This is a genomic window from Microbacterium sp. (genome assembly GCF_044508325.1).
GTDB lineage: Bacteria > Actinomycetota > Actinomycetes > Actinomycetales > Microbacteriaceae > Microbacterium.
The window spans coordinates 1-90436 of the sequence record NZ_JBIQHX010000012.1 but is presented as its reverse complement, the minus strand read 5'-3'; the positions used below and the strand labels follow the sequence as shown (position 1 = coordinate 90436).

Genomic DNA, 90436 nt, shown 5'->3' with positions numbered 1-90436 from the left:
CCAAGAAGGTCACGCCCGACGAGCACGACGCGAAGGTCGATGACATCCGGGACAATCTCGACAAGGCCATCGGCAACGAGTGAGCCGGTGCGCGAGGGGCGGATGCCTGAGGCATCCGCCCCTCTTCGCCGCCCCACCCCGGTCGTTGAGCGAGCCGCCGGTCCCACCCCGGTCGTCGAGCGAGCCGCCGGTCCCACCCCGGTCGTTGAGCGAGCCCACGGTCGCGCCCCCGGTCGTTGAGCGAGCCGCAGGCGAGACGAAACGCCCCGACCTTCAGCGACTCATATGCTCCGCGATGACTTCCCGGACTCGCGCGGCGAATTGTTCGCCCGAGAAGCGCGCGGCGTTGCGGCGGATGGCATCGCGGTCCCATCCGCCCGGGAACGACCGCACCCCGCGGATGATCGTGTCGCGGGCATCGTCGTCGAGGAACAGCCCCGATTCGCCCTCGGCCGTCGAGTCGAGGAATCCTCCGGCACGGACCACGAGCGCGGGGCACCCGAACGCGTTCGCCTCGACCGGAGTGAGGCCGAAGTCCTCGCGCGAGACCGACACCAGGGCGCGCGCGTGGGCGTAGAGCCATCGCAGCTGCTCCTCCGGCACCCGGCCCACCGTCGAGACGTTGGACGGAAGCCGGTCGCCGGGCGCTGAGCCGACGACGACGAGACGATGCTCGGGCATCCCCGCGAACGCGTCGATGAGGGCGTCCGCGCCCTTGTATCCGCGCGGGCGGCTCACCGTGAGGAAGTAGCCGGGTTCGACGCCGGGCACCGGGTCCTGCGGGCCGTCGGTGTCGACCGCGACCGGCGGCGGCAGCACCTCGGCCTCGATCCCGTACGCGCGGCGGATGCGCTCGGCGACGCTGCGCGAGTTCGCCAGGTACGCGTCGGCGCTCGCGGCCGCGCGCCGATCCCATCGGCGCAGGCCGGGGGAGAGCGCCGCCAGAGCCGCCCGCACCAGGGGCGAATGACCCTGCACGTAATCCCCCGGCTGATACAGCCAGCGCGCGGGGTTGTGGCAGTAGACGATCTTCGCGGTGCCCGCGGCCACGGGCATCGCGTGCGCCCAGCCCGACGAGCTGCACACGACCGCGTCGGCGGTCACCGGCTCCATGCGCGACCAGGCGCGACGCAGCACCGGCAGCGCGCGACGCATGTCGTCCGCGAACAGGTGCACGAGACGCGAGGGGCTCTGCCGGATCACGAGGTCGCGGAAGCCGTCGAAGGTGAGCTCGGGCGAATAGACCGAGGTCACGACCTCGCGGGCCTGGAGGCGGGTGGCCAGCTCCAGCGCGACGCGCTCGGCCCCGCCGCGCTGGGTCAGGTAGTCATGGGCGACGACGACGTCAGGGCGAGAACCGGATGCTTCGGGCCCGCTGGCTGCGCCGGTCACCTCCTGTCGCCGTTCACATCATCACTGTACCGACGGCCTCAGGGACGCCCCGGTGTGCGAGCCAACCACCCAGGCTGGGCGCCGGCTTGCGGGGGTCAGCCGCCGTCCTGGCCCGTGCCGTCGCCAGAGCCCCCGGTCGACCCATCCGAGCCGCCGGTGGAACCGCTGGAGCCGCCGGTCCCGTCGGACGCGTCACCCGAGCCGCCCGAGATATCACTTGAGCCGCCGGTTGAGCCGGCTGAGCCGCCGGAGGAATCCGACGAATCGCCGGCACCGTCCGAGCCGCCTGTCGAGTCGCTCGAGCCTGCGGTCGACCTTGACGACTGGGTCGTCGACCTGGAGCTGGCGGCGTTCGACTCTGTCGAGCCTTCGGTCGTGCTCTCAGTGGAGGCGTTGTTCGTGCTCTGGAGGTTTTCCGTGCAGGCGGTGTTGTTGGTGGGGACGCGGATGATGCTCGTGTTGGCGCCGTTGTCGGTCGTGAACGAGATCCATAGCTGGCCGCCGCTGTTGCCGGCAACATCCATGTCGATGCTGGTGCCGCCGCCGACGACCTGGTTGCCCGTCCAGACCGTGTCGCCGTCGTTCGGGAAGTTCGTGTCGTTGTTGCGCTGAATCCTCGTGACCCTGAAGTCGGAGTTCGAAATGCCGGGGCAGGTGGTCAGCACGGAGACGTGGACTCGATAGCGATCGTTGCCTGTCGTGTCGAACCGGCAGACGCTGTCCACCGTGATCATCGGGATGCAGGGGTTGATGTTGCCGATCCCGCCCAACTGGGTGTAGACGCCGTTCTTCTTGCAGTCGACCCGGTAGAAAGCGTAGGGACCGGACGCCCCGCACGGGATGCCGCCGCCCGGCGTATAGAGGGCGTGGACCGAGTCGTCTGCCGTGCCCGGAGCGGTGATGGTCAGGTTGAAAGTGCCCGGAAAGTCGTAGCCGTCCCATGGGGAGGCCCCGGCCACGCGGTAGACCTGGTCATTGGTCGCAGGGAAGGTGGCGGTGCCACCGGGTGGGAGCTCCTTCTGGATGTACATCCGCGGGTCGGGTTGGGTGCGGGTTCCCCAGTCGTCGAAGACGGCACCGCCCTGGATGCCCAATCGCGACCGCGGGGGGTTGTCGTACAGGGTGACGCGGAACGCGTCGCAGTCACAGTCGGTGCCGTTCTGCTCGGCAACCGTGATCTTGAAGTTGAAGTCCCAGTGGTTCGGGTTGGCCACGCTGTTGGTGCAGCCGCTCAGGTTGACCGTGACCGGATAGGTGCCGCCGACGGGAGCGAGGTCGGCGACGCACGGCAACAGTGATGCGGCCGCTGTCGGCGCAGTGCCCGCGACCGCGATCACCGGCACCGACCATGCCATCGCCTTGGTGACGGTGCGCCGGCTGACGCCTTGCCGTTCGGGTGCGGCGGGCTGCTCGATCTCACTCATGTCGGCCTCCAGACGAGCCAGCCGCGGACATCGTCGCAGAGTGGTCGGGTTTGTCCACTCCCCTGGGACACTCTTCTGCGATCTACCCCAGCATTCCGCAGCGGGGTGAGTCTAGCCGACCGATGCCAGCCACGTCGATAGGTCACGAGGAAAAATTGCCGATCGTCGTCTACGCAACGGGTCGCTCGCCATGCAGGCTCTCATAGATGTCGCCGACGAACGCCTCCACCGCGTCAGGCCCGCTCTCCGGGCCGCCGGCGAGAAGTCCATCGGCGCCGAGCAGCACAGCGGTGGGCACACCCCAGTCCGCAATCGACGCACGGACGTATCCGCCCGGGTCGTGAAGCGACTGCGGCTCGGCGATCTCGGTGATACCGCTCTCCTCGGGCTTCGCGGTGATGAGCAGCCGCACATCCACCTCGGGCAGCAGGCGACGATATTCGGGCACCCGCTCGCGGGTGGTCGCGCACGCTCCGCACGTCTCGGAGACCGCAAGCAGCAGCATCGGCTTCTGGAGGGCCAGATCGCGCAGATTTGCGGGAGTTCCGTCGCCCAACGTCACGGACACGGCGGGAATACGCGTGCGCAGGTACTCGAACATGCCGTCGTCATCGGCGACCTCGCCCAGACGGGGCGCCGGCATGAGGGATGCCACCGGCTCGGCCGCCGGCGCCTGCTCGGCGCGGGTGATCAGCAGTGCTGTGACGGCGGCCACAAGCGCAGCCACGACCCACAGCCATGCGTCCTGCACGATGACCGCCGCAGCCGCACCGCCCCAAAGCGGATTCGCCCAGATGGTCGCAACACCGGCGAGCGCAAGGGTGGTCAGCCAGAGGTTGCGCGCAAGCGTTCGCCCGGTGATGGGTGCCGCTGCACCGAAGCACGAGCACGACGCATCTCCGTCGCGACGAAATGCACGCCACACGAGCACCGTGTAGGCCACCATGAGGGCCAGGCACACCACGGCTGCGGCGAATCCGAGCCCTCCGCCGAGCACGGCGAGCGCGACACCCAGCGCGATCTCGCCCCACGGGTGCAGTCGCAGCAGCCACTGCCGTCGCAGGGCCGCCGGCACGCCCAGGCTCTCCCAGCCGGCGAGGTCGTCCGCGGTGCGCAGTTTCGCGACCCCGCTGGCGATCAGCACGACGGCCATGACAAGGGCGAATGCGATCGACAGCGCAACGGGCATGACCATGATCGTACTGTTTGCGAAGGCTCCTCAGCGTTGCGCCCCGGATCGTATGCGCTTGTAGAAATCCGCGTGCCGCGCAGCCACGTCCGCATCGTCGAGCAGGCCCGGTGTCGCCGCGGCTTGCGCCCCGAGGCGCGCACGCAGATCGGCATCTGCACCCAGTCGGCGCAGAGCCGCACCGAGCGCCGGCACGTTGCGCGGTGCGATGCGCAGACCGTTCTCCCCGTCCGCAACCCACTCGGCGGGCCCGGCCTCGTCCGCGACGATCGTCGCCGCACCGGACGCGAGGTACTGGAGCACGTTCTGGCCGAGCGGCTCGGGGCGGGTGGAGTATTGAACCGCGACATCCCACGTCTCGAGCACCGCATCGATGTCGTCGACGTGACCGAGGAAGTCCACACGGCCGCCGACGCCGGCCTCGGTCGCCACCGTGCGCAGCACCGCCTCGTAGTCATCGTGTCCGAACAGGGGCGCCCCGGCGAACTGAAGGCGCACGTCGCCCTCGGGAAACGCCGCGATGAAGGCATCCAGAAGCTCCCGCTGTCCCTTCCACGGGTCGATCCGCGCGAGCATGCCGATGTGGAGCGGACGTCCGGGCTCGCGAGCCCGGCGCGGGTGGGGACGCGGCCGCAGCCCTGACGCACTCGGAATCACCGCCGTCGCCGCCCCGGCGCGCAGATACGGCTGCGCGGAGTCGAGGGTCGTCTGCGAGTTGGCGATCACCCCCTGCGCACGCGGCAGGGCGATGCCGGTCATGACGCGATGGCCGAGCGAACCGAGCGACTCCGCGTCGATGATGTCCCGCAGATGGATCACGAGCGGCACCCGGGAAGTCTGCGCGGCCAGAGACGCATAGGCGGCAGCGCGGGTCGTGTTCGCGTCGACGATGTCGGCGGTGCGGAAGCCGGGATGTAGGCGCAACGCCGCGGCCTGAGCGACGAGGCGGATGCCGGCAGCCAGCGTGCGGCGCGGTCCACCGGCGCCGACCCCGGCCGGCTGCGCGAAACCCGCGGTTCGCACCGGCACGCGGCCGGTCAGCGGCTCATAGACCGGTCCCGCCGCACCGCGGGGGAGCAGCACAGCGGGCTGCCAAGCGGGGTCTGCGCACAGCATGCGGACCAGCGCGTACTCGGCGCCTCCGGCACTGGCCGTGTGATCGAGGTGCAGCACGCGGGGCGCGTTCACTGCGCAGCCTCGTGCTGGGCGGCGGCGATGAGGGCGCGCAGCATGTCTGAGTCGGCTGTCGCCGTGATATAGGCGTCCGCGGCGTGCCCGGGCATGCCCAGAAGGGCCTGGGCGACCACCGCGAGCGCCGGCACCAGGTCGGCTGTCATCTGCAGCGCTGCCTCTTCGGGTTCGCCGTGCGGGTCGATCACGTCGTCGTCGCCTGCCGAGCGGAAGAGGGCCAGCTGCTGCGCACGCGCGGTGATCTCGTCGCGCGTCTGCGGCACGGCGAGTGCCTCTCCGGCAAGCAGCTGTGCGGCGGCGCGGCCGGCCTCGCGCACAGTGAAGGTGCGCCGCAGCGCTCGCGGCGCACGCGCCACGATGGCGTCGCGGTGGCTCACCTCCGCGGTCAGGATCAGGTCGGCGTTCTCGATGGCCTCGTCGGACAGCGCGCGGGCACGGTGCAGCGAGCCGTCGGCCTTGAGCGCCCGTGCGATCGTCTGCGTTCCGACGGGCATCGGGGCACCGACCACGGCGAACAGGCCGGCGCTGGCGATCTCGACGTCGGCGGCCAGGTCGCCGAGGTACCAGTCGGCCCAGGTGCGCAAGAGGGCCGCGGCGAGCGGGCTGCGATGGATGTTGCCGGTGCACACGACGAGGATGCGCACCGGTCGGTCCTTCGACATCGCACCCCTCCTGTCACGGCCGCGACTCGTTTGGGTTGGCCGCGCTCGCCGCACCGGCGAGAATGGGATACATCGATCGTACCGGGAGGGGCCGTGCGGGTACTTCGGGTGTCCCATAGCGCGACCGTGAGCGCCTGGCGCGGTCGAGAGCGGGGTCTGCGCGCACTCGGGGTCGAACTCACGCTGCTCGCCGCGCGCAGTTGGCACGCGGGCGGCGCTGAGGTCTCGCTCGGCGCAGAGGAAGAACCGGCTACCGTTCCCGTCGGCACCGTCGGCCGGCATCCCGCCCTGTTCCTCTTCGATCCGCGACCGGTGTGGCGTGCGCTCGGTGAGCAGTGGGACGTCATCGACATCCATGAAGAGCCGTTCTCGCTCGCCGCCGCCGAGATACTGCTGCTGCGGAAATTGCGGCGCAATCGCGCTCCGGTGGTGCTGTACACGGCGCAGAACATCGCGAAGCGGTATCCGGTTCCGTTCCGGTGGTTCGAGCGCGCGGCACTGCGCGCGGCGAGCGGCATCTCTGCCTGCAACTCCGAGGCCGCGACGATCACGGTCGCGAAGGGCTTCGCGGGACGCCCGCGGGTGGTTCCGCTGGGAGTCGATCTCGCGGCGTTCTCGCCCGGGGCGTCGTCGCGGGCGACGACAGAGGATGCCGTCATCACGGTCGGCTTCGTCGGCCGTCTCGTGCCCGAGAAGGGTGTTCCCCTTCTGCTGGAGGCTGTGGCGGGCGATGCGAGGCTGCGGCTGCGCTTGGCCGGCGCCGGCCCGCTGGCCCACGAGATCGGCCGCCGCGCAGCGAGCTTCGGCATCGCCGAGCGTGTGGAGCTGCTCGGCTCGGTGCCGCCCGAGCAGATCGCCGACTTCTACCGGTCTGTCGACGTTCTGGCCGTGCCCTCGGTGGCGACGCCGCGTTGGACCGAGCAGTTCGGGCGCGTCGCTGTCGAGGCCATGGCGTGCGGGGTGCCGGTCGTCTCCAGCGACGCCGGTGCGCTGCCGGAGGTCGTGGGCGGGGCGGGGATCGTCGTTCCGGCGGGTGATGCCGCTGCGCTCAGTGATGCGCTGGTCGAGGCGGCCGGGCCGCGGCGCGCGGAGCTGGTCGCCGCCGGCTTCGTGCGCGCCGGCGAGTGCAGCTGGGACGCTGTGGCCCGCGACTATCTCGCGCTCTACCGCTCCGTGCTCCGTGCGCCGGCTCCCGGCGACGAGCTGCCGCCGCTCGAGGTGATCGTGGTTGCATACGGTACCCCTGATCTGCTGCGGAGCGCACTGGAGCCGATCGCGCACCTGCCGGTCACCGTCGTGGACAACTCGTCCTTGCCCGAGATCGCCGGGTTGTGCGACGAACTCGGCGTGCGATACATCGACCCCGGCCGCAACGGTGGGTTCGGCGCGGGCGTGAACGTCGCGCTGACTGACCGGCTGGTGCCTGACGGCGACGTGCTGCTGCTCAATCCCGATGCCCGTATCAGCGCGGATCAGCTGGACGTGCTGCGCGCCGCGTTACGGGGAGAACCCGACCTCGCCTCTGTCGCACCGGCGCAGGTCGACGCGTCAGGTCGGCGCGCACGTGTGCGGTGGCCGTTCCCCTCGCCACTCAACGCCGTGCTCGAAGCGGTCGGTCTCGCTGGTCTGCGGGCCGGACCGCGGTACGTCATCGGCTCGGTGCTGGTGCTGCGCCGCGAGGCGCTCGATCAGGTCGGCGGATTCGACGAGAGCTTCTTCCTCTACGCCGAAGAGACCGACTGGGAGTACCGCGCACATCGTCTTGGCTGGCGGCACGCCCTCGTCGAAGACGCTGAAGCCCGGCATGAGGGCGCGGCGACGAGCACCGACTCGCGCCGCCGCGACCTGCACTTCCACGGCTCGCAGGAGCGCTACTACCGCAAGCACTTCGGTGCTTTCGGGTGGCAGGTGACGCGCGCGGCGATCGTCGCCGGCGCAGTGGCCCGCGGCATCCTCTCCCGTTCTGCAGACAAGCGCGACCTGGCGTGGCGTCGCGCGGCCCTCTACCTGCGGGGGCCGTTGCGTGCCGAAGCCGTGCTCGTCGGGCGACCGGCGTCTGCCAGGGTGGACTGATGCGCATCGTGCAGATCGCCCCGGTGATCGGCCCGGGCTCGGGAGTCGGCGGCGTTGCATACAACCTCGAGCGTGAGTTCACCGCCATGGGGCATCAGGTCGAGCAGTTCACCCTGCTGACCGCGGGGCGCAGGCGGCGTCCGTGGCCGAAGACCCTCTTCTTTCGCGCGCTGGCGCTGTTCCGTCAGATGGTCTGGTTCTCCACCGTGGGCACGGCGCGCGCGCGGAGTTTTCTGCGCGAGCGGCCGGATGCCGTGGCGATCTGCCACAACAACATCATGACCGGCGACGTATATGTCAACCATGGGGTGGTGACCGCGGCGATGCAGGCTCGCGGGGGTGCGGCGCGGCACATGCTGCGCAATCCCACGCATGTCTTCACGTATCTGCGTGACGTCGTCCGCTACCGCAGTCGGGCGCACCGTGCGGTCGTCGCGCTGTCGGCATCCGACGCCGAGGCGCTCCGCCGCACCTACGGACGCGTGCGTCCCGAGGTCATCGTCATCCCCAACGGCGTCGATCTGGAGCGCTTCCGTCCGCCCACTCCCGAACGCAGAGCGCACGCGCGCGCACAGTTTCGCCTCGGCGACGACGACCGCGTCGCGCTGTTCGTCGGGCACGAGTTCCCGCGCAAGGGACTCGACATCGCGATCGCCGCTCTGGTCGACGCACCGACCGTGCTGCTGCTCGTAGCCGGCGGCAAGACGCAGACGGTCGCCGAGGCGCGCCGTCAGGCCGAGCAGCTCGGTGTCGCTGAGCGCGTCCTGTTCATGGGACCGCGACGCGGAGACCTGCCGCTCTTCTTCGATGCAGCCGACATGTTCGTGCTGCCGAGTGCGTACGAGGCCAACGCGCTTGTGGTGCTGGAGGCGCTGGCCGCGGGACTGCCGGTCATCGCGACGCGGGTCGGCTATGCGCCCGAGGTCGTCGTCGACGGCGTCAACGGCTTCCTCGTCGATCGCGATCCGGCGGAAGTGGCCGATCGGATGGAGCGCCTCGCCGAGGATGGGCGGGATGTCTATCGTGCCCCGGCCCGTGCGTCGGTCGAGGGACACGGGTGGCGCGCGACGGCGGAAGCCTACGTCGCGTTGCTGCAGCGCATCGCGCCCGAGCGCGCAGGGGTGGATGCCTGATGCGGCCCCTGCGCATCCTGCACGCCGTGCGCTCCGACAGCTTCGCCGGGGTGGAGCAGTTCGTGCGCCGTCTCGCGCTCGCCCAGCGCGCGTCGGGTCACGAGGTGTCGGTGATCGGCGGTGCTCCGGTGCAGCTGGCGGATGAACTGCGTGCCGCCGGGGTGGGATATCAGCCGGGAGTGCGGACAGTCGAGGTCACGCGAAGGGTGCGCCGGCTCGCGGGCCAGGTCGACGTGGTGAACACGCATATGACCGCCGCCGACGGGGCGGCCGCGATCGGTCTGCTCGGCGTGCGGGATCGTCCGGCTCTCGTGTCCACTCGCCACTTCGCACAGCACCGTGGCTCGCACTGGCCGGCGTTCGTCTATCGGGCGATCGAAGCTCGGATCGACGCCGAGATCTCGGTCAGCCGCACCGTCGCGGCAGCGATTGGACGACCGAGCGCCGTCGTGTACCCCGGAATCGAGAGCCGCACCGGCGCGATCGCAGCACGGTCTCGGGTGGTGCTCGCGGCGCAGCGCCTGCAACCCGAGAAGCGCACCGACATCGCGGTGCGCGCCTTCGCGGCATCCGGCCTTGCGGACGAGGGGTGGCTGCTGCAGATCGCCGGCGACGGCGCCGAACGCTCGGCGCTCGAGGATGTCGCCGCCCGGCTCGGCATGGCCGGCAGTGTGAGGTTCCTGGGGTTCCGCAGGGACATCCCCGAACTGATGGCGCGCGCCGCCCTCCTCATCGCCCCCTGCCCCCGCGAACATCTCGGTCTGACGATCCTCGAGGCGATGGATGCCGGTCTCCCGGTCGTCGCCGCGGACGCGGCGGGGCATCGCGAGCTGCTCGAGGGCGTGGATCCGCGAGCGCGGTTCCCGGCTGACGACATGGATGCCGCGGCATCTGCTCTGCGCCTGTTCGCCCACGATCAGGGCGCTCGCGAGGCGTTGGCGGAGCAGCAGCGCCAGCGGCAGCGTGCAACGTTCACCGTCGACGCGCAGGTGGCGGGAACGGATGCGGCATACCTCGCGGCCCTGACTCGGCGAGGGCGCGCATGACCGATCTCGTCGTGATCTCGCTTGAGCCCTGGGACGGCGTGTGGCGCCGCAACCAGCATCTCGTCTCGCGGCTTCTTACCTTGGATCCGGGGTTGCGGGTGCTGTTCGTCGAGCCTCGTGCCGATCCGCTGCATGACGTGCGTTCGGGCCGCCGGCCGCAGTTCGGGCGTCGAGTGCGCAAGCGTGCAAACGTGCAGCCGGGCCTGTGGACCCTGAGACCGGTGAAACTCCTCCCGCGTCGGATCGACCGCGGGGCCGACCGGCGGTTCGCCCGTGGGGTGGTCCGGAGTGCGCGCCGTCTGGGTATGACTGACCCGGTCCTGTGGATCAACGACCCGGCGGCGGCCGAGCTGTCAGGCATGACCGGCTGGGCGACCCTCTACGACATCACCGACGACTGGGCGGCCGCCGACCGAGCGGCGCCCGAGCGGGCGCGCATCGTGGACGGCGAGCAGCAGCTGCTGCGCAGCGCAGACCAGGTGGTGGCGTGCTCCGCTGAGCTCGTGCGCCGCAAGTCACCCGCGCGCGGTGCCGATAGAGCTCCCATCGTGTTGATCCCCAATGGGGTCGACACGGCGGCATATCAGCATCGGCACCCGCGACCGCCCGATCTGCCGGCGCGGAAGGTCGCTCTGTACGCCGGGACGCTGCACGCCGACCGGTTCGATGTCCCTCTATGCATCGCGACGGCGCGTGAACTGAGCACGTCGGCGACCGTCGTGCTCCTCGGCCCGAATTCTCTCGGCGACGCAGATACGACAGCACTCGCCGAGTCGGGCGTCGTCCTGCTCGGACCGAAGCCGTACACCGAGGTTCCGGCCTTCCTGCAGCACGCAGACGTGCTGCTTGTGCCGCACGTGGTCGACGAATTCACCGACAGCCTCGACCCGATCAAACTCTACGAGTATCAGGCGGCGGGCAGGCCGGTGGTGTCGACGCCGGTGGCCGGGTTCCGCGATGCCGATGGCGTCACGGTCGCCGAGCCGCAGACGTTCGCGCACGCTGTGGTGGCGGCGATGAGCTCATACGGTCGCGATGAGCGACACCCGGCGCATGCGGCCGATTGGAACGATCGAGCGCGTGCGTTCGCAGATGTGGTGTGGGGGCTCGGTGGCCAGCCATCCCCGCCGGCCCGCGGCCGCGCCGAGTGAACTGCGATCACGCCCGCGGCGGCCGCGACTGCGTCCCGTCGCCGCCGAGGAGCAGATCCTCGAAGGCGCGCAGCGCGTCGTCAGCATCCCGCGCATCGGCCGCACTGGGTGTGGCCGCGGCTTCTGCGCCGCGCTTCGCGGCGGATGCTCGCTTCGCGGCCCGTCGCGGCTGGTGATGGGATGCCTGTGGAGCCTCGGCGACGACCGGGGGAGTCTCGACGACCGGATCGGGGACGACCGGTATGGGATTCTCGGTGCGGCGCGGCGGCGAGGTCATTCCACGCTCACCGGCCGCCTTCCCGGACGGGCCTTTGCTGGCGTATTCGTACCGATAGGCGTGTGCATAAGGCGACGCATCGACGCCTCGCATGGGCACGCGGTTGAGAACAACCCCCAGAGCGCGACCGTGCACCTGCTCGAGTGAGCTGAGGGCCTTCTCGGCGAGGTCGTAGGTGGTCTTGCCGACCCGGACAACGAGCAGCGCCCCGTCGGCCTGATGTGTGAGCACCGCGCCGTCGGTGACCGGAAGCAGCGGGGGCGCGTCGACGATGACCATGGCTGCGGAAGACAGATCTTCCAGCAGGGCACGCATGCGCGTGGATCCGAGCACCTCGCTCGGATTGGGGGGGATGCTGCCCGCCGTGAGCACGAGCAGGCTCGCCGTCCCGGGCGCCTTCTGGAGGACGTCATGGAGGCTCGCGCGTCCGGCCAGGACGTCCGTGAGACCGGCGCCGCCGGGCAGGCCCATGTTCTTGGCGACTTTCGACCGGCGCAGGTCGCCGTCGACGAGGATCACCGGTGCGCCCGAGGCCGCGAGAGTGCGTGCAAGCTCGCACGCGGTGAGCGACTTTCCGTCGCTGGGCATCGGGCTCGTGATCACGATGACCCGCGGCGGGTTGTCGACGTCCATGAACTGCAGGTTGGTGCGCAGTGCGCGCAACGCCTCTTCGTAGGCGAATCGCTCATTGCGGCCGGTCTTGCCACCGCTCTTGCCACCGCCCTTGCCATCGGCGTCGACGCCGTCGGTGAGCGGCAGCATGCCGACAACCGGAATCCCGAGCTTCTCGTGGACCGCATCGCCGGGACGGATGCGACGGTCGAAGGCCGTGCGAACGAGAGCGAACGCGAGCCCGAAGCCGAGCCCAAGGACTCCGCCGATGAGCAGCGCCGTGCGCACGTCCGGATACACCGCGCTGGTCGGTGCCGCAGCGGGGTCGCCGAGGAAGACGTTCATGGGCGCGGAACCGGGAGTGCCGTTGCCCTCGACCTGATCGATCGTCGTCTGCATGCCGCGGACCCAGGCGCCCGCCAGTGCGACAGACGCCTCGGGCGACTCGGCGCGCGCCTGGACTTTGAGGATCGCAGTGTCTTCCGGATTGCTGATCGTGATGTCGTTGATGAGCTGCTCCGGTGTGGTGCTCAGCCCCAGCTCTTCGATCGCGTAGTCGGCGACTGAGCGCCATGTCGCAAGGTCAAGGAACGAGGCGACGTAGGAACGCGCATAAGCGTTCCCTGCTCCGGGCGCGACCGACTGGGTGTTCTCCGCTGCGGAGATATATGCCGAGGCGGAGGCCTCGTATACGGGCTTCTGCGTGAGAGTCCACCCCCAGGCGACGGCGACCCCGATCGCTGTGATGAGCAGGACCGCGAGCCAATGCCGACGCAGACCGTGCAAGTAGTCGCGGAGCTCCATGATCCCCCAGTGTGACGCCCGCTGCCCTGTGCGCGAACGACCACACAATGGTACGGCATACCTCCGCGACGCCGCCTGGGGCAGCTGGGAGGGCAGGTTTTGGGAGTGGGCCCGTTCCGGCAAGGATGGTCTCGTGTCCACCTCATTCTCTGTCCGTGTACTCGGGAGCGTGTTCGCCGTGGAAGTGGACGCTTCCGTGCCGGCCGAGGTCCAATCGGCGATCCCGGCACAGTGGGCGGGGTTGGTGACCGTTGATGCCCCAGACGAGGCAACGCGCTATCGACTCACGCTCGACGCGGCAAGTGAGGCGGAGCCTGGCGCGCAGACGATTCTCGCGTCATCCGCCGATGAGGCGCCCGATCGGCTTGCTGGAGCGTTGACGGTTGCGGGTTTGCACCGACTGGCGGGCGAAGCACTCATGTTCCATGCGGCCGGTCTTGCCTACGACGACGGCGGCGTGATCGCGCTCGTCGGCCCGTCGGGCCGCGGCAAGACGACTGCATGTCAGCGCCTCGGTCACGTGCTGGGGTACGTTACGGACGAGACGGTCGCTGTGCGGCCCGACTTGAGCGTCATCCCCTATCCGAAGCCGCTGTCGGTAGGGTCGCGGCCCGGTACGAAAGAACTCCACGCCCCGGCGGACATCGGGATGAGGCCCGCCCCGGAAAACCTGCGTCTTGCCGCGATCGTGCTGCTGGATCGTGACCAGGCCGTCATCTCTCCGGGGATCGAACCGGTGTCAGCGATCGACGCGATCGGCGACCTCGTGGCCCAGACCAGCTCGCTCAGCCGGCTGCCGCGTCCTCTGCAGACGCTGCTCGAGATCATCGACGTGACCGGTGGCGTCCGACGGATGCGCTACGCCGACGGTCACGAACTCGAGACCCTGGTCGGGCGCGTACTGCACGTGCGTGGGGAGGTCGCGCAATGGAGTGCCGTGGATGTCGAGCGTCCGCAGGGCGAGTTGACAGCCGGCTTCGTCGCACGCACCGAGTTCGATGACGCCGTGTTCCTCGACGGCCGGCTCGTCGTGCTCGCCGGACGGCGCCTGCATGTGCTGGACGGCATCGGGCCCGAGGTATGGCTCGGCGCGGATGGCGTCGAGTCCGGTGCGCTCCGCGAGCGGGTCATCGCCGTGCACGGCGACGCCCCGTCCGATGTCGACATCGATCAGTTCCTCGCGCAGACTCTTGATCAGCTGATCGACGTCGGCCTCTTGCGGCGCGGCTGACCTTCGCCGGCGCGCGATTCCGCAGGTGCGGGATCGGCCTCGGCGAGCGCTTTCGCGCCGAGGCAGATGCCGGCGATGACGAACGGAATCGAAACCTGGGCGGTCACCCAGAACAGATCGAACTGCGCCTGCACCAGGCGGCTCAGCACGACGACGGCCGCGAGCGTGCCGTACGCCGGGTCCATGCGCCACAGCACGACCAGTACTCCGATCCACATGATGGCGAACGCCGCGAGCCCGACGAGTCCCGCGGAGGCGGCGACTTCGAGTTCCGCCTGCGGCGGCTGGTAGGGAACGGTGTCATCGACATACCAGAAGCGCAGGCCGTGGCCGAAGATCGGCGCATGCTTCCAGTAGGCGTAGACCTCGCGGAACCAGTCCAGTCGCTGGAAGAGCGAGTTGAACCTGTTCTGTGACTCGATCTGATCATGGATGGTCAGATAGATGAGCCACGCGGCCGGTATCAAGAGCAGAAGTGCCAGGCGCGAGTGGCCGAACAGCTTGCGCCGTGACACGACGAAGACGACCGCGACCAACAGACCGATGAGCGCCTGCCGCGACTGAGTGACCAGGATCCCGGACCCGAGGATGACGAGGAGCAGACGGGCGGTGTTCTTGTTCAGTGCGGCCCACGCCGGGTTCACGTAGACGATCAAGGCGACGAACGCCATGACGTCGCCCGCGAAATTCTTGTTCATCGGGTAGGGCCACTCCGGCGCGGCCGGGCCGAAGTCCTCCTGCGTGTAGTTGAGGAGGGCCGTGAACAGTGAGCTCAGGGCGATGATGGTCGCTGCGGCGATCATCAGGCGGAACGCCAGCCGGGCATATCCTGCTCGCCCCACGCCCCAGCCGACGACGAGCGCGCCCGAGATGAGAAGCCATGCGTGGAACCACTCGATCACGTTCTGCGAGTAGGGGTTGATGATGACCGTGATGAGTGTCGCGAACTGGTAGATCGCGTTGAGCCACAGCAGCCAGCGCAGTTCCGGGCTGAATGGACGCTGGGCGAGCAGGACAGCGGTGCCGAACGCGGCGGCGAGTGCCGCATCAGAGATCGTGAGGTCCGTCCCGCCGAGCCCGATGCGCTCGACGATGAACAAGGCGGGCATCGCCATGAGGGCGATGGCCATCGGCTTGGATGCGGTGAGGGCCGCGCCCACGACGAGTACCGCGATCACGAGTGCGATGGTCAGGCTCGCTGAGCCCGATCGCAGCAGGAACCACGTCGCCACCATTGCGCCCAGCGCGGCCAGGACCCACCGCCACGAGTGCGCCCACATGGGAGCGAGTCGCTCGCGGAGGCGCTCTCCGCGGAAGCGTGGCGTCGTCATCGGGTCTCCTCCGCGGTCAAGTATCACAGCAACGCCTGGGAGCCGCGACGCGGAGGCGGCGGCGCAGTCACGACGCGGACGAGTCGGTGCGGGCGAGCCAGCCCGCGGCGAGAAGCTCGGCGGTGAACGCGTCGATCTGCTCGCTGAGGTCGACGGGCGCGTCGTGGAGGCGTGCCCGTACGCGCTCCGTCAGGCCGGTGACATCATCGGTCGCGACGAGTTCCTCCCAGATCAGGCCGGCGGCACCCTCAAGCACGATGACAGGGCCCTGCGGAAGGCGCGCAAGGTATGCAGCATCGTCGTGCATCACCCATGCGACACCGGGGGACGGCTTCATGGCCGCTGCCGTTCGCGGAACTGCCGCACCGCGGTCAGCGGCCGGGCGAAGAACTCCCGCACGATCTCGCTCCGCGTCGGTGGGCGCCCCAGCCGATGCGAAAGGACGTCGATGTTCACGAGCGGCGCGCGCAGCACGACGAGGATGGCGTCGCGAAACGTGGGGGCGGCCCACACCCGTGCACGCCATTCCTGCGCACGCGTGCCCCCGTTGACGATCACGTTCCAGAGCGCATAGGTGCGGCGGCCACGTGCCCGATCGAGGTGGCCCGTCGCAGCGGCGAGGGCGACCTCGGCGCGCAGAGCGATCGCGAGGCGGTTCACCTCGGCGCGGTGCTGAGGCGAGGCATCCGTCCACTGGCTGACGAGATCCTCGTGAACCGGCGTGCGTGCGCAGTTGAGCAGCATGATCAGCGACTGGGCGGTGAGCGAGGGCACCGCGCAGCCCACCTGGCCGAAGGAGCGCTCCGATCTCGTCGCCCACAGCATGTCGAACGCGGCCGCGGGGTGAAGCTCGATCCCCGGGAAGTGCCGGTGCACATCGAGGTAGCCCCACACGTCATGCTGGTAGGTCTGCGCGTGCCCGAATGGCGAGCCGAACACGAAGGTGCTGTAGACGGTCCAGCCGAGGAGGCGCAGGCGTGCGTCGAACCGTTCGATGTCCTGTGGTCGGATGAGGACGTCGATGTCGGTACCTGGGCGCTCGGTGGACCGAAGCGCGGGATCGACGGCGTTTCCTTTGATGTGGAGCAGGTCTGCGCCGGCATCGTCGGCGATGGTCTGAACGGCCGCACGGGCGAGTGTGAGGTGCACCGCGCGAGGTGTGATCACCGCCATGGCGTTCAGCCTATCCGGAGCGGAAATGCGGTTGAGACGCACCCGACTCGATGGAGGAGGCGAAATTCGCGGGTCTGCGGTAGTATCCAGTACCGCATCTACGTGGATGACGGGGCGTTGCGCTGGGGGGCGACCGCCGATCGAATGGATCACGTGAGGCTGGGCGCACGTGATCGACCTCGGCACAGCTCACAACGGAGGGGACCCACCATGAGCAACAAGGACAACCCGCAGCAGTCGGGGATCAGTCGGCGCACCGTCGCCAAGGCGATGGCATGGTCGGTTCCTGTCATCGCGGTAGCCGGCACGGCGCCTGCGGTGGCCGCGTCGCCGCCGCCCGTCGTGCCTGAATTCAATGCGGGGACTTTCTGCAAGCACCCGGGCAATCCGAAGTACTACCACGTGCTGATCGACTTCACGAACAACACGGGCGCCCCCATCGAGATCACCCTCGGCGACTTCACCGTCGGGGCAACGGCGCGTCAGGCGTATTTCTCCATGGGGGGTGCGTTCAGTACAACCGCCACGATCCCTGTAGGCACCAGTTGCCTCTACGTGGACGCAGGGTTGTTCGACAACTCGGCCAACGGAAGTGCTTCGATCGGATTCACGTATCCGGGATCGGGCGGAACCGTGCCGATCACGCTTGGAACGGCAGCGGACAATGACCTGCCTCCGTGCGGAACGGGCGCCGACCCGTCGGACCCCAAGCAGCCGAGCGCCGACCCCGCACACGCCGCTGCCGGAGCGTGCCAGATCTGACGCGGAGGCGATACACCGCCCCCGCGGAGTGAGCGATCGGGCCATCGAGGAGCTCCATCGCGATCCGACAAGGCCTCGCTCGCCATTTCGCAAGCAATTCTTCAGGAACCCTGGCCGTCGGTCGCGGACTCCGCTACCGTAGAGCAACGTCGATACTGGGTCGGTGTGGGGTGTGCTCACTGGGGAGTTGAGCTGTGCGGCCGCTGCTGCAGTGATCACCATCATGGGGAGATGAGTGATGACCACATTGGGGAAGAACGCCTTCTTCGGCGGCGCGCTGGCGATCGCGCTCGTGCTGACGTCCGTCGGCAGCGCCTTCGCGGATGCTGCCGACCCCGCCGACTCGGCGGTCGGCGAGCCGGCGACATCGAGCGAGGTGCAGCAGTCGTCGGTGCCGGCGACCGCGAAGGACCGCGATGACGGGAAACGCGACGACGACAAGAAGCACGACGACGACGGGTACGACGACGACGACAAGTACGACGACGACGACGAGAAGAAGCACGACAAGAAGAAGCACGACAAGAAGAAGCACGACAAGAAGAAGCACGACAGGGCGAAGCTGAAGCTCGTCAAGGTCGTCGAGAACGAGCATGGCGGCACGGCGGAGCCTGAGCAGTTCACGCTGCAGGCGCGCAACGGCACGGGCCCATGGAAGACGTACGCGCAGAACACGTGGCTGGTGGTGAAGCCGGGGTCGTACGAACTGCGGGAGTCGGGGCCGGACGGGTACCGGCTGGTCAGCCTGACGTGCACGGACAGCCCCAAGACCAGCGCCGACAAGCCGACGGTGAAGCTGTCGAAGGGAGACAGGGTCACGTGCACCTTCACGAACCGCGACACCAAGAACCCGCCGCGGGACGGCGAGGTCAAGCTCATGAAGGTCGTCGACAGCCCGTATGGCGGCACCGCGGCGCCCGGTGACTGGGAGCTCGTGCTGCGCGAGTCCGGCGGCAGCGGCTCGGTGCTGCCGCAGAACACGTGGGTGACGGTGTCGCCCGGCGACTACGACGTCTACGAGCAGGGCGGTCCGGCCGGGTACACGCAGACCGGCCTGTCGTGCGAGAACCTGGCCGACCCGACCGCCGACGCGCAGAGCACGGCATCCTTCACCGTCGCCGCCGGCGACCGCTGGGCCTGCACGTTCACGAACACCCAGGATGCGCCGCCGCCTCCGACGGTGGATGTCGGCATCGAGAAGACGCATTCCACACTCGACGGCGGTGCGGTCGAACCGGGGCAGACCTACTCGTACTTCCTCACCGTGACCAACCACGGCACGGGCACCGCCTACGACACGGTCGTGACGGATCTGATCCCCGCCCCGCTCGTCGTCGACGACGTCATCGCGCCGGTGGGCTGGACGGTCGACGACGTGGACGGCCTCCTGATCGTGACCGTCCCGGAACTGGCCGCGGGCGGTTCCGGCGCGATCGAGGTCGTCGTCACGGTGGTCGATCCCGGCTCCGAGCTCATCGGCTCGATCGCGAACGAGGCCTGCGTGGAGGCGGAGGGCGACACGCATCCGCTGAACGACTGCTCCACCGTGACCATCCCCGTCGACCAGCTCATCGCCGACGTGTGGGTGACGTGCGTGAACGACGCGCCGTACCTGCACTACTCGGTGCTCACGAGCGAGAGCCTGCAGGGCCGGCCGATCACGCTGACCTGGACGCCGGACACCGACGTGCCCACGCCCGTGCCGGCGAGCGTCCAGCGCACGCTGCAGTCCGGCGACACCGGCCGGATCGCCTGGCCGGGGGTGGCGTTCGCCTCGAACGGCGTCAGCATCGACTGGCCGGGGTACCGGCCGCTCGCGGAGCCGGACTACGACCCGGTGACCGGCGCGCTGCTGGTGGACTCCTCGCTGGTCTACAACGGCATGGTGCTGGACACCTCCGACGCCACCTTCCCGTGGCGTCTGGGCACCACGGTGACGATCTCGGTCAACCCGACGGCGGTCTTCCAGGTGGAGTACCCGCCGCCCAGTGAGAACTGCGAGGTGCCGCGCAACGCGGGGCTCGAGATCACCAAGACGGCGAGCGTGACGACCACGGCGCCCGGCGAGTCGTTCACCTACGGCATCGCGGTGCGCAACGTGTCGGTCGACTCGGCCGCCGACCCGGTGACGCTGACCGATCCGATCCCGGCGAGCCTGCGCGTCGACTCGATCACGACGAGCACGGGCGCGTTCCCGCGGTGGCGTGACTGCGAAGTGACGGGAACGGATGCCGCGGGCTACGGCGGCACGCTCACGTGCACGCTCCTGGGCCCGCTGATGATGGGCCAGTCCGCGCCGGCGGTGACGCTCGGCGTGACGGTCGACGAGAAGACGACGGCGTCGCAGATCGTCAACGTCGCCGAGGTCTGCTGGGGCGACGCACCGGGCGGCGAGCTGATCGGCTGCAACGACGACGACGTCACCGTCTCGGTGGCGGGCTTGCTGGCGGTGACCGGCAGCGACGACAACGGCATCGCGGGCGTCCTGCTGGGTGTGCTCACGATCCTCGGCGGTGCCCTGCTGATGGCCTACGGGCCGCTGCGCAGGCGCCGCGGAGGCATCCCCGACCGGGTCGTCTGAATCCGGGGAGAGGGCGGGGAGGCCTCGGGGTCTCCCCGCCCTCAAGCGTCCGCGCGCCGGGGGCATGCCGGCATCCTGAGAAGTCCCCGCCCCGGTTTGCGACACGCCCGGGATGCACGTAGACTGTTCAGGTTCCACATTCCTGTGCGCGCCCGAGCGCGCCGGGATCACTGCCAGGGCAGTGCATAGGCGATGCGAGAGCAGTCGGCCTAGGCCGCGGGCAGCAGAACGACGACATCCCCACACCATGCGCGTGAAGGCGTGCCTTCCGCGTGGGCGGGCGGATGCCCCGGTGCCAGCGCCGGGGATTGACACCAGAACAGCGGTGCCCTTCGACAAGCGAGGGACCGGCCCTGCGGGGCAGGACCCGTGCCCGAAGAAGAAGTGCCAGGCGCGCGAGCGCCATCGTGCGTCCGCTGCCACTGTGCCCGAAACGGCCCAGGGGTAAGACGCGAGAAAGAGAGTGAGCAGACAGATGGCGGGACAGAAGATCCGCATTCGCCTGAAGTCGTACGATCACGCCGGGCTGGACAGCTCCGCGCGCAAGATCGTCGACACCGTGGTCCGGGCCGGCGCCACCGTGGTGGGCCCCGTTCCCCTTCCCACTGAGAAGAACGTGGTGTGCGTCATCCGTTCGCCCCACAAGTACAAGGACAGCCGCGAGCACTTCGAGATGCGCACCCACAAGCGTCTGATCGACATCATCGACCCGACGCCCAAGGCCGTCGACTCGCTGATGCGCCTTGACCTCCCGGCCGACGTCAACATCGAGATCAAGCTCTGAGGACGACGGCCATGACACACATCACCGAAAAGGTCTCCAAGGGACTGCTGGGCACCAAGCTCGGCATGACCCAGGTCTGGGACGACAGCGGCAAGCTCGTCCCCGTCACCGTGATCGAGATCGCTCCGAACGTCGTGACCCAGGTCCGCACACCGGAGAAGGACGGCTACAGCGCCGTGCAGATCGCGTACGGGCAGATCGACCCCCGCAAGGTCAACAAGCCCGCCACAGCCCACTTCGAGGCCGCAGGCGTGACTCCGCGTCGTCACCTCACCGAGATCCGCACCGCGGACGCTGCTGACTACTCACTCGGTCAGGAGCTCACCGTGGACGGCGTCTTCGAGGCCGGCCAGCTGGTCGACGTGGTCGGCACCAGCAAGGGCAAGGGCACCGCGGGCGTCATGAAGCGCCACAACTTCAAGGGCGTCAGCGCCAGCCACGGTGCGCACCGCAACCACCGCAAGCCCGGCTCGATCGGCGCCTCGGCGACGCCGAGCCGCGTCTTCAAGGGCATGCGCATGGCCGGCCGCATGGGCGGCGAGCGTGTGACCGTCCTCAACCTCACGGTGCACGCCGTCGACGCCGAGAAGGGTCTGCTGCTCGTCAAGGGCGCCGTCCCCGGTGCCCGCGGCCGCATCGTCTACGTCCGCAACGCCGTGAAGGGGGCCTGAGTCAAATGGCTGACTCCACTCTCGCGCTCGACGTCGTCGGTGCAGACGGCAAGAAGGCCGGCTCGGTCGAGCTGCCCGCTGCGCTGTTCGATGTCAAGACGAACATCCCGCTGATCCACCAGGTCGTCGTCGCCCAGCGCGCCGCCGCCCGCCAGGGCACCCACGCCACCAAGACGCGCGGCGACGTGTCCGGCTCGGGCCGCAAGCCCTTCAAGCAGAAGGGCACGGGCAACGCCCGTCAGGGCTCGATCCGGATGCCGCAGCACCGCGGCGGCGGGACGGTCCACGGGCCGCAGCCCCGCGACTACGCGCAGCGCACCCCGAAGAAGATGATCGCCGCCGCCCTCCTGGGCGCGCTGAGCGACCGTGCCCGGGGCGAGCGTCTGCACGTCGTCGACGGCTTCGGCATCGACGGCGCGCCGTCGACGAAGGCCGCGGCCGCCGTGCTGACCGCGCTGACCCCCGCCAAGAACGTGCTGGTCGTCCTCGAGCGGGATGACGAGCTCACGGCCAAGAGCGTGCGCAACCTCGCATACGTCCACACCCTGAGCTTCGACCAGCTCAACGCCTACGACGTGCTCGTCTCGGACGACATCGTCTTCACCAAGGCTGCCTACGACGCGTTCGTCGCGTCGAAGACGGGCGCCGTGCAGGAGGTCTCGGCATGAGCGCCGACAAGATCGCAGTGAACAAGGACCCGCGCGACATCATCCTGAAGCCGGTCGTGTCCGAGAAGAGCTACGGGCTCATCGACGAGGGCAAGTACACGTTCCTCGTCGACCCGCGCGCCTCGAAGACCGAGATCAAGCTCGCGATCGAGAAGATCTTCGGCGTCAAGGTGGCAGGGGTCAACACGCTCAACCGCGTCGGCAAGGCCCGCCGCACCCGCTTCGGCACCGGCAAGCGCAAGGACACCAAGCGCGCCATCGTGACGCTGAAGTCGGGCACCATCGACATCTTCACGGCCGTCGGCTGACGGATAGAGGACCAGAGAACATGGCTATTCGCAAGTACAAGCCCACGACCCCGGGTCGCCGCGGCGCGTCGGTGGCCGACTTCGCCGAGATCACCCGATCGACGCCGGAGAAGTCGCTGCTGCGCCCCATCGCCAAGACCGGCGGTCGCAACAACCAGGGCCGGATCACCTCGCGCCACATCGGCGGCGGGCACAAGCGCCAGTACCGCGTCATCGACTTCAAGCGCAACGACAAGGACGGCGTCAACGCCCGGGTCGCGCACATCGAGTACGACCCGAACCGCACCGCGCGCATCGCGCTGCTGCACTACTTCGACGGCGAGAAGCGCTACATCCTCGCGCCCGAGAAGCTGAAGCAGGGCGACATCGTCGAGTCCGGTGCGTCGGCCGACATCAAGCCGGGCAACAACCTGCCGCTGCGCAACATCCCCACCGGCACCGTGGTGCACGCGATCGAGCTGCGCCCCGGCGGCGGCGCCAAGCTGGCCCGCTCGGCCGGCGCAGGCGTGCGCCTCGTGGCGAAGGACGGCCCGTACGCGCAGCTGCGCCTGCCCTCCGGCGAGATCCGCAACGTCGACGCGCGCTGCCGCGCCACCATCGGCGAGGTCGGCAACGCCGAGCAGGCGAACATCAACTGGGGCAAGGCCGGCCGCAGCCGCTGGAAGGGCGTGCGCCCGACCGTCCGCGGCGTCGCGATGAACCCGGTGGACCACCCGCACGGCGGTGGCGAGGGCAAGACGTCCGGCGGACGTCACCCCGTCACTCCCTGGGGTCAGGCGGAGGGTCGCACCCGTCACGCCAACAAGGAGAGCGACAAGTACATCGTCCGCCGTCGCAACGCCGGCAAGAAGCGCAAGTAGGAGTAGAGGAAGATGCCTCGCAGCCTTAAGAAGGGCCCCTTCGTCGACGAGCACCTGCTTCGCAAGGTCGTCTCGCAGAACGAAGCCGGCACCAAGAACGTCATCAAGACCTGGTCCCGTCGCTCGATGATCGTCCCCGCCATGCTCGGGCACACGATCGCCGTGCACGACGGTCGCAAGCACATCCCCGTGTTCGTGACCGAGACCATGGTCGGCCACAAGCTGGGCGAGTTCGCGCCCACCCGCACCTTCCGCGGCCACGAGAAGGACGACAAGAAGGGCCGCCGCCGCTGAGGCGGGGCGCTCGTGAAGAGATAGGAGGAGGAGAGACATGGTGGAATCCATCGCACGCGTCAAGCACATCCGCGTGACCCCTCAGAAGGCTCGTCGTGTCGTCGCTCTCATCAAGGGCAAGCAGGCCCAGGAGGCGCTGGCGATCCTGAAGTTCGCCCCGCAGGGTGCGAGCGAGCCGATCTACAAGCTCGTCGCGTCCGCGATCGCGAACGCGCGGGTCAAGGCCGACAAGGACGGCGAGTACCTGGACGAGCAGGACCTGTACGTCAGCAACGCCTACGTGGACGAGGGGACGACGCTCAAGCGCTTCCAGCCCCGTGCCCAGGGCCGCGCGTACCAGATCAAGAAGCGCACCAGCCACATCACCGTCGAGCTGGCGACCCCGCAGGTCGCCGACGCCGGTGCAGGCTCCGCAAGCAACAAGAAGGCGAGCAAGTAATGGGACAGAAGGTCAACCCGTACGGCTTCCGCCTCGGCATCACCACGGACCACGTGTCGCGGTGGTTCACCGACTCGACGAAGCCGGGCCAGCGCTACGCCGACTACGTGGCCGAGGACATCAGGATCCGCAAGCTCCTGCAGAAGCAGCTGGACCGCGCGGGCGTCAGCAACATCGAGATCGAGCGCACGCGCGACCGCGTCCGCGTCGACATCCACACCGCCCGCCCGGGCATCGTGATCGGCCGCCGCGGCGCCGAGGCCGAGCGCATCCGCGCCGACCTCGAGAAGCTGACCGGCAAGCAGATCCAGCTCAACATCCTCGAGGTGCGCAACCCCGAGGCAGACGCCCAGCTCGTCGCGCAGGGCATCGCCGAGCAGCTGAGCGCCCGCGTGGCCTTCCGCCGCGCGATGCGCAAGGGGCTGCAGGGCGCGCTGCGTGCCGGCGCCAAGGGCGTTCGCGTCCAGGTCTCGGGCCGCCTCGGCGGCGCCGAGATGAGCCGCTCGGAGTTCTACCGCGAGGGTCGTGTGCCGCTGCACACGCTGCGCGCGAACATCGACTACGGCTTCTACGAGGCGCGCACCACCTTCGGCCGCATCGGCGTGAAGGTCTGGATCTACAAGGGCGATCTCACCAACAAGGAACTCGCGCGCGAGCAGGCGAACATGAAGCCGGCCCGCGAGCGCGGCGACCGCCGGCGCGGTCCGCGCTCCGCTGACAACGCAGCGGCCCCCGTCGCAGAAGGAGCGTCGGCGTAATGCTCATCCCACGCAAGGTCAAGCACCGCAAGCAGCACCACCCCAAGCGCACCGGCCAGGCCTCCGGCGGCACCAAGGTCGCCTTCGGCGAGTTCGGGATCCAGGCGCTCACGCCCGCGTACCTGACCAACCGTCAGATCGAGTCCGCTCGTATCGCGATGACCCGTCACATCAAGCGTGGCGGCAAGGTGTGGATCAACGTGTTCCCCGACCGTCCGCTCACGAAGAAGCCCGCCGAGACCCGCATGGGCTCGGGCAAGGGCTCGCCGGAGTGGTGGGTCGCCAATGTCAAGCCGGGTCGCGTCCTCTTCGAGGTCGCCGGCGTCAACGAGCAGCTCGCTCGCGAGGCGCTGACCCGTGCCATCCACAAGCTGCCCCTGAAGGCACGCATCATCAAGCGCGAGGAGGGCGACGCGTAATGGCTGTCGGCACCAAGACGCTCGCTCCCAGCGAGCTCGACACGTTCGAAGACCAGCGCCTCGTCGAGGAGCTGCGCAAGGCCAAGGAAGAGCTGTTCAACCTGCGCTTCCAGTCGGCCACCGGCCAGCTCGAGAGCCACGGCCGCATCCGTGCGGTCAAGCGCGACATCGCGCGGCTGTACACCGTGATCCGCGAGCGCGAGCTCGGCATCCGTGCCACGCCCGCGCCCGTCGAGACGACGAAGGCGAAGAAGAGGGCCAAGAAGGCGGACGCCGCCGACACCAAGGCGGACGCCGCCGATGAGGCCGGGCGTCGCACCGAGCCGGCCGAAGCGAAGGAAGAGGCCGAGTGATGGCTGAGACCACCGAGAACACCGGACACGAGTCCGCCGAGCACGACGTGCGCGACGCGTCGGCCCGTGGATACCGCAAGACGCAGCGCGGCTACGTCGTCAGCGACAAGATGGACAAGACCATCGTCGTCGAGGTCGAGGACCGCGTGAAGCACCCCCTGTACGGCAAGGTCATGCGCCGCACCGAGAAGCGCAAGGTGCACGACGAGGGCAACACCGCCGGCGTCGGCGACCTCGTCGTCATCAGTGAGACCCGTCCCCTGTCCGCCACCAAGCGGTGGCGCCTGGTCGAGATCCTCGAGAAGGCGAAGTAAGAGATGATTCAGAACGAATCCCGCCTGAAGGTCGCCGACAACACCGGCGCGAAGGAGCTGCTCACCATCCGCGTGCTCGGTGGCTCCGCCCGCCGTTACGCGGGTCTGGGTGACGTGGTGGTCGCGACCGTGAAGGACGCGATCCCCGGCGGCAACGTGAAGAAGGGCGATGTGGTCAAGGCCGTCATCGTCCGCAGCAAGAAGCAGACGCGCCGTGCCGACGGCTCGTACATCAAGTTCGACGAGAACGCCGCCGTGATCCTGAAGAACGACGGGGAGCCCCGCGGCACCCGCATCTTCGGGCCGGTCGGCCGTGAGCTTCGCGACAAGAAGTTCATGAAGATCGTCTCGCTGGCCCCGGAGGTCATCTGAAAATGGCGAAGATCAAGAAGGGCGACCTGGTCCAGGTCATCTCGGGCAGTCGCGCCGAGCGCGGCAAGCAGGGCAAGGTCCTCGACGTGCTCGTGGACCAGGACCGCGTGCTCGTGCAGGGCGTGAACTACGTCACCAAGCACACCCGCGTGGGGCAGTCGCAGCGCGGCACCAAGACGGGTGGCATCGAGACCATGGAAGCCCCCATCCACATCTCCAACGTCGCACTCGTCGACCCCTCGACCAAGAAGCCCACCCGCGTGGGCCACCGCGTCGAGGAGCAGACGAAGGACGGCGTCAAGCGCACGGTCCGCGTGCGCTACGCGAAGAAGTCAGGCAAGGACCTCTGAGAATGAGCACCACCACTGCCGCGGAGACTGGCCGAATCCAGCCCCGCCTGAAGCAGAAGTACCAGACCGAGATCAAGAAGGCACTGCAGGAGCAGTTCGGCTACGCGAACGTCATGCAGATCCCCGGGATCGTCAAGGTCGTCGTCAACACGGGCGTCGGCGAGGCCGCTCGCGACAGCAAGGTCATCGAGGGCGCGGTCAACGACCTCACCCTCATCACCGGCCAGAAGCCGGTCATCACGAAGGCCCGCAAGTCGATCGCGCAGTTCAAGCTGCGCGAGGGGCAGCCCATCGGCGCGCACGTCACGCTGCGCGGCGACCGGGCGTGGGAGTTCATCGACCGGCTCGTCAACCTCGCGCTGCCGCGCATCCGCGACTTCCGCGGACTGTCGCCCAAGCAGTTCGACGGCCACGGCAACTACACCTTCGGCCTCCAGGAGCAGTCCGTGTTCCACGAGATCGATCAGGACCGCATCGACCGCGTCCGCGGATTCGACATCACCGTCGTCACCAGCGCCAAGACGGACGACGAGGGACGCGCCCTGCTGCGCGCCCTCGGCTTCCCCCTCAAGGCCGAGGACTGACGCACGCGCCCCGAGCCCGTCGAGGGGCACCGATCAGGAAGGTCGTCAGTCGTGTAACGGCTGCCGAAACCCCATGAGCAAAGGAACCAAGAAATGACGATGACAGACCCGGTCGCTGACATGCTGACCCGTCTGCGCAACGCGAACTCGGCGCATCACGAGACCGTGACGCTGCCGAGCTCGAAGCTGAAGACCCACATCGCCGAGATCCTCAAGCAGGAGGGCTACATCGCGGACTGGTCCGTGTCGGACGCCCGCATCGGCCAGAACCTGACGCTGACCCTGAAGTACGGCCCGAACCGCGAGCGGTCGATCGCCGGCATCAAGCGCGTCTCGAAGCCGGGGCTTCGCGTCTACGCGAAGTCGACCGAGCTGCCCACCGTCCTCGGCGGGCTGGGCGTGGCCATCCTGTCCACCTCCTCTGGCCTCCTGACGGACCGCCAGGCCGAGAAGAAGGGCGTGGGTGGGGAAGTCCTCGCCTACGTGTGGTGACCTGACATGTCTCGTATCGGACGTCTTCCCATCGACATCCCCGCCGGCGTGACCGTCTCGGTCGACGGCCGGCAGGTCGCCGTCAAGGGTCCCAAGGGCGAGCTCACCCTCGCCGTCGCCGCCCCCATCGAGGTCAGCGTCGACGACGGCCAGGTCGTCGTCACCCGACCTGACGACGAGCGCGAGTCGCGTTCGCTGCACGGCCTGACCCGGACGCTGATCAACAACAACATCATCGGTGTCACCCAGGGCTACTCCAAGGGCCTCGAGGTGGTCGGCACGGGCTACCGCGTGCAGCAGAAGGGCGGCTCGGTCGAGTTCGCGCTCGGCTTCTCGCACCCCGTGCTCGTCGACCCGCCCGCGGGCATCACGTTCACGGTCGAGGGCAACAACAAGCTCACGGTGAGCGGCATCGACAAGCAGGCCGTCGGCGAGGCGGCCGCCAACCTCCGCAAGATCCGCAAGCCCGAGCCGTACAAGGGCAAGGGCATCCGCTACGCCGGCGAAGTCGTGCGTCGCAAGGCCGGAAAGGCTGGTAAGTAACAATGGCTGTGAAGTCGAAGTCCGACGCGCGTTCGCGTCGTCACGCGCGTCTTCGCAAGAAGATCGTCGGCACCGCCGAGCGCCCGCGCCTGGTCGTGACCCGGTCGTCGCGCCACGTGTTCGTGCAGCTCGTCGACGACAGCAAGGGCCGCACCGTGGCCTCCGCGTCGACGCTCGAAGCCGATCTGCGCGCCCTCGAGGGCGACAAGACCGCCAAGGCCCGGAAGGTCGGCGAGCTGGTCGCCGAGCGCGCCAAGGCCGCCGGCATCGAGGACGTCGTGTTCGATCGCGGCGGCAACCGCTACGCCGGGCGCGTCGCGGCCATCGCCGACGGCGCCCGCGAGGGAGGCCTGAACCTGTGAGCGATGCAGTGAACACCAATGGAGAGAACAAAGTGACCGACGCCACCGCGCCCGACACTGCCGCCGCCGAGGCGACCCAGCCGGAGCGGGAGCGCGAGCCCCGCCGCGGCGGCCGCGAGCGCAACCCCAACCGCGACCGGAACTCCCGCGACCGCGGTGACAGTCAGTTCCTCGAGCGCGTCGTGACCATCAACCGCGTCTCCAAGGTCGTCAAGGGCGGCCGCCGGTTCAGCTTCACGGCCCTCGTGGTCGTGGGCGACGGCAACGGCGTCGTGGGCGTGGGCTACGGCAAGGCGCGCGAGGTGCCGCTGGCGATCTCGAAGGGCGTCGAAGAGGCCAAGCGCAACTTCTTCCGCGTGCCGCGTGTGGGCAACACCATCCCGCACCCGGTGCAGGGGGAGGCCGCCGCAGGCGTGGTCCTGCTCCGCCCGGCTGCCGCCGGTACCGGCGTCATCGCCGGTGGCCCGGTCCGCGCCGTGCTCGAGTGCGCCGGCATCCACGATGTGCTGTCGAAGTCGCTCGGCTCGTCGAACACGATCAACATCGTGCACGCGACGGTCGAGGCGCTCAAGCAGCTCGAGGAGCCCCGCGCGGTCGCCGCACGTCGTGGTCTCGACTACGACGAGGTCGTGCCCGCGATCATCATCCGCAACGAGGCGAAGGCCGCAGCCGCCGCCCGCGAGCAGAAGGTCGGTGCATGATGGCCGCCCGTCTCAAAGTGACCCAGGTCAAGTCCAAGGTGAGTGAGAAGCAGAACCAGCGCGACACGCTGCGTTCGCTCGGTCTGAAGCGGATCGGCGACTCGGTCGTCCGCCCCGACGACGCGCAGACGCGCGGCTACGTCAAGGCCGTCGCGCACCTCGTGAAGGTTGAGGAGATCGACTGATGGCTGAGAAGGCCGAGAAGGCGACCGACGAGGTCGTCGAGAAGAAGTCCGCGCCGAAGGCGGATGCCGCCAAGAAGGCGGCGCCCGAGAAGGACGCCGACAGGGCCCCGGCGAAGAAGGCCGCTGCCAAGAAGGACGCAGACAAGGCCGCGCCCAAGAAGGACGCCGAGAAGGCGAAGGCTGCACCCAAGAAGGATGTCGCGGCCTCCCGCCCCGGAGTGCTCAAGGTGCACCACCTCCGCCCCGTCCCGGGCGCCAACACCGCGAAGACCCGTGTGGGTCGCGGTGAGGGCTCGAAGGGCAAGACGGCCGGTCGCGGCACCAAGGGCACGAAGGCCCGCGGCCAGGTGCGCGCCGGCTTCGAGGGCGGCCAGATGCCCCTGCACATGCGCACTCCGAAGCTGCGCGGGTTCAAGAACCCGTTCCGCGTGGAGTACCAGGTGGTCAACCTCGCCAAGCTCGCCGAGCTGTACCCCAGCGGCGGCGACGTCACCGTCAGCGACCTCGTCGCCAAGGGCGCGGTGCGCAAGAACGAGAAGGTCAAGGTGCTGGGCGACGGCGACATCGCCGTGAAGCTCAACGTGGCCGTCGACAAGGTCTCCGGCTCTGCCGAGCAGAAGATCGTCGCGGCGGGCGGCACCGTCAAGTAGCCACTCGGGCGGGGTCGGAGCATGCTCCGGCCCCGCTCCCGTTCCGGCCCGGATGCGGCCTCGTAGCGGCGCCCGCCGACCGCTGGGCTACGCTGGTTGTCTGTGCACTTCGTGCGCCGGAACCCTTTTCAGGAGGCAAGTCCTTGTTCAGCGCCATCGCGCGAATCTTCCGCACCCCCGACCTGCGGCGGAAGATCGGCTTCACCCTGGGGATCATCGCCCTGTATCGTCTGGGCGCGCACGTGCCCACGCCATTCGTCGACTTCCCGAACGTCCAGGCGTGTCTGCGCGACTCCGCCGGCACCGAGGGCCTGCTGGGCCTGGTCAACCTCTTCTCCGGCGGGGCGCTGCTCCAGCTGTCCATCTTCGCGCTCGGCGTCATGCCGTACATCACGGCGGCGATCATCGTGCAGCTGCTGCGCGTGGTCATCCCGCACTTCGAGACCCTCTACAAGGAGGGCCAGGCGGGGCAGTCCAAGCTGACGCAGTACACCCGCTACATCACCATCGCCCTCGCGCTGCTGCAGTCCACCACGCTGGTGACCGTCGCGCGCAGCGGCACCCTCTTCGGCACGGGCGGCCCGGCATCCTGCCAGCAGCTGCTCACGAACGACGCGTGGTGGGCCCAGCTGCTCATGATCGTCACGATGACCGCCGGCACCGGCCTCATCATGTGGTTCGCCGAGCTGGTGACCGAGAAGGGCATCGGCAACGGCATGTCGATCCTGATCTTCACCTCGATCGCGGCGACCTTCCCGTCGGCGATGTGGGCGATCTGGGTGGCGCGCGGCTTCGAGGTCTTCCTCCTGGTGCTGGCGATCGGGCTCGTGGTGCTCGCCCTCATCGTGTTCGTCGAACAATCGCAGCGCCGTGTGCCCGTGCAGTACGCGAAGCGCATGGTGGGCAGACGCACGTACGGCGGCACGAACACGTACATCCCGATCAAGGTCAACATGGCGGGCGTGATCCCGATCATCTTCGCCTCGTCGCTGCTGTACATCCCCGTGCTGTTCGCGCAGTTCAACCAGCCTGCCGCCGGTGAGGAGCCGGCCGGCTGGGTGGTCTGGATCAACAACAACCTGACCACCGGCGACAGCCCGTTCTACATGCTGGTGTACTTCCTGCTGGTCATCGGCTTCACGTACTTCTACGTCGCGATCACGTTCAACCCGGTCGAGGTCGCCGACAACATGAAGAAGTACGGCGGGTTCATCCCCGGCATCCGCGCCGGCCGCCCCACCGCCGAGTACCTCGACTACGTGCTCACCCGCATCACCCTGCCGGGCTCGCTGTATCTGGGTCTGGTCGCGCTCATCCCGCTGTTCGCACTGGCCACCGTCAACGCCAACCAGAACTTCCCGTTCGGCGGCGCGTCGATCCTCATCATCGTGGGTGTCGGTCTCGAGACGGTGAAGCAGATCGACGCCCAGCTGCAGCAGCGCCACTACGAAGGACTCCTGCGATGACGAGCTCCCCGCACGACACGACGACCGCTGCACGCCTGCTCATCGTCGGGCCGCAGGGCTCGGGCAAGGGGACCCAGGGGGAGCGCATCGCGGATGCCTTCGGCATCCCCGCGATCTCCACCGGCGACCTGTTCCGCGCGGCGATCGCGGCGGACTCCGACCTGGGCGCACAGGTCAAGGCGGTCATCGAGGCCGGCGACCTCGTCTCGGACGAGCTGACCTTCGAGGTCGTGCGCGAGCGGCTGGAGGATGCGGGCGGCGGGTTCCTGCTCGACGGGTTCCCGCGCAACCTCAGCCAGGTCGAACTCCTCGACGACTACCTCGCCGAGCGCGACGAGCCGCTCACCGGGGTCATCGAGCTCGGCGTGCCCCGCGCGGTCAGCATCGAGCGCCTCACCGAGCGCGCGCGCCAGCAGGGGCGGACCGACGACACCGAAGAGGTCATCGCGAACCGCCTGGCGATCTACGAGCGCGAGACCGCGCCCATCCTCGAGGTGTACGGCCGGCGGGGCCTGGTCGACACCGTCGACGGCGTCGGATCGATCGACGCGATCACCGGCCGGATCCTCGAAGCACTGCAGCGACGCGGGATCGCGCCGCGGGCGGCCGCCTGACGTGGCGTTCGGACGCGGGATCTACAAATCGCCCGCGCAGCTGCGCGCGATGGTCGAGCCCGGCCTGATCACTGCCGCCGCGCTGGATGCGGTGCGCGAGCTCGTCGCGCCGGGGGTGACGACCGAGGAGCTGGATGCCGCGGCATCCCGTGTCATCGTCGATCGCGGTGCGCGGTCGAACTTCCAGCTGGTCCGCGGCTACCGCCACACGGTGTGCACGTCGGTGAACGAGCAGGTCGTGCACGGCATCCCCGGGCCGCGCCGGCTCGAGGCGGGAGACATCGTGTCGATCGACGCGGGCGCCGAGTTCCGCGGCTGGAACGGCGACGCGGCGATCACGGTCGTGCTGCCCGACCCCGCACGCCCCGAGGTCGTCAGCGCGCGCGAGGAGCTGTCCCGGGTGACGGAGCGGTCGCTGTGGGCCGGCATCGCGGCGCTGCAGACCGCGAAGCACCTGAACGAGGTGGGCGCGGCGATCCAGGACTCGATCGAGGAGTCCGGCCGCGAGTACGGCATCCTGCGCGAGTACGTCGGGCACGGCATCGGACGCAAGATGCACGAGTCGCCGTCGGTGTTCAACTACCGCGTGACCGACCCCGGTCCCGAGGTGCGGCCGGGACTGGTGCTCGCGATCGAGCCGATGGTCGTCATCGGCAGCGAGTCCACGTTCGTGGAGGACGACGGGTGGACCGTCTCGACAGTCGACGGCACCGCCGGTTCACATTGGGAACATAGCGTCGCCGTGCATGATGGAGGCGTCTGGGTGCTGACTGCCCCGGACGGAGGAGCAGCAGGACTGGCGCCGTTCGGCGTGACGCCGGTTCCGATCGGATAGGGGCAGAAGAGTGGCAACAGCAGTGCGCAGGACGAACTGGTTCGCGATCTGGGTGAGCGTCGCCGTGGTGGTGGTGCTGCTGGTCGTGGGCGGCCTGGTCGTGTGGATGAACAACCAGGCCGGCGGCCCCGGCGCCACGCCGCAGGGTGCGACGGTCAACACCGAGACCGGTGCGATCGCCGTCGGCGGCGGGCCGGACACGGTGACCACCTGGTTCGATTTCTACTGCCCCCACTGCCAGGACTTCGAGGCCGTGTACGGCCCGACGATCGACGGCCTCGTCGAGGACGGATCGATCACCCTCGAGCTGCAGCCGGTGGCCCTGGCCGGCTTGAACGCGGCATCCGGAACCGACTTCTCCGCGCGCGCGGGCAGTGCGCTGTACTGCGTCGCAGACGACAACGGCGAGGCCGTGCTGCCGTTCTTCAACGCGCTGTTCGCCACGAACCCCACCGGTCCCGGGCAGAACAACGACGAGCTCGCGCAGATGGCGGCGGATGCCGGCGCGCCCGGCGCCGCCGACTGCATCGCCGAGAACCGGTACAGCAAGTACGTGCTGGCGCAGGCCGCGAAGCTCCCGCCGAACCCGACCACCGGTCAGGCGGGCACCCCGACGCTGCTGATCAACGGCGAGTATGTTCCCGTGACGGGCGACGTCAACGCCGACCTGACCGCGCGACTGGGCTGAGCGGGGTCGGCTGCCCGGCGGCGGCCTCAGCCGCCGTCCTGCAGTCCGACCCGGTCGGGGATGTCGAACGGCAGGTTCGGCAGCCAGGACTCCGGCTCGGGCCACGGCCGCGAGGTCGGCAGCGCCTTCAGCAGGTTCCGCAGCTCCCCGCCGGCGGCGACCGGGTGGATGCGGCGCGGTGCCCGGTGCCCGAGCGCGCCGCACCACCAGTGCCGCCACATGGCGTCGGCGCTGTCGGGGTCGAGCACGATGTAGTAGTCGGGCATGATCGCCTCGCCGCGGCGGAATGCCTCGAGCGCTGTCTCCACCTCGAGTTCGAGGGTGCCGAGTGTCGCGCGCTCCTCGTACAGCTCGACCCAGGCCGCCGCGACGTGCACGAGCGGATCGGCGTCATGGACGATCCACGGCTTGGCGGTGGCGGCGATGCGCCGTGCGGCCAGCGCCGGCTCCGTGTCGCCGAGCGCAAGGGTCTCCACGCCCGGGAGCCGGTCGAAGAGCTCGAGGGCGTCCGCCGCATCGTCGCCGACCACGGCGACGATGGTTCCGCCGGCTGGATCACTCGTCGAGTGGGCCATACGTCAGCATAAGCAGGTTCCGGCGGGGCAGGGCGCGCGCACCGCGCACTGCCCCGAAACCACGCGCACCTCCGGGGTGAGACACAGTTTCTGCGTGAGACACACCGCGTGACGGTGTGTCTCGGCGGGCGTGGTGTGTCTCGCGGGGGCGCGGCCTGAGGAAGCGTGCCTCAGGGGCGGGGCGACCGGCGGCGCATCGCGCCGCCGGTCGCCGAGCGTGGCGAGCATCGCCGCTTCACGGGGGCGCACCCGCGGCACGCCGGAAGCCGCGAGGGCCACCTCCAGCGGCCGCACCCGCACAGCGTCGGCGAGATCCCAGCGGGCGAAGCCGTGGCCATGCCGGCGGAGGCGGTCTTCGCGGCGCTTCTCGGCAGCAAGCATCCGGGCCGCTGTCTGGGGGTCGTGAAGCTGGTACTTGCCCCAGCCGTCCGACTCGCCGACCGCGTTCGCCGCGGGGAAGTAGAAGTCTCCCCGGTCGATGTGCCCCTCGTAGCGGAACACGCGCTGCAGCTCCGGCCGCTCGTAGCCGCACCACTCGATGACTGCCCGGCTCACGCTCTCGCCGACCGACTCGGCATCGCCATCGGCGCGGTCCAGGGCCCATGCCGCACGCGCGCGCCCGCGGCGGCTGCGGCGCTGCGCATTGCGCGCGGTGAGCTCGTCCAAGACCAGCGTGCCACCGCGCCGTGCTGAGATCCCGGCATCCGCCACCGCCAGCGCCCGCGCCGGGGGATGTGCCCGCGCAAGGTCGACCACGGTGTCGAGCAGCGAGGTGACCAGCGCACCCTCGATCCGTGTGATCTCGCGATCGTCGTCGCTGGTGTGGAGCACGACGTCGCCGAAGCGGCGTGACGTGCGTGCGCCGGGAGCGGAGACAGGGATGTCTCGCGGCTCGCCGAACAACGGCAGCCCCAGCACGACCGCCGCCGACTCCAGGCACAGCACTGCATCCGGACGGCACCGCAGATAGGCGTGCACGCGCACGCAGTACCGCTGCCAGGGCGCGAGGCGCCGCCACGGCGCGGCATCGACGTAGACCCCGGGGCGGACGCGGTGGTGGGCAGGCGAGGGGACGCGGATGCCGAGCACCCGCGCGTCAGCCGCGGTGACCAACGCCAGGGGGGAGCGGGTGACCGCAGCTTGTGCGAGGGTGCTCGGCATGCTCCAGTCTCCGGCGGCGCAGGCATCCCCTCGTCTTGGTCCCCCCTGACTGGGGAGGACTCGTCCGTGACGTACGGTGTGCAGGAGCCCCGCCGCAGCGATTCGTGCTCACCGGGTCCGAAGGTCTTCACACCTCCTTCACCGTGTCATCGGCCCTCGCGCCCGGCTCCGCGCAGTAGCATTCCCATGACGGCGACCCGAGACCGAGGAACGAGGAGATGCGCCGCGCCGAGTACCCGGAACCCGACCGGATCCTGCTGCACATCAGCGACACGCACCTGCGCGCCGCCGGCTCGCGGCTGTTCGATGTCATCGACGCCGCGGAGCGCCTGGGCACGACGCTGCGGGTGATCGAGGCATCCGGCATCCGCCCGGACGCCCTCGTCTTCACCGGCGATCTCGCCGATCTGGGAGAGCCCGACGCATACGCCCAGCTGCGTGCGCAGGTCGAGCCGCTGGCTGCGCGCATCGGCGCCCGCATCCTGTGGGTCATGGGCAACCACGACGACCGCATCGCCTTCCGGCGGGGCCTGTTCGACGATGCGGAGGCCGCCGGTGCGGATGCCCCGTTCGACCGCGTCGACGAGCTCAACGGGCTCCGGGTGATCACGCTGGATTCGACGGTGCCGGGGCAGCACCACGGCGAGCTGAGCGATGCGCAGCTGCGATGGCTGCACGCAGAGCTTGCGACGCCGGCGCCGCTGGGCACCATCCTCGCGATGCACCATCCGCCCGTGCCGAGCGTCCTGCCGCTGGCGTCGAGCGTGGAGCTGCGGGATCAGTGGCGGCTGCGGGGTGTCCTCCGCGGCAGCGACGTGCGGGCGATCATCGCCGGTCACCTGCACTACTCGACGTTCGCGACCTTCGCCGGCATCCCGGTGTCGGTCGCCTCGTCGACCTGCTACGCCCAGGATCTCACCGTGCCCACCGGCGGAACGCGTCCTCAGGACGGAGCCCAGGCGTTCAATCTCGTGCACGTGTACGACGACACCGTCGTGCACTCCGTGGTGCCCATCGACGTCCCGCACACGCTCGAGCACATCGACGCTGCGGAGGCCCGGCGCCGGCTCGCGCTCGCGGGGGTGGGCGAGATCAGCTCACGATCGGCTGGCGCCCCTCCGACAGAGCCGCTGACGCTGGTGCGCTGAACCCCGGCTCGATCGGCCGCAGCGTGGTGTCCGGCCGCTCCCACGGCGGCAGGATCGGGAAGAGCTTGGCGAGGGTGTCGGTGACCACGGCCGCGCGCAGGTCCTCCGGCACCTCGGTCTCCGCCCCGTCGTTGAGGCAGAACATGTCGAGATCGTGTCCTTCGACCATCCGCTCCACGCGACGCAGCGACGCCGCCAGCGTCGTGTGGATGTAGCGGGTCCGCGGGCGGCGGGTCGCCACCGCGCGACCCGTCATGAGTGCGTAGTAGTGATAGAGGCTGTTGGTGACCGAGATGTCGGTGGCGGAGCGGAAGCGCGACGCCGCGGTGCGGGCGAAGTCCTCCGGGAACTCCCGCTCGAGCTCGGCCATGATGCTGCGGCGCAGCGGCGTCGCGCAGTGCTCGAGGTCGCGCACGATCATGCGCCCGAATCGCTCCTGAAGCAGGTCGCGGTTCAGCCGCAGGGCGTTGTCGTGACCGCTGCGATGCGGTCGGCGCGCACCGGGGCCGATGCGCACCTCGGATTCGACGAACTTCGTCACCCCCGCCGCGGTGAAGAACAGCTCGGGCTCGACCGGACGTCCGAAGAACATGTCGTCGTTGGCGTACAGGAAGTGCTCGGCCAATCCGGGGATGCGGTGCAGCTGTGCCTCGACCGCGTGCGAATTGTGCGTGGGCAGCACCGTCGGGTCGGCGAAGAACTCCTCGCTGCGCACGAGCGTCACCTTCGGGTGATCGAGCAGCCAGGCGGGGGCCGGGGAGTCGGTCGCGATGAAGATCCGTCGCACCCACGGCGCGTACATGTGGGTGCTGCGGAGTGCGTAACGCAGCTCGTCGACGTGGCGGTAGCGCGCCGGGCTGTCGTCCCCCTCGCCGACGACGTGCCCCGACATGCGGGCGGCGCGCTGGCGCTGGAACTCGCTGGAGCTGCCGTCCACCCACGAGAACACGAGGTCCACGTCGTGGGTGAACTCATGGGGGAGTGGCGTGAACATCCCCTCGATCGTGCGCCACGAGCGGCCGTAGCGCTCGATGGCTGCCGGGCGCAGATCCGCGCGCGGGGTCATCCGCCGCATGAGCACGTTGTCGGCAGGGGCTTCCACGATGTCGTCGCCGAAGCGCCAGAACTCCAGCCGCACGGCCTGCCGCGCTCCGTAGCGCAGGGTGCCTCCGGGGGTGATGCGGGGGCGGAAGACCCGCAGCGCGACCGGCTCGTCCGGCAGCGGAGGAAGATCGGAGGCGAGCTGGGGCCGCGCCCGCTTCGCTTTGACGTAGACGGGATGCTGCGTGCACAGCTGCGCGAGAGCGTCGCTGACGAGGTCGCGCGACCCGAGGTCGACGGCGAGGGCGGGCACGCCGGGGTCGGTGCGCAGGAGCCACACCTCGATGCCGGCTGACTCCAGCGCGGAGGAGACGAAGAGCAGATCGTCCACGCGCGCCTGATGCGGCGTGACGGTCTCGTGGATCAGGTGGAGCATCCCGTCTTCGGGCGTGATGTCCTCACGGGCCAGGAGACCGGACCACGAGCCAGGGTGCGCGGTGATGGCCGAGAGTGCCGGCATCGAAACCTCCTTCAACGCAGAGCCGACAAAGGCGGAGACGTATGTCGTCGACGGGGCCACGGAAGAAGGTGGCGTCCCAGGACCAACTCTCAGGGACAACGCGGATTCCCGCTGTGCCATTCCCTCTGCGACCTGCCATGGTGTATAAGGGCGTGCTGTCCTCGCGAAGTTGCCGAGGCATCCTCTATCACCTATGATTGATCCTTGGTGCGTTGCGCCCTTGTCGGCGTGTCTTCGCACCGCACATCCCATCCACCCCGCAGACCGGCCGGTCTGCACAAGCGATAGCGAGGCTATGGCGAAGAAAGACGGTGTCATCGAGATCGAGGGCACGGTGTCCGAGGCGCTGCCGAACGCGATGTTCCGCGTGGAGCTGACCAACGGGCACAAGGTGCTTGCCACGATCTCCGGAAAGATGCGGCAGAACTACATCCGCATCATCCCGGAGGACCGCGTGGTCGTGGAGCTCAGCCCCTACGACCTCACCCGTGGCCGCATCGTCTACCGCTACCGCTAGACCGGCCGAGAAGTAACGGCTTCATCCCCGACCTGCTCGGGAGAAGTACGAAGACAGCGAACAGGAACATCATGAAGGTCAACCCTTCTGTCAAGCCCATCTGCGATCACTGCAAGGTGATCCGCCGTCATGGGCGCGTCATGGTCATCTGCAAGTCGAACCCGCGTCACAAGCAGCGCCAGGGCTGACGCGAGTCGGATCACCGCCGTGAAGCGGCGCTGATGTGACCCGCGCAGGATCGAGCGAGGCGGCGACGCCGAGTCACGATCCACAACTCCATAGCCGACCGGCGACGGTCGAACACGACGGCAGGATCAGAACCCGCAAGGGGGACACCTCGGGGCGGAGGCCCGGGCACCGATTCTGCTCCATACCTCCACAACACTCCTAGGAGAGCCGCATGGCACGTCTCGCCGGCGTCGACATCCCGCGCGACAAGCGCGTGGTCATCGCCCTGACCTACATCTACGGCATCGGGCGCACCCGCTCGAACGAGATCCTCAAAGAGACCGGGATCGACGAGAACATCCGCGTCAAGGATCTGAGCGACGAGCAGCTGATCGCTCTGCGCGACACGATCGACGCGAACTACAAGGTCGAGGGCGACCTCCGCCGCGAGGTGGCCGCCGACATCCGCCGCAAGGTCGAGATCGGCTCGTACGAGGGCCTGCGTCACCGTCGCGGCCTGCCCGTGCGCGGCCAGCGCACCAAGACGAACGCCCGCACGCGCAAGGGCCCGAAGCGCACCGTCGCCGGCAAGAAGAAGGCGCGCTGAGTCGCGGCCCCGGAAGGTTTAGGAGAACACGCACATGGCACAGGCCAAGACCGCCGCGCGCAAGCCGCGTCGCAAGGAGAAGAAGAACATCGCGCTGGGCCACGCCCACATCAAGTCGACGTTCAACAACACGATCGTCTCGATCACCGACCCGTCGGGCGCCGTCATCAGCTGGGCGTCCTCGGGCGGCGTGGGCTTCAAGGGCTCGCGCAAGTCCACCCCGTACGCCGCCGGCATGGCCGCGGAGTCCGCTGCCCGCCAGGCCCAGGAGCACGGTGTCAAGAAGGTCGACGTGTTCGTCAAGGGCCCGGGCTCGGGCCGCGAGACCGCGATCCGCTCGCTGCAGGCCGCCGGCCTCGAGGTGGGCTCGATCCAGGACGTGACGCCGCAGGCGCACAACGGCTGCCGCCCGCCCAAGCGCCGCCGCGTCTGAAGCACGCACGCAGAAGCTGGATGCCGCGGCCCGGCGTGGACCGCAGACATCCCCGAAGACAACTCAACAACTCTCCACAAACGCACGTGTCATATAGCGGGCACGTGATCGAAAGGAACACATAGTGCTCATCGCACAGCGTCCCACCCTGACCGAGGAGAAGATCTCGGAGTTCCGCAGCCGGTTCGTCATCGAGCCGCTGGAGCCCGGCTTCGGCTACACGATCGGCAACGCGCTGCGCCGCAGCCTGCTGTCGTCGATCCCCGGCGCGGCTGTCACCAGCATCCGCATCGACGGAGTCCTCCACGAGTTCAGCACCATCCCCGGTGTCAAGGAGGATGTCACCGAGATCATCCTCAACATCAAGCAGCTGGTCGTCTCCAGCGAGCGTGACGAGCCGATCACCGCGTACCTGCGCAAGACCGGTGCGGGCGAGGTCACCGCGGCCGACATCTCCGCCCCCGCCGGCGTCGAGGTGCACAACCCGGAGCTGGTCATCGCGACCCTCAACGACACCGCCAAGTTCGAGCTAGAGCTCACCATCGAGCGCGGCCGCGGCTACGTGTCGGCGACGCAGAACCGCAACGAGTACGCCGAGGCCGGCCAGATCCCGGTCGACTCGATCTACTCGCCGGTGCTCAAGGTCAGCTACCGCGTCGACGCCACGCGTGCCGGTGAGCGCACCGACTTCGACAAGCTCGTGCTGGACGTCGAGACCAAGCCCTCGATCGCGCCGCGCGACGCCGTCGCCTCGGCGGGACGCACCCTCACTGAGCTGTTCGGACTCGCCCGCGAGCTGAACGTCGAGGCCGAGGGCATCGAGATCGGCCCGGCGCCGGTCGAGACCGTGCTCTCGAACGAGCTGTCGATGCCGATCGAAGACCTCGACCTCTCGGTCCGGTCGTACAACTGCCTCAAGCGCGAGGGCATCAACACGGTCAGCGAGCTCGTCGCCCTGTCGGAGACGCAGCTCATGAACATCCGCAACTTCGGTCAGAAGTCGGTCGACGAGGTGCGCGACAAGCTCGTCTCGCTCGGACTGTCGCTGAAGGACTCGGTGCCCGGCTTCGACGGCGCCCACTTCTACGGCGGCTACGACGACGAGGCCAACTGATCCTTCTGAACTGAACCCCTGGAGTAACACGAATGCCCAAGCCCACCAAGGGTCCCCGCCTCGGAGGCGGTCCCGCACACGAGCGCCTGCTCCTCGCGAACCTCGCCGCGGCGCTGTTCACGCACAACTCGATCAAGACGACGGAGACCAAGGCCAAGCGCCTGCGTCCGCTCGCCGAGCGCCTCATCACCTTCGCGAAGCGGGGCGACCTGCACGCCCGTCGCCGTGTGCTGTCGGTCATCGGCGACAAGGAGGTCGTGCACGTCCTGTTCACCGAGATCGCGCCGCAGATGGCCGACCGTGAGGGCGGATACACCCGCATCACGAAGGTCGGCAACCGCAAGGGCGACAACGCGCCGATGGCCGTCATCGAACTCGTGCTCGAGCCGGTGAACCCGAAGCCGAAGTCGAAGGCGAAGCGCGGCACGGAGTCTGCCGAGGCGAAGGATGCTCCCGCTGAGGAGACCGCCGCCGACGCGGAGGCCGCCGTCGAGGAGCCGGAGACGGCTGCCCCGGACGCGCCTGAGGAAGCAGACGAGCCGCAGGACGCCGCCGCCGAGGACAACGAGGCCGCGGATGCCGGTGCCGAGTCGCCCGAGGAGGGCGCCGCCGCCGAGGCCGCTGCCGAGGAAGCCGTCGAGGAGGGCTCCGAGGAGAAATCCGCGTAGCATGCCCTTCCCGCAGAGGACCCGCGCACCGCAAAGGTGCGCGGGTCTTCTGCGTCCGCCCGCTGTGTCGCACTCCCGCTGCGCGGGCGGCTTCACAGCGAGACACACTTTCTGCGCGCGTACACACCGTGTGCCGGTGTGTCTGTGCGCCGAAGATGTGTCTCGCGGACCGCGCGCAGCCGCGCGCGAGACGCGGAGACCAGGGGGTCAGTGCATGCCGAGGCGCTCGCGATAGGTCTCCAGCTGCGCATAGCGCCACTCCAGCAGCGCCTGGCGGTAGATCTCGTCGACGCGGCTCTGCTCGGCGGCATCCAGCGCCTCGCCGACGGTGTCGGCGAACAGGCGGCCCCCGGACTGCCCGGGATGGATGCGGTCGCCGGCCAGCAGGTCGGTGTGGGACCCGGCAGCGTCCGACCACGAGGCGATCGAGACGTTGTCGTGAGCGGCGGCGAACGAGCGCAGGTCGCGGTTGACGCCGGGGATCCAGCTGCGCGGGGCGTAGGCATCCACGAGGATCAGCTGCCGGTCGGGTCCGATGATCTCCAGCGTCTCGCGCATCGGCTGCGCCGCCACGGGTCCGTTCGTGCCCAGGGCGAGGACGACGTAGGGTCGCAGCTTTCCGGCGCGCTCGAGCTTGCCGAGGATCGTGGGAGCCGCCCACATCGAGCGCGAGACGGCGGCGTCGACCGAGATCCCGGGGAACCGGTCCAGCAGCGCCTTCGCCGAGGCGAGCATGACCGAGTCGCCGATCGCGGTGACCTCGTCGCCGGCGATGGGGGTGGGGTCGGGCGGAACGGGCTTGTCGGTGGCGTCGGGATCGACCACCGGGTCGGTCACGACCGGCGACGGCGGCGGGGCGGATGCCTCCGGCTCCGGCGTCGCGGGTGCGCTCGAAGCATCCCCCGCCTCGTCCAGCGCGTCCTGTCCCGCCGCGACCACCGCCTCGGCGCTGGTCATCTGCGGAGCGGCCGCGATCGCCGCGGTGGTCCCACCGATCACGAGCACCCATGCCGCCAGCCCTGCCAACGCGCCGACCCGTGCGGCGGGGGCGCCCGCCAGTCGCCTGCCCAGCAGAGCGAACGACCCGCGGAAGCCGAGCCTGCGCACCGGCTGCTCGATGAAGCGATACGACAGCTCGGCCGCCGTCAGGGTCAGTGCGAGGGCGACGACTCCGATCGCGGGCGGCACGAAGAAGCCCGGCCCGGTGCCCTGCAGCCAGGCCATCAGCAGCACGATCAGCGGCCAGTGCCACAGGTAGAGGCCGTACGAGCGGTCGCCGATCCAGCGCAGCGGCTGCACGTCGATCGCCGCGCCGAACCACGATCGCGGCCACACGCCGGCGATGATGGCGACGGCGCTGAGCAGGCTCGCCGCAGCGAGCTCGCCGGGGAAGGTGGCGACCTCGTCGCCGGCGGGGATCGTGCCCACGACGACGAGCCCGGCCACGGCGGCGATGCCCACGATCAGAGTGATGATCCGGGCGGCGGGCCGCAGCATCCACCCCGCCGGCCTGCGCACGACCGTCCGCAGCGCGAAGGCCACCGAGACTCCGAGCAGGATGCCGAACGCGTGCGAGTCGGTGCCGAAGTACACCCGGGTCATCTCGGCGCCGCCGAGGACCAGCACGGCCATCCACACCGCGGAGGCGCCGGCAGCGACGACCGCGACCGCCGCGCGCAGCCACGCCCACGGCAGCAGCAGGAACAGCGGCAGCAGGAGCGGCCACAGCACGTAGAACTGCTCCTCGACGGCGAGCGACCACAGGTTGCGGAACAGCTCCGGTGTGTCCTGCGTGAAGTAGCTCGTGCCCGCCGCGAGCGAGATCCAGTTGTAGCTGAAGGTCGCGGCGCCCAGGATCTGGGCACCCATCTTCACGAGCACGTCGCCGCCGATCAGCCACGCCGCGCTCGCGCAGACGGTCACCAGCACCGCGAGGGCGGGCAGGAGGCGCCGGGCGCGACGCTGCCAGAACGGCACCAGCCGGATGGTGCCCGTCCTGTCGTTCTCGTCGAGCAGGAGCGTGGTGATCAGGAACCCGCTGATCACGAAGAAGACGTCGACCCCGATGAAGCCTCCGTGCATGGCCCACTGCGGGAACAGGTGATAGACGACGACGAGCGAGACGGCGACCGCCCGCAGCCCGTCCAGGCCGGACAGGCGTGAGGAGCGGGGGGCAGGAGAGTCGATCATCGTGAGGATTCGGCGAACCGGATGCGCAGCCTCTCCGATTGTAAGCGCCGCGTAGGCTGGGAGCCGTGCGCATCCGGCTTGACATCGCCTACGACGGCTCGCACTTCCGCGGCTGGGCGCGACAACCGGACCTGCGCACGGTGCAGGGCACGCTCGAAGACGCGATGCAGCGCATCCTCCGCTCCGAGGCGCGGCTGGTCGTCGCAGGCCGCACCGACACCGGGGTCCACGCCACCGGGCAGGTCGCGCACGTCGACATCGACGACGAGGTGTGGGCAGCGGCGACCAGGCCGCGGCGAGGCCACGAGGCATCCGATCCCGTCGATGTCTTCGCACGCCGCATCATGGGCGTCCTCGGGGGCTACTCCGACGTCGCGGTGCGGCGCACCTCGCTCGCGCCGGAGGGGTTCGACGCGCGCTTCTCGGCGGTCTGGCGCCGGTACGAGTACCGCGTCGCCGACCTCGTGGCCGGGTACGACCCCCTCGAGCGCCATCGGACGACCAGCGTGCGCGCCGAACTCGACGTCGACCAGATGGATGCCGCGGCCCGCTCGCTCATCGGGCTGCACGATTTCGCCGCGTACTGCAAGGCGCGTGAGGACGCCACCACGATCCGCACCCTGCTGGAGTTCGACTGGCGACGTGACGGCGACGGTGTGCTGGTCGCCAACATCAAGGCGGATGCCTTCTGCCACAGCATGGTGCGGGCACTCGTCGGGGCGTGCGTCGCCGTCGGCGAGGGGCGGCTGGACGAGGAGGACCTGGTCGCACTGCGCGATGCGGGCACGCGCACGAGCGAGTTCAAGGTGCTCGCCGCCCGCGGACTCACCCTCACCGAGGTGGGGTACCCGGCTCCCGAGCTGCTCGCGCAACGCGCCGAGCAGACCCGCGCCCGGCGAGTGCTGGGCTGACGTTCAGGCCACTCATCGCCTGCGGGCATACGCTGGAAATCGACATGAAGGTGATCTCCTACAACCTGCGCAAGCACCGCGCGGCCGCCGAGCTCGCGGGGCTCGTCGAGCGCCACGGCGCCGATGTGCTGTGCCTGCAGGAGGCGGACACCACCGACATCCCGGACGAGCTCAACGGGCTGCGGCTGGCCGGGTCGACCCGGAACAACCGCCTGGGGCTGGCCGTGTACTACCGCGACAACACGTTCCGCGCAGTCGATGTGCGCTCGCTCGCACTGAAGAAGTCGCTGCACGATCGAGTGCTCAAGCCCGCGGAGGAGCGGATGCTGGGCGTCCGCCTGCACGATATCGACCACGGGCACGAGCTCATCGTGGCCTCGTTCCACGCCGCGCCGCTCACGGCTCTGAATCGGCTGCGCCGCCACCAGATCCGCACCGCGCTGGAGGAGCTGTCGGCGCTGGGCGACGGGCTGCCGACGCTCATGGTGGGGGACTACAACTATCCGGTGTTCAAGGAGAACCTCGGTCAGAAGGTCCGGGAGCACGGGTACGAGCTGTCTCTGAGCGACGCCCGCACGTACACGCGGTACCGGTTCTCGCGCGGGCACTACGACTTCGCGACGTCGATCGGGTTCGAGATCGAGCGCGTGCACACGCTGCCCCAGGGGCGCAGCGACCACCTGCCGATCCTGGTGACCGCGCGGGTCGCCGCGCGGCGCGCGGCCGCGTAGGCCTGCCGCGTAGGCCCGCCGCCCGCGGCACGCGCGTTCGCGCGCGCAGGAGGATCGGCGCAATGTCGGAGGATCTGCGCCGAATCCTCCGACGTTCCGCCGATCCTCCTGCAATGACGGCGGGATGCCGCGGGCCTACCCGCGTCAGAAGGCGGCCGCGCCTGCTTCAGCGACCGTCTGATCCTGCTCACCGGAGCCGCCGCTGACTCCGACGGCGCCGACGACCTTGCCGTCCCGCGAGAGCGGGACGCCCCCGGCGAAGATGGCGACCTTGCCCCCGTTGGTGGCGTGGATGCCGTAGAACTGCTGGGTCGGCTGCGAGTTGTCGCCCAGATCCTTCGTGGCGATGTCGAACGCGCGGGAAGTCCAGGCCTTGTTGATCGAGATGTTCACGCTGCCGATCCACGCGCCGTCCTGCCGGACGTGGGCGACGAGGTTGCCGCCCGCGTCCACGACGGCGATGTTCATCGGCTGGCCGACCTCGTCGGCGCGCTTCTCGGCGGCGGCGATGACGCGGCGCGCGTCTTCCAGAGTGACAGTCATTGCGGTTGTTCCTTCCGTTGCGGTTCAGCGGTTCAGGCTGTGATGTAGCCGTTGGGGTTGAGGACGTACTTGCGTGCGGCGCCTTCGTCGAATTCGGCGTAGCCGCGGGGGGCGTCGTCCAGGGGGATGGGGGTGGCGTTGACGGCCTTGGCGATCTGGACCTTGTCGTGCAGGATCGCCATCATCAGCTGCCGGTTGTAGCGCATGACCGGGCACTGTCCGGTTGTGAACGACAGCGACTTCGCCCAGCCCAGACCCAGTCGCAGCGACAGCGACCCGACCTTCGCGGCCTCGTCGATGCCGCCCGGGTCGCCGGTGACGTACAGGCCGGGGATGCCGAGTGCCCCGCCTGCCGCGGTCAGGTCCATCAGTGAGTTCAGGACCGTGGCCGGTGCCTCGTGCGCGGCGTCGGCTCCGTGGCCGCGGGCCTCGAAGCCGACCGCGTCGACTGCGGCATCCACCTCGGGTACCCCGAGGATCTGCTCGATCTGGTCTTTCGGGTCGCCCTGGGAGACGTCGACGGTCTCGCAGCCGAACGAGCGGGCCTGCGCGAGCCGATCGGCGTTGAGGTCGCCGACGATGACAACCGCCGCGCCCAGCAGCTGCGCGCCCACGGCCGCGGCAAGCCCCACCGGCCCCGCCCCGGCGATGTACACCGTCGAACCCGGCCCCACGCGCGCGGTGTAGGCACCGTGGAACCCGGTCGGGAAGATGTCGGAGAGCATGGTGAGGTCGAGGATCCTCTCCAGCGCCTGATCCCGGTCCGGGAACTTGAGCAGGTTCCAGTCCGCGTACGGCACCAGCACGTACTCGGCCTGACCACCGACCCACCCGCCCATGTCGACGTATCCGTACGCGCTGCCCGGACGGTCCGGGTTCACGTTCAGGCAGATCCCGGTCTTGCCCTCCTTGCAATTCCGGCAGCGGCCGCACGCGATGTTGAAGGGCACCGACACGATGTCGCCGACCTTGATGAACTCCACATCCGGACCGGTCTCGACGACCTCGCCGGTGATCTCATGCCCCAGCACCAGGCCCGCCGGCGCGGTCGTGCGGCCCCGGACCATGTGCTGATCCGACCCGCAGATGTTCGTCGCCACCGTGCGCAGGATCACCCCGTGCGGCACCTTCCGCCCCACGTTCGCAGGGTTCACCCCCGGCCCGTCCTTCAACTCGAACTCCGGGTACGGAGTATCGACGACCTCGACGACTCCCGGACCCTTATAGGCGACTGCGCGGTTGCCAGGCATCTTCGCTCCATTCCCGGGCGTCGTCGCCCGAAATCCGCCGGGGGACCGGTGCGGCCCCGGGCCTCAGCCTCCTCCTTCCGTTCGAGTGGCGCGATCGCTCCGCAGGACCGTCTTGCCCACCCCAATGGGTGGGTGGCATCGTGGGGGGCATGCCCGACGGCGGACCCGACTGCACGAGAACGACTCTGCGCGAACTCGCCGAGACGGTCAGCGCGCCCGCTGCCGATCTGCCGGCGCGCCTGTCGCAGCTGCTGTCCCCGTTCGTCGCGCACAGCGCGCTGCTTCTGCTGGCCGCCGACGCATCGGGCGGGCACCGTCGCGGAGTGGGCGACCGCGGGTTCGTCGACGACGTCCCGCTGATCGAACTCGACGAGCTGCGCCGCTCCGCGCAGCCGGGCACGTCACGGCGCATCGAGCTGACCGTCGCGGACGAACCCCGCGGCGCGCTGCAGTTCACCTCCCGCAACGGTGCGCTGCTGCTGCTGGCCGATCCGCGTGTCGGCCATGACGGCGGGTCGACGGCGCTCGATCTGTGGGACATCGTGGCGCTGCGGGTGCAGGAGCTCGCGGATGCGGCGCCACCGGGTTACCTGAAGCTGGCCCGCGCCGCATCCGGCGAGCGCATGGGCGCTCTCACCGAGCTGGCGGACGAGTACTCCACGACCTTGGAGTCGGTGCTCGCCGCCCTGCGATCGACGCGGCTCGACGACGCCGCCGCGCGGGCATCGGCGACCGCGGTGGCAGCCGAAGGTCTGGTGCATCTGCGCACCGCCAGTGACCGGGTGCGCACCTTCACCGAGGAGCCGGTCACCACCGCGTTCCAGCGGCTGCGCGAGGACCTGCGGCCGCTCGTGCGCTACCGCGAGCTGGAGGTGCAGTTCGTGGAGCCGCCCGCTGACGGGCGGCCGCTGCCCAGCGAGGTCGCGCACGGGGCGCGCGCGGTCGTGCGCGGGTCGATCCTCGCGCTCATCGATACGCAGGGCGTCAGCCGAGTGCGCGTGCAGTGGGACTGCGACGGCGAGAACCTGCTGATCGACCTGCGCGACGACGGCCCGGGCGACCTCGGTGCGGCATCGATCCAGCTCGAACTCGTGCGGCACCGGGTCAGCGCGCTGGGCGGCCGGCTGGTCACGCACGCCACGCCCGGCTGGGGCACCGAGATGTCGATCGTGATCCCGCTCGACCCGCCGCAGTCGGCGCACGAGGCGACCGCGGTGTGGAGCTTGCGACCGCGCGAAGCGGACGTGCTGCAGCGGCTGGCTGCCGGGCGCCGGAACCGGGAGATCGCGGCAGACCTGTCGATCAGCGAGAACACCGTGAAGTTCCACGTCGCGAGCATCTACCGCAAGCTCGGCGTACGCACCCGCGCGGAGGCGACCGCCGTGTACCACTCTCGGCTGGGGGCGTCGGCCGCCGGCTAGCTCTCGCCCATGCCCCTGACGGTGTCCACCATCAGATCGACCATGATGCGCTGGCGCTGCGGGGTCCAGTGGTCGGGATGCTCGACGGTCGAGAGCGTGATGCCGTTGACTCCTGCTCGGCAGTAGTCGATCGCGTCCTCGAGGCGCCGCTCCGGCACGAGCGGGGCCAGCGCATCGCGCAGAAGTCGCCGGGCACGCTCCTCCATCCCGTCGGCGAAGATCTTCGCGCTCGCCTGATCCTTGTCGCCGATGAGCGCGACGCGGCCGCGCTCCTGCAGCCGGCGGTTCTCGCTCTGCGGGATCATGTCGAGCAGCATCGCGCGCAGGTGCTCGAGGGGTCCGGATACTCCGTCCGGCGACACCGGCGGCGGCGTCAGCTCGATGTAGCGCTCGACCGTTCCGCGCATCAGGTCGGCCCGCGTCCGGTAGATGTGGGTGACCTTGGTCACCGATCCGCCCAGCTCGGCCGCGACGGCCTGCAGGGTGAGCCCCCGCGGGCCGCCGCGCGCGAGGATCTCGAAGGCGATCCGGGCGATGTCCGACTTGCGCTTCTCCACATCGAGCGGCCGTGGCACAGTCTGCACTCCCCTCTGAGCCCACCCGCCCCCAGGACGGCGAGCCGTCTACCGGCTCTCGTCCTTGACCGGAAGCCAGTAGACGAGCCACCGGGCGGCGAACGCGGGTCGTTCGCTGCCGCTGTGGTCGACGACGGAATCGAACGTGAGGACGTACCCCTCGTCCTTCTCCCGCACCTGGGCGACGGTGAGATTGAGCCGGATCTTGTCATCGGATGTTACCGGGGTGATGAAGCGGGCGCGCTCCATCCCGTAGTTCCAGCCGGTGCAGGAGGTCGGATCGGTGCGCAGGACCGCGTTCGTGAGATGGTCGAGCAGGCCGAGCAGGTGGAAGCCTTCGATGAGGCCGTCCGGATACAGGGACTGTCCGAAGGATGCCTCGTTCTGGTCGGTGTACGTCGCGAAGTCGAAGGCGGGGCGGCGGTCGGGGGCGACCGAGAACCAATCCCCCTGGAAGGTCTGTCCCTCCAGGGAGGGGATCTCGTCGAAGGTGACGTTCGTGCGAGCGGTGGTGGCCATGCGGTTCCTTTCGTTGGACATTCAGGCGAGGACGGGGGCGGGCTCGTCGCTCGCGACGATGAGCGCGTCGACGATGCGCGCCGCGCCGGTCGCCGGCGTGACGAGCACGGGGTTGAGGTCCATCTCGGCCACGAGCCCGCGCAAGTCCTCGGCGAGCACCGAGACCCGGGCGGCGACGTCGGCGAGCGGGCCCGAGTCGGTGGGCGGCACGATCCCGCGGTACCCACCCAGCAGCCGCGCGAACCGGGTCTGACCGATGAGCTCGGCGGCCCGCTCCGCGCTGAACGGCGCCAGCGCGCCGGCGACGTCGTCGAGGACCTCCACGAGCACGCCGCCGCTGCCGACGATCACGTAGGCTCCGTGCGGCTCGCTCGAGGTGAAGCCGACCACCGCCTGCAGCGTCGTGTCCACCTGCTCCTGGATCTCGATCCCCTCGACGGCGTCGGCGCCGACGGCATCCGTCGCGCGGTGGAGGATCGTGTTCACCGCATCGCGCAGGGCGGTCTCGTCGGCGATGTCGGTGATGACGCAGCCGGCCTCGGTGCGGTGCGGGATCGCGGCGGAGACGACCTTCGCGACGAGGGGGAACGGGATGCCTCGACTCACCGCGACGGCCTGGTCGGCGTCGGCCGCCTGCACCGAGCGCACCCGGGTGATGCCGTAGGCGTCCAGGAGCTTCTCGGTCAGCGCGGCCGGGAGCGCGCCGCGATGCTCGGCGACTTCGGTCCGCAGCTGCTGGACCGTGGCGGCGTCGGGGGTGCCCGTCGGACGGGCTCCCGGTTCGCGGATCGGACGCCTGTTGGCGGCGATGGCCCGCACGGCGGCGAGGGCGGGGGCGAAGCCGCGCACGATCGGCACGGGCACGACGACCTCGTCGCGGAAGTGCCGGCTGATGCTCTGTCCGGTGCTGGAGGCCATCAGGATCGGCTTGTCGACCGTCCCGTACACGGCGTTGACGGCATCCCACGCGCGGCCTTCGACCTCGTACTCGACGAGGGTCAGCGTGTCTTGCGCGTCGACGACGACGACCACCGCGTCGACGGTCTCGTCGGCGGCGAGGGTGGCGAGCACCTCCGGGTACGAGACATCGTCCGAAGTGCCGCCGCCGGTGTCGACCGGGACGGTGGGGCTGCCGCCGGGGATCAGCTCGACCAGGCGGGCCCGGGTGGCATCGGTCAGCGGCGCCATCTCCACCCCGGCGTGCTCGGCGAGGTCGGCCAGCAGCGCCGACTGACCGCCCGAGATCGTGGTGGCGGCGATCCGCGTGCCGCGCGACGACCGCGTGGACGGGCGGGACATCAGCTCGAGGGCGGCGGCCAGTTCGTCGTAGTCGTCGAGCAGGGGCACGTCGAGGTCGTCGAACAGCGCGCGATAGGCGTCGTCTGCCGCAGACAGGGCGCCGGTGTGGGCGGTGGTCGCTCGCTGTCCGGCCTCGGTGCGGCCCACCTTGAGCACCGCGAGCGGCTTGCCGGCGGCGCGGGCGGTCGCCACCGCCGCCCGGAAGCGGTCGGGGTCGGAGATCGACTCCAGCACCAGTCCGATCGCCTCGGTCGCGTCGTCGTGTGCGAGCCATTCGATGTAGTCCGCAGAGGTGAGCTGCCATTCGCTGCCGCTGGAGATCACCTTCGAGTACATGCCCTCCCGAGAGGCGCGCGGCAGGAAGATCGCGGCAGAGCCGGACTGTGCGACGATCGCCACATTCCCGGCGGCGATCCGCGACACGCCCCGCTGCTGGATCCACAGCGGGATGCGGTCGGTGACGTTGATCAGACCCATGTTGTTCGGGCCGTGCACCAGCATGCGCGACGAGTCGACGAAGCTCTTGAACTCCTCCTCGAGCGCGCCGGAGAAGCCGGTGGAGGGGACCAGCGCCGTCTGGCATCCGATCTCCTCGAGTTCGCGCAGCACCCCCACCACGGCAGGTGCCGGCAGGGACACGACCGCACTGTCCAGGCCCTCGGGCAGGGCGCTGACGGAGGTGACCGCGCCGCGGCCGTCGATCTCGCCGCCGCTGGGATGGACGAGATGGATGTCGCCGGGGAAGCGCTCTTCGCGGAGGTTCGCGAGCACCTCGTTGCCGGCTGCCGTCTTGCGGGTCGAGGCGCCGATGATGGCGACGGAGGCGGGGCGGAGCAGTCGCGTCAGCTGAGAGGTCCGGAATGTCATGGGCAGCCTTTCGTCTGGGGCGAACCGCCTCTTGCGTTCGTAGTGTGTGCCTCGTTATATTACTTCGCACACACTACGTCGAAGTCAAGCCCGACTTGCAGAGAGGTGGCGAGGATGCCCCAGACCCTTCCCCGATGGAAGCGGATCGGGCGCGGCGCCCTGCAGATGCTCGTGCTCATGCTCGGCTGCACCTTCCTCGTGTTCCTGCTGCAGTCGCTCTCGGGCCGTGACCCCGGACGGGCCATCCTGGGGCAGTACGCCACGCAGGAGGCCGTCGACGAGCTGAACGCCAAGCTCGGGGCGGATCAGCCGTTCTTCATCCAGTACGTCGACTTCCTGGGGCGGCTGCTGCAGGGGGATCTCGGGATCTCGTACTACAGCGCGACACCGGTCTCGGAGATCCTGGCGGGACGGATCGCGGCGACCGGGCTGCTCCTGCTGATGGGCTTCGTGCTGTCTCTGCTGATCTCCCTCCCGCTGACGATGGCGGCCGTGCGCCGACCGGGCGGGATCGCCGACTCCCTGGTGCGGCTGTTCACCCTCGCGGGGACCGTGATGCCGGCGTTCTGGCTCGGCATCCTGCTCATCCTGCTGATCGCGCTGCCGACCGGATGGTTCCCCGTCGGCGGGTACGGCGACACCTTCGCCGAGCATCTGCGTGGGCTGTTCCTTCCCGCGCTGACAGTCGCCATCGGGCTGGCGCCGGTGCAGATCCGCACGCTGCGCACGTCGTGGCTGCGCTCGATGGGCTCGCCGTATGTCGAGGCGGCCCGCTCGCGGGGGGTCACCCAGAACCGACTGATGGTCGCGCACGCCCTGCCCAACAGCGCGGTCCCGCTCATCGCGATCGTCGCCGTGCAGGCGGGCTGGTCGATCTTCACCGCGGTGATCGTGGAGAACACCTTCCGGATCCCGGGGCTCGGTCAGGGCCTCATCCTCGCCGCGAACCAGTCCGACTTCCCCGTCGTCAACGCGACGACCCTGCTGATGGCCTTCGCCGTGGTGATCATCAGCTTCGTCGCCGACTGGATGAGCACCCTCTTCGACCCGAGACTGAGGACGTCGCGATGACCGCCGCCGCCCCTCCCGCCACCGTCACCCTCGCCCTGCGCCGTCGCAGGGCCCGCAGTCGCAGGAGCATCTCGTGGCTCGGCGTGGGGATCATCGTCGCCTTCGTGCTGCTCGCGCTCGTCGGGCCTCTCATCGCGCCGGCGGACCCGCTCGCGCAGAACCTCGCGGATCGGCTTCAGCCGCCCTCCGCCGAGCACCTGCTGGGCACCGACGCGCTGGGCCGCGACCTCCTCTCCCGCGTCATCTACGCCGCCCGCATCGACCTGCCGATCGGCCTTGCCGCAGCGCTCATCTCCGCGACCGTGGGGATCGTCCTGGGCGCTGCGGGCGGGTTCATCGGTCGCTGGGTCGACACGGTGCTGATGCGGCTCGGCGACCTCGTGATGGCCTTCCCCACCTATGTGCTGGTGATCGCCCTGATCGCGATCATGGGCGCCGGGGTGCCGGCGATCCTCGTCTCGTTCGCCCTGCTGGGCTGGGTGCCCTACGCCCGCCTGCTGCGATCCGAGATCCGCCGCGTCAACCAGGAGGAGTACGTCGCCGCCGCGTGGCTTGCCGCGATCGCGCGGATGAAAGTGCTGCTGGTCCACATCCTGCCCAACGCGATGCGCCCGGTGCTGTCGTACTTCGTGATCGACATCATGATGGCGATCCTGACCCTGGCCTCGCTCTCTTACCTGGGGCTCGGGGTCCAGCCGCCCGCCCCCGAGTGGGGCGCCATGGTCGCCGAGGGTCAGCCGTATCTGCAGACCAACTGGTGGCTCACCGCGGCGCCGGGTCTGACGATCGCCGTGCTCGGACTCGGCTTCCTGCTGCTGGGCGAATCACTGGAGAAGAGGCTGCGCGCATGACCGCCGACGAGATCCTGTCGATGGAGCACGTGAGCGTGACCCTCGATGACGACCTCGCGACTCCCGTCGTCGACGACGTGTCGCTCAGCGTGCTGCGCGGGGAGTGCCTGGGCCTGGTCGGCGAGTCGGGTTCGGGCAAGTCGCTGCTGCTGCGCAGCATCCTCGACATGGTGCCGCCGCCGCTGGAGATGACCGGTTCGGTGCGGTGGCGCAGTGCTCCCGGCGAGCCGCTGCTGGACATGGACCGCCGCGCCGCCCGTGGCCGGGACGTGAGCATGATCTTCCAGGAGCCGATGCGGTCGCTCAACCCCGCGCGCCGCGTCGAGTGGACCATCGCCGAGCCGCTTCGGATGCGTCGCGGGCTGCGCGGCAAGGCGCTGCGCGAGAACATCCTCACCCTGCTGGAGGACGTCGGCATCAAAGACCCGCACCGTGTCGCGCGCGCCTATCCGCATGAGCTGTCCGGCGGGCTGCAGCAGCGCGTGATGATCGCGGCGGCGCTGTCGACCCAGCCGCAGCTGCTGCTGTGCGACGAGCCGACCACGGCGCTGGACGTGACCACGCAGGCGACGATCCTCGAGCTCCTGCAGAGCCTGCAGGCATCCCGAGGTCTCTCGCTCGTGTTCGTCTCGCACGACCTCGCTGTCATCTCGGAGATCGCCGACCGCGTCGCGGTGCTGTACTCCGGTCAGCTCATGGAGGTCGGCGCCACCGACGATGTGATCCACGACCCGCGCAACGGGTACACGCAGATGCTCGTGGGCTCGATCCCGAGCCGGCGTGCAGGGGAGGCAGGTCGATGACCGCGCTGCTGAGTGTGGAGTCGCTGTCCGTCACCTACGGGCGCAAGCGCTCGCGGCGGCACGAGACGCCGCCCACCGTGTCCGGCGTGTCGTTCGAGGTGGACGCCGGTGCGGCCGTGGGCATCGTGGGGGAGTCCGGAAGCGGCAAGTCGACCACGGCCCGCGCCATCGTGGGGCTGCTGCCCTCCGACGGCGAGATCCGCCTCAACGGCGAGCTGCTCTCCAGCCCGCGGCCGGCAGCGGTGCGCCGGAAGATGCAGATGGTCTTCCAGGACCCCACATCGTCGCTGAACCCCTCCATCCGCTGCGATCGCGCGCTGATGCAGGTGCTCCCGGACAGCTTCGCCGATGCGGATGCGCGCCGGGCCCGCGCCCACGAGCTGCTCGAGCAGGTGCGCCTGCCGTCTCGCCTGTTCTCGGCCTGGCCGTCCGAGCTGTCGGGCGGTCAGCGCCAGCGGGTCGCGATCGCCCGGGCGCTGGCCACCGACCCCGAGGTGCTCGTCGCTGACGAGGCGACCTCTGCGCTCGACGTCTCGGTGCAGGCCACGATCCTCGACCTCCTCACCACGCTGCGCGCCGAGACCGGCATCGGCCTCGTCTTCATCTCGCACGACCTCGCTGTCGTGCGAGCGACCTGCGACGACGTGCTCGTCATGAAAGACGGACTCGTCGTCGAGCAGGGCGATGTCGAGACCGTGTACGGGTCGCCGGCGCAGCCGTACACCCGCCAGCTGATCGACGCCGTCCCCACCGTGGACGACGCCCGCCCCCGAAGACTCCGTCACAAGCAGGAGACCGTCCCTCGCTGGGTGCGGCCGGACTCAGGCACAGAGCCCGTCACCGCCACCAGCATCACACAGTAAGGAAACCCATGAAGAAAACCTGGCGCGCCGCAACCGCAGCGCTCGCCGCCGTCGCGCTGTTCGCGATGGCGGCATGCTCCTCGGGATCGACCGGAACCGATGACGACGGCGAGGCGGTGACCGGCGGCATCCTCAACATCGGCGTCTCCGCCGACATCGTCGAGACGATCCCGTCGGCCATCGCGCAGTTCAACACCCGGGCGATCATGTCGAACATGTACGACCAGCTGCTGCGCGAGCCGGTCACCGGCACGACGCCCGAGCCGTGGCTGGCGAAGGACTTCGAGGTCTCGGACGACCGCCTCACGTACACCTTCACGCTGCGCGACGACGTGGTCTTCCACAACGGCGAGGCGATGACGGCCGATGACGTGGTGTGGACGCTCGAGTACGCCCGCACCGATCCGAACACCGAGGGTGAGCTCGTCAACATCGACACGGTCACGGCGACCGACGAGCACACCGTCACGGTGACCATGGTGCGGCCGCAGCCCGACCTCCTCATGGCGCTGACCGACCCGGCCATGGCGATCCTGCCCGCGGACTTCGGCGGCATGAGCGCCGACGAGTTCCGGGCCGCACCGATCGGCACCGGCCCGTTCACCTTCGGCGACCGCACCATCGGCACCGACGTGCGCTTCGACCGGTTCGACGACTACTGGGGCGAGGTCGCCCTCGTGGACGGCCTGCACTTCAAGGTCTTCCCCGACGTGAACGCGGAGGCGGTCGCGCTGCAGTCCGGCGAGATCGACATCGCGAGCAACGTTCCGCTCGACTCGGTCAACCTGCTGCAGGGTGAGGTCATCGAGACCGCGCAGCAGATCGTCGAGGTGCTGCAGCTGAACTCCAACACCCCGATCATCGACAACCCCGACTTCCGCCGTGCGCTCTCGCTGGGCATGGACCGTCAGGCGCTGGTCGACTCGCTGCTGGGCGGATTCGGCACCCCTGCCGACACGCTTCTGAGCATCACCTCGTTCCCCGAGGGCGTGCCGTCGCTTCCGGACACCCCGTACCAGTACGACCCGGAGGCGGCTGCCGACCTGGTGGCGGCGTCGGGCTATGACGGCTCGCCGCTGCGGCTCATCTACTCGACCGGCATCCCCACCGACGTCTCGCTTGCCGCCGCGCTGCAGGCGCAGTGGAAGGAGGTCGGCATCGAGGTGGAGCTGAACCCGCTCGAGTCGGGCGAGTGGCTCAAGGCGGTCACCGCAGCACCCCCGCACGACAACTACGACATGTCGATCAGCCGTGTCGGCGGCGCCACCGCCACCCCGCAGTGGGGCTTCGCCGCGGTGTCGCAGTACTTCGGCGGCGGCTGGCCGACCGACGACGTCGACACCGCCGTGCAGGCGTATGCCGAGGCGACCTCGACTGCTGAGGAGCAGCAGGCGCTGGTCGACTACGAGCTCAACATGGCCGAGACCCTGCCGACGGTCTCGATCGCGTACATGAGCGTGGTCTGGGTCGTCAGCGACAAGGTCTCGGGCCTGGAGCCGCGCGCGTCGCAGTTCATGGCGCTGAACACCGTGTCGCTCGGCTGATCCCGTTCGCGACACACCCGGGCCGGTCCTCCTCGTGGGGGCCGGCCCGGTTCGTGTCGGCACACCAGGATGGGAGCATGGGGGCGTGGGGGATGCATGAAGATCGTCGTGGCGCCCGACTCGTTCAAGGGCACCGTCGATGCCGCCGTCGCGGCCGAGCGCATCGCGGCGGGGTGGCGTGCGCAGCGGCCGGCAGACGAGATCGTGCTGCGCCCGCAGGCGGATGGGGGAGAGGGGACGCTGGCGGCGCTCGCCGCGGCGATCCCGGATGCCCATTGGATCGACACCGGGCCGGTGACCGGCCCCGAGGGCGGGCCGACGCCGGGCGGCTACCTGAGGCTTGCCGACGGCACCGCCTGCGTCGAACTCGCCCTCACCTCCGGCCTTCCCCTGATGCACGCGCCCGATGCCCTCGGCGCGACGACCCGCGGCGTGGGGGAGGTCATCGCGCACGCCCTCGCCGACGGCGCCACCGGCATTCTGGCCGCGCTCGGGGGATCGGCCTCCACCGACGGCGGCGCCGGCGCGCTGGCCGCGCTCGGCCTGCGCCTGCTCGATGAGCGCGGCGCGACCGTCGACGACGGCGGGGGTGGACTGCTCGAGGTGGCGACCGTGGATCGGAGCCGGCTCGTCGCGCCGCCGCCGGGCGGCGTCCGCCTCCTGTGCGATGTCACCGCGCCGCTGCTGGGCCCGCGCGGTGCCGCGGCGACCTTCGGTCCGCAGAAGGGCGCGTCGCCGAGCGACGTCGCGGTGCTCGAGCAGGGACTGAGGAGATTCGCGGATGCCGTCGGCGCACCCGAGTCGGTGCGTTCGCTGCCGGGCGTGGGAGCCGCGGGCGGCACTGCGTTCGGATTCGTCGCCGAGTGGGGAGCGACGATCGAGCCCGGCGCGCAGACGATCGCCGAGGTCACCGGGCTCGGCGATGCGCTGCGCGACGCCGACGCCGTGATCACGGGCGAGGGCCGGTTCGACGCCACGAGCCTCACCGGCAAGGTGGTCGGGAGCATCCTGGCTGCCGCCGCGGCGGCGCGCGTCCGGGCGATCGTGATCGCCGGCCAGGTCGCGGGCGGACACGACGCCGAGGCGCTCACGCTCGCCGACCTCGCCGGCACCGCCGATGCCGCGATGGCCGACCCGGAGCACTGGCTCTTCGCCGCCGGCTCCGAGGCGGGGCGCCGTGCCGCAGGGTGACGCCACCGGCGGCCCTCGATTCACGCGCCGCGCGAGTCGCCGTGCAGGAAGAGCTCGAACGGGCCCATCTCGAAGTCGTCGGCGGCAGCATCCGTGATGCCGGGGTCGCGGTCGCTCTCGCCATAGGGTGTGTCGGCCGTCGTCGTGTGTCGTCGTGTCGGGTTGTCCTGTGACCAGCGCATGCTGACCTCCTCGTGTCGCGCCCCGGTCGAGCGCGCCTACAAGATCGACCGCATACGATGCCGTCCTGTGACCCAGATTTCGCGGTTTTTCCACAGCGTTTCCCCCTACGCTCGATGACGATGGCCGACGAAGATTCACCCGACCTGCCGGTCGCTGCCGACGGCGAGCCCGAAGAGCTCTCCCGCGCTGAGCGCCGCGCCGCCGTCGCGCGCGCGATGGCGGCCGCGCAGTCCGGGGAATCCCGCACGGACTCCTTCTCCCAGCCGACCATCGACGACCTCTTCGCCCCTGAGCCGACCACGCCCCGCAAGACCAAGCGCCGCCGTCGCGGCCTGGGCTGGATCATCGCCGCCTGCATCGTCATTCCGCTGGCGGCGATCGTCGTCTTCGGCGTGCTGCTCGGTCTTCGGGCCCTCGAGGTGAGGGACGAGCTCACGGCGGCGCAGAAGCTCGTGCCGGGCGCCGCCGCCGCGGCGAAGAGCCTCGACGTCGACAAGGCCACCGCCGACTTCGATCAGATCTCGGTGCACACCGAGAAGGCCGTCGAGCTCACTGGCGACCCGCTGTGGGGCATCGCCGAGCAGCTGCCGTGGATCGGCACGTCGGCCAAGGCGGTGACCGAGATCACCGCTGTCACCGACGACACGGTCACCGCTGTGCGGCCCCTGCTGGCGATCGCTCCGAACCTGCTCCCCGAGAAGCTCGTGCCCGTGGACGGCGAGTTCCCCGTCGAGACGCTCGTGGAGGCGGGGCCGATCGTGCAGACCCTCGCGACCGACATCACGCAGCTGCAGTCGCGCCTCGCGAAGGTCGACGTTGAGGGCACGCCCGATGTGCTCGTGGAGGGCAAGGCCAGGCTCACCGATGCGCTCACCCAGGCCGGTGCCGCGCTCGAGACCGCAGACACCCTGCTGGCCGTCGCGCCCGACCTGCTGGGCGCCGACGGCGAACGGCGCTACCTGCTCGTGTTCCAGAACAATGCCGAGGCGCTGAACCTCGGCGGCAGCGCAGCATCCCAGACGCTGGTGGGAGCGACCGACGGCAAGCTCGCCGTGCTCGAGCAGGCCGGCAGCGGCGACTTCGACAACGGCAACGAGGTCGACGTCGAGATCCCCGATGCGCAGCGCGCCCTCTACGGCAACCGGTACGGATCCTGGGTCAATCTCCTCTCTTCGGTGCCGGACTGGCCGACCGCGGCCCAGCAGGCCAAGGCCTTCTGGCAGCGTGACATCGACGGCGGCGCGGTCGATGGTGTCGCCTCGATCGATCCGCTGGCGCTGCAGCGCATCCTCGGCGCGACCGGCCCGATCACGGTCGACGGTCGCGAGATCAACGAGGGCAACGCGGTCAAGCTGCTCCTGCACGACGTCTACACCTGGTGGTCCGACCCCGTCGAGATGGCCGAGAAGTCGGACGAGTTCTTCGCCGATGTCGCGACCGCCGTCTTCAACAAGGTGGCCGGCGGCCAGTTCGACTTCAGCAAGATGATGACCGCGATCGAGCAGAGCATCGATGCCGGCAGCATCATGTACTGGACCGACAACGAGGCGGTGGCGGCCATCTTCGACGGTCTGCCGATCACCGGCGCGATGCCGGCCGACAACGCGGACTCGACCACGGTGGGCGTCTTCTTCCGCGACACGAGCGCGTCGAAGATCGACTACTTCGTGGATACGACGGTGGATGCCGCGGCCACCTGCTCCGACGGGGCGATGACGCTCACGACCTCGGCGTCCGTGACGTACAGCGCGACGGCAGACCAGTTGCGCGGGCTGCCGCGATACATCGTCGGCAACTGGAACGGAACGCAGATCCGCACCCAGGTGTTCATGTACGCGCCGCCGGGCATGACGGTCGAGAGTGTGAGCGTCGATGGTCGCGAGGTGCGGCCGTTCCGTCAGGGCCACAGCGATCTCGGTCGCGTCGTCGTGCCGTTCGAGATGTATCTGCGCCCCGGGGAGACGGCGACGGTGACGGCAACCCTCTCGGGCGCAGGCGACTTCGGACCCGTCGCGGTGCGCACGACCCCGATGATCCGCCCCACGACGGTCACCGTCGACGACCAGTGCGGCTGATCAGGACGCGAAGCTGCGCAGGGCGGCGCGGATCGTGCGCCACATGATCACGACGTCGGCGGTCAGCGACCAGTTCTGCACGTAGTGCAGGTCGAGGCGGACCCGGTCCTCCCAGGGGAGGTCGCCGTGTCCGCTCAGGTGCGACAGGCCGGTCATCCCGGGCTTGATCGCCAGCACGCTGCGCCGGCGGCGCTCGTCGAGGGAGACGTCGCCGACAGTCTTCGGCCGCGGCCCGACGAGGCTCATCGAACCCGTCAGCACGGTGAACAGCTGAGGCAGCTCGCGCAGCGGCGCGCGGGCGCGGAACCTCCACAGGGTGAAGGGCGCGCCGTCCCGGCCGATCCGCTCCTCCCGCTCGAGGACCGGGCCGTGCGTGCCGCCTCGGATCATGATCGCGACGGCGAGCATGATCGGGGCCGCGAGAAGGAGCATCACGAGGGCTCCGAACACGTCGAACAAGCGCTTGAGCAGGCGGTCGAGCGTGCTGAGACGAGGGCTGTCGACCTTCAGGAGGGCGGCCTCGGCGGCGCGCTCGGCGCGGATCGCCGGTCCGGCGATGTCCGTCAGCGCCGGGGTCACGATCAGCGTCGCACGGCGCCGGTCGAGCTCCCCGCCGAGCTCACGCAGCTGGTCGGGTCCGAGCACGTCCTCCGCGGCGAGGATCACCGTGTCGGCTGCGAGCTCGTCCACACGCCGCAGGAGATCTCCGACGTCGCGACCGGACGCGTCCGTGTCCGGGACCACACCCACGATGCGGATTCCGAGTGACCGGTCACGCTCGATCCTCTCCGCGATCGACGTCGTCCCCGCCTGCTCGCCGACCAGCACGGCATGTGTCAGAAAGCGACCACGTCGGCGGTGTCCGTGCAGCCATCGGCGCCAGAGCGATCGGCTCACCAGCAGCAGCACCCAGCCGATCGCCAGCGACATGAACAGATACCCGCGGGACACGGGAATCTGGAGCGAGAAGACGACGATCGCGAGCAGGGCGAAGAACGCGAAGGTCGCGTGCGTGACGCGCCGGTATTCGTCAAGCCCGGCACCGACGACACTCCGATGGCGGGTCGCGAAGGCTTGGAGGCTCAACGCCCAGCCGAGCACGAGCGCAGCCGAGACCACCAGGTAGGCGAGACGGAGATCGCCTCCGGTCGGCGCCGGAATCGACACCGTCTGGGGATCGCTTCCGAACCGGAGCAGGTGCGCCGCGGAGACGGCGAGGAGCATGACCGCGAGATCGGTGCCCGCGAGGATCAGGCCGACGAGCCGCTGCCACCGGCGCACTCGCGCGGCCGGCGCCTGGAGGGTCCGGTCACGTGCGGTCTTCCCCTTCAGGGAAGCCCGCTGAGTCGATGCCGGATGCCCGCCGATCGTCACGATCCGTGTTCTACCTCGCAAGCCCAGCGCGCCGGAGGCGCGTGCTGTCTCATCCGCGATCCAAAGCAAAGGGGCGCCGCGCGCCCCTTCGTGTCATGCCGGACGCATGACTTCATGCACAAGAATACCTTGGGCGTTGCGACCGAGTCTGCCAGGTCGCTCCCGGTGGATGGGTCAGTACGCTCCGTCTGACCGGATGACCGCGCGGACCGTGCGCCACATGATGACGAGGTCGGCGGTCATCGACCAGTTCTCGACGTAATAGAGGTCGAGCCGCACGCTGTCGTCCCAGGAGAGGTTGCTGCGCCCGCTGACCTGCCACAGGCCGGTGATGCCGGGCTTGACGAGCAGGCGCCGATGCACCCAGCGATCGTAGGACCGCACCTCGCTCGCGAGCGGCGGACGGGGGCCGACGAGCGACATGTCGCCCTTGATGACGTTCCACAGCTGCGGCAGCTCGTCGATGCTGTACCGCCGCAGGAAGCGGCCGATACGGGTGATGCGCGGGTCGTTGCGGATCTTGAAGAGCACGCCGTTCCCCTCGGATGCATCCAGCAGCGACGAGAGCTGCTGCTCGGCATCCTCCACCATCGTCCGGAATTTCAGCATCCGGAAGGTCTTGCCGTGCATCCCCACCCGCTCCTGGCGATAGATGGCGGGACCTGGGCTGGTCGCCCGGATGACGAGCGCGATGATCAGCATCGCCGGAGACAGGATGATCAGCCCGAGGATGCTCGTCACCAGGTCGGAGCTGCGCTTGAGGGTGGCCTTGACGCCCGTGAACTCGGGGTAGTCGACGTGGATCAGCGGCAGGCCCGCGACCGGCGTGGAGTGGATCCGGGGGCCGGCGATGTCGGTCAGCGCCGGTGCCACGATGAGGTTCGCCTTGCGCTCCTCCAGCCCCCAGCCGAGCTCGCGCAGCTGACGCGGGCTGAGCGGGTGATTGCCGGTGACGATGACGGTGTCGGCGCCCGATCGGTCGATGTGGCCGAAGATGTCGGACCACTCGCCGAGGACCGGGATGCCGTCCAGCAGCTTCTCTCCCGGTGCGGCGTCGCCCGTCACCGCTCCGATGATCGCGATGCCGCAGCCGGTGTCGCCGCGGATCTGGGCGGCGACGTGTGCCGCGCTGGCGAGGTCCCCCAGGACGACCGCGCGGTTCATGAGGCGCCCCTGCCGGCGCTGCCGCATCAGCCAGTGGCGCCAGAGCCACCGGCTGAGCATCAGCAGCGCCCAGCCGAGGGGGAGGGCCACGAGCAGATACGAGCGGCCGACCTGCGCCTGGGTCGCGAAGGCGACGATCGCGAACACCCCGAAGAACGCGAGGGTGGCGTTGGTCAGTCGCTTGTACTCGAGCAGCCCGGTGCCGATGATCTTCGGGTCGCGCGAGTCGAACAGCCGCAGCGTGAGCGCCCACCCGGCGATCATCACTGCTGACACCACGGTGTAGGTGATGGTGACATCGAGCGTGCCGCCGCCCGGGAACACGAGGGTGTCATCGCTGCCGAAACCGAACCGCAGCACCTGCGCGGTCACGACCGCGACGGCGATCACGAGGAGATCGGTGATGGAGATGGCGCCGGCCAGGAGGCGCTGCCATCTCCGGACGTGAGCGACTGCGCTCGGCAGGCCCGGTTCGGGCCCGACCCATTTCTCCAGCGGTGTGCGGATGCCTGCGGCAGGAAATTCGTCGACAGCCACGTCGCTACCTCGTCGCGGCGCTCACTTGAATCCTGCTCTGGTCGACTTCCCCGATTTGAGCCTGCATGCGTTCAACTCCCCAATGCGCGTGCGTCGACACCGCCTTGTTCGGGTTGCGATGTCGCTCGCGTGCGGCTCCCCCAGAAGCCACGTACAGCAGGCTACCAGCGGAGGACGCGATCTGTACCTGGGAATCCGCCGCCGTGACCTGGTCGATACAGTGTGTCTGCGGCAGGGGACGTCCGCAGAGGGGAATCGGCATGCGGCTTTCGGTGATCGGCTGCGGATATCTGGGCGCGGTGCACGCGGCCGCGATGGCATCGCTGGGTCATGAGGTGGTCGGCGTCGACACCGACGGCAAGAAGGTGGACCGGCTCGCCGCCGGGAAGGCACCGTTCTTCGAGCCCGGACTCGACGAGCTCCTGGCCGACGCCGTCGCCTCCGGCCGGCTGCGCTTCACCACCGACATCGCGGAGGCGGCGCAGGCATCCCTGCACTTCCTGGCGGTGGGCACCCCGCCCAGCGAGGGCGCGGACGCGGCCGACGTGAGCTTCGTGGATGCCGCGGTCGCCGCGCTCGTGCCGCACCTGAAGCCCGGCGACGTCGTCGCCGGGAAGTCGACCGTGCCCGTCGGCACGGCGGCCCGGCTCTCCCCGCAGATCGAGGCGACCGGTGCCGCGCTCGTGTGGAATCCCGAGTTCCTGCGCGAGGGCTGGGCGGTCAACGACACGGTCGAGCCGGATCGGATCGTCGTGGGGGTCTCCGGCCCGGGCGCCGACGCCGCGGTCGAGGTGATGCGGGAGGTGTACCGCTCCGCGCTCTCGCGCGGCTGCCCCCTCCTCGTGACCGACTGGCCGACCGCCGAGCTCGTGAAGGTGGCGGCCAATGCGTTCCTGGCGACGAAGATCTCGTTCATCAATGCGATGGCCGAGATCGCGGAGGTCGTCGGCGCCGACGTCACCCAGCTGGCGGACGCGCTCGGACACGACGACCGGATCGGGCGACGGTTCCTGGGAGCGGGGATCGGGTTCGGCGGCGGTTGCCTGCCCAAGGACATCCGCGCGTTCGCGGCCCGCGCCGAGGAACTGGGGCGGACCGAGTCGGTCGCGTTCCTGCGCGAGGTGGATGCCATCAACCTGCGGCGCCGGCAGCGGGCGGTCGACCTCGTGGTCGACGCGCTCGGCGGCGACCTCGTCGGCAGACGTGTCGCGGTGCTCGGAGCGGCGTTCAAGCCGCATTCGGACGACGTGCGCGACTCACCGGGTCTTGCGGTCGCCGTGATGCTGCGCGGGCTGGGCGCCGAGGTGGTCGTGACCGACCCGGCGGCGCTGGAGAACGCACGCCGGATCCACCCTCAGCTCGAGTACGCGACAGCGGCGGAGGACGCGCTCGCCGGCGCGTCGGCGGTCGTTCTGGTCACCGAGTGGGATCAGTACCGCCGCGAGCTGTCGCCCAGCGACGCCGGGGCGCTGGTGGCGCGCCGGCTGATCGTCGACGGACGCAACTGCCTCGATGCGCAGGTCTGGCGCGACGCCGGGTGGGAGTACCACGGGATGGGAAGGCGCTAGCGGAGGCGCCGGATCGCTGAGCTATTTCAGCGAGCCTGCGGTGATGCCTTCGGTGACCTGACGGTTGAAGACGATGTAGATCACGACCATGGGGATCGTGATGATCGACAGCGCCGCGAACAGCATCCCGTAGTCGGTGACGTACCGCGACGAGAAGGCGAGCAGGCCCGTCGGGATCGTCTTGAGCGAGTCGTCCTGGATGTACAGCAGCGCCAGCAGGAACTCGTTCCAGGTGTTCAGGGCCGAGAAGATCGCCACCGTCGCCAGCCCCGGGCGCAGCAGCGGCAGGGCGATCACGGCGAACATGCGCAGGTCTCCCGCGCCGTCCACCCGCGCGGCCTCGAAGAGCTCCTCCGGGATGCCGTCGAGGAACGTCTTCAGCAGGAAGGTCGCCAGCGGGATGCCCATCGCCGTGTACGGGATGATCAGCGCCAGCCGGGTGTCGAGGATGTCGAGATCGCGGAACAGCGTCGACTGCGCGATGAAGTACGACTGCACCGGAAGCAGCAGCCCCAGCGCCAGCAGCCCCATCAGCCACTTGTCGCCGCGGAACCGGTACCGACTGAACGCATACGCCGCCGCCGCCGAGAAAATCAGGATCAACAGCACCGAGGTGCCAGTGGTGATCACGCTGTTGAGCGCGTACTGGCCGATGTTGCCGACATCCCACGCCCGCACCCACTGCTCGAAGTCGATCGACGACGGCGGCGCGAATGGGGTGCGGAAGATCTCGCTGTTCGTCTTGAAGCTGGACGCCACCATCCACACGAGCGGGAAGAAGAACACCGCCGCGATGAGCACGAGCAGGACGGTGACCAGCACTCGTCCCGCCGCGAGCCTCACGATGCCACCGCCGTCGACTCGGGCATCGCCGCGGCCGCCGGCTCCGCCGTCTCGCCGCGCGGACGCTGGGCCCGCTCGGTCGCCGCCCGCCGCAGCCGCATGAAGACCACCCCGCACACGACGACGACCGCCGTCAGAGCGACCGCCATCGCCGAGCCGTACCCGACGTCGCCGTTGTGGAACACCGTGCGCACCAGGTACGTCGTGGGGATCTCGGTGCTGTAGTACGGACCCCCGTTGGTGAGCACGTAGAACAGGTCGAAGCCCTGGAAGCCGCCGGTCACGCACAGCAGCACCGCGACCTCGATCGAGCCGCGGATCATGGGCACCTTGACGCGCCAGAAGATGTGCCACTCGTTGGCGCCGTCCAGCCGGGCCGCCTCCACGACCTCCTGCGGCACCTGGGTGAGCGCGGCCACGAAGATCGTCATGTAGAACCCGGCGAACACCCACCCCGACACGACGCAGATCGCGAGCAGCGCCGTGGAGGTGTCGCCCAGCCACAGGCGGGTGAACTCGTCCAGCCCCAGGGCGCGCAGGGTCGCATTGATCAACCCGAAGTCGGGGTTGTAGATGAACGACCACAGGACCGCCACGACCACCATCGGCAGCAGCACCGGCGTGAACACCGCCGTGCGGAACCACACCCCCCGGCCGCGCCGCGAGGTCACGAGCCCGGCGAGCATCAGCCCCACCAGCACCTCGAGCACGAGCGTCGCCAGGATGTACAGCGTGATGTGCAGGAACGACCGGGCGAACAGCTGATCACCCAGCAGCTCGACGTAGTTCGCGATCCCGACGAACAGCTGCTCGCCGTACCCGTTCCACTCGGTCAGGCTGTAGCCGGCGGTCATCCCCACGGGCAGCAGCACCGCGAACGCGAAGACCAGCAGCGCCGGGAGCAGGAAGACGTAGGGGATCCAGCGACGCGCAGGCGTCATCCTCTCCTCCTCCTGCTCCCGGTGCGCCGCGCGGTCAGCCGACCGCGCCGGCGAGCGTGGCGACCGCCTCTTCCGGCGTGGACTGGCCGCCGATCACTGCCGCCAATGCACTGTAGAACGCCTCAGCCGTGCCGAGGTCGTAGCCGGTGTCCGGCGGGTTGATCACGACGCCCGACTCCGACAGCAGGGCGTTCAGGCGCAGGGTGCGCTCGTCGATCTCGGCGTTGTCGCCGGCGCTCAGGGCCATGGGCACCGCCTCGGCCGCGATGAACTCGTCGACGACCGTGTCGGAGTTCAGCAGGGTGAGGAACTCGATCGCCGCCTCCTGGTGCGCCGCGTCGCTCTCGGCGTTGACCACGTACCCGGTGACCACGCCGATGACCGAGCCCTGATCGCCGGCGCCGTCCATCTCGGGCCAGTTCACGAAGTCGAAGTTCAGGTCGGGCGCCTCATCGATCGCCCAGCTGACCAGCCATGATCCGATCGCGTGCATGGCCGCCTCACCCTGGAAGAACAGCTGCGCGCCCTCGTTGTCGTTGATCGCGTTGATCGACTCGTTCACGCAGTTGTGGTCGGCCAGCTCCTTGACCTTCTCGAACGCCGCCACCCACTCGGGGGTGTCGAACGAGGTCTCGCCCTTGAGCGCCGAGTCGTAGACATCCTCTCCCACGACCCGTGACGTGACGTGACCCAGCCAGTTGCCGGCCGCCCACAGGTCCTTGTTGCCGGACGCGATGGGCGGGATGCCTTCTGCCGACAGCGTGTCGCAGATGGACAGCAGCTCATCCCACGTCGCGGGCGGGGTGAGGCCATGCTCGGCGAAGATGTCGGTGTTGTACCACAGCACGTTGGTGACGTCGGCGATGTGCGGAACCATCACCACCTTGCCGTCGATCGTGCCTGGGCCGAACGCCTCGGGGTCGAACAGCTCGCCCAGCGGCCCCTGCACGGCCTCGGTCAGGTCGGCGGCGAACCCGTCGGCGTACCGGGTCTCGAGGCGGCTTCCCACCCACTCGAAGTAGATGTCCGGGGCGTTGCGTCCGGCCAGCAGGTTCGGCAGCCCGATCGTCTGGTACTGGTCGTCGTCCATGAAGTTGAACTCGACAGTCCAGCCTTCGTGGGTCTTCTGGAACTCGGCGCCGGCGGCCTCCCAGACGCGGATCTGGGCCTCGCCGGGCGAGCCCATGGCGATGCGCAGAGTCTGGTCTCCGCCGTCGTCGCCGCTGCCGCCGCCGGCGCAGCCGGTGATGATGACGGCGCCGGCGCCGAGCATCGCGCCCACGGCGAGCATGCGTGATCGTGACGTTCTCATGATGCACTCCTTCTGGTGTCGGGACTGGTGTGGGGGTCGGGCCTGGTGTAATGCCCTGATTGCAGGTCGGTGATGGCCATGTCCAGCGTGTCGCCGAACACGCGCCGTCCGCCTGCGCGCAGCGCGTCGCGCGTGCGCACGAGGGCCGCAAGGCGGGGGTCGGCGGGGTCCAGGCCCGCGCGGATGTGCTCCGCCATCTCGGCGATGGCGCCGGCGCCGACCCGGAACGCCTCGATCCACGGGCGCGTCTCGTCGCGCAGCGCCGGTGCGCTGAAGCCGGGTGCGTCCAGCAGCGTCGCCGCAGCGGCGAGGTACTCGCCGGCGAGCCCGCTCAGCGCGTCGGCTGCGGCATCCGTCTCTCCCTGCGATACGAGGAACAGCGCGCGCGCGAGCACCGCGGAGAAGTCGGGTGCGTCGTCCGGGTTCAGGCAGGATCCGAGGCTCGTGCGGGCGAACAGACGGAACGCCGCGCGGTCGGCGCGGTCGGGCACCAGCACCTCCAGCGCGGCGTCCCAGCTCGCGTCGGGGTCGTAGGAGGCAGGGTCGGCGAGGTAGCGCGCGATCGTGAACAGGGCGATCTTGGATGCCTCGGGCCGTTCCATCGGGTTGGCGATCACCCCTGCCGCGGCCTCCGCGAGATCGGCGCTGCGGCCGCGGTACGGTCCGATGTGCAGCTCGGCGGTCATCGCCACGTCGTTGACGGGGTAGTTGTCCCAGAACACCGGACGATGGCCGGTGGCGGCGAGGAAGCGGCGGGCGTCGTCGGCGTCGATCGTGGTGGAGCAGATCTGGCGACCGGTCCACAGCAGACCGACCTCGGCCGGCAGCCCGCGGCCGAGGCGCCTGATGTGATCTTCGTCGCCGTAGCCGAAGTACGTCGTCGGGCAGATGACCAATGAGCCGGGTGCGCGCGCGGCGACGCGGCCGATGAGGTCGAGCTGCGCGGCGATCAGGTCGGGATAGCGCTCTCGGTCGGCATCGTGCTGCAGGTCGGCCGGGATGTCGTCGAAGAACAGCCCGAAATCGGCCACGCCGTCTTCGGCGACCGCTGTGAATCGGTCGAGGATCGCCTGCTCGTCGGCCGGGTCGCCGTACCGCACGGTGAGGCCGGGGGAGAGGGCGTACACGAAGCGCAGGCCGGCGCGCTGTGCGGCGGAGATGAGCTCGCGCAGTCGGTCGCGCTCGGCGGCGGTGTACGGGGTGCGCCAGGTGAACCGCACGCCGGGATCGTCCTTGGGCGAGTACACGTAGGTGTTCATGCCCAAACCGGCCAGGAACGAGATCATGTCGAGGCGCTGGGCGTGCGTCCAGGGCCTCCCGTAGAAGCCCTCGACGATGCCGCGGATCTCGAACCCCGTCATGCCGGCGTGCCGTTCCCGTGCAGCAGCGATGCATTGATGGCGTCGCCGCCGGCCGTGTTGCTGCTGGCGAAGACAGCCGGGGTGACCCCGGTGGCCACCAGGCGTCCGACCGCCTCGGCGACGATCGCGTTGAGCGCCGCGGCGCCCACGACCGTCGAGGTGGGGGCGACCCGCCGGTCCAGGCCCGGGACGGCGATCGCCGCATCGCCGACGATGCCGCCGTTGTCGATCGTCACGGTCGCCACCTCGTGCAGCTTCGGACGGCCGGTCAGGCGTGCCTGGCCCGAGGTCGCGTGCGCGATGCTCGTGATCGCGATCGTGGCGGCTCCGCGGCGCTGCACCTCGGCGACGAGCTCGACCGTGACCGCATTGCTGCCGGAGTTGGACGCCACCACCACCACGTCGCCGGCCGCCACCTCGTGGTCGTCGACGAGCGCGGCCGCAAGACCCGACAGCCGCTCGAGCGCCGTGGACAAGGGGGCGCTGGCGTGCAGCATCAGCCCCTCGAACAGGATGGGCCGCACATTCACGAGGCCACCGGCCCGGTAGAAGAGCTCTTCGGCGAGCATGTGCGAGTGGCCGGTGCCGAAGGCGTGGATGCTGCGCCCTGCGCGCACCGCGTCTGCCACCAGGTCGGCGGCGGCGGCGAGCTCGCGGCTCTGGGTGGCGGCGAGGTGGCCGAGCAGGCCCGCGGCCGTGGCCAGGTACTCGAGCGCGTACGCCGGGCTGTCATCGCTCATGGGGCACCACCGTTCTCGTGTAGGTGTGCACATGCGGCGCGAACGCGTCGGGCAGCCCGGCGGTCAGGCGCCGGGCGCCGTCCAGCGGTGTGCCCGCGGCATCCACCGTCGTGAACCCGCTCGCGGCGAGCTGCGCTCGCGTGGCGGCGTGCAGCGGTCCGCCGGCGGTGAGGGCGCGGCCGCCCAGGGAGACGACCGTTGCCTGGGTGCGGCGGGCGGCCGCCTCGGCGGACTCGCGCAGGGCCGCGGCCGCGCGGCCGACGATGTCGGCGGCGACCGGGTCGGCGGCCAGCTGCTGGACGTCGACCGCGAAGCCCGCAATGGTCTCGGCGGGGCGCGCGTCCTCGTGGAGCCGGTCGGGCAGCCCGGCGAGGGAGCCGAACCGCGCCTCCGCGGCCGCGGTGAGCGCGGTGGCAGGGCCTCGGCCGTCGTGGGCGCGCACGGCCGCGCGCAGGCCCTCGCGGCCGATCCAGAATCCGCCGCCCTCGTCGCCGAGCAGGAATCCGGCCCCGTCGACGACGGCGACCGGGTGACCCGGCATGAACCCCGTGCAGGCGACACCGGTTCCGGCGGTCACCGAGATGCCCTCCAGATCGGGCAGGGCGCCCAGGTGGGCGGTGATCCCGTCGTCGGCCATGATCACGGTAGCGGCGGCGGTCTGGCGCTGCAGGTGCTCGGCGACCTCCACGCGGTCGCCGGGCGCCGCCGGCAGCATCGACAGGCCGAGCGCGATCGTGTCCACGTGCGGGCGGTCCAGTCGGCGCCACAGCGCGATGACGGCGTCTGCGAGCGTCGCGGGGTCGTCGGTGCGGCGCGGACCCGGACTCTCGGCCCGAAGGTCGCCGGCGCCCGCGCGGAGGGTGGTCTGGCCGCCGTCGACTGCGAGCAGACCGCTCACGAGTCGGCTCCGGGGGCACGGGTGAACGCACCCGCGGTGACATCGGCGACGAGATGGTACTTGTCGCCGCGGTACACGCAGTTGGCGACCATGATGACCCTCCCGCGCCGGTCGGAATCGATCATCCGCAGGCGCAGACAGGCCTGGTCGGCGGGGATGTCGAGCAGTTCGCGCACCGAGGGGTCGGGCAGCACGGGCTCGATCGCCACGCGTGCGTTCCCGGTCGTGATGCCGTAGCGCGTGGCCAGCACGTCGTAGAGCGACCCTTCGAGGTCGGCGTCGCAGAGCCCCGGCGCATAGCGGGCGGCGAGCCATGTGGTCTCCACGGCCATGGCGATGCCGCTGCCCAGCCGCAGGCGGGTGAAGCTGAGAACCTCGTCGCCGACGGGGATGTCGAGCTGGCCGGCCAGGGTGGGATCGGCGGTGATGCTGCGGAACGACACGAGGCGGCTCCCGGGCACGAGTCCGCGGCTGCGCATGTCCTGGGAGAAGGACGTCAGACCGAGCGCGCGCACCAGGGGTCGGGGAGTGACGTACGTCCCCGACCCCTGGCGGCGCTCGAGCAGCCCCTCTCGAACAAGCGCGTCCTCGGCGTGGCGCACAGTCATGCGCGCCACGCCGAGGCTCGCAGCGAGGTCTCTCTCCCCAGGGAGACGCTCGCCGACCGACAACTGTGAGACCAGGGCACGGATGTGCGCGCGCACGTCTTCCCGCGTCATGCCCCGGGAGATGTCGATCATGACCGCATGCTAGCCCTCTCGGCGCGCCGACGAGAGGCCCGATGTAGACCACTTCTGATGCACAAACCGCGGAATTCCGCGGTTTCACGGGGGTGCCATGAGCCACTCTCTTGAAAATGAGCGTAGACCACTTCGAGCGGTCTGGTCCACGGCCCCGCTACGGTGCGGTCATGCACGAGATCCGCGACGCGCAGGCCTTCGACCTGCCGGGCGTGTACCGAGTCTGCCTGCTCGCCGACGACCCGGGCTGGCCGGGGGGAAATGCCCGCCGCAACCCGGATCTGGTCGGGCATGTCTACGCCGGTGCGTACGTCGTCGGCCCTGGCACGCTCGCACGCGTGGTCGTCGACGAGGAGGGGGTCGCCGGGTACGTCCTGGCGGCGATCGACACCGCCGCATTCGAGCTCTGGCGAGAGGCTGAGTGGTGGCCGGTGCTGCGCCGCCAGTATCCGATCGGCGCGGGCGCTGCCGAGGACAGGTGGCTCATCGAGCGCATCCACGCGCCCGAGAAGCCGCCGCACGAGCTGCTCGGCCAGCACCCCGCGCATCTGCACATCGACCTGCTGCCGCGCGTGCGGGGCACCGGGGTGGGCGGCCGGCTCATGCGCTGGCTGCTCGCCGAGCTCGCCCGCCGCGGTGCGCCCGGCGTGCATCTGGGCGTCGGGTCGGACAACGCGAACGCCATCGCGTTCTATGAGCACCTCGGCTTCACGACGGTCGCCGACGACGGCGACACCCGCTGGATGGTCAGAGCACTGCCGTGACCTGGAGCTGCCGGCGCGCCTCGTCGATCGTCTCGAGGACCCCGATCGAGGCGGTGAGCGCGATCTCGGCGGTGCGGCCGGCATGGATGTCGGCCGCTGCGGCGACTGCGGTGTGACAGAGCCCGTCACGCCCGGCGATGGCCGGGTCGGGGTGCCACGTGCGGGTGCGCCCGTCGGCGACCAGATCGAAGCTCGCGGGGCAGTAGAAGTCGGTGCGCACATCGATGCGACCCCGCGATCCGACGATCGTCGCCAGGTTCGGGCGGTCGATGTCCAGCGCCGTGGTCGAGATCGACAGCGCATCGTCGGCGTGCCGCGACACGACGACCGCCCGGCGGTCCACGCCCTGATCGGTGAGGGCCCCGACCGTGCGCGTTTCGAGCGGCGGGCCCACGAGGCGCTGGGCGAACGAGAGCGGATAGATGCCGACATCCAGCAGCGCCCCGGCGCCGATGGAGGGGGCGAACACCCGCGCCGACTCGATCGGGTCGAACGCGACGCTGAAATCAGCCTCGACCACCTGCACCTCGCCGATGGCGCCGTCGCCGATGACACGTTCGATGACGCGCGTGTGCGGCAGGTCGAGCGTCCATATGTTCTCGCGGGCATATACACCGCTCTGCCGGGCGGCGGCGGCGATCTGGCGTGCTTCGGCCGCGGTGCAGCCCAGCGGCTTCTCGACGAGCACGTGCTTGCCGGCCGCGATGAGCTGCAGGGCAGTACCGAGGTGATGCTCGGTGGTCGTGGCGACGTACACGATGTCGACGGCGGCATCGTCCGCGAGCGCGGCGTACGACCCGTAGGAGCGAGGGATGCCGTGAGCCCCCGCGAAGGCGGCGGCACGCGCCGAATCGCGCGCGGCCACCGCGTGCACCCGCTGGCTCGTGTGCGCGTGCAGCGCCCGGACCCAGTCGTGCGCGATCGCGCCCGCCCCAGCGATGCCCCAGCGCAGCGGCGGAGTGTCGCGCAGGTCGGGGAGCGCGGGCGAGGGCCAGGTGGCAGTGCTCACGGCTGAACGCTACCGGATGTTCATACCGGCCGGATGGTCGTACGGTAGCGCTCACGATACGCGCCCGGGGGCATGTGCTTTGCCTTCCGGAAGTCGTTGCTCATGTGGCTCTGGTCGTAATATCCGCACTCGTGTGCGATCTCCTTCAGGGAGAGGTCGGTCGACGTGAGCAGATCAGCAGCGGCATCCATCCGCAGACGTCGAAGGTACTGGTGCGGCGTCACGCCGAAGCGATCCTGGAACACCCGGCTGAACTGACTGGGGGACAATGACACGGACGCGGCGAGCTCGGCAAGGGACACATTGCGGCCGAGGTTCTTCACCATCAGCTCCGCGGCCGGCTGGAGCATGAGGTAGCGATCTTCGCTGTCGCGGTGCTGCTGAAGGCGGCGGGTCACCCCGCCCACGGCGACGATCTCGCCTGACGAGCGGTCGTGGATCGGCCACTTCGATGTGATGTTCCACGCGTAACCGCCCCCGGGCTCGCTCACCAGTTCGACGATGCTCGTCAACTCGATGCCCGACGTCAGGACGGCGTTGTCATCCGACCGGTAATGCTCGACCAGGTGCTCGGGCGAGATGTCCTCGTCGCGGGCACCGATCAACTCGCGGGCGGTGCGGTCGAGCAGTGCCGGAAAGTTTGCGCTGAAGTACACGAACCGGCGATCGCGATCCTTGATGAACAGATAGACATCCGGTATCCACCGGAACGCCTCCAGACCGGGCTGGATCGAGATCTTCTCCCTCATCTTCTCCCACGGCTCGAAGTCGCGCAGGCGGGTCCGATACGGGTTGGGGGGTACAGAGCGTGGACGGGAATGCCGATTTTTTCCAATAGTGTGCACGCGATCTCCAAGGCAGTCGATGAATCGTCTTCGTATGGTAAGTCTCCAACGAGGTGAGAACTCAACGAAGAGGAGGCCGAACGTGGCCCGTAATTCCGCGGTTTCTGCTGGGCAAGACACAGGCAGGGGCGAGAAGCCCGCGCCGAAGGTGTCTTTCGGCAGCTGGGCATTCGCCTTCGGGCCGTACTCGTCCGACCCGTGGTCTTTCCAACGCGTATGCCAATATGTTGCAGAAGCCGGTTACGACGGAATCGAGATCAACGGCTTTCGACCGCATCCGCACCAGGACGACTTCAACTCCGATGTCAAGTGCCAGAAGCTGCGCCAGCAGATCGAATCCTTCGGCCTTGGCATCTCCGGATTCGCCCCGGACATGACGCCCGCACCGCCCACCGTGAGTTCTGAAGCGAGCTACCTGCGGCTCATCGATGCCGCTCGAGCCTTCTGCGAGCGTCTGGGAATCACGACGCTGCGCGTCGACTCGGTCTCCGGCCCGGCCACGCTGGGCGAGGCGGAGTACGAGGCGCAGTTCACGCGGCTGCGCAACAACTTCACCGCGGCCGCCGAGCGACTCGCTCGTTCGGGCGTGCAGCTGGTGTGGGAATTCGAGCCCGGGTTCTGGCTCAACGGTCCGAGCGAGGTGCTTCGGCTGCTCAAGGAGGTGGAGAGCGACAACTTCGGCGTGCTCTTCGACACGAGTCACGCATTGACCAGTGCTCGCGGTCAGCGGCAGACCGAGCCCGTCGAGCTACTCGAGGGAGGAGAGGTCGAGTACGCCCGTCTGCTCAAGCCGTATGTGCGGCACCTCCACCTGATCGACTCGGTCGGCGAGCTCCACGATGATGAGACCAGCGAGCATCTCCCCTTCGGCACCGGCTCGGTCGACTTCGACGCCGTCATCGAGACGCTCGGAACGGCGGCCACCGATCTCGAGTGGTGGACCGTCGACTACTGCTTCTGGCCGAACACCGAGCGCGATGGGGCTGCCGGTGCCCCGTTCGTGCATGACTTGATCGCTCGGCACCGCCATGCGTGAGATCACCACCAGCGACGGGGTCCGGATCGCGTGGGAAGAGCGCGGATCCGGGAAGCCGCTGCTCCTTCTCATGGGCCTGGGGGCCGACCATTCCGCCTGGGAGCCGCACGTCGAATCATGGGAACGCACGTTCCGTTGCATCCTGATCGACAATCGGGGAGCCGGTGCCAGCGATGCTCCGGATGGGCCGTACACGACCGCCCGCATGGCAGACGACGCGGCAGAGGTCCTCCGCGAGGTCAGTGCGGCGCCTGCCGGTGTCGTCGGGATCTCGATGGGCGGGGCGATCGCGCAGCAGCTCGCGCTCCGCCACTCCGAGCTCGTCGACCGCATTGTGATCACCGCGAGCTGGGCTGGGATGAACCCCGTCAGTGAGGACGTGTTCGACGAGCTGCGCGACGCACGGACGGCCTTCAGCCCCGAGGCGTTCCTTCGCCGGCTCCAGCTGCTCATCTGGAGCCCGCCCGCGTACGCCGAGCGGGTGGCGCAGCTGCGTGCAGACCGCGAGACGAATGCCGCCGGAGGCATGTCCGATGCAGCGTTCGCAGCGCAGGTGGATGCGTGTGTGGGCCACGACGTGCGCGCATCCCTGACCGAGCTCACCGCGCCGGTTCTCATCACATGCGGGCGGGCGGATGTGTTCACCCCGATCGCGGCGAGCGAGGAACTCGCCCAGCTCATTCCCGATTCGACGACCGAGGTCTTCGCCGGCGGCCATGCCCACCACTGGGAGGAACTCGATCGCTTCAACCGACTGTGCGAGGAGTTCCTCCGATGACCATCAGATTTGCCTCCCAGACCTACGCCTGGCAGATGAGCGGCGCCTGGAGGGGCCGCCTCGGCGAGATCGCCGAGGTGGTGGGCCGCAACGGCTTCGAGGGGATCGAGTTCGAGGTCGTCATGTCCGAGGGCTACGAGACAGCCGACGCCGTTTCGCGTCTGCTCACCGGGAACGACCTGTCGCTGGCTGCGATCACCCTTGTGCTGCCGTGGCGGCACACCGAGGAAACACCTGAGGAGCGCGCGGAGGCCGACCGGATCATCGATGTGCTCCGCCACTTCCCAGGCGCGAAGCTCGCGCTCGTCCAATGGCCGTTCGACGAACCGCCCGCGGAGCGGGAAGCGGCGCAGGATCGCCTTCTCTCGTGTCTGACAGCGATCACCGCGCGCGCTCTCGCCGCGGGGGTCTCACCCACCTATCACCCGAACTCGCCAGCCGGATCGATCGTTCGCGACAGCGACGATTACGAGCGCGTTCTCCCTCGGCTTCCCCAGGGTCTCGGCTGGACCCCCGACACCGGCCACATCGCCCTCGGCGGCATGGACTGCGTGGAGGTCATCCGCCGATATCGCGACCGCGTCGATCACATCCACCTCAAGGACGCCGACGCGGCGGGTCAGTGGGTGCCGAACGGCAGCGGTGTGATCGACATGCCCGGCGCGGTGCGACTGCTCGCCGAGACCGGCTACTCCGGGTGGATCGTCGTCGAGGACGAGTCGCCCGACGCAGAGCGCGATCCCCACGCGAGTGCCGCTGCCAACAGCGAGTACGTCCGCGACGTCCTCAAGCCCATCACCGAACGAGAGGCTCAGCCATGACCGCAACAATCGGAGTCAACACCTTCGTCTGGTACTCCCCCCTGACCGATGAAGACCTCCGCGTCGTCATCCCGAAGGTCGCAGGATGGGGGTTCGAGACGATCGAACTCGTGCTCGAGAATCCGGGTGACTGGACACCGGAACTGGCTGCCGAGCTCGTGCGCGAGCACGGCATCCAGCCCGCCGTGTCCGCGGTGGTCCCGCCCGGGCGGAACATCGTGGCGGCCAGCGACGAGGAGATCGCCCGCACGCAGGACTTCTACCGGCACTGCGTGGACGTCGCCGGCATCGTCGGCGCACGCATCGTCGGCGGCCCCATGTACACGGCTGTCGGTCGCACGTGGCGTCTGACCGCCGATGAACGCCGCCAGTTGCTGCGGGAGTACGCCGAGAACATGAAGCCCGTCGCAGATGCCGCCGGCGAGGTCGGTGTCGTCCTCGCGGTGGAAGCGCTCAATCGGTACGAGACGTCGTTCATCAATACGGTCGAGCAGCTCCTGGAGGCGATCGACCCGCTTCCCCCGGAGTCGGTCGGTCTGCTTTTCGACACGTATCACGCGAACATCGAGGAGAAGGATCCCGCGGCAGCGCTTCGCGCAGCCGCACCGCGGCTGCGGGCCATGCAGGTGTGCGCCAACGACCGCGGAACCCCGGGCGATGATCACATCGATTGGGGCGCCTATGGCACCGTGCTGCGCGAGATCGGCTACGAGGGTGCGATGTCGATCGAGACCTTCACCCCGGACAACGAGATCATCGCGACCGCCGCCTCCATCTGGCGGGAGCTCGCCCCCTCTCCGGACGCGCTCGCTCGCGATGGACTGGCGTTCCTGCAGGGGTGGCGGTCCTCATGGACGGGATGACCGAGTCCGACCCACAGCCCCTGGTCCACATCGAAGGCGTCGTCAAGCGGTTCCCGGGAGTCGTCGCGCTCGCCGAGGCGAGGCTGGATCTGTACGCGGGTGAGGTCCATGGACTCATCGGAGAGAACGGTGCCGGCAAGTCGTCGCTGATCAAGGTTCTCTCGGGGTATTACACACCAGATTCCGGCGTAGTGGAGATCGGCGGGGAGCCGCTCCACGACTCGGTCGCCGGAGCCCGCAGGCAAGGAATCGCGACGATCCACCAGGAGCGACAGCTGATCCCCGACCTGAGTGTCGCGGAAAACGTCGTCCTCCCGGACTGGACGCCGGGCGGACCTTGGGTCCGCCGTCGCGAGATGCAGCGGAGAGCGTCCAAGGTCCTCGACACGCTGGTCACGGGCGTCGACCTCCGCCAGCCCGCGCGGATGCTCTCGCCCGGCGTCGGGCAGCTGGTCGAGATCGCCCGAGGCCTCGCCCAGAACGCGCGCGTACTCATCTTCGACGAGCCGACGACGGCACTCTCGCTCGCTGAGCGTGAGCGGCTGTTCGAGACGATCGAGAAGCTGCGCGCCGCGGGGCTGGCGATCCTCTACGTCTCGCACAACCTGGACGAGGTCCAGCGCCTTGCGGATCGGATCACGGTCATGCGTAACGGCAGGACCGTGGAGTCGGCTCCGGCGAAGGGCTTCACCATCCAACGGATGGTCCGGTCGATGGTGGGACGCGATGTGCGGGCGCTGCCGTCGGTCAACGAGCAGCTCGGCGACACCGTGATCTCCGTCCGCGGCATCACCCGAGGCCGCCGCGTGCGCGATGTCAGCTTCGACGTGCGAGCCGGAGAGATTTTCGCGCTCGTCGGGCTCGAGGGCTCAGGGCGCACCGAGGTGGCGCGGAGCATCTTCGGCATCGACCGCCTCGAATCCGGGGAGGTCTGGGTGCATGGCCGGAAGGTCGAGCTGAAGAGTGCGGTGTCCGGCATCGAGGCCGGCATCGGGCTCGTTCCTGAAGAGCGCAAGAGGGACGGCATCTTCCCCATCCTCACGGTCCGCGAGAACATCTCCATCTCGCTGCTGGACCGCATCAGCCGACTCGGGATGCTGAGCCTGCGCAGGGACCGTGGGATGGCGCGCACCTCGTTCCAGACCCTCGATATCCGAGCCGGGTCCACGGAGACCGAGATCGGGACCCTGTCGGGGGGAAATCAGCAGAAGGCGATCCTCGCGCGCTGGATGAACCGCGAGTGCTCGGTGCTCATCCTCGATGAGCCGACCAAAGGCGTCGACGTCGGCGCCAAGGCGGAGATCTACGCGCTCATCAAGCGAATCGCCGAGAGCGGTGCCGCCATCATCTTGATCTCGAGCGATCTCGACGAATGTCTCCCGGTCGCCAACCGCTTCGGCGTGATGCGGGCCGGGTCGCTCGCGGCGGTGTTGGACCGCGCCAACGCGACGAAGAACATCATCATCGCCATCGCCACAGGTGATCACGAGAGGAGTGTGGCGTGAATCCGATCACCGATTCCCCGCCCGCCGAGCCCGGCGTCGCCGACGCCAGGGCGCGCCGTCGGTTCGATCCGACGCGATTGCTGCAGGACCAGGGGCTGATCATCGTCGTGGTGATCTTCGGCATCATCATGACCCTGCTGAGCCCGACGTTCCTCACGCCGATCAACCTGATGAACCTGCTGCTGCAGGCGTCGACTCTCGGGATCATGGCGCTCGGCATGACCTTCGTCATCATCGGCGCCGGGATCGATCTATCCGTCGGGGGCATACCTGCGATTGTGTCGGTGCTCACCATCGGTCTCGTGGTGCGCCAGGAGCTGCCGGTGTGGCTCGCCTTGGTGGTGGCGCTCCTCGTCGGGATCGCGGTCGGCGGGGTCAACGGCTTCGCCATCACCCGTTTGCGGATCGCCCCGCTCATCGCGACGTTGGGCACGCTCTCCATCGCCATCGGCCTCGCATTCGCCTATTCGGGAGGCACGAGCATCGTGCCGGTGCCCGACCTCTACAACGTCCTGCGGCGCGCCGATCTGTTCGGCATCCCGATCAACATCGTGCTGTTGGTCGTCCTCGCGGTGATCGCTCACCTGGTGCTGACGCGGACGGCTTTCGGCCGCAGCCTGTATGCCGTCGGCGGCAACCCGCAGGCGGCGGAGATGGCGGGCATCCGTGTGAACCGCATCATCTTCTACACGTACGTCATCAGCGCGGCAGCCGCAGCGATCGCGGGGGTCCTGTTCACCGCTCGTCTTGCCGCCGGCTCGCCGCAGACGGCCTCCGGCATCGAGCTGACCGTGATCGCGGCCGTCGTCATCGGCGGGACGAGTCTGTTCGGCGGGCGAGGGAACATCCTGGGCACCCTGCTCGGCGCCCTGCTCATCACGATGGTCACCAACGCGATCAACCTCCTCGGCGTACCCACCGCGTGGGATCGCGTCCTCCTCGGCGTGGTCATCCTCATCGCCGCACTCATCGACGTCTTCAGGCTCCGTCTCCACGAGCGATGGATGAGCCGGAAGGCATCCTGACCCCGTCCCGGGGTCCGCTCACCACCAAACAAACGAAAGAAGGCAGGCACTCATGAAAAACACAGCAAAGCTGCTGGCAATCGGCGCCGTCGCCGCGATGGCCCTCACGGGTTGCGCCGGGGGCTCCGGTGATGCGACGCCGACGGACGGATCGTCGGGCGAGCTCGGCGACGTCGCGTTCCTCTACCATACGCTCGAGTTCGAGTTCATGGTCGGCATTCAGCAGGGTACCGAGGAGTGCGCCGCGGAGCTTCCCTTCAGCAAGGTGACAGTCTTGAGCGCCCAGGCGAACTCTGACACCCAGCTCGGGCAGTTCCAGGATCAGCTCGCCGCGGGCGCGGCAGGGATCGTCTTCAGCCCGAACGTCTCGGCGGAGCTGGTGCCGGCTGTCGAGTCCGCCAACGACGCGGGAGTTCCCGTGGTCACCGTCGACTCGCTGGTCGCCGGCGGCGAGTTGGCCGGCAGCGTGACATTCGACAACGTGGCCGGTGGCGGCGTCGCCGCCGACTTCATCGCCGAGACGCTCGGCAACAAGGGCAAGGTGCTCGAACTGACCGGCCCCCAGGGTGCTTTCCACGCCGAGCTGCGTCACGAAGGGTTCATCGACCAGATCGGCACCTACCCCGACATCACCGTCGAGACGCGTGACGCGCACTTCAGCGCGGACGAGGCGCTTGCGATCACCGTCGACGTGCTGACAGATGACCCCGACTACCAGGCCGTCTTCGTCCACACCGACGGCATGCTTCGCGGGGTGCTCTCTGCGCTGGAACAGCTCGGACTCACCCCGGGTGAGGACATCATCGTCGTCGGTCTGGACGGAACGCCCGAAGCACTCGACCTCATCCGTCAGGGAAGCGTGGCGGCCACCGTCTCCGCAGACCCGATCGCCATGGGCTGCGAAGCGGCCCAGATGATGGCGAAGGTGCTCGAGGGCGGTCAGGGCAGTGACGTGCTGGTTCCTCCGACGCTCGTGACTCCCGCGAACGTCGACGCCGATGAGCTGTGGGGCAATCAGCCTCTCGGTTGAGAAACGAGCCCGGGTGGAGGCGCGTCCCCGACGCGCCTCCACCTGCGGAAAGGAGTCAATGTGGACGAGATCGGACTGATCCAGGTTGGAGCGGGTGTCTGGGGTACCAGCTGGGCTGCCAAGATTGCGGCGATGCCAGGCGTCCGGCTGGACGCCGTCGTCGATGTGCAGGAAGAGGCTGCGCGAAGCATCGCCGAGGAGTCGGGTCTGGGCTCGGATCGCGCGTTCGCCTCGCTGACGGATGCGCTCGCGAGCACGGATGCCGCAGGGGTCGTCGTCGTCTCACCGCCGCCGACCCACACGCCGCTGGCGCTGGAGGCGATCGCCGCCGGCAAGCACGTGCTCATCGAGAAGCCGCTTGCCCAGAGCGTGGCCGATGCGCGTCGCGTCGTCGACGCAGCTCGGTCAGCCGGCATCCAGGCCATGGTCTCGCAGAACTACCGCTTCAAGCGGGGGCCGCGGACCGTGCAGCGACTCATCCGATCAGGAGTGATCGGCCGGGTCGAACAGGTGACCATCGCGTACCGAAAGAACCCTCCGTTCTTCGGCTTCCGTGCGGAGATGGAAGAGCCGCTTCTCATCGACATGTCCATCCACCATCTCGATGCCCTGCGTGGGATCGTCGGCGTCGAACCGGCGACCGTGCGGGCTCGATCCTGGAACCCGTCCTGGTCGATCTTCACGAGCAATTCCGCCGCGTTGGTCGAGATCGAAGGAACCCGAGGAGAGCAGGTCCTGTACACCGGCAGCTGGTCCAGTCACGGCGCGCACACCTCGTGGGATGGCGCTTGGCAGATCGAGGGCGAACGCGGGGGGATCGTCTGGGACCAGAACCGTGTGACCGTCCACTTCCCCTCGGCGTTCGACACCGTGTTCATGCCTGGGGCGCTGGAGCGCGACGGCGTGATGGAAGTCGATCTGGACCAGCTGGAGCACGAGGAGCGCGCCGGGACTCTGAACGAGTTCCGCAGAGCCATCGTCGAGGGCACTCCCGCGGAGACATCCGTCGACGACAATCTGGCCAGCATCTCCCTCGTGCTCGCCGCCGTCGAATCCGCCCGTGGTGGCGGCACCACCATCGCGCTTGCGAACGCTGAGAAAGGAAACCAGTCATGAAGCGACCCATCACCCTGTTCACTGCCCAATTCACTGACATGCCACTCGCTCGGATGGCCGAGAAAGCAGCGGAGTGGGGCTATGACGGCCTCGAGCTGGCCTGCTGGGGAGACCACTTCGATGTCGGCCGGGTGCTGGAGGATCCCGACTACGTGAAGGAGAATCGCCGGATCCTGGAGGCCAACGGGCTGGAGGTGCATACCGTCAGCACCCACCTCATCTCGCAGGCGGTCTGCGACATCGTGGATGAGCGGCACAAGGGCGTGCTTCCTGCGGCCATCTGGGGCGACGGCGAGACGAGCGGCGTCCAGGCTCGCGCGGAGGAGGAGGTCAAGCGCACGGCGCGTGCGGCAGCCGCCTACGGAGTAGGCACCGTCGTCGGTTTCACCGGGTCGAGCATCTTCCACATGTTCGCGGGCTGGCCCCCGGTATCAGAGGAGATGATCGACCGCGGTTTCGACGACTTCGCGGAGCGGTGGAACCGCATCATCGACGTGTTCGATGCCGAAGGCGTCAAATTCGCATTCGAGGTTCACCCCGGCGAGATCGCGTTCGACTTCTGGTCCACCAAGCGCACTCTCGACGCCATCGGGCATCGCGACGGATTCGGTCTCAACTTCGATCCCAGCCACCTCCAGTGGCAGGGAATCGACTCGGTGGCATTCCTCGACGAGTTCCGTGACCGGATCTATCACGTGCATCTGAAGGACACCCACGTCAACCTCGACGGACGGAACGGCGTCCTCAACAGCCACCTGCTGGACGGCAACATGCGACGCGGATGGGACTTCGTCTCGCTCGGGCACGGGGACGTCCCGTTCGAGCAGATCGTCCGCAAGCTCAATGAGATCGGGTACTCCGGGCCGCTGTCGGTCGAGTGGGAGGACAACGGAATGGACCGCGAGCACGGCGCCGTCGATGCGCTGGAGGTGGCGCGCAAGCTGAACTTCCAGCCGGCCGCCGCAGCCTGGCACAGCACCTTCGGCGAATGAGTGCGGAGGCGATCGCGCGCGCCCGCGATGAGGTCGCGAAGCTGCACGGCGAGCTGGTGCGGTACGGGCTGGTCGTGTGGACGGGGGGCAACGTCTCGGGCCGGGTGGAGGGGACCGACCTGTTCGTCATCAAGCCGTCCGGGGTGTCCTACGACGCCCTCACTCCGGACGACCTGGTGCTGTGCGACCTCGACGGCGCCGTCGTACCGGGGACACCGGGCAGCGAGCGTGCCCCTTCCTCGGACACGGCGGCACACGCCTACGTGTACCGGCACATGCCGGAGGTGGGGGGAGTGGTTCATACGCATTCGCCGTACGCGACGGCCTGGGCGGCTCGGGGTGAGGCGATCCCCTGTGTCATCACGAGCATGGCGGATGAGTTCGGCGGCCCGATTCCGATCGGTCCGTTCGCCATCATCGGGGACGACTCCATCGGCCGAGGGATCGTCGAGACGCTCCGAGGTCACCGTTCGCGTGCCGTGCTGATGCGCAACCACGGACCGTTCACGATCGGAGTCACCGCCGAGGACGCCGTCAAGGCGGCGGTCATGTGCGAGGATGCCGCACGGAGCGTCTTCCTCGCGACACAGGCGGGGCCGGTGGCGCCGCTGCCGCAGCGTGTGGTCGATCAACTCCATGCGCGGTACCAGACGGTCTACGGGCAAGCCCATGATGACCGCCGCGCGTCGCAGACCGCATCATGAGCGTCACGGCCATCGCCCAAGGGCACACGGCGCTGGGGATCGAGCTCGGCTCGACCCGCATCAAAGCCTGCCTCGTCGACCTCGACGACCCGGCCTCCGTGCTGGCGACCGGCAGCCACCAGTGGGCGAACGAGCTCGTGGACGGGCACTGGACCTACGCTCTCGGAGACGCCTGGGCCGGAGTCCAGGCGGCGTTCGCCGAACTGTCGGCCGACGCAGAGATCAGGCACGGCGTCCGCCCCCTCCGGATTGCCCGGATGGGGGTCTCGGCGATGATGCACGGCTACCTCGCTTTCGACGCGGACGGCGAACTGCTCGTTCCGTTTCGGACATGGCGCGACACGCACACCACGGCTGCGGCGGCGGAGCTCAGCGAGCTGTTCGGCACCAACATCCCGCTGCGCTGGTCGATCGCCCACCTGCGGCAGGCGATGCTCGACGGCGAGGAGCATGTGCCTCGCATCCAGTCGCTCACGACCTTGGCGGGATACGTGCATCGGTCGCTGACCGGGCGCGATGTCCTGGGCGTCGGAGAGGCATCGGGCATGTTTCCCATCGACCCCGCGACGGGGGACTTCGACGCCGCGGCATTGGCGCGGTTCGATGACCTGGCGCCAGGGTTCGCCCTGCGTGCGAAGCTTCCCGCCGTGCTTCCGGCGGGGGCGGACGCCGGGGCTCTGACGCCGGAAGGAGCGCGACTCATCGACCCCGACGGTCAGCTCCAGGCCGGCGCGCGACTGTGCCCGCCTGAGGGCGACGCCGGGACGGGGATGGTCGCGACCAACGCGGTCGCACCCCGGACCGGGAACATCAGTGTGGGCACAAGCGTGTTCGCGATGGTCGTGCTGGACTCTCCGATCCCGAACACGAGTGCCGAGATCGATGTGGTCTGCACGCCGGCCGGGGATCCGGTGGCGATGGTGCACTGCAACAACGGCGCGAGCGAACTCGGCGAGTGGGCGGGCGTCTTCGCGCGTTTCGCCGAGGCATCCGGTCATCCCACCAGCGCGGATGCGGTGTTCCGCACCCTGCTCGACGAAGCGGTGCGCGGCGATCCGGACGCCGGCGGCATCCTCGCGTTCAACCAGCTTTCCGGTGAGCCGGTGCTGGACCTGTCACGCGGGCATCCCATGATCATCCGGCATCCCGCAGGGGAACTGACACTCGCGAACTTGATGCAGGCGCAACTTTACGGTGTCTTCGCCGCGGTTGCTCTCGGGCTTGAGATCCTGACCGCCCAGGGGGTGCGCCTCGACCGCCTCAGCGCGCATGGCGGCCTCTTCCGCACCGCCCGCGTTGCGCAACAGCAGCTGGCGAGCATGCTGGATGTGCCGGTGAGCGTCGGAGCGCTCGCCGCCGAGGGCGGAGCGTGGGGGATGGCGGTGCTCGCCGCCTATGATGCCCACATCGCTGACCTGAGGAGCTTCCTGGAGGGCGGCGTCTTCCGCGAGGGCTCATCGGTGACGGTCGCGCCCGAGCCCGAACGGACCGCGGGATTCCAGCGGTATCTCGAGCGTTACCGTTCCGCTCTGGTCGTTGCGAGGGTTGCGGAAGACGCACTCTGAGCGCGCGGTGCTCGTCACTTCGACGATGTGCTCCTGTGGGCACTTGTGCGATCACAGTCCCGACGCGCGCAGTCCCAGCCAGGCGGCGGTGCGATCATCGGCGCGACTCATCGAGAGCCCGGTGAGCCGCTCAGCCCGCTGGATCCGCGACACCAGAGTCTGCCGGTGGATGCCCAGGCGGCGGGCGCTCGCGCGGTGGGCGCCGTGCTCGCTCAGGAACACGCGGAGGGTCTCGGTGAGCTCGCCGTGCGAGCCGTCGGGTTCGCGCAGCGGGTCGAGCACCGCGGCCAGCTCAGCCGTCGCCTCAGCCGAAAGCGCGTCGAACACGAGGTCGACGGTGGGCAGCTCGCTGTAGCGCACGACCGCCTGCGCAGTCTCCAGCGCCGTGTGCAGCGCCTGCCGCGCCTGGATCGCGCTGCGCTCGAGCACCCCGATCGGCGCGGGCGCGCCCAGGCCGAGGTGCACTCGTCCGGCGCCGATCGGCCGGTACGCCTCGACGCGGGCGGCAAGCTCGGCCGACAGCTCGTCGCGGACGAACCCGTTGATGCGTCCGGCGCCGGCGAACACGTGCTCGGCGCCCAGCTCGTCGAGCCAGCGCACGGTGAGCCGCTCCAGATCGATGGTCCGTGTACGTGCGGTGAGGGCGAAGCCGGTGAGGCTCGCCTCGTGCACTCCCCAACGGCGGAGAAGGCGCTCGGCCGCGGGTCCGCCGGCCAGGATCGTGCCGAGCAGCGCCTCCCTGCCCAGGGTGCTCGTCAGCGAGGGGTTGTGGCTGCGCAGCAGCAGGTCGAACAGGGCAGACGCCTGCTGCGCGAGGTCGCGGCTCAAGCTGAGGGTGCTCGATCGCGATGAGACGACGAGGAAGCCGACCAGATCGCGGTCGGAGCCGACCTGATGCACCTGGAGTTCACGGTGCCGGACCCGTACGGGACGCCCCAGCGCGAAGGCGACGGCGTCTTCGATGTGCAGGCGCCCTGCGCCCGCGCTCGCGATGAGCTGTCCGTTCGCATCGAGCAGCACCGCCCAGCCGTCTATCTGGCGGACGAGTTCAGCGGTCACCGCGCTCACGCCGCCGCGACGGGCGACCTGGGTCAGCAGCTTCATGCCGGCCGTGATGAGCCGATCGGCTGCCGCCTGCTCATCGGCCAGGAGCGCACCCAGCCGCGCGTGGAGCGCCTCGCCCGACAGCCCTGCGCTGACGAGCACAGTGACCCCGTGGTGCTCGAGCGCCGCGAGCAGGGCATCGTCCTCGCAGGCGGTGGCGTACACGGCGCCGCGCAGTGCGGCTGCCCGCTGCTGGCTCGCCTCCAGTTCGGCGATCAGTTCGGCCGGCGGACCGGTCACCAGGGTGGCGAAGTGGGGACTGCCGGCGACCACATAGTCGCGCAGCTGCGCGAGCCCATCCACGCGGATGCTGGCCGGAACGCCGAAGGCGAGACACCGACCGTCGACGCGGCGAGCGATCTCCGCCAGTCCGAGCGCCATGTTCCCGAGCGTACCAAGTGACGGTCTGAATGCTGAGAATTCAACTGCTGGCACAGTGACGGCGCAGTTCGTGCTCGCCTAGCATCCCTAGCGATCCGTCATCGAAGGAGCACCTGTTGAAGGCCACGATCTTCCGCGACCCCGTCACACCTGTCGAGTACGCCGACGTCGACCTGGCCGGCCCCAAGGCCGGTGAGGTGCGTGTGAAGATCGCCGCGGCCGGGGTATGCCACTCCGACCTGCATGTCAAGCGCGGCGAGTGGGATGCCCCGGCGCCGATGGTCATGGGGCACGAGGGATCCGGTGTCGTCGCTGAGCTCGGGGAGGGGGTGACGTCCCTCGCCGTCGGCGACCACGTGGTGCTGAGCTGGGTGCCGCCGTGCGGCGAGTGCCGCCACTGCCTGCAGGGCCACGAGGCCCGCTGTCAGAAGGTGGCCACCGTCGTCGCCGCCGACGGCGTCCTCTTCGACGGCACGTCGCGCCTCAGTCGTGACGGTGAGGCGCTGCACCACTACCTCGGTGTCTCGTCGTTCGCCGAAGAGGTGGTGGTCCCGGCATCCGGCGCGATCAAGGTGCGCGACGACGCCCCGCTGGATCTCATAGCCGTCGTGGGCTGCGCGGTCGCCACCGGTGTTGGCGCGGTGCTGAACACGGCGGCGGTCGAGCCCGGCTCGACCGTGGCGGTGATCGGCTGCGGCGGGGTGGGCCTGAACGTCGTGCAGGGCGCACGCCTGGCGGGTGCCGAACGCATCATCGCGATCGATGTCGTGCCTGAGAAGACCGCGCTCGCCCTGCAGTTCGGCGCAACCGACCGCATCGACGCCTCGGAGCGCGACGCCGTGGAGCAGCTGCTCGACCTCATGCCCGACGGCGTCGACTACGCGTTCGACGCGATCGGCCGCACATCGACCACCGAGCAGGCGATCCGCATGCTCGGGCTCGGCGGCGCCGCGGTGATAGTGGGACTGCCCCCGACCGGGGCGAAGGCGTCGTTCGAGCCGCTCGTGCTGGCCGAGGCCGACCAGCGGATCCTCGGCTCGAACTACGGTTCGATCCGGCCGTCGATCGACATCCCCGCGCTGGTCGACCGTTACATGGACGGCCAGCTCAAGCTCGACCCGCTCATCTCCGGCCGTCGCCCGCTGTCCGAGGCGGCTGCGGCACTCGACGACCTCGAGGGCGGTGCCGTCCTGCGCACCCTCCTCATCCCCTGAGCCCCGGACGTCTCGTCCACCCACCCGACACCACCCAACTCGAAGGAGAGTCATGGCCACGACAGCGACGAAGAATCCCCGCGACGCCGGACTTCGCGAGGGGGTGATGACAGGCCCCGAGCTTGCCGCTCAGGCCATCGCCAGCATCGCCCCCAGCGCCGTCATCGCCTTCACCGCCGCCGCGATCTTCATCGGCGCCGGCAGCGGCACGATGTACGCCTTCCTCCTGGCGACGATCGTGATCCTGTGCGTCGGATACATCGTGTCGGTGTTCGCCCGGCGCCACCCGTCCGCCGGCTCGCTGTACACCTACGTCTCGAAGGGCCTGGGCCCCACCGGCGCTTTCGCCGCCGGCGTCGCGCTCCTCATCGGATCCTGGGGAATCGCGGCGGGCTCGCTCGGCGGCGCCGTGTCGTACTTCTCCGACCTGCTCCAGATCTTCGGCATCCCCGCGACGGGCACCGTCTGGCTGGTCGGGCTGACCATCGTGCTCGGCGGCCTGGCGATCACCTTCACGATCGTCGGCATCCGCACCTCGGCGCGAGTGTCGCTCGTGCTCGAACTGGTGTCGATCGTCATCATCGTCGTCCTGCTGGTCTCGGCGCTCATCTGGCTCGGGCCGGAGGCGTGGGATCCGAGCCAGTTCTCGTTCGCCGACGTGCCGTTCCAGGGAGTCGCCGCAGGCATGGTGCTCGGCATCCTCGGTTTCGTCGGATTCTCGTCTGCCGATGCCCTCGGCCGCGAAGCGCGCAACCCGCGGACGGCAATCCCGCGCGCGATCATGTGGAGCGCCGTCGTCGTCGGCGTGCTGTACGTCTTCGCCGCCTACACGCAGATCGCCGTGCTCGGTGACGAGCTCGCCGAGGTCGCCAGCCCGCTGGCCGCCATCGACGAGCGCATCGGGATGCCGGGATGGTTCGAGGCCGTGCTCGTGTTCGGTGTCGCCGCGTCGTTCTTCGCGGTCGTGGTCGCGCCGCTGAACGTGGTGGGCCGCATCATCTACGTGATGGGCAAGGAGGGCGTCGCCCCGGAGCGTTTCGGTCGCACGCACGAGAACTACCTCACCCCCCACCGAGTGCTGCTGACGGCCGGCATCGCCGCCATCGCTCTGGACGTCATCCTCCTGCTGCTGGGCACCCACCCCATGGACATCGTGGTGTGGGTCGACACGTACGGCACCTACGGCTACATGGTCGCGTACGCGCTGGTGGCGATCGCGGGCATCATCTTCACGAAGCGCCTGGGCATCCCGAACCGGCTCGTCTGGGTCTGCGCGGTGGTCGCGGTCGTCGCCATGGCGTACGTCTTCTTCGCGAACGTCTGGCCGGTCCCGGCGTTCCCGTTCAACGTGATCCCGTACATCTTCCTCGCGACGATGGTGCTTGCGTTCCTGCGCTTCTGGTGGCTCGCGAAGAACCGTCCTGAGGTGCTCACGCAGATCGGGCGGACCCACACGGAGATGCTGGACGGCGTCGGGTAGTGGTCCTTTCGGGTCCCGGGCTCTGGCCGGGGCTCCTGGGCGGGGCGAGGGTCGGGGGACCCTCGCCCCGCCGTCTTGGTGGCGGTCGAGGCCGGTCTCATGGCCGTGCACGAGGCGCTCGCCGCAGCGCGACGTCGGCTGGATG

General features: G+C 69.4%; 94 protein-coding genes. 63 read left to right on the top strand and 31 right to left on the bottom strand.

What is annotated here, in order from left to right; all coding sequences use genetic code 11:
* Window positions 1–273: 273 nt before the first annotated feature.
* The 5 genes from ACIWQI_RS11105 to ACIWQI_RS11085 form a co-directional block, all read right to left on the bottom strand.
* The gene (locus tag ACIWQI_RS11105) at window positions 274–1392 is read right to left on the bottom strand and encodes a glycosyltransferase (RefSeq protein WP_396657444.1); all 1119 of its coding nucleotides are present in this window, start codon (window positions 1390–1392) and stop codon (window positions 274–276) included.
* A gap of 95 nt (window positions 1393–1487) precedes the next feature.
* Window positions 1488–2816, bottom strand: coding sequence for a hypothetical protein (locus tag ACIWQI_RS11100; protein ID WP_396657442.1), 1329 nt, complete (start codon window positions 2814–2816; stop codon window positions 1488–1490).
* A gap of 169 nt (window positions 2817–2985) precedes the next feature.
* On the bottom strand, window positions 2986–4011 hold the full coding sequence (locus ACIWQI_RS11095) for a MauE/DoxX family redox-associated membrane protein (protein WP_396657441.1): 1026 nt from the start codon (window positions 4009–4011) through the stop codon (window positions 2986–2988).
* A gap of 24 nt (window positions 4012–4035) precedes the next feature.
* On the bottom strand, window positions 4036–5193 hold the full coding sequence (locus ACIWQI_RS11090; RefSeq protein WP_396657439.1) for a glycosyltransferase family 4 protein: 1158 nt from the start codon (window positions 5191–5193) through the stop codon (window positions 4036–4038).
* On the bottom strand, window positions 5190–5858 hold the full coding sequence (locus ACIWQI_RS11085; RefSeq protein WP_396657437.1) for a hypothetical protein: 669 nt from the start codon (window positions 5856–5858) through the stop codon (window positions 5190–5192). Before ACIWQI_RS11085 ends, ACIWQI_RS11090 begins: the two co-directional genes overlap by 4 nt.
* A 126-nt stretch (window positions 5859–5984) precedes the next feature.
* On the opposite strand from ACIWQI_RS11085, the gene ACIWQI_RS11080 reads away from it, so the two are divergent.
* From ACIWQI_RS11080 to ACIWQI_RS11065, 4 genes are all read left to right on the top strand, one after another.
* Window positions 5985–7931, top strand: coding sequence for a glycosyltransferase (locus ACIWQI_RS11080; RefSeq protein WP_396657436.1), 1947 nt, complete (start codon window positions 5985–5987; stop codon window positions 7929–7931).
* On the top strand, window positions 7931–9064 hold the full coding sequence (locus ACIWQI_RS11075) for a glycosyltransferase family 4 protein (protein ID WP_396657435.1): 1134 nt from the start codon (window positions 7931–7933) through the stop codon (window positions 9062–9064). The genes ACIWQI_RS11080 and ACIWQI_RS11075 overlap by 1 nt, the downstream gene beginning before the upstream one ends.
* On the top strand, window positions 9064–10110 hold the full coding sequence (locus ACIWQI_RS11070; protein WP_396657433.1) for a glycosyltransferase: 1047 nt from the start codon (window positions 9064–9066) through the stop codon (window positions 10108–10110). Before ACIWQI_RS11075 ends, ACIWQI_RS11070 begins: the two co-directional genes overlap by 1 nt.
* A gap of 305 nt (window positions 10111–10415) precedes the next feature.
* Entirely contained in the window at window positions 10416–11261 is an 846-nt protein-coding gene (locus tag ACIWQI_RS11065; RefSeq protein ID WP_396657431.1) for a glycosyltransferase, read from the top strand.
* A 7-nt stretch (window positions 11262–11268) separates the two neighbouring features.
* Here ACIWQI_RS11065 and ACIWQI_RS11060 read toward each other — a convergent pair whose 3' ends face one another.
* Entirely contained in the window at window positions 11269–12954 is a 1686-nt protein-coding gene (locus ACIWQI_RS11060) for a polysaccharide biosynthesis tyrosine autokinase (protein ID WP_396657430.1), read from the bottom strand.
* Between the two features lie 133 nt (window positions 12955–13087).
* On the opposite strand from ACIWQI_RS11060, the gene ACIWQI_RS11055 reads away from it, so the two are divergent.
* A complete protein-coding gene (locus ACIWQI_RS11055; protein ID WP_396657428.1) occupies window positions 13088–14185 on the top strand; it encodes a hypothetical protein in 1098 nt (365 codons plus the stop codon).
* On the opposite strand, the gene ACIWQI_RS11050 is transcribed toward ACIWQI_RS11055, so the two are convergent.
* The 3 genes from ACIWQI_RS11050 to ACIWQI_RS11040 all read right to left on the bottom strand — a co-directional run bounded on the left by ACIWQI_RS11050 (window position 14149) and on the right by ACIWQI_RS11040 (window position 16689).
* Window positions 14149–15516: an O-antigen ligase family protein gene (locus tag ACIWQI_RS11050; RefSeq protein WP_396657426.1), complete on the bottom strand. Its 1368-nt coding sequence runs from the start codon at window positions 15514–15516 to the stop codon at window positions 14149–14151. The genes ACIWQI_RS11055 and ACIWQI_RS11050 overlap by 37 nt on opposite strands.
* 67 nt (window positions 15517–15583) lie before the next feature.
* Entirely contained in the window at window positions 15584–15853 is a 270-nt protein-coding gene (locus tag ACIWQI_RS11045) for a PqqD family protein (protein WP_396657424.1), read from the bottom strand.
* Window positions 15850–16689, bottom strand: a complete 840-nt coding sequence (locus ACIWQI_RS11040; RefSeq protein WP_396657422.1) for a nucleotidyltransferase family protein — start codon at window positions 16687–16689, stop codon at window positions 15850–15852. The genes ACIWQI_RS11045 and ACIWQI_RS11040 overlap by 4 nt, the downstream gene beginning before the upstream one ends.
* A gap of 210 nt (window positions 16690–16899) precedes the next feature.
* Here ACIWQI_RS11040 and ACIWQI_RS11035 point away from each other — a divergent pair, with 210 nt between their 5' ends.
* From ACIWQI_RS11035 to ACIWQI_RS10910, 26 genes are all read left to right on the top strand, one after another.
* Complete coding sequence (locus ACIWQI_RS11035) at window positions 16900–17451, top strand: hypothetical protein (protein WP_396657420.1); 552 nt, start codon at window positions 16900–16902, stop codon at window positions 17449–17451.
* 238 nt (window positions 17452–17689) lie between these two features.
* Window positions 17690–20032, top strand: a complete 2343-nt coding sequence (locus tag ACIWQI_RS11030) for a hypothetical protein (protein ID WP_396657418.1) — start codon at window positions 17690–17692, stop codon at window positions 20030–20032.
* A gap of 475 nt (window positions 20033–20507) precedes the next feature.
* The gene (rpsJ, locus tag ACIWQI_RS11025; protein WP_396657416.1) at window positions 20508–20816 is read left to right on the top strand and encodes a 30S ribosomal protein S10; all 309 of its coding nucleotides are present in this window, start codon (window positions 20508–20510) and stop codon (window positions 20814–20816) included.
* A gap of 11 nt (window positions 20817–20827) precedes the next feature.
* Window positions 20828–21487 (top strand): 50S ribosomal protein L3, encoded by a 660-nt coding sequence (rplC, locus tag ACIWQI_RS11020; RefSeq protein ID WP_396657414.1) that lies wholly within the window; start codon window positions 20828–20830, stop codon window positions 21485–21487.
* Between the two features lie 5 nt (window positions 21488–21492).
* On the top strand, window positions 21493–22155 hold the full coding sequence (rplD, locus tag ACIWQI_RS11015; protein ID WP_396657412.1) for a 50S ribosomal protein L4: 663 nt from the start codon (window positions 21493–21495) through the stop codon (window positions 22153–22155).
* Window positions 22152–22463 carry a 50S ribosomal protein L23 gene (gene rplW, locus ACIWQI_RS11010; RefSeq protein WP_396657411.1) on the top strand — a complete coding sequence of 104 codons (312 nt, stop codon included), beginning with the start codon at window positions 22152–22154 and terminating at the stop codon, window positions 22461–22463. The genes rplD and rplW overlap by 4 nt, the downstream gene beginning before the upstream one ends.
* Window positions 22464–22483: 20 nt before the next feature.
* Window positions 22484–23323 (top strand): 50S ribosomal protein L2, encoded by an 840-nt coding sequence (rplB, locus tag ACIWQI_RS11005; protein WP_396657409.1) that lies wholly within the window; start codon window positions 22484–22486, stop codon window positions 23321–23323.
* Between the two features lie 12 nt (window positions 23324–23335).
* A complete protein-coding gene (rpsS, locus tag ACIWQI_RS11000; protein WP_124291708.1) occupies window positions 23336–23617 on the top strand; it encodes a 30S ribosomal protein S19 in 282 nt (93 codons plus the stop codon).
* A gap of 37 nt (window positions 23618–23654) precedes the next feature.
* Window positions 23655–24056 carry a 50S ribosomal protein L22 gene (gene rplV, locus ACIWQI_RS10995; protein WP_396657407.1) on the top strand — a complete coding sequence of 134 codons (402 nt, stop codon included), beginning with the start codon at window positions 23655–23657 and terminating at the stop codon, window positions 24054–24056.
* The gene (gene rpsC, locus ACIWQI_RS10990) at window positions 24056–24814 is read left to right on the top strand and encodes a 30S ribosomal protein S3 (protein WP_396657405.1); all 759 of its coding nucleotides are present in this window, start codon (window positions 24056–24058) and stop codon (window positions 24812–24814) included. Before rplV ends, rpsC begins: the two co-directional genes overlap by 1 nt.
* Window positions 24814–25233, top strand: coding sequence for a 50S ribosomal protein L16 (rplP, locus tag ACIWQI_RS10985; protein ID WP_396657404.1), 420 nt, complete (start codon window positions 24814–24816; stop codon window positions 25231–25233). Before rpsC ends, rplP begins: the two co-directional genes overlap by 1 nt.
* Window positions 25233–25586, top strand: a complete 354-nt coding sequence (gene rpmC, locus ACIWQI_RS10980; protein ID WP_396657402.1) for a 50S ribosomal protein L29 — start codon at window positions 25233–25235, stop codon at window positions 25584–25586. Before rplP ends, rpmC begins: the two co-directional genes overlap by 1 nt.
* Complete coding sequence (rpsQ, locus tag ACIWQI_RS10975; RefSeq protein WP_396657400.1) at window positions 25586–25900, top strand: 30S ribosomal protein S17; 315 nt, start codon at window positions 25586–25588, stop codon at window positions 25898–25900. The genes rpmC and rpsQ overlap by 1 nt, the downstream gene beginning before the upstream one ends.
* A 3-nt stretch (window positions 25901–25903) precedes the next feature.
* Window positions 25904–26272, top strand: a complete 369-nt coding sequence (gene rplN, locus ACIWQI_RS10970) for a 50S ribosomal protein L14 (protein WP_396657399.1) — start codon at window positions 25904–25906, stop codon at window positions 26270–26272.
* A gap of 2 nt (window positions 26273–26274) precedes the next feature.
* Window positions 26275–26622: a 50S ribosomal protein L24 gene (gene rplX / locus ACIWQI_RS10965; protein ID WP_396657397.1), complete on the top strand. Its 348-nt coding sequence runs from the start codon at window positions 26275–26277 to the stop codon at window positions 26620–26622.
* Between the two features lie 2 nt (window positions 26623–26624).
* Entirely contained in the window at window positions 26625–27206 is a 582-nt protein-coding gene (gene rplE / locus ACIWQI_RS10960; protein ID WP_396657395.1) for a 50S ribosomal protein L5, read from the top strand.
* A 93-nt stretch (window positions 27207–27299) separates the two neighbouring features.
* Entirely contained in the window at window positions 27300–27698 is a 399-nt protein-coding gene (gene rpsH / locus ACIWQI_RS10955; protein WP_396657394.1) for a 30S ribosomal protein S8, read from the top strand.
* Window positions 27699–27704: 6 nt separating this feature from the next.
* A complete protein-coding gene (gene rplF, locus ACIWQI_RS10950) occupies window positions 27705–28241 on the top strand; it encodes a 50S ribosomal protein L6 (RefSeq protein ID WP_396657393.1) in 537 nt (178 codons plus the stop codon).
* Window positions 28242–28243: 2 nt separating this feature from the next.
* Window positions 28244–28603, top strand: coding sequence for a 50S ribosomal protein L18 (gene rplR, locus ACIWQI_RS10945; protein WP_396657392.1), 360 nt, complete (start codon window positions 28244–28246; stop codon window positions 28601–28603).
* Between the two features lie 32 nt (window positions 28604–28635).
* Complete coding sequence (gene rpsE / locus ACIWQI_RS10940) at window positions 28636–29304, top strand: 30S ribosomal protein S5 (RefSeq protein ID WP_396657390.1); 669 nt, start codon at window positions 28636–28638, stop codon at window positions 29302–29304.
* Entirely contained in the window at window positions 29304–29489 is a 186-nt protein-coding gene (gene rpmD / locus ACIWQI_RS10935) for a 50S ribosomal protein L30 (protein ID WP_005050499.1), read from the top strand. The genes rpsE and rpmD overlap by 1 nt, the downstream gene beginning before the upstream one ends.
* Window positions 29489–30139 (top strand): 50S ribosomal protein L15, encoded by a 651-nt coding sequence (gene rplO, locus ACIWQI_RS10930; RefSeq protein WP_396657389.1) that lies wholly within the window; start codon window positions 29489–29491, stop codon window positions 30137–30139. The genes rpmD and rplO overlap by 1 nt, the downstream gene beginning before the upstream one ends.
* Before the next feature lie 143 nt (window positions 30140–30282).
* A complete protein-coding gene (secY, locus tag ACIWQI_RS10925) occupies window positions 30283–31605 on the top strand; it encodes a preprotein translocase subunit SecY (protein WP_396657387.1) in 1323 nt (440 codons plus the stop codon).
* Window positions 31602–32219, top strand: a complete 618-nt coding sequence (locus tag ACIWQI_RS10920) for an adenylate kinase (protein WP_396657386.1) — start codon at window positions 31602–31604, stop codon at window positions 32217–32219. The genes secY and ACIWQI_RS10920 overlap by 4 nt, the downstream gene beginning before the upstream one ends.
* Window position 32220: 1 nt before the next feature.
* Window positions 32221–33054 carry a type I methionyl aminopeptidase gene (gene map / locus ACIWQI_RS10915; RefSeq protein WP_396657384.1) on the top strand — a complete coding sequence of 278 codons (834 nt, stop codon included), beginning with the start codon at window positions 32221–32223 and terminating at the stop codon, window positions 33052–33054.
* Window positions 33055–33064: 10 nt separating this feature from the next.
* Window positions 33065–33742 carry a DsbA family protein gene (locus ACIWQI_RS10910; protein WP_396657383.1) on the top strand — a complete coding sequence of 226 codons (678 nt, stop codon included), beginning with the start codon at window positions 33065–33067 and terminating at the stop codon, window positions 33740–33742.
* 26 nt (window positions 33743–33768) lie between these two features.
* Here the strand turns inward: ACIWQI_RS10910 and ACIWQI_RS10905 are convergent, their stop codons facing one another.
* The gene (locus ACIWQI_RS10905) at window positions 33769–34317 is read right to left on the bottom strand and encodes a hypothetical protein (RefSeq protein WP_396657381.1); all 549 of its coding nucleotides are present in this window, start codon (window positions 34315–34317) and stop codon (window positions 33769–33771) included.
* Window positions 34318–34320: 3 nt separating this feature from the next.
* Window positions 34321–35478: a hypothetical protein gene (locus tag ACIWQI_RS10900; RefSeq protein ID WP_396657379.1), complete on the bottom strand. Its 1158-nt coding sequence runs from the start codon at window positions 35476–35478 to the stop codon at window positions 34321–34323.
* A gap of 218 nt (window positions 35479–35696) precedes the next feature.
* On the opposite strand from ACIWQI_RS10900, the gene ACIWQI_RS10895 reads away from it, so the two are divergent.
* Window positions 35697–36626 (top strand): phosphodiesterase, encoded by a 930-nt coding sequence (locus ACIWQI_RS10895; RefSeq protein WP_396657378.1) that lies wholly within the window; start codon window positions 35697–35699, stop codon window positions 36624–36626.
* Here ACIWQI_RS10895 and ACIWQI_RS10890 read toward each other — a convergent pair.
* On the bottom strand, window positions 36571–38187 hold the full coding sequence (locus ACIWQI_RS10890; protein WP_396657376.1) for a stealth family protein: 1617 nt from the start codon (window positions 38185–38187) through the stop codon (window positions 36571–36573). The two genes, ACIWQI_RS10895 and ACIWQI_RS10890, sit on opposite strands and share 56 nt — an antisense overlap.
* A gap of 295 nt (window positions 38188–38482) precedes the next feature.
* Between ACIWQI_RS10890 and infA the strand changes: the two genes are divergently transcribed.
* The 6 genes from infA to rplQ all read left to right on the top strand — a co-directional run bounded on the left by infA (window position 38483) and on the right by rplQ (window position 41694).
* Window positions 38483–38704: a translation initiation factor IF-1 gene (infA, locus tag ACIWQI_RS10885; protein ID WP_013583992.1), complete on the top strand. Its 222-nt coding sequence runs from the start codon at window positions 38483–38485 to the stop codon at window positions 38702–38704.
* Between the two features lie 71 nt (window positions 38705–38775).
* On the top strand, window positions 38776–38892 hold the full coding sequence (gene rpmJ, locus ACIWQI_RS10880; RefSeq protein WP_005050492.1) for a 50S ribosomal protein L36: 117 nt from the start codon (window positions 38776–38778) through the stop codon (window positions 38890–38892).
* Window positions 38893–39104: 212 nt separating this feature from the next.
* On the top strand, window positions 39105–39479 hold the full coding sequence (gene rpsM / locus ACIWQI_RS10875; RefSeq protein ID WP_396657375.1) for a 30S ribosomal protein S13: 375 nt from the start codon (window positions 39105–39107) through the stop codon (window positions 39477–39479).
* A gap of 34 nt (window positions 39480–39513) precedes the next feature.
* On the top strand, window positions 39514–39912 hold the full coding sequence (rpsK, locus tag ACIWQI_RS10870; protein ID WP_076682961.1) for a 30S ribosomal protein S11: 399 nt from the start codon (window positions 39514–39516) through the stop codon (window positions 39910–39912).
* A 124-nt stretch (window positions 39913–40036) separates the two neighbouring features.
* A complete protein-coding gene (locus tag ACIWQI_RS10865) occupies window positions 40037–41026 on the top strand; it encodes a DNA-directed RNA polymerase subunit alpha (protein WP_396657372.1) in 990 nt (329 codons plus the stop codon).
* 32 nt (window positions 41027–41058) lie between these two features.
* Window positions 41059–41694, top strand: a complete 636-nt coding sequence (gene rplQ / locus ACIWQI_RS10860; protein WP_396657370.1) for a 50S ribosomal protein L17 — start codon at window positions 41059–41061, stop codon at window positions 41692–41694.
* Between the two features lie 207 nt (window positions 41695–41901).
* On the opposite strand, the gene ACIWQI_RS10855 is transcribed toward rplQ, so the two are convergent.
* On the bottom strand, window positions 41902–43884 hold the full coding sequence (locus ACIWQI_RS10855) for an acyltransferase family protein (RefSeq protein WP_396657369.1): 1983 nt from the start codon (window positions 43882–43884) through the stop codon (window positions 41902–41904).
* Between the two features lie 65 nt (window positions 43885–43949).
* Between ACIWQI_RS10855 and truA the strand changes: the two genes are divergently transcribed.
* Window positions 43950–44795 (top strand): tRNA pseudouridine(38-40) synthase TruA, encoded by an 846-nt coding sequence (gene truA, locus ACIWQI_RS10850; RefSeq protein ID WP_396657367.1) that lies wholly within the window; start codon window positions 43950–43952, stop codon window positions 44793–44795.
* Window positions 44796–44839: 44 nt separating this feature from the next.
* The gene (locus ACIWQI_RS10845) at window positions 44840–45526 is read left to right on the top strand and encodes an endonuclease/exonuclease/phosphatase family protein (RefSeq protein WP_396657366.1); all 687 of its coding nucleotides are present in this window, start codon (window positions 44840–44842) and stop codon (window positions 45524–45526) included.
* A 144-nt stretch (window positions 45527–45670) separates the two neighbouring features.
* Here the strand turns inward: ACIWQI_RS10845 and ACIWQI_RS10840 are convergent, their stop codons facing one another.
* Entirely contained in the window at window positions 45671–46069 is a 399-nt protein-coding gene (locus tag ACIWQI_RS10840; RefSeq protein ID WP_396657364.1) for a heme-binding protein, read from the bottom strand.
* Between the two features lie 32 nt (window positions 46070–46101).
* Window positions 46102–47319: a formaldehyde dehydrogenase, glutathione-independent gene (gene fdhA / locus ACIWQI_RS10835; protein ID WP_396657363.1), complete on the bottom strand. Its 1218-nt coding sequence runs from the start codon at window positions 47317–47319 to the stop codon at window positions 46102–46104.
* Between the two features lie 149 nt (window positions 47320–47468).
* On the opposite strand from fdhA, the gene ACIWQI_RS10830 reads away from it, so the two are divergent.
* Window positions 47469–48740: a LuxR C-terminal-related transcriptional regulator gene (locus ACIWQI_RS10830; RefSeq protein WP_396657362.1), complete on the top strand. Its 1272-nt coding sequence runs from the start codon at window positions 47469–47471 to the stop codon at window positions 48738–48740.
* On the opposite strand, the gene ACIWQI_RS10825 is transcribed toward ACIWQI_RS10830, so the two are convergent.
* Genes ACIWQI_RS10825 through ACIWQI_RS10815 form a run of 3 tightly spaced genes read right to left on the bottom strand, consistent with a single transcriptional unit; the run spans window position 48737 to window position 52000 of the window.
* The gene (locus ACIWQI_RS10825) at window positions 48737–49315 is read right to left on the bottom strand and encodes a hypothetical protein (RefSeq protein ID WP_396657360.1); all 579 of its coding nucleotides are present in this window, start codon (window positions 49313–49315) and stop codon (window positions 48737–48739) included. The genes ACIWQI_RS10830 and ACIWQI_RS10825 overlap by 4 nt on opposite strands.
* Before the next feature lie 48 nt (window positions 49316–49363).
* Window positions 49364–49834, bottom strand: coding sequence for a hypothetical protein (locus ACIWQI_RS10820; protein ID WP_396657358.1), 471 nt, complete (start codon window positions 49832–49834; stop codon window positions 49364–49366).
* A 21-nt stretch (window positions 49835–49855) separates the two neighbouring features.
* Window positions 49856–52000, bottom strand: a complete 2145-nt coding sequence (locus ACIWQI_RS10815) for an acetate--CoA ligase family protein (RefSeq protein ID WP_396657357.1) — start codon at window positions 51998–52000, stop codon at window positions 49856–49858.
* Between the two features lie 114 nt (window positions 52001–52114).
* Between ACIWQI_RS10815 and ACIWQI_RS10810 the strand changes: the two genes are divergently transcribed.
* The 6 genes from ACIWQI_RS10810 (at window position 52115) to ACIWQI_RS10785 (ending at window position 58323) form a co-directional block, all read left to right on the top strand.
* Window positions 52115–53071: an ABC transporter permease gene (locus ACIWQI_RS10810; protein WP_396657356.1), complete on the top strand. Its 957-nt coding sequence runs from the start codon at window positions 52115–52117 to the stop codon at window positions 53069–53071.
* Window positions 53068–53922, top strand: a complete 855-nt coding sequence (locus tag ACIWQI_RS10805) for an ABC transporter permease (protein WP_396657354.1) — start codon at window positions 53068–53070, stop codon at window positions 53920–53922. The genes ACIWQI_RS10810 and ACIWQI_RS10805 overlap by 4 nt, the downstream gene beginning before the upstream one ends.
* Window positions 53919–54725 carry an ABC transporter ATP-binding protein gene (locus tag ACIWQI_RS10800; protein WP_396657353.1) on the top strand — a complete coding sequence of 269 codons (807 nt, stop codon included), beginning with the start codon at window positions 53919–53921 and terminating at the stop codon, window positions 54723–54725. Before ACIWQI_RS10805 ends, ACIWQI_RS10800 begins: the two co-directional genes overlap by 4 nt.
* A complete protein-coding gene (locus ACIWQI_RS10795) occupies window positions 54722–55588 on the top strand; it encodes an ABC transporter ATP-binding protein (protein ID WP_396657352.1) in 867 nt (288 codons plus the stop codon). The genes ACIWQI_RS10800 and ACIWQI_RS10795 overlap by 4 nt, the downstream gene beginning before the upstream one ends.
* 8 nt (window positions 55589–55596) lie before the next feature.
* On the top strand, window positions 55597–57132 hold the full coding sequence (locus ACIWQI_RS10790) for an ABC transporter substrate-binding protein (RefSeq protein ID WP_396657351.1): 1536 nt from the start codon (window positions 55597–55599) through the stop codon (window positions 57130–57132).
* Window positions 57133–57228: 96 nt separating this feature from the next.
* Window positions 57229–58323, top strand: a complete 1095-nt coding sequence (locus tag ACIWQI_RS10785; RefSeq protein WP_396657350.1) for a glycerate kinase — start codon at window positions 57229–57231, stop codon at window positions 58321–58323.
* A 20-nt stretch (window positions 58324–58343) separates the two neighbouring features.
* Here the strand turns inward: ACIWQI_RS10785 and ACIWQI_RS10780 are convergent, their stop codons facing one another.
* Window positions 58344–58505, bottom strand: a complete 162-nt coding sequence (locus ACIWQI_RS10780) for a hypothetical protein (RefSeq protein WP_396657349.1) — start codon at window positions 58503–58505, stop codon at window positions 58344–58346.
* Between the two features lie 120 nt (window positions 58506–58625).
* Here ACIWQI_RS10780 and ACIWQI_RS10775 point away from each other — a divergent pair, with 120 nt between their 5' ends.
* Window positions 58626–60581, top strand: coding sequence for a DUF4012 domain-containing protein (locus ACIWQI_RS10775; RefSeq protein ID WP_396657348.1), 1956 nt, complete (start codon window positions 58626–58628; stop codon window positions 60579–60581).
* Here ACIWQI_RS10775 and ACIWQI_RS10770 read toward each other — a convergent pair whose 3' ends face one another.
* Together ACIWQI_RS10770 and ACIWQI_RS10765 are read right to left on the bottom strand one after the other, a co-directional pair.
* Window positions 60582–61955, bottom strand: coding sequence for a sugar transferase (locus tag ACIWQI_RS10770; protein WP_396657347.1), 1374 nt, complete (start codon window positions 61953–61955; stop codon window positions 60582–60584). It lies immediately after the preceding gene.
* Between the two features lie 174 nt (window positions 61956–62129).
* Window positions 62130–63656 carry a sugar transferase gene (locus tag ACIWQI_RS10765; protein WP_396657346.1) on the bottom strand — a complete coding sequence of 509 codons (1527 nt, stop codon included), beginning with the start codon at window positions 63654–63656 and terminating at the stop codon, window positions 62130–62132.
* Window positions 63657–63916: 260 nt separating this feature from the next.
* Here ACIWQI_RS10765 and ACIWQI_RS10760 point away from each other — a divergent pair, with 260 nt between their 5' ends.
* Complete coding sequence (locus ACIWQI_RS10760; protein ID WP_396657345.1) at window positions 63917–65224, top strand: UDP-glucose dehydrogenase family protein; 1308 nt, start codon at window positions 63917–63919, stop codon at window positions 65222–65224.
* Between the two features lie 21 nt (window positions 65225–65245).
* Here ACIWQI_RS10760 and ACIWQI_RS10755 read toward each other — a convergent pair whose 3' ends face one another.
* From ACIWQI_RS10755 to ACIWQI_RS10725, 7 genes are read right to left on the bottom strand one after another with little or no spacing between them, the layout of a single operon-like run.
* Window positions 65246–66046 carry a carbohydrate ABC transporter permease gene (locus ACIWQI_RS10755; protein WP_396657343.1) on the bottom strand — a complete coding sequence of 267 codons (801 nt, stop codon included), beginning with the start codon at window positions 66044–66046 and terminating at the stop codon, window positions 65246–65248.
* A 17-nt stretch (window positions 66047–66063) separates the two neighbouring features.
* Window positions 66064–67008, bottom strand: a complete 945-nt coding sequence (locus tag ACIWQI_RS10750; protein ID WP_396657342.1) for a carbohydrate ABC transporter permease — start codon at window positions 67006–67008, stop codon at window positions 66064–66066.
* Between the two features lie 34 nt (window positions 67009–67042).
* On the bottom strand, window positions 67043–68320 hold the full coding sequence (locus tag ACIWQI_RS10745; RefSeq protein ID WP_396657341.1) for an ABC transporter substrate-binding protein: 1278 nt from the start codon (window positions 68318–68320) through the stop codon (window positions 67043–67045).
* Window positions 68317–69681 carry a protein O-GlcNAcase gene (locus tag ACIWQI_RS10740; RefSeq protein ID WP_396657339.1) on the bottom strand — a complete coding sequence of 455 codons (1365 nt, stop codon included), beginning with the start codon at window positions 69679–69681 and terminating at the stop codon, window positions 68317–68319. The genes ACIWQI_RS10745 and ACIWQI_RS10740 overlap by 4 nt, the downstream gene beginning before the upstream one ends.
* Window positions 69678–70421 (bottom strand): sugar isomerase domain-containing protein, encoded by a 744-nt coding sequence (locus ACIWQI_RS10735; protein WP_396657338.1) that lies wholly within the window; start codon window positions 70419–70421, stop codon window positions 69678–69680. The genes ACIWQI_RS10740 and ACIWQI_RS10735 overlap by 4 nt, the downstream gene beginning before the upstream one ends.
* Entirely contained in the window at window positions 70411–71319 is a 909-nt protein-coding gene (locus tag ACIWQI_RS10730) for an N-acetylglucosamine kinase (RefSeq protein WP_396657336.1), read from the bottom strand. The genes ACIWQI_RS10735 and ACIWQI_RS10730 overlap by 11 nt, the downstream gene beginning before the upstream one ends.
* Window positions 71316–72059, bottom strand: a complete 744-nt coding sequence (locus tag ACIWQI_RS10725) for a GntR family transcriptional regulator (RefSeq protein ID WP_396657335.1) — start codon at window positions 72057–72059, stop codon at window positions 71316–71318. The genes ACIWQI_RS10730 and ACIWQI_RS10725 overlap by 4 nt, the downstream gene beginning before the upstream one ends.
* Window positions 72060–72229: 170 nt before the next feature.
* On the opposite strand from ACIWQI_RS10725, the gene ACIWQI_RS10720 reads away from it, so the two are divergent.
* On the top strand, window positions 72230–72823 hold the full coding sequence (locus ACIWQI_RS10720; protein ID WP_396657334.1) for a GNAT family N-acetyltransferase: 594 nt from the start codon (window positions 72230–72232) through the stop codon (window positions 72821–72823).
* On the opposite strand, the gene ACIWQI_RS10715 is transcribed toward ACIWQI_RS10720, so the two are convergent.
* Together ACIWQI_RS10715 and ACIWQI_RS10710 are read right to left on the bottom strand one after the other, a co-directional pair.
* Window positions 72807–73832 carry a Gfo/Idh/MocA family protein gene (locus ACIWQI_RS10715; RefSeq protein WP_396657333.1) on the bottom strand — a complete coding sequence of 342 codons (1026 nt, stop codon included), beginning with the start codon at window positions 73830–73832 and terminating at the stop codon, window positions 72807–72809. The genes ACIWQI_RS10720 and ACIWQI_RS10715 overlap by 17 nt on opposite strands.
* 20 nt (window positions 73833–73852) lie before the next feature.
* Window positions 73853–74581 carry a helix-turn-helix domain-containing protein gene (locus ACIWQI_RS10710; RefSeq protein WP_396657331.1) on the bottom strand — a complete coding sequence of 243 codons (729 nt, stop codon included), beginning with the start codon at window positions 74579–74581 and terminating at the stop codon, window positions 73853–73855.
* Between the two features lie 115 nt (window positions 74582–74696).
* Here ACIWQI_RS10710 and ACIWQI_RS10705 point away from each other — a divergent pair, with 115 nt between their 5' ends.
* From ACIWQI_RS10705 to ACIWQI_RS10655, 11 genes are read left to right on the top strand one after another with little or no spacing between them, the layout of a single operon-like run.
* On the top strand, window positions 74697–75713 hold the full coding sequence (locus tag ACIWQI_RS10705) for a sugar phosphate isomerase/epimerase family protein (RefSeq protein ID WP_396657329.1): 1017 nt from the start codon (window positions 74697–74699) through the stop codon (window positions 75711–75713).
* Window positions 75706–76491 (top strand): alpha/beta fold hydrolase, encoded by a 786-nt coding sequence (locus ACIWQI_RS10700; RefSeq protein WP_396657328.1) that lies wholly within the window; start codon window positions 75706–75708, stop codon window positions 76489–76491. The genes ACIWQI_RS10705 and ACIWQI_RS10700 overlap by 8 nt, the downstream gene beginning before the upstream one ends.
* Window positions 76488–77312: a sugar phosphate isomerase/epimerase family protein gene (locus ACIWQI_RS10695; protein ID WP_396657327.1), complete on the top strand. Its 825-nt coding sequence runs from the start codon at window positions 76488–76490 to the stop codon at window positions 77310–77312. Before ACIWQI_RS10700 ends, ACIWQI_RS10695 begins: the two co-directional genes overlap by 4 nt.
* On the top strand, window positions 77309–78175 hold the full coding sequence (locus ACIWQI_RS10690) for a sugar phosphate isomerase/epimerase family protein (protein WP_396657326.1): 867 nt from the start codon (window positions 77309–77311) through the stop codon (window positions 78173–78175). Before ACIWQI_RS10695 ends, ACIWQI_RS10690 begins: the two co-directional genes overlap by 4 nt.
* Entirely contained in the window at window positions 78172–79680 is a 1509-nt protein-coding gene (locus ACIWQI_RS10685; RefSeq protein WP_396657325.1) for a sugar ABC transporter ATP-binding protein, read from the top strand. The genes ACIWQI_RS10690 and ACIWQI_RS10685 overlap by 4 nt, the downstream gene beginning before the upstream one ends.
* Complete coding sequence (locus tag ACIWQI_RS10680; protein WP_396657324.1) at window positions 79677–80705, top strand: ABC transporter permease; 1029 nt, start codon at window positions 79677–79679, stop codon at window positions 80703–80705. The genes ACIWQI_RS10685 and ACIWQI_RS10680 overlap by 4 nt, the downstream gene beginning before the upstream one ends.
* 52 nt (window positions 80706–80757) lie before the next feature.
* Window positions 80758–81735 carry a sugar ABC transporter substrate-binding protein gene (locus ACIWQI_RS10675; protein ID WP_396657323.1) on the top strand — a complete coding sequence of 326 codons (978 nt, stop codon included), beginning with the start codon at window positions 80758–80760 and terminating at the stop codon, window positions 81733–81735.
* 60 nt (window positions 81736–81795) lie between these two features.
* Window positions 81796–82851: a Gfo/Idh/MocA family protein gene (locus tag ACIWQI_RS10670; protein ID WP_396657322.1), complete on the top strand. Its 1056-nt coding sequence runs from the start codon at window positions 81796–81798 to the stop codon at window positions 82849–82851.
* On the top strand, window positions 82848–83843 hold the full coding sequence (locus tag ACIWQI_RS10665) for a sugar phosphate isomerase/epimerase family protein (RefSeq protein ID WP_396657321.1): 996 nt from the start codon (window positions 82848–82850) through the stop codon (window positions 83841–83843). The genes ACIWQI_RS10670 and ACIWQI_RS10665 overlap by 4 nt, the downstream gene beginning before the upstream one ends.
* Complete coding sequence (locus tag ACIWQI_RS10660; RefSeq protein WP_396657319.1) at window positions 83840–84547, top strand: L-ribulose-5-phosphate 4-epimerase; 708 nt, start codon at window positions 83840–83842, stop codon at window positions 84545–84547. The genes ACIWQI_RS10665 and ACIWQI_RS10660 overlap by 4 nt, the downstream gene beginning before the upstream one ends.
* Window positions 84544–86112 carry a xylulokinase gene (locus ACIWQI_RS10655; RefSeq protein ID WP_396657317.1) on the top strand — a complete coding sequence of 523 codons (1569 nt, stop codon included), beginning with the start codon at window positions 84544–84546 and terminating at the stop codon, window positions 86110–86112. The genes ACIWQI_RS10660 and ACIWQI_RS10655 overlap by 4 nt, the downstream gene beginning before the upstream one ends.
* Window positions 86113–86163: 51 nt before the next feature.
* Here ACIWQI_RS10655 and ACIWQI_RS10650 read toward each other — a convergent pair whose 3' ends face one another.
* On the bottom strand, window positions 86164–87597 hold the full coding sequence (locus tag ACIWQI_RS10650; protein WP_396657316.1) for a PucR family transcriptional regulator: 1434 nt from the start codon (window positions 87595–87597) through the stop codon (window positions 86164–86166).
* 116 nt (window positions 87598–87713) lie between these two features.
* Here ACIWQI_RS10650 and ACIWQI_RS10645 point away from each other — a divergent pair, with 116 nt between their 5' ends.
* Window positions 87714–88811, top strand: a complete 1098-nt coding sequence (locus ACIWQI_RS10645) for an alcohol dehydrogenase catalytic domain-containing protein (RefSeq protein ID WP_396657315.1) — start codon at window positions 87714–87716, stop codon at window positions 88809–88811.
* A gap of 52 nt (window positions 88812–88863) precedes the next feature.
* The gene (locus tag ACIWQI_RS10640) at window positions 88864–90291 is read left to right on the top strand and encodes an APC family permease (protein ID WP_396657314.1); all 1428 of its coding nucleotides are present in this window, start codon (window positions 88864–88866) and stop codon (window positions 90289–90291) included.
* The last annotated feature ends 145 nt before the right edge of the window (window positions 90292–90436 follow it).

Coding starts and splice junctions, on each gene's coding strand:
- ACIWQI_RS10710 (WP_396657331.1), bottom strand. CDS start 74,581: ATGAGGGAGAAGATCTCGATCCAGCCCGGTCTGGAGGCGTTCCGGTGG.
- ACIWQI_RS11065 (WP_396657431.1), top strand. CDS start 10,416: ATGACTGACCCGGTCCTGTGGATCAACGACCCGGCGGCGGCCGAGCTG.
- rpsH (WP_396657394.1), top strand. CDS start 27,300: ATGACGATGACAGACCCGGTCGCTGACATGCTGACCCGTCTGCGCAAC.
- ACIWQI_RS11085 (WP_396657437.1), bottom strand. CDS start 5,858: ATGTCGAAGGACCGACCGGTGCGCATCCTCGTCGTGTGCACCGGCAAC.
- ACIWQI_RS11075 (WP_396657435.1), top strand. CDS start 7,931: ATGCGCATCGTGCAGATCGCCCCGGTGATCGGCCCGGGCTCGGGAGTC.
- infA (WP_013583992.1), top strand. CDS start 38,483: ATGGCGAAGAAAGACGGTGTCATCGAGATCGAGGGCACGGTGTCCGAG.
- ACIWQI_RS10750 (WP_396657342.1), bottom strand. CDS start 67,008: ATGACGCCTGCGCGTCGCTGGATCCCCTACGTCTTCCTGCTCCCGGCG.
- ACIWQI_RS10740 (WP_396657339.1), bottom strand. CDS start 69,681: ATGACGGGGTTCGAGATCCGCGGCATCGTCGAGGGCTTCTACGGGAGG.
- ACIWQI_RS10840 (WP_396657364.1), bottom strand. CDS start 46,069: ATGACTGTCACTCTGGAAGACGCGCGCCGCGTCATCGCCGCCGCCGAG.
- ACIWQI_RS11050 (WP_396657426.1), bottom strand. CDS start 15,516: ATGACGACGCCACGCTTCCGCGGAGAGCGCCTCCGCGAGCGACTCGCT.
- rpmC (WP_396657402.1), top strand. CDS start 25,233: ATGGCTGTCGGCACCAAGACGCTCGCTCCCAGCGAGCTCGACACGTTC.
- ACIWQI_RS10695 (WP_396657327.1), top strand. CDS start 76,488: ATGACCATCAGATTTGCCTCCCAGACCTACGCCTGGCAGATGAGCGGC.
- ACIWQI_RS10830 (WP_396657362.1), top strand. CDS start 47,469: ATGCCCGACGGCGGACCCGACTGCACGAGAACGACTCTGCGCGAACTC.
- ACIWQI_RS11030 (WP_396657418.1), top strand. CDS start 17,690: ATGACCACATTGGGGAAGAACGCCTTCTTCGGCGGCGCGCTGGCGATC.
- ACIWQI_RS10895 (WP_396657378.1), top strand. CDS start 35,697: ATGCGCCGCGCCGAGTACCCGGAACCCGACCGGATCCTGCTGCACATC.
- ACIWQI_RS10790 (WP_396657351.1), top strand. CDS start 55,597: ATGAAGAAAACCTGGCGCGCCGCAACCGCAGCGCTCGCCGCCGTCGCG.
- ACIWQI_RS10675 (WP_396657323.1), top strand. CDS start 80,758: ATGAAAAACACAGCAAAGCTGCTGGCAATCGGCGCCGTCGCCGCGATG.
- rpmJ (WP_005050492.1), top strand. CDS start 38,776: ATGAAGGTCAACCCTTCTGTCAAGCCCATCTGCGATCACTGCAAGGTG.
- ACIWQI_RS10820 (WP_396657358.1), bottom strand. CDS start 49,834: ATGGCCACCACCGCTCGCACGAACGTCACCTTCGACGAGATCCCCTCC.
- ACIWQI_RS10900 (WP_396657379.1), bottom strand. CDS start 35,478: ATGCCGAGCACCCTCGCACAAGCTGCGGTCACCCGCTCCCCCCTGGCG.
- ACIWQI_RS11095 (WP_396657441.1), bottom strand. CDS start 4,011: ATGGTCATGCCCGTTGCGCTGTCGATCGCATTCGCCCTTGTCATGGCC.
- ACIWQI_RS10890 (WP_396657376.1), bottom strand. CDS start 38,187: ATGCCGGCACTCTCGGCCATCACCGCGCACCCTGGCTCGTGGTCCGGT.
- rplO (WP_396657389.1), top strand. CDS start 29,489: ATGGCTGAGAAGGCCGAGAAGGCGACCGACGAGGTCGTCGAGAAGAAG.
- rplQ (WP_396657370.1), top strand. CDS start 41,059: ATGCCCAAGCCCACCAAGGGTCCCCGCCTCGGAGGCGGTCCCGCACAC.
- ACIWQI_RS10845 (WP_396657366.1), top strand. CDS start 44,840: ATGAAGGTGATCTCCTACAACCTGCGCAAGCACCGCGCGGCCGCCGAG.
- rplV (WP_396657407.1), top strand. CDS start 23,655: ATGGTGGAATCCATCGCACGCGTCAAGCACATCCGCGTGACCCCTCAG.
- rpsK (WP_076682961.1), top strand. CDS start 39,514: ATGGCACAGGCCAAGACCGCCGCGCGCAAGCCGCGTCGCAAGGAGAAG.
- rplW (WP_396657411.1), top strand. CDS start 22,152: ATGAGCGCCGACAAGATCGCAGTGAACAAGGACCCGCGCGACATCATC.
- ACIWQI_RS10700 (WP_396657328.1), top strand. CDS start 75,706: ATGCGTGAGATCACCACCAGCGACGGGGTCCGGATCGCGTGGGAAGAG.
- rpsC (WP_396657405.1), top strand. CDS start 24,056: ATGGGACAGAAGGTCAACCCGTACGGCTTCCGCCTCGGCATCACCACG.
- rpsQ (WP_396657400.1), top strand. CDS start 25,586: ATGGCTGAGACCACCGAGAACACCGGACACGAGTCCGCCGAGCACGAC.
- ACIWQI_RS10785 (WP_396657350.1), top strand. CDS start 57,229: ATGAAGATCGTCGTGGCGCCCGACTCGTTCAAGGGCACCGTCGATGCC.
- rplB (WP_396657409.1), top strand. CDS start 22,484: ATGGCTATTCGCAAGTACAAGCCCACGACCCCGGGTCGCCGCGGCGCG.
- rpmD (WP_005050499.1), top strand. CDS start 29,304: ATGGCCGCCCGTCTCAAAGTGACCCAGGTCAAGTCCAAGGTGAGTGAG.
- ACIWQI_RS10905 (WP_396657381.1), bottom strand. CDS start 34,317: ATGGCCCACTCGACGAGTGATCCAGCCGGCGGAACCATCGTCGCCGTG.
- rplD (WP_396657412.1), top strand. CDS start 21,493: ATGGCTGACTCCACTCTCGCGCTCGACGTCGTCGGTGCAGACGGCAAG.
- rplF (WP_396657393.1), top strand. CDS start 27,705: ATGTCTCGTATCGGACGTCTTCCCATCGACATCCCCGCCGGCGTGACC.
- rplC (WP_396657414.1), top strand. CDS start 20,828: ATGACACACATCACCGAAAAGGTCTCCAAGGGACTGCTGGGCACCAAG.
- ACIWQI_RS11060 (WP_396657430.1), bottom strand. CDS start 12,954: ATGGAGCTCCGCGACTACTTGCACGGTCTGCGTCGGCATTGGCTCGCG.
- ACIWQI_RS10650 (WP_396657316.1), bottom strand. CDS start 87,597: ATGGCGCTCGGACTGGCGGAGATCGCTCGCCGCGTCGACGGTCGGTGT.
- ACIWQI_RS10795 (WP_396657352.1), top strand. CDS start 54,722: ATGACCGCGCTGCTGAGTGTGGAGTCGCTGTCCGTCACCTACGGGCGC.
- rplE (WP_396657395.1), top strand. CDS start 26,625: ATGAGCACCACCACTGCCGCGGAGACTGGCCGAATCCAGCCCCGCCTG.
- rplX (WP_396657397.1), top strand. CDS start 26,275: ATGGCGAAGATCAAGAAGGGCGACCTGGTCCAGGTCATCTCGGGCAGT.
- ACIWQI_RS10815 (WP_396657357.1), bottom strand. CDS start 52,000: ATGACATTCCGGACCTCTCAGCTGACGCGACTGCTCCGCCCCGCCTCC.
- ACIWQI_RS10655 (WP_396657317.1), top strand. CDS start 84,544: ATGAGCGTCACGGCCATCGCCCAAGGGCACACGGCGCTGGGGATCGAG.
- ACIWQI_RS10720 (WP_396657334.1), top strand. CDS start 72,230: ATGCACGAGATCCGCGACGCGCAGGCCTTCGACCTGCCGGGCGTGTAC.
- ACIWQI_RS11070 (WP_396657433.1), top strand. CDS start 9,064: ATGCGGCCCCTGCGCATCCTGCACGCCGTGCGCTCCGACAGCTTCGCC.
- ACIWQI_RS10920 (WP_396657386.1), top strand. CDS start 31,602: ATGACGAGCTCCCCGCACGACACGACGACCGCTGCACGCCTGCTCATC.
- ACIWQI_RS10855 (WP_396657369.1), bottom strand. CDS start 43,884: ATGATCGACTCTCCTGCCCCCCGCTCCTCACGCCTGTCCGGCCTGGAC.
- ACIWQI_RS10660 (WP_396657319.1), top strand. CDS start 83,840: ATGAGTGCGGAGGCGATCGCGCGCGCCCGCGATGAGGTCGCGAAGCTG.
- ACIWQI_RS10725 (WP_396657335.1), bottom strand. CDS start 72,059: ATGATCGACATCTCCCGGGGCATGACGCGGGAAGACGTGCGCGCGCAC.
- rpsJ (WP_396657416.1), top strand. CDS start 20,508: ATGGCGGGACAGAAGATCCGCATTCGCCTGAAGTCGTACGATCACGCC.
- ACIWQI_RS10810 (WP_396657356.1), top strand. CDS start 52,115: ATGCCCCAGACCCTTCCCCGATGGAAGCGGATCGGGCGCGGCGCCCTG.
- ACIWQI_RS10760 (WP_396657345.1), top strand. CDS start 63,917: ATGCGGCTTTCGGTGATCGGCTGCGGATATCTGGGCGCGGTGCACGCG.
- ACIWQI_RS11035 (WP_396657420.1), top strand. CDS start 16,900: ATGAGCAACAAGGACAACCCGCAGCAGTCGGGGATCAGTCGGCGCACC.
- ACIWQI_RS11045 (WP_396657424.1), bottom strand. CDS start 15,853: ATGAAGCCGTCCCCCGGTGTCGCATGGGTGATGCACGACGATGCTGCA.
- ACIWQI_RS10640 (WP_396657314.1), top strand. CDS start 88,864: ATGGCCACGACAGCGACGAAGAATCCCCGCGACGCCGGACTTCGCGAG.
- ACIWQI_RS11100 (WP_396657442.1), bottom strand. CDS start 2,816: ATGAGTGAGATCGAGCAGCCCGCCGCACCCGAACGGCAAGGCGTCAGC.
- rplP (WP_396657404.1), top strand. CDS start 24,814: ATGCTCATCCCACGCAAGGTCAAGCACCGCAAGCAGCACCACCCCAAG.
- ACIWQI_RS10685 (WP_396657325.1), top strand. CDS start 78,172: ATGACCGAGTCCGACCCACAGCCCCTGGTCCACATCGAAGGCGTCGTC.
- rplR (WP_396657392.1), top strand. CDS start 28,244: ATGGCTGTGAAGTCGAAGTCCGACGCGCGTTCGCGTCGTCACGCGCGT.
- ACIWQI_RS10775 (WP_396657348.1), top strand. CDS start 58,626: ATGGCCGACGAAGATTCACCCGACCTGCCGGTCGCTGCCGACGGCGAG.
- ACIWQI_RS11040 (WP_396657422.1), bottom strand. CDS start 16,689: ATGGCGGTGATCACACCTCGCGCGGTGCACCTCACACTCGCCCGTGCG.
- ACIWQI_RS10780 (WP_396657349.1), bottom strand. CDS start 58,505: ATGCGCTGGTCACAGGACAACCCGACACGACGACACACGACGACGGCC.
- ACIWQI_RS10800 (WP_396657353.1), top strand. CDS start 53,919: ATGACCGCCGACGAGATCCTGTCGATGGAGCACGTGAGCGTGACCCTC.
- ACIWQI_RS10705 (WP_396657329.1), top strand. CDS start 74,697: ATGAATCGTCTTCGTATGGTAAGTCTCCAACGAGGTGAGAACTCAACG.
- ACIWQI_RS10745 (WP_396657341.1), bottom strand. CDS start 68,320: ATGAGAACGTCACGATCACGCATGCTCGCCGTGGGCGCGATGCTCGGC.
- rpsS (WP_124291708.1), top strand. CDS start 23,336: ATGCCTCGCAGCCTTAAGAAGGGCCCCTTCGTCGACGAGCACCTGCTT.
- rplN (WP_396657399.1), top strand. CDS start 25,904: ATGATTCAGAACGAATCCCGCCTGAAGGTCGCCGACAACACCGGCGCG.
- rpsM (WP_396657375.1), top strand. CDS start 39,105: ATGGCACGTCTCGCCGGCGTCGACATCCCGCGCGACAAGCGCGTGGTC.
- ACIWQI_RS10735 (WP_396657338.1), bottom strand. CDS start 70,421: ATGAGCGATGACAGCCCGGCGTACGCGCTCGAGTACCTGGCCACGGCC.
- ACIWQI_RS10690 (WP_396657326.1), top strand. CDS start 77,309: ATGACCGCAACAATCGGAGTCAACACCTTCGTCTGGTACTCCCCCCTG.
- fdhA (WP_396657363.1), bottom strand. CDS start 47,319: ATGCCTGGCAACCGCGCAGTCGCCTATAAGGGTCCGGGAGTCGTCGAG.
- ACIWQI_RS10805 (WP_396657354.1), top strand. CDS start 53,068: ATGACCGCCGCCGCCCCTCCCGCCACCGTCACCCTCGCCCTGCGCCGT.
- ACIWQI_RS10665 (WP_396657321.1), top strand. CDS start 82,848: ATGAAGCGACCCATCACCCTGTTCACTGCCCAATTCACTGACATGCCA.